Below are 113,779 nucleotides of genomic sequence, written 5' to 3'. Positions count from 1 at the left end.
TCCGAGCCCGAGGCCGGGCGCCGTCTGGCCCAGCAGGCCGCCGCATGGCGCCGCGATCGGCTGGCTGGTCAGGCCGCCGAGGCGCTGGCTCAATCGCTGGCCAACGTCGCCGCCGCCGTGGCGCGGTGCGAGGGCGATGCGGCGGCTTGCGCCAACCCTGCGTCCAACCCGGCCCTGACCCGCGCCGCCCATGTCGCGCGACAGTGCGGCGCCGCCGACGCCGACATCCTGCGCGCCATCAGAGGCGAGCCCCTCTCGGCGGCCGCCGCGCCCTTGGCCGACGCCCCGCAGGCGCCGCTGATCGTGCTGGCCCAGCCCGACACGGTCGCCGCAGGAGGGCCGCTGACGCTGGCCGTGGCCGAGGCGGCGCTGGAAGGCCCTGTCGCCGCCGTTTTCACGCCCGCTGACGCAGACGCCGCCGCCGATGCGGCTCTGGCCCCCCGCGCAGCGATCAACCTGCCCGCTCTGGCCGCCCTCTTCGGAGACGGCTTCGAGGAGGCGCTAGCCGCCCTGACCACATTGCTGGTCACGACGCTGGACCTGACGCTGGACGCGCACGACCGCCGCTCCGCCGCGCGCCCCATCACCATCGGTCTGGGCGGTCTGGCCGACTGGGCCGTGGCGCAGGACGCCGCCGCGCCCTCCCTTCCCACCGCCGCCGTGGCCGCACAGGTCGCGCGCTGCGCCAACGCCGCCTCGGCCGATCTGGCCGCACGCCTTGGCCCCTGCGTCGAGTGGGAGACGGTGAAGGACGAAACCCTGGCCGCCCTGACCGAACGCGGCGAGTCGGTTAAGGCCCTGCGCGCCCACGGCCGTCGTCACGCGACGATCAGCCTGTTCGCCGACGACGCTGAACTGGCCCTGCGCCTCAGCGTCTCGCCCTTCGCCGCGACCGAGGGCTGGCAAACGGCGGACGGCGAGGTCGAGCGCCGCCTGCGCCCGGCGCTGGCCGTCGCCCTGACCCGCGCGGGCGCCGACGTTGAAGCCGCCGAGCGCCATCTGTTCGGCCGCCGCACCCTGGCCGAGGCGCCAGGCGTTAGCCACGCCCGCCTGCGCGAACTGGGCTTCACCGATCTGGAGTTGGAGGGGATCGAGCGCGCCCTGGCCTCGGTCGAGGATTTCGCCGCCGCCTTCGCCCCGCCCGTGCTGGACGAGGGTTTCATCGGCGACGTGCTGGGCCTGACCTTGGCGCCGGGCGAGGCCCTGCTGCCGCGTTTGGGCTTTGACGAGACGGCGATCCGGGCTGCGACCGACTACGTCTTCGGCCGCCCCGACCTGTCCGACTGGGATGCCGCGCCCGAACCCCTGCGACCCCTGTTGTCGCAATCCGGCAAAGCTCTGGAAGCCGACCTGCGCCGCGCCGTCGAGCCGTTCAGCGACGCGCCCGACCTGCGCCCCATCACGCTGGACTGGCGGGCCGACCGGCTGGATCTGGCCCGCGCCCTGTCCGAGGCGGCGCTGGACGGCCGCCGCGCCGTCGCCCTGCGCCGAGCCTCGGCCCCTGCCGATTTCCGCCTGCGCCTGCCCGAGGTGGAGACTCCGCGCCGCGCCGAGTCTGCGCCCGTCCTTGAGTCCGCCCCCCGGACCGTCGAGCGCGTGGTCGAAAAGGTGATCGAGCGCGACCGCACCCGCCGCCGCCTGCCCGACCGCCGCAAGGGCTATATCCAGAAAGCCTCGGTCGGCGGCCATAAGGTCTATATACACACCGGCGAATACGAAGACGGCGAACTGGGCGAGATCTTCATCGATATGCACAAGGAAGGCGCCGCCTTCCGCTCGATGATGAACAACTTCGCCATCGCCATCTCCATCGGCCTGCAATACGGCGTGCCGCTGGACGAGTTCGTCGACGCCTTCGTCTTCACCCGGTTCGAGCCGTCGGGGCGGGTTACGGGGAACGACTCCATCCGCTCGGCGACCTCCATCCTCGACTATGTGTTCCGCGAGCTGGGCGTCTCCTATCTGGACCGGCGCGAACTGGCGCAGGTCACGCCAGAGGCCGCCAATCTGGACGGCATGGACGGCGCCCCGACCGACGCGCCCCAGCCCGTGCCCGCCGCCCGCTTCATCTCCAAGGGCTTCGCCCGAGGCGCGGCGCCTGACAATCTGATTGTCGCCCCCTTCGGCCGAAAGGAAGCGTCGCCGCGCACCACCCCGCCCGTACAGGCCGGTCCCTGTCCCGAGTGCGGCGACCTGATGCTGACGGATCGGAACGGGACGCCCGTCTGCGGCGCCTGCGGCGCGACGCCCAGGGTTCAGGGCTGAATCGGGACAGGCTGTCCCGAAACGGCGGCCCGCTTCTTGCTGCAACAGGCGCAAAGTCTGGAGCCATTCGCATGATCCGTCCCGCCATCGCCCTTCTCGCCGCCGTCGGCCTGACGCTGACGGCCCTGCCCGCCTCGGCGCAGAACGCCTCGCAGATCGCCCAGGTGCGTCGCGGCGCCTCCTGCCCCGGCTGCAACCTGTTTCAGGGCGACTTCTCGGGCATGGAGCGCACCGGCCTGAACCTGTCGGGCGCCCGCATCCGTCAGGCGGACATCAGCCTGTCGGTGATGAACCGCACCAACTTCAGCCGCACGGACATGCGCGACGTCGAGGCCTATGGCGCGGTCCTGTCCAGCTCGAACTTCAGCGGTGCGGACCTGACCAACGCCAGCTTCGTCGGGACCTATCTGGAAGGCGCGACCTTCACCGGGGCCAAGCTGAACGGGACCAATCTGTCGGGCGCCGAAATGTCGCGCGCGCGCGGCCTGAGCCAGTCGCAGCTGAATCAGGCCTGCGGCGACCAGAACACGGTTCTGCCGTCGGGTCTTCGCATTCCTGCCTGTTGAGCGACGCCATCGTTACCTCGATTTAAGTAGGGTTTTTACCGACCCTGGCGCATTCAGGAGGGGTGATGAAACGTTCGATTTCGCCCCTGCGCCATCTGGCCCTCGCCGCTTCAGCCCTTGCGGGACTGATGACGGCCGCCCCTGCCCTGGCCCACACGGCGGACATGATTTCGATCCAGGATCGCGACGTGGCGCGCATGGTGTCGCTGGGCGGAAGCTGCACCCGCTGTGAACTGTCCGGGCGCGACCTGTCAGGGGCAACCCTGACCGGCGCCAACTTCACCTACGCCACCCTGGTCGGCGCCAATCTGCGCGGGGCCGAGCTGTTGGGCTCGAACTTCACCGGGGCGGACTTCAGCCGGGCCGACATGCGCGGGGTCGAGATGGTCGGATCGGTCTTCACCAACGCCAATCTGACCGGCGCCCAGCTGATGGGCGCCGAGGCGACCGGCTCGGTCCTGATGCGGGCCAATCTGACCAACGCCAACCTGACCGGCGCCGAGCTTCAGGGCGTCAACATGAGCTATGCGGTCCTGACCCGCGCGCGGCTGAGGGACAGCGAAATCTTCGGCGCCAATCTGAGCTATATCAACGCCAGCGGGGCCGACTTCTCGAACGCCGACATCAAGTCGTCGAACCTGACCAACGGCAATTACGACAACGCCTCTTTCCGCGACGCCGATCTGACCAGCGCGCGCCTGTCGGGCAGCAGCTTCAACCGCACCGATTTCCGCGACGCCGATCTGCGCCGTACCGACATTCGCGGCGCGGACCTGTCCCGAGCACGCGGCCTGACCGCGGATCAGGTCGAAGAGGCCTGCGGCGACGCCTCGACCCGACTGCCCAACGGCCTGACGGCCCGCAGTTGCCGCATCGGCAGCGTCCGCGTCATCCGCACCCCGCCTGCGCCGCCCGTCCCTCCGGCGCCGCCCGTTCCCCCGCGGCAGCGCAATCTGGTCATCTCGTCGGGCAACTGACGCCCGGATGCAAAAAAGGCTGGATACAAAAAAGGGAGGGGTCGCCCCCTCCCTTTTCCAATTCAGCGCTGTGGCTTGGATCAGACCTTGATCGGCAGCTGGGTGCGGATCGACAGTTCCTTCAGCTGACGCTCCTCGACCTCGGCCGGGGCGCTCATCAGCAGGTCCTGGCCCTGCTGGTTCAGCGGGAAGGCGATGACCTCGCGGATGGCCTGTTCGCCCGCCAGCAGCATGACGATACGGTCGATGCCCGGCGCCAGACCGCCGTGCGGCGGCGCGCCATAGCGGAAGGCGTTCAGCATGCCGCCGAACTGATCCTCGACCACCGAGGCGTCGTAACCGGCAATCTCGAAGGCCTTCAGCATGATCTCGGCCCTGTGGTTCCGGATCGCGCCCGAGCACAACTCATAGCCGTTGCAGACGATGTCGTACTGATAGGCGCGGATGGTCAGCGGGTCCTGAGTCTCCAGCGCCTCCATGCCGCCCTGCGGCATCGAGAAGGGGTTGTGGCTGAAGTCGACCTTCTTCTCTTCTTCCGACCATTCGAACATGGGGAAGTCGACGATCCAGCAGAACCTGAACTGGTCCTCGTCGACCAGCTTCAGCTCCGTGCCGACGCGGGTGCGGGCCAAACCGGCGAACTTGGCGAAGACGCCCGGCTGACCGGCGACGAAGAAGGCCGCGTCGCCCTTGCCCAGCCCCAACGAGGTCATCAGGGCCTCGGTCGGCTCCTGACCCAGATTCTTGGCGATGGGGCCGCCCCACGACTGCTGGTCGTCCGACCAGAAGATGTAGCCCAGCCCCGGCTGACCCTCGCCCTGCGCCCAGGAGTTCATGCGGTCGCAGAAGGCGCGCGAACCGCCGGTCGGCGCCGGGATGGCCCAGACGGCGTTCTTCTCGTCGGCGCCCAGAATTTTGGCGAACAGGCCGAACCCGCCGTCGCGGAAGTGGTCCGACACGTCCTGCATCTTGATCGGGTTGCGCAGGTCCGGCTTGTCCGAGCCGTACCACTTCATCGACTGCTCGAACGTCAGACGCTCGAAGCCCTTGTGCTCCATCGTCTGGCCGAAGTCGTTGGTGAAGGTGTGCACGCCGTCGATCGGCGACACCGGCTTGCCCTCGCCGAACTCGGTGAACAGGCCGTGCATCAGCGGCTCGATCGCCTGGAAGACGTCTTCCTGCGTGACGAAGCTCATTTCCACGTCCAGCTGATAGAATTCCAGCGAGCGGTCGGCGCGCAGGTCTTCATCGCGGAAGCAGGGCGCGATCTGGAAATAGCGGTCGAAGCCCGACACCATCAGCAGTTGCTTGAACTGCTGCGGGGCCTGCGGCAGGGCGTAGAACTTGCCCGGGTGCATCCGGCTGGGCACCAGGAAGTCGCGCGCGCCTTCCGGCGACGAGGCCGTCAGGATCGGCGTCTGATACTCAAGGAAACCCTGCGCCACCATGCGGGTGCGGATCGACTGGATCACGCGCGAACGCAGGACGATGTTCTTGTGCAGACGCTCACGACGCAGGTCGAGGAAGCGGTTGCTCAGGCGAATCTCTTCCGGATACTCCTGCTCGCCGAAGACCGGCATCGGCAGTTCGGCGGCTTCCGACAGGACTTCCACCGACAGGACGCGCACCTCGACCTCGCCGGTCGGCAGGTTGGCGTTGACGGTCGAGCCTTCGCGCAGGACCACTTCGCCGTCGATCTTGATGACGCTTTCGGCGCGCAGGCGTTCGACCACTTCAAAGCCCGGCGTTTCGGGGTGCAGCACCAGTTGGGTCAGGCCGTAGTGGTCGCGCAGGTCGATGAACAGCAGGCCGCCGTGGTCGCGCTTGCGGTGGATCCAGCCCGACAGACGAACATTCGCGCCCGCATCCGTCGAACGGAGGGCGCCGCAGGTGTGGGTGCGATAGGCGTGCATGATCGGATTTTCGTCTGAAAACGGCTGTCGTACAGCGTGAATTAGGAGCGGGGAAAGGCCCATCATCGCCCGAGAAAGTCAAGGCTGACGCCACAAACGCCCCTGATACGCCATCCACAGCAGCGCACAGATTGTCCCCGTGATCCCGCCCTATCAACAGAGACGGGCGCGTCCCGGTCCGGCTAGGGTCCGGTCATCATGAACGCCCCGGCCGCCGAAATCCGTCAACTGCGCCTGCCGCTGCAGCAGGAGACGCCCCAGCGCGCCTCCGATCTGGCGATATCAGACGCGAACGCCGCGGGCGTGGCCGCCCTGGCCGCCTGGCCGGAAGCGCCGGGCGCCGTCCTCAGCCTGTTCGGCCCGGCGGGTTGCGGCAAGAGCCATCTGGCCGCCGCATGGGTGGAACGCACCGGCGCCATCGCCCTGCACGGCGCCGAGGCCTCTCACATCGACCCGCTGGAGCTTGAGGGTCGCCCCGTCCTGCTGGACGACGCGCAGGAGGCGGGCGACGAGGCGCTGTTCCACCTGATCAACCTGACCCAGTCGGGCGGCGGCGCCCTGCTCTTGGTGTCGCGCGATCCGCCCGCCTCGTGGACGACGGACCTGCCGGATCTGCGCTCGCGCCTGAACGCCATCCGCACCGTGGGGATAGAGGCGCCCGACGACGTGGTCTTCGCCGCCATGCTGCGCCGCGCCTTCGCCAGCCGGAACATCACCCCGGCCGATGAGCTGATCGACTATCTGGTCCGCCGCATCGACCGCTCGGCCGACGCCGCTGAGGCCGTGGTCGACCGTCTGGACGCCCTGCACCGCCCCGTGACGCGCGTGCTGGCGCGCCAGGTGCTGGACGGGGAACCCTAACCCGCTCATCCCTGCGGAGGCGGGGATGAGCGGAATAGTTAAGTCCCGCCTGCCGCGACACAATCGCGGTTGCAGCCGTCACAGGCGCGCGCGACAACAGAATCATGACCGATATCGCGCCCATCGCCGTCGACACCACCGGTGAAGAAGTCCCCTCCTCGCGCGCGCCTCAGCTGGAGCTGTCCGAGGCGCTGATGGCCTCGCCCGAGCGGTTCATCAACCGCGAGCTGTCATGGCTGGCCTTCAACGGCCGCGTGCTGGAAGAGGCCGCAAACGAAGGCCACCCCCTGCTGGAGCGGGTGCGCTTCCTGTCCATCTCAGCGAACAATCTGGACGAGTTCTTCATGACCCGTGTGGCGGGGCTGAAGGGTCAGGTGCGCGAGCGCGTCCGCGTCGTCTCACCTGACGGCCTGACCCCGGCCGAGCAGTTAGAACAGGTCAATGCGGCGGCGGGCGGCCTGATGGCCGAACAGCAACGCCAGTGGCGCGTCCTGCGCAAGGAGATGGCCGCCGCCGGGATCGAAATCGTCGAGCGCGCCCGCATCACCAAGACCGAGCGCGAGCGGCTGGAGCCTGAGTTCCTGAACCAGCTGTTCGCCGTGCTGACGCCGATGGCCATCGACCCGGCGCATCCCTTCCCCTTCCTGCCGAACCTGGGGTTCTCGCTGGCGCTGAAGCTGCGGCGCAACAGCGACAACCGCGTCCTGTATGCTCTGGTGCCGGTGCCGACGCAGGTGCGGCGCTTCTGGGCGCTAGCGACGGACGGGCGTTCGACGCCGGGACGGACGCGCTACGTCTCGCTGGAAAACCTGCTGCTGCTGTTCATCGATCACATGTTCCCCGGCTGCGAGATTCTGGAAAAGGGCCTGTTCCGCCTGATCCGCGATTCCGACATCGAGATCGAGGAAGAGGCCGAAGATCTGGTCATGGAGTTCGAAGAGGCGCTGAAGCAGCGCCGCATGGGCTCGGTCGTCCGCATCAAGATTCAGGCGGACATGCCCGACGACCTGCGCGACTTCATCATCGCCCAGCTTCACGCCCAGCCGCAGGACGTGGTGCTGGTCGACGGGATGCTGGGTCTGGCCCAGCTGTCCGAACTGATCCCCGGCGGCCATCCCGACCTGAAGTTCAAGGGCTATGAGCCGCGCTATCCCGAGCGGGTGCGTGACAACGGCGGCGACATCTTCGCGGCCGTGCGCGAAAAGGACATGCTGATCCACCACCCGTTCGAGAGCTTCGACGTGGTGGTGCAGTTCCTTCGTCAGGCCGCGCGCGATCCGCACGTCATCGCCATCAAACAGACGCTGTATCGCACATCAAAAGACAGCCCCATCGTCGCCGCCCTGATCGAGGCGGCCGAGAACGGCAAGAACGTCACCGCCCTGGTCGAGCTGAAGGCGCGCTTTGACGAAGAGGCCAACCTGCGCTGGGCGCGCCAGATGGAACGGGCGGGCGTCCACGTCGTCTTCGGCTTCGTGGAGTACAAGACCCACGCCAAGATGAGCGTCGTCGTGCGGCGCGAGGGCGACAGCCTTCGCACCTACTGCCACTTCGGCACCGGCAACTATCACCCGGTCACGGCCAAGATCTATACGGACCTGAGCCTGTTCACCTGCGACCCGGCGCTGGGCCGCGATGCAACGCGGGTGTTCAACTACATCACCGGCTATGCGGCGCCGGACGAGTTGGAAGCCCTGGTCGTCTCGCCGCTGAACATGAAGACCAGCCTGATCGAGATGATCGGCAAGGAGATGGTCGCCGCCGCCAAGGGCAAGCCCGCCGCCATCTGGGCCAAGATGAACGCCCTGGTCGACCCCGAGATCATCGACGCCCTTTATCGCGCCAGCCAGCAGGGCGTGCGCATCGAACTGGTCATCCGGGGCATCTGCTGCCTACGCCCCGGCGTGACAGGCCTGTCGGAAAATATCCGGGTCAAGTCGATCGTCGGCCGCTTCCTTGAGCACAGCCGCATCGTCGCCTTCGCCAACGGCCACGACCTGCCCAGCAACCGGGCGCGACTCTATATCTCCTCGGCAGACTGGATGCCGCGTAACCTGGACCGCCGGGTCGAGGTGATGACGCCGATCCTGAACGCCACCGTCCACGACCAGGTGCTGGATCAGATCATGGTCGCCAATCTGAAGGACGACGCCCAGAGCTGGGTTCTGGCCTCCGACGGCTCCTATCGACGGGTGATCCCCAGCGGGTCCGAGCGACCCTTCTCGGCGCATAAATACTTCATGACCAACCCCAGCCTGTCGGGACGCGGCCGCAAGGTGAAGACCCTGCCCGGCGCCCTGTCCTATCCCGGCCTCAAGGTGCGGAAGCGCCGCTGATGAGCCCCGAGCGCGAATACGAATCGAAACAGATCGCCGTCATCGACATCGGCTCCAACTCGGTGCGTCTGGTGCTGTACCGGCTGGAAGGCCGCGCGGTCTGGACCATGTTCAACGAGAAGGTGCTGGCCGGTCTGGGGCGTGATCTGGCCGCCACCCGGCGCCTGTCTGAGCCCGGCGTGGTCATGGCCATGACGGCGCTGCGCCGCTTCGCCGCCGTGATCGAGGGCGTCCAGCCCGATCAGGTGCTGGTCGCCGCCACCGCCGCCGTGCGTCAGGCCGAGGACGGCCCCCTGTTCTGCGAACGCGTGGCCGCCGAGACGGGCCTGCACATCCGCGTCCTCAGCGGTGAGGAAGAGGCGAAATATTCGGCGCTGGGCGTGCTGGCGGGTGATCCCGGCGCGCGCGGCGTGGCCGCCGACATGGGCGGCGCCAGTCTGGAGCTGACGCGGATCGGGGATGGTCCGCGCGGCAAGGGCGTGACCCTGCCGCTGGGGCCGTTCGCCCTGCTGGACGACAGGGGGTTCGACGCTGAGCGTCTGCGCGGCCGCATCGCCAGGCGACTGGAGCCGATCGAAGACGACTATGCCACCCCGACACTCTACGCCGTCGGCGGCGCCTGGCGCAGTCTGGCCCAGATGCATATGGCCATGATCGAGCACCCGATCCGCATCGTCCACCAATACGCCATGAGCGCCGCCGACGCCCGCGACATGGCCCGTCTGGTCGCTCGCCAGTCCCGCGCCTCGCTGGAAAAGCTGCCCGGCCTGTCCAAGCGCCGCGCTGAAACCCTGCCCTACGCCGCACTGGTGCTGGAGGGGCTGATCGACCGACTGGGGCTGTCGTCGGTCAGTTTCTCGGCCTGGGGCGTGCGCGAGGGCTTGCTGTATCAAGGCATGGAGCCCGCCATGCGGGCGGTCGATCCGCTGCTGGCCGGTTGTTCCGCCTGGGGCGGCCGTCAGGGCGTGGACCCGGCCCTGCCGCGCGCGCTGGACGGCTGGCTGCAATCCGTCGCCTCGGCCCTGCCCGAGGTGTTCGGCGAGGAACGAGACGCCCTGCTGACCTCATCGGTCTGCCGCCTGGCCGACCTGGGCGCGCGACTGCACCCGGACCATCGCATCAATCTGGTGTTCGATCAGGTGCTGTGGTCGCCGATTCCCGGCCAGACGCACACTGAACGCGCCTTCATGGCTGTGGCGATGAACGCCCGCTATGGCGGCGAAGCGCGCACGCCTGCGCCGGAAACAGTCAACCGCCTGCTGTCGGAAAAGGGCCAGAAGCGTGCGCGAGCGCTGGGGCTGGCCATGCGGCTGGCCTGCGACCTGTCGGGCCGCTCTCCGCAATTGCTGGCGAACGCCACAGCCACGGTCGAGAAAGGCGCCCTGCGCGTCACCGCCGCCAACGGTTATGCAGACATGCTGCTGGGAGAGCAGACGAAGCGGCGCGCCAAGGCGCTGGCCGAGGCGATGGATCTGACGCTGAAAATCTAACGCAACGCCTCTCCCTCCCCTTCATGGGGAGGGTGGCTGAGCCTGAAGGGCGAAGCCGGGTGGGGGCGGCGAGGCTAGTCAAACGCCGAGGCCAGGATTGCCTAGCCCTCCCCACCCGGTCGCTGCGCGACCACCCTCCCCATGAAGGGGAGGGAGAAAGTATCAGCCCTCGATCTCGACCACTTCGACGCGGGCGCCGTTCAGCACCAGGGCGATCTCGCCCTTCTTCAGCTTCAGCGCGTCTTCGCCGAACAGTTCGCGGCGCCATCCCTTCATGGCGTCGATGTCCGCATTGTCATTCAGGGCGATCTTTTCGAGGTCCGAGACGGTGGCGATCAGCTTGGCCGCCACGCCCGCATTGTCGCTCTTGGCCTTCAGCAGCACCTTCAGCAGTTCGACCACCGACGGCGGCGCTGGCTGGTTGTGCGACGGCCGCTCCAGCTTGGGCGCATGGGCTTCCGGGTCGGCCAGGACGCGCTTCAGCTCGGCCGCCAGCTCCAGCCCCAGACGCGAGCCGCCGAAGCCCTTGGGCACCGAACGCAGGCGGTTGAAGGCGTCGGGGTCGGTCGGCGTCTGGACGGCGATCTCGTCGATGGCCTCGTCCTTCAGGATGCGGCCGCGCGGCTGGTCCCGTTCCTGCGCCGCGCGCTCGCGCCAGACGGCGGTGGCCACGAAACCGGCCAGATATTTGGCGTTGAACTTCTTGGGCTTCAGCCGCTTCCAGGCGTTCTCGGGCGAGGTGTCATAGAGCGCCGGGTCTGTGACCGCGCCCATTTCCGACATGACCCAGTCCAGACGGCCTTCCTTCTGCAGCCGGTCGCGCAGCTTGGGATACAGCGCCGACAGGTGCGTCACGTCACCCAGCGCATAGGTCAGCTGCGCCTCCGACAGCGGGCGGCGCGCCCAGTCGGTGAAGCGGCTGCCCTTGTCCAGTTCCTGACGCAGCATCTGACGGACCAGCGCCTCATAGCTGACCTGATCGCCGAACCCGGCGGCCATGGCGGCGACCTGGGTGTCGAACAGCGGGCGCGGCATGGCGCCCAGCTTGTTGAAGATCTCCACGTCCTGCCGGGCGGCGTGGAAGACCTTCAGAATCGATTCGTCCCGCAGGATGTCGAGGAAAGGCTCCAGATCCAGACCTTCCGCCATCGGATCGATGATGGCGGCGTCCGTGGGCGAAGCCGCCGCCTGAATCAGGCACAGCTTGGGCCAATAGGTCGTTTCCCGCATGAATTCCGTATCAACGGTGATGTACGGAGCCTTGGCCAGACGATCGCAGAAGGCGATCAGCGCGTCATTGGTGGTGATTGGCGTCATTCCGATGCTATAGCCCCGCGCGACGCCGTCGTGGCAAGAGCGCTGCGACAAATTTTCGCCCCCGATTTCGAGCCGTGACCGATGAGCGACACCCCCGAGGCCCTAAACAACGGCCTGACCTACGCCGATGCAGGCGTGGATATCGACGCCGGAGAACAGCTGGTCGATGCGATCAAGCCCCTGGCCAAGTCCACGCGCCGCCCCGGCGCAGAGGCTTCGCTGGGCGGATTCGGCGCCCTGTTCGACCTGAAGGCCGCCGGTTTTGAAGACCCGTTGATCGTCACCACCACCGACGGCGTCGGCACCAAGCTGAAGATCGCCATCGAGACCAGCCGTCACGACGGCGTGGGCGTCGATCTGGTCGCCATGTGCGTCAACGATCTGCTGGCGCAGGGCGCCGAGCCGCTGATGTTCCTGGACTACTACGCCACGGGCAAGCTGGACGTGGACGCTGCGCGCCGCGTCGTCGCCGGCATCGCCGAGGGCTGCCGCCAGTCGGGCAGCGCCCTGGTCGGCGGCGAGACGGCCGAAATGCCGGGCATGTACTCGGGCGGCGATTATGATCTGGCCGGTTTCTCGGTCGGCGCAGTCGAGCGCGGCAAGGTCCTGCCCTATCTGGACCAGCAGAAGCCGGGCGACGTCGTCATCGGCCTGGCCTCGTCGGGTCCGCACTCGAACGGCTATTCGCTGATCCGCAAGGTGGTCGAGAAGTCCGGCCTGGCCTGGAGCGATGACGCCCCCTTCGCCAAGGACCAGTCGCTGGCGCAGGCCCTGATGGAGCCGACCCGCATCTATGTGAAGCCGGTCCTGCCGCTGATGAAGGCCGACCTGATCAAGGGCGCGGCCCACATCACGGGCGGCGGCCTGATCGAAAACCCTCCGCGCTGCATCGCCGAGGGCCTTGAGGCCAGCTTCGACTGGGACGCCTGGCCGATGCCCGCCGTCTTCCAGTGGCTGGCCGAGACCGGCGGCGTGTCGGATCACGAGATGCGCCGCACCTTCAACTGCGGCGTGGGCTTCATCCTGATCGTCGCGCCCGAAAACGTAGAGACAGTGCTGGCCGCCCTGCTGAACGCGGGCGAGACGGCGTTTGTCTGCGGGCAACTGCAGGCCGCGTAGCTTCCACGCCTCCCCTTCTCCGTCATCCTCGGGCTTGACCCGAGGATCAAGGGCGGCGGCGCGCTCTCCCTGCCAACCTCGCGCAGGCGGACAACCCGATCCTCGGGTCAAGCCCGAGGATGACGGCGAAAAACATAGCTCCGATGAAAAAAGGCCCCGGCCGCATGGACCGGGGCCTTCTTCATTTCAGACTGTCGCCGGGATCAGCGCAGGCCGCCGTTGACCGTCTCGTCGTAGAATTTCGACAGGTCGACGTGCAGTTGCTCCAGCGCCGGGCGGGCCGTGTACATCATGTGGCCGCCTTCATAGTAGGTGAACTCCAGGTTCCGGCGCAGGTGCGGCTCCAGCATCATCTGGGCCAGATCGTACTCCGTGCTGAAGAACGGCGTGGCGGCGTCGTAATAGCCGTTCAGCGCCAGCACCTTCATGTGCGGATTGCGACGGATGGCGGTGGCCAGATCGACGGCCGTGTTCGGCGTCGTCTGCGGGCCGCCGACCGGCGGACGGTGGTTCCAGTCCCAGTTGAAGCCCGGCAGGCCGCGCGCCGACTGGCGGTAATCCACATCGGTCCGATAGTTCAGCGTCGTGGCGATATAGTCGCGGAAGATGCCGAAATAGGCGCCGGTGATGGCGCTGCTCGACGGGTCTTCTTCGGGCGAGGCGCCGACGGCGTTGGCGTCGATGCCGGTATAGCGCATGTCCAGACGGCCGATGGTCTGGCGACGGTCGCGCAGCAGTTCCTTGCGGAAGGGGCTGAGCTCAAGGCGCAGGTTGGCCTGATCCAGCACCGTCGGCGAAATGCCGATCAGGGCGCTCATCTGCTGGGCGATCTGGGCGCGCTCGGCGTCCGAGATCAGGTGCCCCTTCGACAGGGCCGCCGCATAGGGGCCGATGGCGAATTCACGAGCGCGCTGGACGTGTTCTTCCAGGCTGGGCTTGTTCGGGATCTTGTTGTGATACCAGGCCGTCGCCGCATAGGTCGGCAGCAGGGTGATGAAGTTCTGCGGATAGCCCGGCTGGCGCACGCCGTAGTTCATGATCGACGACAGCAGGACCACGCCGTTCAGCGACATGCCGCGGTCTTCCAGCTGATGCACCAAAGCGCCCGCGCGCAGGGTGCCGTAGCTTTCGCCCAGAACATATTTCGGGCTGGACCAGCGGTCGAACTTGGTCGTGTAACGCATGATGGCGCGGGCGAAGGTGTCCGCGTCCTGATCAACGCCCCAGAAGGCCGAACCCGGCGTCTCGCCCAGCGGGCGCGAATAGCCAGCGCCGACCATGTCGATGAAGACCAGGTCGGTCTTGTCCAGCAGGGTCATGTCGTTGGGCGCCAGGTTGAACGGCGCAGGACGCTCGACCACCGGCTCATCGGTCTGGACCCGCATCGGGCCGAAGGCGCCCATGTGCAGCCACACCGTCGGCGAACCCGGCCCGCCGTTGAACATATAGGTGATCGGACGACGGCCGACCGGCTGGCCGTCCAGCGTATAGGCCACATAGAAGAGGCTGGCCGTGGGCATCCCCGCATCGTTGCGGACCGTCAGCGTGCCCGCCGTCGCCTTATAGCGCAGGGTGCGGCCGTGGGCGTTGATCGAGTGGCTGGTGGTCACTTCCGACTCATCGGCCGTGGCGCGCGCCCAGTTCTTCTCGATCTGTTCGGCATTGGCGTTGCGCAGGCGCTCGGCAGCCGAGCGGACCGGCCCCGAACCGGCCGAAGAAGCGGCCTCCTGGGCCACGGAAACAGCCGGAACGGCCAATAGGGCCGCCGCGCAGGCAGCCGTCAACAAACGACGCATAGGATACTCCCCCCTGACAGGCCGGACTTTCCGGCGGATCGACGCTAACGCCGCCGTTTCCGAAGAAGCAACGGAGTTTACGACAGTTCGGCAACAAATATTCAACGACGATACGCCCCCGGCCCTCGCCCCGGCTCCCCTCTTGCCAAGCCGGATTGAGGGCCGCATGGCAGTCGCCATCTGCTTTCCACGTATGAGTTCTCCATGTCCGTCGCCAAAACCCGCGTCGCCGTCCTGATTTCGGGGACCGGTTCGAACATGGTCAGCCTGATTGAGGCGGGACAGGCGCCGGACGCCCCCTATGAAGTCGTGCTGGTCGTCTCCAACATCGCGGGCGCCGCCGGTCTGGACAGGGCACGTGCGCTGGGCGTGGAGGCCGTCGCCATCGAACACGCCCCTTTCGGCAAGGACCGAGAGGCGCATGAGCGCGCCGTCGACGCCCTTCTGCGCGAACGCGGCGTCGAAGCGGTGGCCCTGGCGGGATACATGCGCCTGCTGACGCCGTGGCTGGTGCGCGGATGGGCGGGTCGGATGCTGAATATCCACCCCTCGCTGCTGCCGCTCTATCCGGGACTGAACACCCACGCCCGCGCCATTGAAGCGGGCGACCTTGAGGCGGGCTGCACCGTCCACATCGTCACCGAAGGCGTCGATGAAGGCCCTGTGCTGGGTCAGGCGCGCGTGCCCATTCTGGCCGGAGACACCGCTGAAATTCTCTCCGCGCGCGTCAAGGCGGCGGAACATCAGCTTTACCCCCGTATTCTGGCGAATTTTCTGAACGCTCCCAATTCTTAACGATTTTTAATGCGACAGCCGGTCGCAGCCCGGCGCAGGTTGCCGGCAAGCTCGAATGCCCGTTCCGATGGTGCAATCGCGCACGTCTGTACGACTGGAAAGACCCGATGATGAAAACCCGCCTGATGGGCGCCGCCGCCATGGCCGTCGCCCTCGCCTTCACGGCCCAACCGACCCTCGCACAACACGCCCACGCCTCCACCACCGTCTCCAACACGCCCGAGATCAAGCCGTGGGGCTTTGATCTGGACGGCCGCGACCTGACGGTGAAGCCGGGCGACGACTTCAACGCCTACGCCAACGGCGTCTATCTGAAGAACACCGAGATTCCGGCCGACAAGGCCCGCTTCGGGCCGTTCGACGTCCTCTATGAGAACTCGCAGGCCCAGCTTCGCGCCATCATCGAGGCCAGCGCCGCCAACCCGACCAACGCCAACGCCCAGAAGGTCGGCGCCCTGTACGCCAGCTTCATGGACGAGGCCCGCGTGAACCAGCTGGGCGCCCAGCCGCTGGCCGCCGATCTGGCCGCCATCCGCGCCGTGGCGAACCACAGCGACATGGCCCGCCTGATGGGCGCCAGCCACGAAGGCTTCGGCGGCTCCCTGTTCGGGGTCGCCGTGTTCGAGGATCTGCAGGATCCCAATGTCAACTCGGCCTATCTGGGTCAGGGTGGTCTGGGTCTGCCGGACCGCGACTATTATCTGAAGCCCGACTTCGCCACTCAGCGCGAAGCCTATGTCGGCTATGTCACGCGCGCCCTGACCGCCGCCGGGTGGAGCAACCCGGCGCAGGCCGCCGCCGACATCCTGGCCTTCGAAACGAAGGTCGCTGAAAAGCACTGGACCACGGTCGAGCGCCGCCAGATCGACAAGATCTACAACCCGACCCCGGCCGCGCAATTGGCCACCTTCGCCCCCGGTTTCGACTGGACCGCCTTCCTGCAGGCCTCCAAGGTCGAAAGCGTGCCCACGCTGGTGCTGATGGAAAACACCGCCATCCCCGGCATCGCCCAGGTGTTCGCTGACACTCCGATCGAGACGCTGAAAGCCTGGCAGGCCTTCCAGACCGTCGATCAGGCCAGCCCCTATCTGTCCGACGCCTTCGTCGATTCGCGCTTCGAGTTCCGCGGCAAGACCCTGCGCGGCCAGCCTGAGAACCGTCCGCGCTGGAACCGCGGCGTGGTCCTGGTCGACGGCCAGCTGGGCGAGGTGCTGGGTCAGGAATACGTCCGCCTGCACTTCCCCGCCTCGTCCAAGACGCAGATGGAACAGCTGGTCGCCAACCTCAGCGCCGCCATGACCGAGCGCCTGAAGGCTCTGGACTGGATGAGCGAGGCCACCCGCGCGCAGGCCCTCGAGAAAATGTCCAACTTCGGCGTGAAGATCGGCTACCCCGAGAAATGGCGCAACTATGACGGGCTGGAGCTGAAGGCCGACGACCTGTACGGCAACGTCGAGCGCGCCGCCGCCTTCGACTGGGCCTATGAGCGCGGCAAGATCGGCAAGCCGGTCGATCCGCTGGACTGGGGCATGACGCCCCAGACGGTGAACGCCTATTACAATCCGCCGCGTAACGAGATCGTCTTCCCGGCCGCCATCCTGCAGGCGCCCTTCTTCGACCCGAACGCCGATCCGGCGGTCAACTACGGCGGCATCGGCGCCGTGATCGGGCACGAGATCACCCACGGCTTCGACGATCAGGGCCGCAAGACCGACGCCAACGGCGTGCTGCGCGACTGGTGGACGCCGGAGGACGCCGCCCGTTTCGAGGAACGCGCCAAGACGCTCGGCGCCATCTACGCCGCCGAAGAACCGGTGCCGGGGATGCACATCAACGGCGACCTGACGATGGGCGAGAACATCGCCGATCTGGGCGGGCTGCTGATGGCGCTGGACGCCTATAAGCGCAGCCTGAACGGTCAACCGGCCCCGGTGATCGACGGCCTGACCGGCGAACAGCGCGTCTTCCTGGGCTGGGCCCAGGTGTGGCGCGAAAAGTCGCGTGAAGAGGCCCTGAAAGAGCAGCTGACCACCGACCCGCACTCGCCCGGCATGGCGCGCGCAGCCACCCCGCCGCGCAACATCGACGCCTGGTACGCCGCCTTCGGCGTCACCCCGGATCAGGCGGAATACATCGCCCCTGAGAAGCGCGCCCGCATCTGGTAAGCGGCGCGTCCGGCGACGGACAAAAAGAAAAGGGCGTCGGCTTCGCGGCCGACGCCCTTTTTCTCTCCTCCCCACTGTGTGGGGAGGAAAGCTTTACTCGTGCGGCTTCTTGGGCGTGGTCGCGGCGCCGCCGATGGCGCCGATGGCCGCCCCGGCCGCCGTGGCGCCGGTGTTGCCGCCGATGACCTGACCGGCGACGGCGCCGCCCAGAGCGCCCGTGGCGGCGCGCTGTTCCGTAGTGGTTCCGCAAGCGGCCAACAGGGCCGTCAGGCCGAGCACCGGAGCAAATTTCAGAATCGTCTTCATCGCGGTCATCCTTGTTCTTCTGCGAGAGCACGGCGTGACCCTGAAACGAAACGGCCCGCCCCCGGTTCCGGGAGCGGGCCGCCTTATCGTTGAGCCAGACCGCGCAAAGCGGCCTGTTTCAGCCTTTAGCCGACGATGTCGGCGTCGGTGAAGAACTGCTCGATCTCGATCTTGGCGTTGTCCAGCGAGTCCGAGCCGTGGACCGAGTTTTCACCGATCGACAGGGCGAACAGCTTGCGGATGGTGCCTTCAGCGGCGTCGTTCGGGTTGGTGGCGCCCATGACTTCGCGATATTTGGCGACGGCGCCTTCAGCTTCCAGCACCTGCACGACGACCGGCTCGGCGATCATCTGCGAGACCAGTTCGCCGTAGAAGGGACGCTCGGCGTGCACTTCATAGAATTTCTTGGCTTGGGCTTCGGTCAGCTTGACGCGGCGTTGAGCCACGATACGCAGGCCAGCGCCTTCGATGACGGCGTTGATGGCGCCCGTCAGGTTGCGGCGGGTGGCGTCCGGCTTGATGATCGAGAACGTACGTTCGGTCATGGGAGTGACTTCTTGTTTGGGAGTTTGAGGGTCGGCGGCTTATAGCGAGCGCCGCACATCTTTCCAATATCCCCGCGCCTGGACCATTATCGGTTCGGATTGAGCCAATCCGAACTCAGATCAATGGCCCAGATCAATCACTTGAGCGAATATCTGGGTTCACATGCGAGCGCATGTGAACCGATTTCGCTCTGAGCCTTTTTTCTTTCCGGTTGCCATGCTGCAGATCAAAAACCTGACCTACAACGCCTGGGGCCGCGAGTTCCTTGATGACGCCTCCGTCAGCCTGCCGCCCGGTTCCAAGGTCGGGCTGGTCGGCCGCAACGGCATCGGCAAGTCGACCCTGTTCAAGCTGATCCTGGGCGAGTTGGCCGCCAACGGCGACGAAATCTCCCTGCCCAAGACCGCCCGTATCGGCTCGGTCGATCAGGAACACCCCGCAACGCCCGTCAGCGTTCTTGACACCATTCTGGAAGCCGACGTCGAGCGCCACGACCTGCTGACCCGGCTGGAAACCGCCGAACCGGAAGAGATGGGCGAGATCTGGGGCCGTCTGATCGAGATCGACGCCGACAGCGCCCCCGCCCGTGCGTCCGAAATTCTGGCGGGTCTGGGCTTCAGCCATGAAGACATCCTGCGCCCGATGGCCGAGTTCTCGGGCGGCTGGCGGATGCGCGTCGCCCTGGCGGCCGCCCTGTTCGCCGAGCCGGACATGCTGCTGCTGGACGAACCGACCAACTACCTCGACCTGGAAGGCGCCCTGTGGCTGGAGCAGCGGCTGAAACGCTATCCGCACACGGCCCTGATCATCAGCCACGACCGCGAGCTGCTGAACGGCGTCTGCACCCACATCCTGCAACTGTCGAACCGCAAGCTGGACCTCTACACCGGCAACTACGACACCTTTGAAAAGACGCGGGCCGAGAAGCTGCGCCTGATGGCGTCGACCCAGGCCAAGCAGGACGCCGAGCGCGCCCACCTGCAGAAGTTCATCGACCGCTTCAAGGCCAAGGCGTCCAAGGCCACGCAGGCCCAGTCGCGCGTCAAGCGGCTGGAGAAGATGCAGCGCATCGAACTGCCGCCCGAAGAGCGCGTCGCCCCCTTCACCCTGCCTTCGCCCGAACGCCCCCTGCCCCCGCCGCTGATCCGGCTGGAGAAGGCCAACGTCGGCTATGAACCTGGCAAGCCGATCCTGAAGAACCTGAACCTGCGGATGGATCTGGACGACCGCATCGGCCTGCTGGGCGTCAACGGGGCGGGCAAATCGACCTTCGCCAAGCTGATCGCCAAGGCCCTGACCATCGAGACGGGCGAGTTCCACCGCGACGGCAAGATGCGCGTGGGCTGGTTCCACCAGCACCAGATCGAGGCGATGGAGCCGACCGACACGCCGCTGGAGATTATCCGTCGCGCCATGCCGGACGCCTCGGAATCCAGCCGCCGCAGCCGTCTGGCCCAGTTCGGCCTGCCGTTCGAAAAGCAGGAGACCACCGTCGGCGCCCTGTCGGGCGGTGAGCGGGCGCGTCTGCTGCTGAATCTGGTGGCGATGGATGCGCCGCACATCCTGATCCTGGACGAACCGACCAACCACCTGGACATCGACAGCCGCCGCGCCCTGCTGGACGCGCTGAACGAATATACCGGTGCGGTCATCCTGATCACCCACGACCGCTCGCTGATGGAACTGGTGGCCGACCGTCTGTGGCTGGCCGCCGACGGCTCGGTGAAGCCGTTCGACGGCGACATGGACGACTATCAGAAGTTCGTCCTCGACCGCGCCAAACAGGCAGGCATGAAGCCCAGCCAAGTCAAGCATGAAGAGGTCGCCGCCGAGGCTCCCACGCCTGCCGCCGCGCCCAAGGGCGAAAAGAAAAAGGGACCGTCACCGTCCACGCTTCGCCATGCGGTGAAGAAGGCCGAGGACCGGATGGCGCAGCTGACCGCCGATCTGGCGCGTCTGGACGACGATCTGGCCAACGCCGCCGTCAATGATCCGAAGAAGCTGGAAGGCCTGACCCGCTCACGCGCCAAGACCCAGGCCGATCTGGATCAGGCCGAAGTCGACTGGATCGCCGCCGAAGAAGCTCTGGCCGAGGTGTCGTGATGAGCAAGGCGTCGCCCCTGCTGTCCAAGGACGAGATGCAGGAGGCGGCCGCCCGCCTGCGCGCCTATCTGAGCGACGAGATGGAGGTGGAGGTCGGCCGCCTGCCCGCCGAGATGCTGGTCGAGTTCATAGGTCAGGACATCGGCCGCCTGTTCTACAACCGCGGCCTGCGCGATGCCGAAACCGTGGTGCGCCAGAAGGTCGAGGACATCGCCGACGCCCTCTACGGTCTGGAGCGATAAGCCCCCGCTCACCCCGGCGTCCGCCGGGATGAGCAGATATTGTTTGAACTCAGCCGCAGCTGACGCGCGTCACGACATCGGTCTTGTTGTCGTAGGTGAAGGTCACGCGGTTATCGCGATAGTCCATCGTCGCGGCGCAGCTGCTGCACAGGACGCGGAAGATACGGCCCTCGGGCGCCGTCGGAATGGTCGAGCGATTGCGGCCGACATACTCCTGATAATCGCTGGCCTTGCAGGCCACCGGCGTCGCATCGGGGTTCGGCGTGGGCGTCGCGCCGCCCCCTTGCGTCGGCGCGCAGGCGGCCAGGGCCAGAAAACCGGCGGCGGCGCTTAAAGTCAGAAACGTCTTCATGACAGCGTCCTTTCGATCAGCCGCAGCGGACCTGTTCGATCAGGCCCGTGCGCTGGTTGTAGAAAATGTTCAGCCGATAGGGCGAATAGTCCTCGGCTACCGGGCAGGTCGTGCAGGCGACCCGCCGGTTCACCACATCCACGGGAACGGGAATCTGGTTGCGCGGTTTCCCGATCAGCCACTGAAACTCATCGGCCTTGCACATGGCCTCGCCCGAGGCGTTACGGACGCCTGGCTCGGACAGATAGGGCCGCTCGGTCGGTGATGCGGGTGTTACGGCCGTCGTGGTCGGATAGTTGGGATAGGCCGTCGTGCGGGCGGGCGGCGGCGAGGCGCAGGCCGACACGGCCAGAGCGCCCGCAACCGCGATCAGGCCGCCTTTTCCCAGCGCCCCTCGTCCGACTGTTTCCAATAGGCCAGGTCGGCGCCGTCCGCCTTCAGCGTCCGCCAGCGCCCGCGCGCATGGTTCAGCGCCTGCTCGTCCCGACCGTCGAAGATGATGAAGCAACGTGCGAACTCCTGCGTAGCCCCAAGCTCTGAATCATCGACGATGAACAGGGCCTGAGCGCCATTCAGATTCTCGCCCGATTCGGACAGGAGCACAGGCTGGCGCGCGGCATGGTCGCTGTCCGCCCGTCCATGAGGCAGGAAGCTGTCGTCGCGATAGGTCCACAGCAACTCGTCGATGTCGTCGAGCCGATGTGAGGTCGCGCCCCGGATCAGGGCGCGCCAGCCCCGCTGAAGCGTGCGCTCCAGCAGGGTCGGCAGCACCTGATCCAGCGTCGAGCGCTCCAGATGGTAGAACCAGATTTCCGGCTTGGCGTCAGACACCCGGCCCTACCCTTTCAAACGCAGGCGTGATCAGCCTTCGTAGGCGTCAGCGACCATGCGGTCCAGCAGACGCACGCCCCAGCCCACGCCGCCGTCCGGCACGGTCGGGTTCTTCGAATCCTTGACCCATGCGGTCGGCGCGATGTCGATGTGCGCCCACGGCGTGCCGTTGGTGAAGCGTTGCAGGAACAGGGCGGCGGTGATCGAACCGCCCGCGCGGCCGTTGCCCATGTTCTTCACATCGGCGATCGGGCTGTCGATATGGCGGTCGTATTCCGCCGGGATCGGCATGCGCCAGGTCTTCTCGCCCACCTTGGGACCGGCGGCGGCGATGTTGTCGGCCAGATCGTCGCTGTTGGAGAAGACGCCCGCATATTCCAGGCCCAGCGAGATGATCATGGCGCCCGTCAGCGTGGCCAGGTCGACCATGAATTTCGGCTTGAAGCGGTCCTGCGTGTACCAGAGTGCGTCGGCCAGAACGAGGCGGCCTTCGGCGTCGGTGTTCAGCACTTCGATGGTCTGGCCCGACATGGAGGTGACCACGTCGCCGGGGCGCTGTGCGGCGCCGTCCGGCATGTTCTCGACCAGACCCAGAACGCCGACCACGTTGACCTTGGCCTTGCGGCCGACCAGGGCGTGCATCAGGCCGGCCACGGCGGCGGCGCCGCCCATGTCCCACTTCATCTCTTCCATGCCGTCCGCAGGCTTCAGGCTGATGCCGCCGGTGTCGAAGCAGACGCCCTTGCCGACGAAGGCGATGGGGGCGTCGCCCGCCTTGCCGCCGTTCCACTGGATGACGGCCAGCTGGCTTTCACGCACCGAACCCATGCCGACGCCGAGCAGCGAGCCCATGCCCAGCTTCTCCATCTCGGCCTCGCCGAGAATCTCGACCTTGGCGCCCAGAGCCTCAAGTTCCTTCACGCGGCGTGCGAACTCGGCCGGGTACAGGATGTTGGCGGGCTCGGACACCAGATCGCGCGCGAACAGCACGGCGTCGGCCACGGCCGACAGCGGGCCGAAGGCGGCCTCGGCGGCGGCGACGTCCGACGTCACGACGCGCACCGTCGTCACCGACGGAATCTTGTCGGCCTTCTGCTTGGTCAGATATTTGGCGAAGCGATAGGCGGCCAGACGCACGGCGAAACCGGCACGGGCGGCCAGTTCCGGCGACAGATGCGCCGCGTCGATGGTCAGCACCTCTGCGCCCGACATCTTGGCGGCATGATAGGCGGCGCCGGCGGCGGTTTCGACCGCCAGATCATCGACCTTGTCCGCCGCGCCCGCACCGACCAGCAGGACGGCGTTCGCGTCGATCCCGGCCGGAGCGGCGACGCTCAAGCTGCTGTTGGCGGCGCCGGTGAAGCGGCTGTTCTTCATCGCCTTGGCCAGGGCGCCCGAGGCGGCCTGATCCAGCGCAGGCCCGGTCCCCGCCAGCGCGCGCCCATCGTGAACCAGCACGGCGAGAATTTCAGCGGCGCCAGCCGAAGAGACGAATTCTATTTTCATTAATTCCACTCCAGACCGGGAAATCATGCCCCGATCACGCTTGTTTTCGACATGGTCGCGGCGACAGTTCCGTCGGGGCGGCCGGATGTGTATTACATGGCTCGCATCGCCCTGGGCTGCAACACGCTCGCAGTCGATTCTTACGACCTTTTCCGTCCCATGACCCTGATCCAGAGGTATCTTTTCCGTCAGATCAGCCTGCCCGTCGTGGCGGCGGTCGCGGCGCTAGCCGGCATCGGCCTGCTGAGCCAGAGCCTGGATCAGCTGGAGGTCATCGTCGAGCGCGGCCAGAGCGTCTGGGTCATGGTCAAGCTGACCCTGCTGGCCCTGCCGCAGCTGATCGCGGTCATCCTGCCCATCGGCCTGTTCGTCGGCGCCCTGATCGCCCTGACGCGATTGCAGCGCGAGCAGGAGCTGACCGCCGCCTACGCCGCCGGGGTCAGCCGCTGGTCGCTGATCCGGCCCGCATTGCAGATCGCCCTGATCGTCACCGTCATCTCCCTGCTGGTGAACGTCTTCGTCCAGCCGTGGGCCCAGCGTGAGGGACGCCGTCAGGCCTTCGCCATCCGCACCGACCTTGTCGCCCTGCTGGTCGAGGAAGGCCGCTTTGTCCAAGGCCCGGACGGCCTGACCGTCTATGTCCAGCAGATCGAACAGAACGGCCTGATGAAGAACCTCTTCGTCTACCTGGACAACGGCAGGACGGTCACCACCTGGGACGCCGAAACCGCCCGCTTCGGCCGTCTGGACGGCCTGCCGGTGCTGACCATGCAGAACGGTTCGATGCAGCGCTATTCATCGCGCGAAGTGCTGAACCAGCTGTCGTTCGACCAGCAGGTGTTCGACCTGTCGCCTTACGCCAAGACCGATGAGCGCATCCGCTTCAAGCCGTCTGACCTGTGGCTGACCGACCTGTTCGACCCGACGCCCGCCCTGCTGGACAGCGCCGGGACGCGCGGCGAACTGGCGGCCGAGGGCCATTCGCGTCTCGCCTCGCCCCTTTACGCGATGGCGGCCATGGCCTTTGCGCTGGCGGCCATTCTGGGCGGCGCCTTCAGCCGCAGCGGCTATGGCGGACGCATCGCCCGGGCGGCGGGCGCCTTTCTGGTGCTGCGGGTGATCGGCTACGGCCTTGTCGCGGCCAGCGCGTGGAACGGGACGATGAACGTGCTGCAATACGCCGTGCCGCTGGCCGCCACGGCGCTGGCCCTGCGCATCCTGTTCCGCGCGCTGAAACCGCGCCGCCGCCGCAGCTGGGCGCCGCTGGAACGTCTGAAGGCGAGGTTCGCATGAGGCTGCGTCTGGGACGTATCGAACGCTATGTGCTGATGCAGCAGATGAAGGCGCTGGGCGTGGCCCTGGCCGTCATCGCCGCCCTGGTCATGCTGATCGACTTCGTCGAGGTGTCGCGCGGGCTGAATTCGTCCGGCGAACTGTCCAGCGCGCGCATCTTCAGCCTGGTGCTGGTGAAGTCGCCGTCGGTGGTGGTTCAGCTTCTGCCGTTTGTTTTCCTGTTCGGCACGCTCGGCGCCTTCGTCAGCCTGAACCGGCGCAGCGAGCTGATCGCCATGCGGGCGGCGGGCGTGTCCGCCTGGCGGTTCGTCCTGCCTGCGGCGGGGGCGGCGGTGCTGCTGGGCGTGTTGACGGTGACGGTGCTGGGCCCTCTGGCGGCGGCGGGCGACGGCGTCTGGCAGCGCGAGCGCGCCCGCATCTCGGGCACGACGCCCGGCAGCGATCCGACCGAGGCCGTCTGGCTGCGCGAAGGCGACGCCAACCGCCAGATGATCATTCGCGGCGGCCGTCAGGAACAGGCCAGCGGGCGGCTGCTGGATGCGACCTTCTTCATCTACACCACGACGTCCAGCGGACGCCGCGTCTTCACCGAGCGGATCGACGCCGCCACCGCCACCCTGAACGCCGGGCGCTGGCGACTGACCGACGCGGCGGGCGCCCAGACGGGCCAGCGGGCCGTGCGCTACGCCACGCTGGACCTGCCGTCCAACCTGGCCGACCAGGAGGCTTTCCAGCATTTCGCCCGCCCGCAATCGACGCCCTTCTGGTCCCTGCCGAACCAGATTCGCCGCATCGAGGACGCAGGCTTCGCCTCGACCGCCTATCAGCTGCGCCTGCAACAGCTGCTGGCCACGCCGCTGATCTTCGGCGCCATGTCGATTCTGGCGGCGGCCTTCTCGCTGCGGCTGATGCGGCTGGGCGATCTGGCGCGGATGACGGTGGCGGCCGTGGTGCTGGGCTTCGCCTTCTTCTTCCTGAACCAGTTCTCTTCAGCCATGGGCTCGGCCGAGGTGGTGCCCCCCATTATCGCGGCCTGGCTGCCGCCGATATTGACGGCTCTCGCCGCCTTTACCTTGCTGATCTATACGGAAGACGGCTAATCGGGCGGTTTGCGCCCGCCCGGCAATGAGTGGACACTGCATGACCAACCGCCGCCTCCCCCGTATGGGAGCCTTGCGTCTTCGGCTGCTGACCGGCGCAGCTTTGGTCATGGGCGCGCCCCTGTCACAACTGGCCTTCGTCCACGGCGCCAGCGCACAGGAAGTCCAGCCTCCTGCGCCCGCTCCGGCCGCGGCTCAAGCTCAGGCTCAGGCTCAGGCGCCCGGCGAAGACGGACTGACGCCCGACGCCGTCTTTATCGACGCCCAGTCGGCCCAGCGTCAGGACGACATCGTCTCGGCCCAGGGCCCGGCCGACGCCCGCGTCGTCGCCCGGTTTCAGCAACACAGCCTGCGCGCGCAGAACCTGTCCTATGATCTTCAGAACCGCATCGCCACGGCCTCGGGCGACGCCGAACTGACGGCGCCGGACGGCTCGGTCGTTCACGCCCAGCGCATAGAACTGGGTTCGGATCTCAAGGCGGGCGTCGCCGTCGATCTGGCCACCCGCCTGTCCAACGGCTCCAGCCTGATGGCCGCCACCGCCGTTCGCCGCTCCGAAACGGTCAGCGAGCTGAACAACGTCATCTTCACCCCCTGCCCCATCTGCACGGCGGACGGCGCCGCCAAGACGCCCAGCGTCTCCCTTCAGGCCTCGAAAGCGGTCCAGAACGAAGAACTGCGCGCCATTCTCTATCGCGACGTGGTGTTCCGGCTGGGCGGCGTGCCGATCTTCTACCTGCCCGCCTTCTCGCACCCCGATCCCAGCGTGGATCGGGCGTCGGGCTTCCTGGTGCCGTGGGGCGACTACAAGTCAGGACGCGGCGTCTCGCTGGAGCTGCCGTATCTGCACGTCATCTCGCCGTCCGAAGACATTCTGGTCAGCCCCCAGTTCAACACCAAGGTCGAGCCGCTGATGAGCCTGCAATGGCGCAAGCGGTTCACGGACGGCATGATCGTGGCGCGCGGCGGCGCCACCTATGGCCGTAACTTCGGCGAAGTCGATCTGGACGGCGACGGCAAGGCCGAGAGCAACGTCCGTTTCGGCGACAAGACCACCCGCAGCTATCTGCTGGCCCACGGCAGGTTCGACCCTGACGGTCCCTGGCGTTGGGGCTTCACGGCCGAGCGCAGTTCGGACAAGAGCCTGTTCGACCGCTACGACGTGCGCGACACCTATCAGGACAACGGCCTCTATTACGGCGACAGCCGCCGCCTGATCAGCCAGATCTACGCCGAGCGTCAGACCGAACGCTCCTATCTGTCGATCGCGGCCTTCTCGATGCAGAGCCTGCGTCTGGACCCCGCCTTCGCCGCCACCGATTTCCGCACGCCGGAAGGCTATCTGGTGTTCGAGGACGACAAGACCCTGCCGCTGGTTGCGCCGCTGATCGACGCCCGCTGGGAGCCGGAAAGCCCCGTCTTCGGCGGGCGACTGCGGCTGCGCGGCTCGGCCGTGTCGCTGACGCGCGACGCCTATGTCGGCTTCCCGACCCTTTCGCCCAGCCTGATTCCCGTCGGCCCCACCGACGGCCTGCCCGGCGTCGACAGCCGCCGCGTCACCGGGCAGGCGGAATGGCGCCGGGCGATGATCTCGCCCATCGGCGTGCGGTGGGAGCCGTTCGTGGACCTGCGGGCCGACGTCTATTCCGTCGCCGACCTGCCGCCCGCCCTTGGCGTCAAGGACCAGACCCTGACACGCGGTCGCGCCAGTGCGGGGGTGGACGTCAGCTATCCGCTGTATCGGCCGCTCAGCGCCACATCCGACCTGATTCTTGAGCCGATGGCCCAGCTGTCGATCTCGAACAAGGCGGACCTGGACCGCTATATTCCCAACGAAGACAGCCAGATCGTCGAACTGGATCATCTGTCGCTGTTCCGCATGGATCGCTTCCCCGGCTATGATCTGCTGGAGGGGGGGCTGCGCTTCACGGCAGGCGCGCGCGCCACCCTGCGCTGGGATGATGTGCGATCGGCCAGCTTCTTCCTGGGCCGCAGCATGAGGGCGGACGAACAGGATGAGTTCCTGACGCCCCTGCCGGACGACCCTTCGCGCCTCTATGATCCCTCGGGGCTGGCGGGCCGGACATCGGACTGGGTGGTCAACGCCACGTTCAACCCCTCCGACCGGATGCGCGGCTGGTTCCACGCCACGCTGGACGGCAAGGGCGAAGTCCGCCGCGCCGAGGCCACCGTCGACGGCCGCTGGGGCCGCCGCAACCTGGCCAGCCTAAGCTATATCGTCGACCGCTCCAATCCGCTGGATGGTCCCGGAAACCGCAACTATGAACTGGTCCAGCTGGCAGCCAACCAGTTCGTCCACGGCAACTGGGGGATCGCGGTCACAGGCATCGCTGATCTGGAGCAGAACATCATCACCCGATCCGAGGTCGGCCTGCTGTTCGACGACGACTGCTTCCGGATCGAACTGGGCTGGCGCCGCGACAACACGCGTGTTCGGCCGACCGGCCCGGCCGAGGGCGTTTACATCCGTCTTAACCTCGCCACTTTTGGGTCTTCAGGCTATGATCGCAACAATCTGCGGTAGGCATGATGCGTATTGCGGCGTAGGGGACCGGCGTCCAGGTGCTGAGCCCGACGCTCCAGCATTGGCAACACCGAACGAACGGCTCGGGACCGCTTTAGGGAATCAGGACTGACGATGGGTTTGATGCGTTACTCTACAGGTGCCGCCCTGGCCGCCCTCATGGTCGTCGCGGCCGTGGAGCCTTCGATGGCCCAGACAGCTCAGGTCGCCGCGTCCGCCGCTCAGACACCCGCGCCACAGGCGTCCGCCGCCGGCGCCCTGAACCCGGCGGCCGAAGAAGCGCCCCAGCGCTCCGGCCCGGCGCCGCAGTTCCGCATGTCCGACGGCATCATCGCGACCGTCAACGACCGCATCATCACCGGCTTCGACCTGCGCCAACGGATGCTGGTCATCATGGCCATGTCGCAGCTTCAGCCGACTGAAGAAAACATCGCCGCCATCCAGCAGCAGGCGCTGAACGACCTGATCGAACAGCACCTTCAGGCCGCCGAGATCGCCAAATTCGACCAACTGAAGATTTCCGATCAGGAAGTCGACGCCGAAATCGCCGACATGGCGCGTCAGGCGGGCGCCTCTCCGGCCAACTTCATCGCCTTCCTGGAACAGGGCGGCATCTCCATCGCCCCCTTCCGCGAGCAGATCCGCACCGAGATCGGCTGGCGTGAACTGGTCGGCGGTCGTTTCCGCGACCGCGCCCGCGTCACCAAGGGTCAGGTCGATCAGGCCATGCGCCAGATGACCGAGTCGGCGACCAAGCCCCAGTATCTGATCGGTGAAATCTATCTGGAGGCCGCCCGCGTCGGCGGAATGCAGGAAGCCATGAGCGGCGCCCAGCAACTGGTCCAGCAGATGATTCAGGGCGCCCCCTTCATGGCCGTGGCGCGCCAATTCTCGGCCGCGCCGTCGGCCGCGCGCGGCGGCGACGCCGGCTGGGTGGTTCAAGGCTCGGTGCAACCCGCCCTGCAGTCCGTCATGGACACGCTGGAGCCCGGCCAGTTGTCGAACCCGATCCCGGTCGATGGCGGCGTCTACATCCTCTACATGCGCGACAAGCGCTCTGGCGCCTCGACCAGCATGGTCCAGATGAAGCAGGTCATGATCGAGCTGCCCGAGAACGCCGACGCCGCCCAGGTCACGGCCGCGACCCAGCGTCTGGAGGCCCTGCGCGGCCAGCTGACGTGCGACAACATCCTGACCCGCGCCCGCTCGGAACAGGGGCTGATGGGCGCCGATCTGGGCGAAAGCGATGTCGCCGACCTGTTACCGCAGTTCCAGCAGGTCGCCCGCTCGGCCGAGATCGGCACGATCAGCACCGCCGTCCGCACGCCGCTGGGCGTTCACCTGCTGGCCGTCTGCGGCCGTCGTCTGGGCGGCCCCGAGGCCCCTTCCGAGAAGCAGGTCGAAGCCCGACTGCAGAATCAGAACTACGCCATGCTGGGCCGCCGCTATCTGCGCGACCTGCGGGCCGACGCCCTGATCGAAATCAAGCAATGACGATGATCCGGCCGCTCATCGTCACGATGGGCGACCCCGCGGGGGTGGGGCCGGAGATCATCGCGCGCGCCTGGGCAGTGCTGGGCTCCACGCCCGGCCCTTTGGCGCCCGTCGTGCCTTTCGTCGTCGTGGGCGACGCCGAGGTGATGAAGGTGCAGGGCCAGCCGGTCGAGACCGTGCTCAGCCCCGGCGACGCGGCCAGCGTCTTCAGCCGCGCCATTCCCGTTCTGCATAATCCGGCGCCTGCGCCTGTCACGGCGGGTCAGCCTGAACCCGCCAACGCCGTCGCCGTCGCCGACTGGATCGAACGCGGCGTCGATCTGGTGCTGTCGGGCGAAGGTTGCGGCCTGGTGACGGCCCCCATCGCCAAGGCGCCCATGTACGCCTCCGGCTTCCGCTTTCCAGGCCACACCGAGTTCATCGCCGAACTGACCGCCGACATCCCCTTCAGCGGCACGCGCGGCCCGGTGATGATGCTGACGGCCAAAGACCTGCGCGCCTGCCTTGTCACCATCCATGTGCCGATCGACCAGTTGCCTGAACTGGTGACGGGCGAGCGCGTCGTCCGTGTCGCCCGCGTCGTCCACGAATCGATGAAGCGCGATTTCGGCATCGCCTCTCCTCGTCTGGCCATGGCCGCTCTGAACCCCCACGCGGGCGAAGGCGGCGCCATCGGCCTGCAGGAGATCGAGGTCCTGCGCCCCGCCGCCGAGGCCCTGCGCGCCGAGGGGCTGAACATCACCGATCCCCTGCCCGCCGACACCCTGTTCCACGAAGAGGCGCGAGCCCGCTACGACGCCGTGGTCTGCCTCTATCACGATCAGGCCCTGATCCCGGTGAAGACGCTGGACTTCTGGGGCGGGGTGAACTCCACCCTGGGCCTGCCCATCGTCCGCACCTCGCCCGACCACGGCACCGGCTTCGACATCGCCGGCAAAGGCGTCGCCCGCGCCGACAGCTTCATCGCCGCCGTCCGACTGGCTTCTGAGATGGCGTCCGCCCGCGCGGCGCGCTAACAGGCCTCGTGACCGATCATCTGCCCTCCCTGCGTGAAACGCTCGACGCCCACGGCCTGTCGGCCAAGAAGAGCTTCGGCCAGCACTTTCTGCTGGACCTGAACGTCACGCGGAAGATTGTCCGCTATGCCGGGCCGTTCGACGGACGCGCCGTCATCGAGGTCGGTCCCGGCCCCGGCGGCCTGACTCGCGCCCTGCTGGAGAGCGACGTGGGCAAGGTGGTGCTGGTCGAGAAAGATCCGCGCTTCATCCCCCTGCTGTCCGAACTGGACGACGGCTCGGGCCGTCTGACCATCGTCGAGGCCGACGCCCTGAAGGTGAAGGAAGCCGAACTGGTCGAGGGACCGGCGCATCTGGTCTCCAACCTGCCCTACAACGTCGGCACGCCGCTGCTGATCAAATGGCTGACGGGGCCGTGGACGCCGTGCGCCCTGACCCTGATGTTCCAGAAGGAAGTCGCCGAGCGCGTCGCAGCCCAGCCGGGCGAGGACGCCTATGGCCGTCTGGCCGTCATCAGCCAGGCCGTGGCCGAGGCGCGCATCGTCATGCACCTGCCCGCCGCCGCCTTCACCCCGCCGCCAAAGGTGGCCTCGGCTGTGGTGCATCTGATACCGTTCGCCGAGCGCCCCGCCCCCGACCGCCTGAAGCGGCTGGAACGGGTCACGGCGGCCGCCTTCGGCCAGCGTCGCAAGATGCTGCGCTCCAGCCTCAAACAACTCGGCGGCGCCGCCCTGTGCGAAGCCGCTGGAATCGAACCCGACGCCCGCGCCGAGACCATCGACGTGGCGGGCTTCCTCAGATTGGCCGACGCTTTGACATGACAGTAGAAATCGAACCCTTCCGCGCCATCGCCATCAGCCGCATCGCCCATGAGATGAAGGCTGAAGGTCAGTCGGTCATCCACATGGAGTTCGGCCAGCCCTCGACCGGCGCGCCCAGCCGCGCCATCGCCGAAGCGCACCGTGTGGTCGACGCCGAGGCCGGCGGCTATTGGGAAAGCCCCAACCTGCGCGCCCGCGTGGCCAAACTCTATAAAGACCGTTACGGCGTCATCATTGATCCCGAGCGCGTCATCATGACGGCAGGCGCCTCGCCCGCGCTCGTCGTGGCGCTGAACATGCGCTTCGGCCCCGGCGACCGGGTGGCCATCGCCCGCCCCGGCTATGTCGCCTATCGCAACACGATGAAGGCCCTGCACATCGTCCCGCAGGAGATCGACTGCGGCCCCGACGTGCGCTTCCAACTGACGGCCAAGGCCCTGCGCGATCTGGACCCGGCGCCCCAGGGGGTCATCATCGCCAGCCCCGCCAACCCGACCGGCACCGTCATCGCCAAGGACGAGCTGAAGGCCATCGTCGAGGTCTGCCGTGAGCGCAACATCAGCATCATCTCGGACGAGATCTACCACGGCATCACCTACGGCCATGACACGCCCTGCATGCTGCAGTTCGACGACAAGGCCATGATCGTGAACAGCTTCTCCAAATACTGGAGCATGGCGGGCTGGCGTCTGGGCTGGCTGATCCTGCCGGAAGAAGAGATCCAGCAGGCCCGCGCGCGCATGGGCAACATGTTCCTGACGCCGCCGACGCTCAGCCAGTTCGCCGGTCTGGCCGCCATGGACTGTGAAGACGAGCTGGAAGCCAACATCGACGTCTATCGCGCCAACCGCGAGCGGATGCTGGAAGCCCTGCCCGCCATGGGCCTGCGCTCGATCGCCCCGCCGGACGGCGCCTTCTACATCTATGCGGACATCGGCCACCTGACGAACGACAGCATGGCCTTCTGCGAGAAGCTGGTGCGTGAGACGGGCGTGGCCACGGCGCCGGGCGTCGACTTCGACCCGGTCAACGGACACCGCTTCATCCGCTTCAGCTTCGCCGTCTCGACGCCCGAGATCGAGGACGCCCTGTCGCGCATCAAGCCCTTCTTCGCCGCGCGAGCCGAAGAGGCGGCGCAGGGCTGATCTTCTTCCCCGTCATCCCCGGCCTTGTGCCGGGGATCCATAGACGCCGACCTGCGACAGTCGCGCTTTAACGTCAGCCGTCGGCGGGTATGGACCCTCGGGACAAGCCCGAGGGTGACGAGGCGGGGATTAGCTCCCGTAAAGCTCCGCCGCCGTCCGACCGGGCGCGTCCAACTGCGTCAGCGGCAAGGGCGGCGGGTCCAGCCTCACGCCCAGCGCCTGATAGGTCGCCGCGCTGGAGAAGCCGTAGGGCTCGGCGTCCGCATTGCTGAAGGCGTAGTAGACGGCGCTGACCCGCGTCATCACCGCCGCCGCCAGACACATGGGGCACGGATGCCCGCTGGCGTAGAGAACTGCGCCTGTCATATCGACGCCGCCCAGCACCGGCCCCGCCTGACGCAGGGCCTCCATCTCGGCATGAGAACTGGGATCGTTCGTCGCCAGCATCCGGTTGACGCCGCTGGCGATCAGGGCGCCGTCCTTGACCAGAACCGCGCCGAACGGCCGACCGCCCGCCCTGGCATTCTCCAGCGCCAGATCAACGGCATGGGTCAGCCAGCGGCGGTGTTCGGCCTCGGTCATGGGCGTCAGACCACTTCCTTCAACAGAGCGCTCTTGTAGCCGTCGACCCACAGGTTGCGGTGACGGCGGCTGCGCTCGGCGTGATAAATGTGGGCCAGTTCGGCGTAGGACCGGTCGAAGTCCTCATTGACCAGCACATAATCGAAGTCGTCGCAGTGCTCGATCTCGCCCTTGGCGTTGGCGACGCGGCGCTCGATTACGTCCTCGGCGTCCTGAGAGCGCGTCACCAGGCGGCGGCGCAGTTCCTCAAGGCTGGGCGGCAGGATGAAGACCCGCACGGCGTCGCCGGGGCATTTGGCGGCCACGTCGCGGGCGCCCTGCCAGTCGATGTCGAACAGGACGTCGCGGCCCTCGGCCAGCGCGCGCTCGACCGGGGCGGCCGGGCTGCCGTAGCGGTTGCCGTGCACGTCAGCCCATTCCAGGAAGGCGTCGGCGTCGATCAGGCGCTGGAATTCTTCCTTGCTGACGAAGTTGTAGTCGCGGCCGTCCACCTCGCCCGGACGGATGTCGCGGGTGGTCATGGAGACAGACAGCTCCAGCCCCTTGTGGTCGGCCATCAGGCGGCGGCACAGCGAGGTCTTTCCGGCCCCCGACGGACTGGCCACGATCAGCAGGACGCCACGGCGGGGGGTGCGGTTATTCGACATTCTGAACTTGTTCTCGAAGCTGCTCTATGACGGCCTTCAACTCCAGGCCGATTCCGGTGAGCGCGGTCGTAGCGGATTTCGAACAGAGGGTGTTCGCCTCGCGCATGAATTCCTGCATCAGGAAGTCGAGTTTTCGACCGGCGGGGGGTTGCTGCAACAGTGCGCGGGCCGAGGCGACGTGGGCCGTCAGTCGGTCCAGTTCCTCGCGAACGTCGGCCTTAGTCGCCAGCGCCGCAGCCTCGAGGAAGACGCGCTCGTCCAGCCCCGGCGCGTCGGGCGCCAGTTCGCTGATGCGGCGGGTGAAGCGCTCGCGGATGGCCTCGACCTGCGCCGACGCTTCCAGTTCGGCGCGCGCGACCAGGGCCTCGATGGTCCCGACGAAGTCGTGGATCACCGGCGTCAGTTGTTCGCCCTCGCGCTGGCGCGACGCCTTCAGCGCATCCAGCGCCTGTTCGACCGTGACGGCCATGGCGGCCTCAACGGCGGCGCGGCCTTCGGTGTCCTCGTCCTCTTCAGCGACCTCGATGACGCCGCGCAGGGCCAGCAGGCCGTCGGCCGAGGGCGGGGTCGCCCCCTCCTCCGCCAACTGGTTGGCCAGTCGCAGATAGGTCGCCAGCACCGCCTCATTGACGCGCGGCGCGGGTTCCGTCCCCTCGGCGCGCTTGGCCTGAAGGCCCAGCGTCACCTGCCCCCGGTTCAGCCGCGCCTGAGCCGCCGCCTTGGCCAGCCGCTCCAGATTGTCGAAGCCGTGCGGGCCGCGATAGCGCGTCTCCAGCGAGCGCCCGTTGACCGAGCGCGCCTCGACCGTCCAGGTCCAGCCGTCCAGCGCCCCGTCAGCACGGCCGAAGCCCGTCATGCCTGAAATTTGGCCTGAAATCTGACTCATCGTCCGGCCTCCGTCGGCACGCGAATGACCTTGGCGCCCGGCGGGATGGCGATGGCCGGGCCAGCGGCTTCATCCGTCATCGGCGCGGGCGAGGTCTCCGGCGCGGTTTCACCCGCCGCCAGACCGGCCTTGCGGCGCTCGATCTCGCGCCAGCGCGCCACGTTCAGCAGATGCTCCTGATAGGTGCGAGCGAAGACGTGGCCACCCGTGCCGTCGGCGACGAAGAAGACGTATTCCGAACGCGGCGGATTCAGCACGGCCTTCAGCGCCTCCTCGCCCGGATTGGCGATGGGCGTCGGCGGCAGGCCGTCGATCAGATAGGTGTTCCACGGCGTCGGATTGCGTAGCTCGGACAACAGGATGCCCCGCCCCAGCGGCCGCCCCTTGGTCACGCCGTAAACGATGGTCGGATCGCTCTCCAGCCGCATCCCCAGACGCAGACGGTTGGTGAAGACGGCCGCCACCTCGGGCCGTTCAGAGGCGATGCCCGTCTCTTTTTCGACGATGGAGGCCAGAATGACCGCCTCTTCCGGCGTCGTGACCACCGTGGCGGGCGAGCGGGCGGCCCACAGCGTTTCCAGCTTGGTCCTGGCGGCGCGCTGCATCCGGGCGACGACGGCGGCGCGGGTCTCGCCGCGCGTGACCTCATAGGTCTCGGGCCACAGGCTGCCTTCGGGCGGAACCTCGACCTCGCCGGTCAGGACCGGCTGCTTCATCAGGATGTCGACCGCCTGGGCGCTGGACCAGCCCTCGGGCAGGGTCACGTAGTGGCGCACCGCCTTGCCGTCGACCAGCAGACCCACCACCGTCGCCAGAGAGGCGCCCGACGGCACCTCATATTCGCCCGCGCGAATCTTGCGGTCGGCGCCGGTCAGGCTGATCGCCGCGCGGAACAGATCGGTCGAGCGGATCACCCCTGCCGATTTCAGATTGGCCGCAATGGCCGGAACGCCCGCCCCGGACGGCAGGATGACGATGGTCGCCTCTCCTTCCGCCGCCTTCGGCCCCGGTCCCCAATAGATGGCCCAGAACGCCACTAACGCGGCCACAAGGAACAGGCCCAACGTCCCGGCGGCGGTGATCAGGCCGACGCCGAGACCGGAACGCCCCGTCCCGCCCCCGCTTCCCTTTTTCGGAACGCGCGACTTGGGAATGCGAACCTTGGGGGTGCGGCGGGACGGAGCCTTGGCCAAGTCAGTCGACCTTCTTGAAGATCACGGCCGCATTGGTGCCGCCGAAGCCGAAGCTGTTGGACATGGCGACATCGATCTTCCTGGCCTTGCCCTTGTGCGGGATCAGGTCGATCGGCGTCTCCATCTCCGGGTCGTCCAGATTGATGGTCGGCGGCGCCATCTGGTCGCGGATGGCCAGGACCGAGAAGATGCTCTCGATCGCCCCGGCGGCGCCCAGCAGGTGGCCCGTCATCGACTTGGTGGAGGACACGGCCAGATTCTCGGCGTGGTCGCCGACCAGCCGTTCGACCGCCTTCAGTTCGATCCAGTCGGCCATGGTCGAGGTGCCATGGGTGTTGACGTAGTCGAGGTCCGACGGCTGCATCCCGGCGCGCTTCAGCGCCGCCTTCATGGCCCGCAGGCCGCCGTCGCCGTCTTCGGACGGGGCGGTGATGTGATAGGCGTCGCCGCTCATGCCGTAACCGACGACCTCGGCGTAGATCCTGGCGCCGCGCGCCTTGGCGTGTTCGTACTCTTCCAGAACCATGACGCCCGCGCCCTCGCCCATGACGAAGCCCGCATGGCCGCGGTCATAGGGACGCGAGGCCTTCTCCGGCGTGTCGTTATAGGCGGTGCACAGGGCCTTGCAGGCCAGGAATCCCGCGATGCCGATCGGCACGACCGAGCTTTCGGCGCCGCCCGCCACCATGACGTCGGCGTCACCCAGGGCGATCATCCGGGCCGCGTCGCCGATGGCGTGGGCGCCGGTGGCGCAGGCGGTCACGACAGAGTGGTTCGGCCCCTTCAGGCCATGACGGATCGAAATCTGGCCCGACGCCAGATTGATCAGGGCCGAGGGGATGAAGAAGGGGCTGACCCGGCGCGGCCCTTGTTCCTTCAACACGATGGCGGTGTCGGCGATGGGGCCGAGGCCGCCGATGCCCGAACCGACCATGACGCCGGTGGCGCATTTGTCGTCTTCCGATTCCGGCTTCCAGTTCGCGTCAGCCAGCGCCTCGTCCGCCGCCGCGATGGCGTACAGGATGAAGTCGTCGACGCGCTTGCGGTCCTTGGCCGACATCACCTGATCGGGATCGAAGACGCCCGGTTGCCCGGCCTCGCCGCCGCCGCGTCCATCGACGCTGGGGACTTCGCCGGCAATGGTGCAGCCGTAACCTTCGGTGTCGAAAGCGGTGATCGGACGAATGCCCGATCGGCCGTCCAGAATGCCTTTCCAGACGTGTTCGACGCCCGTGCCCAGCGGAGTAACCAGGCCCAGGCCCGTGATGACGACGCGGCGCATGGTTCGCGCTCCTTCTTGGTCAGAATCGTAGCCAGAAACACTAATGGCCGCCGGACGGTCCCGCTAGGGTCCCGTCACGGCGGCCATCAGCTTGGTTAAGTGCGACGGATCGCAGCCGGATCAGGCGGCCAGCTTCTCGTCGATGAACTTCACCGCGTCGCCGACGGTCTGGATGTGCTCAGCGGCGTCATCCGGGATTTCGACGTCGAATTCTTCTTCGAAGGCCATGACCAGTTCGACGTTGTCGAGCGAGTCGGCGCCCAGGTCGTCGATGAAGGAAGCCTTCTCGGTGACCTTGTCCGGATCGGCGTCCAGGTGGTCGATCACGATCTTGCGGACGCGTTCGAGGGTGTCGGACATGAGTGTCTCTCTTGCCTGTTTGAAATCGCCGTGATGGCGGGTCGTGGGTTGTTTCGCCGTGTCACGGCTGCCTGCCGGGATCAAGCCTCAATGAGACTCACCCCCGAAAGACGTCCGTGCCCTTTAGCACAGGGTGCAGAAGTGGAAATAGTCTGTTGCGCGTCGTGATGACACTTCACGCTTTGATCAAATCATCGCCATGCCGCCGTTGACGTGCAACGTCTGGCCGGTGACATAGGCCGCTTCATCCGACGACAGATAGACGGCGGCCGAGGCGATTTCATCGCCCCCGCCCAGACGTCCAGCCGGAATCTTGGACAGGATGGCCTCGCGCTGCTGGTCGTTCAGCACGTCGGTCATCGGCGAGGCGATGAAGCCCGGCGCGATGCAGTTGACCGTGATCCCGCGCGAACCGACTTCCTGGGCCAGCGACTTGGAGAAGCCGATCATCCCGGCCTTGGAGGCGGAATAGTTGGTCTGGCCGGGGTTGCCCGTGACGCCGACCACCGAGGTGATGCCGATGATGCGGCCCGAACGGCGCTTCATCATCCCCTTCACCGCCGCGCGGGTCAGGCGAAAATAGCTTTCGAGATTGATCGACAGGACGGACTGGAAGTCTTCGTCCTTCATCCGCATCAACAGGCCGTCCTTGGTGATGCCCGCGTTGGCGACCAGAATGTCCAGCGGCGCGCCTGCGGCTTCTTCAGCACGCGCGACCAGACCGTCGACCGATTCCGCGTCCGACAGGTTGGCGGCGGCGAAGAAGGCGCGCTCGCCCAGTTCCTTGGCCAGATCAGCCAGCACGGCCTCGCGCGTGCCGGACAGGACGACGGTGGCGCCTTGCGCGTGCAACGAGCGCGCAATGGCCCCGCCGATGCCGCCGGTCGCGCCCGTCACAAGGGCGGTCTTTCCCGAAAGATTGAACATGGTTTCTTCCTGTCTGTTCAGAGCGACTTGGCGAAGGCTTCCAGCTCTTCGGCCGTGTTCAGCGCCAGGGCCTCGGCGTCGGGGGCGATGCGTTTGGCCATGCCGGTCAGCACCTTGCCCGAGCCGACCTCGACGAAACGGGTCACGCCGCCTTCAGAGGCCATCCACTCCATGCTCTCGCGCCAGCGCACGCGGCCCGTGACCTGCTCGACCAGCAGGCGGCGGATGACCTCGGCGTCGGTTTCCGGGCGGGCGGTGACGTTGGCGACCACCGGCACGGCGGGGGCGATGATCTTCGCATCGGCCAGAGCGGCCGCCATCTCGTCGGCGGCGGGCTGCATCAGCGGACAGTGGAAGGGCGCCGAGACGTTCAGCGGAATGGCGCGCGCGCCCAGTTCCTTGGCCTTCTCGATAGCCAGATCCACGGCGGCCTTGTCGCCCGAGATGACGACGTTGCCCTTGTTGTTGTCGTTGGCGACGACGCAGACGCCAGCCGCCGAACCCGCCTTGGCGGCCTCTTCAGCCAGCGCCAGATCGGTCTTGGGCCCGATCAGCGACGCCATCGCCCCCTTGCCCACCGGCACGGCGCGCTGCATGGCCTGACCGCGCAGCTTCAACAGACGGGCGGTGTCCGACAGGCTGATCGCGCCCGCAGCGGCCAGGGCCGAATATTCGCCCAGCGAGTGACCGGCGACGAAGGCCGCACGCGCCACGTCGACGCCGAACTCGACCTTCAGCACCCGCGCCGTGGCGACCGACACGGCCATCAGGGCCGGCTGGGCGTTCTCGGTCAGGGTCAGTTGATCTTCCGGCCCTTCGCGCATCAGCTCGAACAGCTTCTGGTTCAGGGCGTCGTCCACCTCGGCGAAGACCTCGCGCGCGCTGGCGAAGGCGTCCGACAGGGCGACGCCCATGCCCACCGACTGGCTGCCCTGACCGGGAAAGAGAAGCGCGAGGCTCATCCGGGATCGTCCGTCATCCGTTGAATCAAGCCGCGAGGGGTAGGCGAATCCCTCCCCTACGGCAAGAACCCCAGCGCTTTCACATCTCCGCCGGGATGAGCGGATTTAGAGGCCTCAGTCCTTCCCGCGCGCCGTGCAGGGCCGATCATCCGGCCCGGCCGCACCGTTGCAGCGACGCTGGGCCATCAGCGTCTCTTCCGTCTCGACCAGACGCTTCGTCCCGTCTGCCTGCCGCTCCAGCGTGAAGGCGTCATACAGCCCGCCCGTCGCCGTGAAGGCGCGGAACGACAGGCGATCCGCCTCGACGTCGATCAGTTGATACAGCTCGGTGTTCTCGGCCGCACGCACCGGCTGGGTGTCGGCCCGGTCGTTCAGCCCATACATCTTCGATCCCGTGACAGAGACGACATAGACCGGCCCCTGCGGACGGCCCGCCGCGCTGTCGGCGCGCGACGCCTCGGCCCCGGCGGGGTTGGAGACGCGGCCGTAGCAGTGGTCATGCCCCTGCAGCACCAGATCGATGTTGCGGGCGTCGAAGATCGGCTTCCACGCAGCCTTCAGCTCCTCGGTGTCTTCAGGACGGGCGCAGGTGTAGATCGGCTGGTGGAACAGGGCGACGTTCCAGCGTGCCGGGCTTTCGGCCAGCACCTTGTCCAGCCAGCGCGTCTGGCTGTCGCTCGCGCCCAGATCAATCGCCGCCGTGCCGTCCAGCACGATGAAGCGCACGCCCTGATAGTCGACATAATAGCTGGTCGCCTTCACCCCCTCGGCGCCGTTGTCCGGCAGGGCGAACTGCAGCGGCCAGTGCGGGCCCAGAACGCGCGATTCCTCGCCGTTCGGCAGCACATGGTCGACGTATTCATGGTTGCCGCTGGCGGGCAGCTGCGGCGTCATGGCGAAGGCGCGGCCGCCCGCCTCGGTCCATTCGCCCCACTCGTCGTCGTGAACCTTCTCGTCGCGCTGGGCCACCAGATCGCCCGCATGAACGACCAGAGCCGCCGGTCCCGCCTCCTTGAAGGCTGAGCGGATCACGCGCGAGCCGACCTCCAGAATGTCGTTCTGTGTGTCGCCCAGATAGATGAAGCGGAATGGCGCAAACCCGGCCTTGGCCGTGCGGAACGGCAGCCACTCGCTCCAGCCGTCGGCGGCGCGCACGCGATAAACATAGCGCGTGTCCGGCTTCAGCCCGTCAAAGCGCGCCCGATGATAAAGAGCGCGGCCGTTCTCATTCTCGATCGGCGCCGTGGTCCCGGCCACGGTGCGGGCGGCGAAGCCCAGCAGGGGGCCGTCGATCTCCTCGGCGATCTGGGCCTCGGCGGCGGTCTGGCGCGTGTCGGTGCGCCAGGCGACGGCGGCGCCGCGCGCAGCGTCTGCGGCCGGGCTCAGGACGATCCGGTCAGCCCAGCCTTTGGCCGCCCAGCGCCCGTTCGGCGCGTGCAGCGGCGCAGCCTTGGATGGAGCGACGGCCATAGCCAGCGATGGTGCGACGGCCAACAGGGCGGCCCCAGCCGCACAGGCGGCCAGACAGGCGACAGACAGCTTCATGACGAATGTATCCCCGAACCGGTATGATCCCTGTTATGGATTAACGGGCCAGTGCGACGGTTCACCGGGGGTTTTGTGAAACTCCTGCGAGGAATGCGCCGCGCACGATGCGATGGAGCCGCGCCGCCGCGCGCACCTTGCCCTGCCGGGGTTTTTCCCGTATAGGCGCGCCCTTTCCAGGGCTTCGGTCCTGCTGCGGAACGTCAAAGGGTCGGGAAACTCCCGTCCGCCGCGTCAGGAGCCATCGTGGACGAACTACCCGGTTCGCCCGCGCCGATGTCCGCCAAGGGAGAATACCGCATGGCTCTTTACGAGCACACGGTCATGACGCGCCAGGATATCTCGGCGCAACAGGCCGAAGCGCTGAACGACACCATCAAGGCTCTGATCGAAGAAAACGGCGGCTCCGTCGCCAAGATCGAGTACTGGGGTCTGCGCAACCTGACCTACCGGGTCAAGAAGAACCGCAAGGCTCACTATTCGCTGATGGCCGTCGACTGCCCGCCGGCCGCCATGGCCGAAGTCGAGCGCCAGCTGTCGATCAACGAAGACGTGCTGCGCTGGCTGACCATCCGGGTCGAGGAACTCGACCTGGAGCTGTCGCCCCTGCTGGCCCGCCGCGAACGCGAGCGTGACCGCAGCGCCCCGCGCGGCGAAGACGCCGCGGCTTCGGAATAAGGAACCGGATCATGACCGATACGACTGCCCCCATCCCGGGCGCTCCGGCCGGCTCCGGCCCGGCCCGTCGCCCCTTCTATCGTCGCCGCAAGGTTTGCCCGTTCTCGGGCGCCAACGCGCCGAAGATCGACTACAAGGACGTGAAGCTGCTGCAGCGTTACGTCTCCGAACGCGGCAAGATCGTGCCTTCGCGCATCACCGCCGTTTCCGCCAAGAAGCAACGCGAACTGGCCAAGGCCATCAAGCGCGCCCGCTACCTGGCCCTCCTGCCGTACGTGGTGAAGTAAGATGAAGGTCGTTCTGCTGGAACGCGTCGAGAACCTCGGCGCCATCGGCGACGTCGTCACCGTCAAGGACGGCTTCGCCCGCAACTTCCTCCTGCCGCGCGACAAGGCGCGTCGGGCCACGGAAGCCAACCTGAAGGCCTTCGAAATCGAACGCGTCGCCATCGAGCAACGCAACGAGAAGAACAAGGCCGACGCTCAGAAGATCGCCGACAAGATCGATGGTCAGAGCTACGTCATGATCCGTCAGGCCGGCGAAACCGGCCAGCTGTACGGCTCGGTCGCCGGTCGCGACGTCGCTGAGGCCGTCCGCGCCGAAGGCGGCAAGGTCGAGCGCTCGCAGGTCGTCCTGAACACGGCGATCAAGACGCTGGGCGTTCACGAGGTGCTGGTCCGCCTGCACCCCGAGGTCTCGGCCACGGTCAAGATCAACATCGCCCGTTCGGCTGACGAAGCCGAGCGTCAGGCCAAGGGCGAAGACGTGATCCGCAGCCAGTTCGACGACGAGCGTCAAGCTGCTGATCAGGCCGCTCAGGAGCTGCTGGAAGGCGGCGCCGGCCAACAGGAAGGCTTCGGCGACGAAGCCTGATCCTGTCGCTTCGGCGAGATGATCCAGGGGCGCTTCCGTAAGGGAGCGCCCCTTTTTCTTTGCCCGGCCGTCTTCTTCCCCCCATCGCGTCATCCGCACGGGGCCAATCCAACAGAAACAGCGCAACGCCCGCATCCATCAGACCATTGTTGCGGCCACGCCCCGATGAAGGCGCTGGACCTCCGCGATATGCGCCGCTCAGCCGTCATTGTTTCGCGACGAAATCTATAGTTTTACTAAATCCTTAAAGACATATTCTCGGTATCCGGCGCCGTTTTCGCACCGCAATATGGCCCTGCTTCGCCACAACCTCGCGAGCGGGAGTTCCTTATGAATTTCAGATTGTTGACTGCTGAAAAGGTTCGAAATGGCGACGCAGCGCCATGTTTTCCCCGTATTGCATGCGGCTAAAACCGCCGCCCGAAGCTTGACGTAACGCCGTATCGGCGCAGGGTTAGACCGTCGCTCTTTCAGTATGCGGCGCGTATCCGGCGTCCAACCAGAAAAAAGCAGTTCTCTCCATGCACATTGTGAATCTTCGTCGCACCGGCCTGCTGGCCGCTGTTTCCAGTTCCGTCCTGGTCTCGGTCATGGCGGCCGGCGGGGCTATGGCCCAGACCGCCCCGGACAATGCAACCTCCGTCGACGACATCATCGTGACCGGCACCCGCGTCGCCAACCGCAGCCGACTGGAGACGGTCGCCCCCGTCGACGTCGTCACCGCCGAGGCGCTGGAACAGCGCGGCACCACCGAACTGGCGGCCCAGCTGGCGGCGACGGTTCCGGCCCTGAACTTCCCCCGCCCGTCGGCGACCGACGGAACGGACTCCATCCGCCCGGCCACCCTGCGCGGTCAGGGCCCGGACCAGACCCTGGTCCTGGTCAACGGCCTGCGTCGCCACCAGACCGCCCTGGTCAACCTGAACGGCTCGGTCGGGCGCGGCTCGTCGGCGGTCGACCTGAACGCCATCCCGTCTTCCGCCGTCGAGCGGATCGAGGTGCTGCGCGACGGGGCTGCGGCCCAATACGGCTCTGACGCCATCGCCGGGGTCATCAACCTGCGCCTGCGCGAAGCCCGCGAAGGCGGCGGCGCCAGCGTGACCTACGGCTCCTATGTCACCGACTTCAACGGCTTCTACGGCCGCGAGGGCGACATCCGCGACGGCGACACCGTCACCGTCTCGGCCTGGCAGGGCTTTGGCCTGGGGCAGGACGGGTTCCTGACCGCCTCGCTGGAATACCGCAACCGCGACGCCACCAACCGCTCGGACATCAACCCGTCGTTGGGGCGCATCACTGGCGCCCAGGGCGACGCCGAGGTCGAGGACATCTCGGCCTATCTGAACGCCGGCCTGCCGCTGGGCAACGGCTGGGAGGCCTATGGCTGGGCCGGGTATCAACAACGCGACGCCACCGCCGCCGCCTTCTATCGCACCCCGACCGACAACACCCAGAACCCCGACTATGGCGCAGGCCGCAAATACCCGGACGGTTACCTGCCCTACATCCTGACCGACACCACCGACTGGACCGCCGCGGGCGGCCTGCGCGGTCAGGCGGGCGGCTGGGATCTGGACATCAATCTGGGATACGGCTCGAACAAGATCGAGTTCGGCGCCGAGAACACCATGAACCCGACCTATGGGATCGACGGCCAGACCTCGTTCGACGCCGGATCGCTGGAGTACAGCCAGTTGGTGTTCGGCGCTGACGCCAGCCGCCAGTTTGATCTGGGCTGGGCCGGTCCGCTGAACGTCGCCTTCGGTCTGGAAGCGCGCCGCGAAACCTACAAGATCGGCGCGGGCGAAGAAGCTTCCTATGCGCGCGGCCCCATCCTGACGGCAGGCGGCGCGAACCTGACCTGGGGCTCGCGCGGCTTCACCGGCTTCACGCCGAACAATGTGATCGACGAGGATCGCAGCAACGTCGGCGTCTATCTGGATCTGGAGGGCGAGGTCATCGAGAATCTGACCCTGTCCGGCGCCCTGCGTTACGAAAACTATTCGGACTTCGGCGACAACGTCTCTGGCAAGATCGCGGGCCGTTACGACTTTAACCCGCACTTCGCCATCCGGGGCGCGGTCTCGACCGGCTTCCGCGCGCCCAGCCTGCAACAGCAGTATTACACCCAGACCGCCGTCCTCTACATCAACAACGTCCCCTATGAGACCGGCACCTATCCGTCGATCAGCGACGTGGGTCTGGCGCTGGGCGGCACGGCGCTGGAGGCCGAAACCTCGGTCAACTATTCGCTGGGCTTCGTCGTGCGCAACGGCCCGTTCGAGCTGACGGCCGACGCCTATCGCATCGACATCGACGACCGGATCATCCTGTCCGAGACCCTGACCGGCGACGCCAACGCCGCCGCAGGCAGCAACGCCAAGACCATCTTCGACCTGTTGACGCCCTATGGCGCCACGGCCGCGCGCTTCTTCATCAACGGCGTCGACACCGAGACGACCGGCCTGGATGTCGTGGCCCGTTACCGCGCCGAAACCTCGATCGGGCACCGTCTGGACTTCACGCTGGCGGGCAACGTCAACGACTTCAAGGTCACCAAGACGCCGATGACCCAAACCGGCGTCTTGCCGACCCCGACGTCCCTGTTCGGACGTCAGGCCGTCACGCGCTTTGAAGAGGGCACCCCGCCGTGGAAGGTCGTCTTCCAGACCGACTGGGAGGCCCAGCGTCTGGGCGGCACCTTCCGCCTGACCGGCTATGGCGACGTTCTGGCCGCCGGCGCGACCGAGGCCACCGATCTGAAGCTGGGCGACGCCCTGGTGGCCGATATCGAGGCGCGCTACCGCTTCAACGATCGGGTCACCGTCTCGATCGGTGCAGACAACCTGCTGGACCAGTACCCGCGTCAGAGCCTGCGCGTGAACAACACCACCGGCGCCTTCCCCTTCTCCAACTTCTCGCCCTACGGCTTCAACGGCCGTTTCGTTTACGGGCGTCTGGCGGTGAAGTGGTAAGCACTGTCGACTGAACCGCAGAACCGGCGCGGGGTGTATCTCCTCCCCTCTTCTCCGCGCCGGAGTCTGTAGCGGGGGGGGGGGGGGGGGGGGGGGGGGGGGGGGGGGGGGGGGGGCAGCGCGCCGCCACGTCCCGCTACAGACATAAAGCCATCGCACCATCATTAGGCCGAGCTTGCGAAGGCGGGCATGAAGGCGCATTTACATCGTCATGTCGCGTTCTGTTCATACTTTATATGCAGCGCCGCTGTTCGCTCTGACGCTGCTTTCCGCCTCATCGCCCGCTCAGGCGCAATCCGCTGACATGACCGTCCAGCAGTTTCTGACGATCGGCCAAAACATCCCGCGCAACCGCGCCGTGGCCATGATGCGCCCGGACACCCGTCGCCTGATTCGCGAGGTCACCGGCGCCGTCAGCACGGTGAAGGCCGAGCAGGCCTCAGCCGTCTCGGCCGGTCGCCGCCCTGCCCACTGCATCCCCGCCTCCGGCACCGGCATCACGCCCGAGACGCTCGTCGCCCGCTTCGAGACCATGCCCGAGGCCCGGCGTCGCGTGACCGTGACCCAGGCCGTGCGCGACTGGATGGTCGAACGCTACCCCTGCCGCAGCTGACGACCCCTCACTGATCCGACAGCGGTTTTCCGCGCCCGTCCACAGGCGCAGGCGACTGTCCACGACGACGACCGCGCCCGCGTCTGACGCAGGGCGCGCCTATGGCTATTGATGATGTCGATGAACGCCTTCGCCCCCCTGCCCTATGATTCCGCCAACGACCCCGTGCAGGTGTCGTCCATGCCCCATAACCTGGAGGCGGAGCAGGCCCTGCTGGGCTCGCTGATGTTCGACAACGCCGTGTTCGAGCGCCTGTCGGACCGACTGCGCGGCAGCCATTTCTACGAACCCTTCCACCAGCGGCTGTTCGACGCGATCGAGGACCACATCCGTCAGGGCCTGCTGGCCGAGCCCACCATCCTGATGGAGCGCTTCAAACAGGACCCCGCGTTTCAGGAGTTCGGCGGCCTGCGCTATCTGGCCGATCTGGTGGACCGGGCGCCGCCTGCCGCCAACGCCCCCGACTACGCCCGCGTCGTCTATGATCTGGCCCTGCGCCGCGACCTGATCCGCATCGGCGGCGAGATCATCAAGGAGGCGCCCAACCCCGAGACGCCCGCCGACGAACAGATCGAACAAGCCGAGCAGACGCTCTATTCGCTGGCCGAGACGGGCAAGCCGTCGTCCGGCTTCGTCAGCTTCTCCCAGGCGCTGGCGGGCGCCGTAGAGATGGCGGGCGAAGCCTATCAGCGTGAGGGCAAACTGGCGGGCCTCGCCACCCGCCTCGACGACCTGGACCAGAAGCTGGGCGGCCTGCACCCCTCGGACCTGCTGATTCTCGCGGGCCGTCCGTCGATGGGCAAGACGGCGCTGGCCACCAACATCGCCTTCAACGTCGCGCGCAACTATCGCTGGGAGCCGACCCCGGACGGCGGGCGCAAGACCGTCGACGGCGGGGTCGTCGCCTTCTACTCGCTGGAAATGAGCGCCGAACAGCTGGCCATGCGTATCCTGGCCGATGCGTCCGGCGTGTCCTCGGACAAGCTGCGTAAGGGCGAGATCGACGCCTCGGACTTCGGCAAGATCCGCGACGCCGCCATCGAGATCGGCGAAAGCCCGCTCTACATCGACGCCACCGGCGGCCTGTCCATCTCCAAGCTGGCGGCGCGCGCGCGACGCCTGAAGCGGATGGAGAACGGCCTGGACCTGATCGTGGTCGACTACCTCCAGCTCGTGACGACCGGCGATAACAGCCAGAAGAACCGGGTGCAGGAAGTGTCCGAGATCACCGGCGGCCTGAAGGCGCTGGCCAAGGAACTGAACGTCCCCATCATCGCCCTGTCGCAACTGTCACGTCAGGTCGAACAGCGCGAGGACAAGCGGCCGCAACTGTCCGACCTGCGTGAATCCGGCTCGATCGAGCAGGACGCCGACTGCGTCATGTTCGTCTATCGTGAGAGCTACTATCTGGGCCGGGCTGAGCCGCGTGAAGGCACCGAAGAACACCTGAAGTGGCAGGAAGACATGGACCGTCTGCAGCATCAGGCCGAAGTGGTTATCGGCAAGCAGCGTCACGGCCCCATCGGCATCGTCAAGCTGGCGTTCGATTCCAACACCACCCGCTTCGGCAATCTGGCGAACGACGGCCGCTACGGCAGCGCCTATGCGGATATTCCGGAATAAGGCGAGGTGTCGCCCTCACCACTCTCGCCGTCCTCGCTCCCCATTCTCCGTCATCCTCGGGCTTGACCCGAGGATCGGATCATCCGTCTGCATGACGTCAGCAGGGATGAGTTCGTCCTACGCTCGATCCTCGGGTCAAGCCCGAGGATGACGGCGGATGTGGCGTGTGCGCCGCCCAATACACAAAAGCCGGTGGCGCCGCCTGAACTGCAGATTATAACCGTCGCCATGACCTCCCCCGCGCTTGCTCCCGCTGCCCTGCACGTCGATCTGGACGCGCTCGCCCGCAACTATCACACCCTGGGCGCCGTCAGCGGCGCGCCCGTGAATCCGGTTGTAAAAGCCGACGGCTACGGCCTGGGCGCCGCCGCTGTGGCCAAGCGGCTGATGGCCGAGGGCGCGCGCACCTTCTTCGTCGCCCGCGCGGCCGAGGGCGTGCGTCTGCGCGAGGCGATCGGGCCAGAGCCGGTCATCTATATTCTGGACGGCTGCCACGGCGCCCCTCATAGCAATGGCGCCGCCATGCTCAAGGCGTCCAACCTGCGGCCCGTCATCAACCACCCGACCCAGCTTCAGACGTGGCAGGCGGCGGGCGGCGGCGCCTGCGGGCTGCAGATCGACACCGGCATGAACAGGCTGGGTTTCCGCGTCGAGGACGCGCCCGCACCGTTCCCAGGCCTCGAACTGGTGATGACCCACCTGGCCTGCGCCGACGAACCGTCCAACCCGCTGAACCGCGCCCAGCGCGACGCCTATGCGGCGGCGGTCCAGCGCTATCCGGGCGTGACGCGCTCCTTCGCCAACTCGGGCGGCTGCTTCCTGGGGCCGGACTTCGCCTTCGACGTGGTGCGGCCGGGCATCTGTCTTTACGGCGGCGGGCCGGAAGGGCGCCCGCACGAGAAGATCGCCCCCGTCGCCAGCCTGATCGCTCAGGCGGTGCAGGTCCGCGACGTGCCCGCGGGCGAAACCGTCGGCTATTCGCAAGGCTATAAGGCGGATCGGCCGATGCGCGTGGCGACCGTTGGCGCGGGCTACGCCGACGGCGTGCTGCGCAGCTACAGCCCCAAGGGGCAGGTCTTCATCGCGGGCGAGATGCGGCCGATCATCGGCCGGGTGTCGATGGACGTTCTGGCCGTCGATGTGACCGGCCTGGACATCAAGGCGGGCGATCCGGTCGAGATCTTCGGCGCCAACCGCCTGATCGACGACGCGGCGGCGGCGGCGGGGACCATCAGCTATGAACTGCTGACCTCGATCACGCCACGCGTGCCGCGCGTCTATCAGGGTTGAAGACAAAAGGCTGAGGCTCGCGGCCTCAGCCCTTCTCTTCAGACTTAGCTCAGGGCGAACGCCGCCGCGCCTGCGCCGACGATGACGAAGCTGGCGATCACCGCGCCGACGATGGCGAAGACGATGGCGTTCAGGATGATGGCTGCGACCACCACGACGATGGTGTAGCCCAGCGCCTTGTCGGCGGCGGTCTTCATCAGCGTCGGCAGGCCCAGATACATCAGATAGAAGCCATACAGACCGATCAAGCTGCCTAGCCAGCCCAGCGTCGGGATGATGTTCAACACGCCCGCGATCCACATCGGGGTCATGGAATAGACGGCGACCTGCATCGCCTTCACCGGGTTCTTGGTCCCGCCGAAGGTCGGCGCCAGGGCGTCGATGATCAGGCCCAGCACATAGACGCTGAGCAGGCTCAGCACATAGCTGAGCGCGCCGCCCAGCAGCGGGCCGACCAGGCCGCGATGACCAAAGGCGATCTGGCCCACGATGGTCGCCACCGCCGGGATAGCCGCAAGGATGACGGCATAGCTGGTGAACAGCCCCTTGATGCTGGCGCTTTCGGCGTCGATCACCGGCCATTCGAACTTGGGCTTGGTCAGGATGAATTTGACCCGCGAAACGAGCGTGGGATCGACGGCGGGCGGGTTTTCGAGGGTCATGCGTTAGCCTTCTGGGCGGTTGATTGGATCGCGGCCTTATCATGGCAGAATGACGGCTGTGTGGAAGTCTACGCAAGACCCCTGTTTTTATACGTCAGCCTCGGTCGTAGATCGCCCGCCGACGCCTGCCCTCGCCCGCGCGATCTGCTAGGGCTGATGCATGGCGCGCGACTCTCTTCTTTTCGTCTGCAAATCCTGTGGAGCGGTTCATTCCAAATGGGCCGGGCAATGCTCGTCATGCGGCGAGTGGAACGTCCTGGTCGAGGAATCCAAGGCGGCCCCGCCGGGCGCGATGAAGCCCGCCTCGACCGCGCGTGGGCGCGGGGTGCAGTTCGAGACGCTGCAGTCCGACACGCCTGAACCCCCGCGCATCGTCACCGGCGTGACCGAGTTCGACCGCGTCTGCGGCGGCGGCGTGGTGCCCGGCTCGGCCATCCTGCTGGGCGGCGACCCCGGCGTCGGCAAGTCGACCCTGCTGCTGGAGGTCACGGCCAAGGCCGCCCGCAACGGCGCAATAGTCGCCTACATTTCGGGCGAAGAGGCGATCGAGCAGATCCGCGCCCGCGCCAAACGCATGGGGGTGGCCGACGCCGACGTGTCGCTGGCCTCCGCCACCGCCCTGCGCGACATCCTGACGACGCTGAAGCGCGACCCGTTCGACATCGTCATCATCGACTCCATCCAGACGCTGTGGAGCGACGCGCACGACGCCGGGCCGGGCTCCATCACCCAGGTGCGCGCCTGCGCCGCCGAACTGGTGCGGCTGGCCAAGAACGGCGGCCCGGCCATCGTTCTGGTCGGCCACGTCACCAAGGACGGCCAGATCGCCGGGCCGCGCGTGGTCGAACACATGGTCGACGCCGTGCTCAGCTTCGAGGGCGAGCGCGGCTATCCCTTCCGCATCCTGCGCGCGGGCAAGAACCGTTTCGGCGCCACCGACGAGATCGGCGTGTTCGAGATGGGCGATTCCGGCCTGCGCGAAGTGCCCAACCCCTCGGCCCTGTTCCTCGGCGAAGGCAAGGACCGCGCGCCCGGCGCCGCCGTCTTCGCAGGGATCGAGGGATCGCGGCCGGTTCTGGTGGAAATACAGGCCCTTGTCGCGCCTTCTGCATACGGCACGCCAAGACGGGCGGTCGTCGGCTGGGATTCCGGCCGCCTCGCCATGCTGCTGGCGGTGCTGGAGGCGCGCTGCGGCCTCGGGTTCGGCGACAAGGATGTCTATCTGAACGTCGCGGGCGGGATGCGGATCAATGAGCCCGCCGCCGATCTGGCCGCCGCCGCCGCCCTGATCTCCTCGGCCCTGGACATGCCCCTGCCGCAGGGCTGCGTCGTCTTCGGTGAGATCGGCCTGTCGGGCGAAGTCCGCGCCGTCGGCCGCGCCGAGGCCCGTCTGCGTGAGGCCCAGAAACTGGGCTTCGAGCGCGCCCTCGCGCCGCCACAAGCCAATGGCAAGGTGAAGAAGGGCGATGTCGCCCTGACCGTCGTCAACCGTCTGGCTGACGCAGTCGAAAGAATCTCGCAGAACCGCTATTAGGGCGCGTTCCCATCCCTTGAGGCCGCAGAGCGCGTGACCGGCTACGACGTCTTCGTGATTCTGGCCCTGCTGGCCTCGGGCGCCGCCGGATGGTTCCGGGGCGGCATGCGCGAGATCACGGCCCTGTTCAGCTTCATGCTGGCGGCGCTGCTGGCCCTCATAACCCTGCCGTGGACAGCGCCGATCGGGCGGTCGCTGGTCGACCCGGACTGGGCCGGGTCGGTGCTGGCCGTGGGACTGGTGTTCGTCGCCCTCTATTTCGGCCTGCGCTTTATCGGCTCAGCCATTTCGCAGGGTGCGCGGGGCCATGCGCTGGGCGTGGTGGACCAGACGCTGGGCCTCGGCGTCGGCCTGATCCGCGCCCTGGCCCTGATCGGCGCGGTGCATCTGGTCATCATGGGCGCCCTGCAGGACAACCCGCCGCGCTGGCTGTCCGAGGCCGCGACCGCGCCGGTCAGCGAAGGCGCCGCGCGCGCCATCCAGATCGTGCTGCCCACCCTTGGAAAGGGCGCAGACGCCCTGACGCCCGTCGTGGGTTCTTCCGTCCGCGAAGGGTTTTCATCGCAATGAGCCTTGCCCCCGACGCAATCGCGGACTACGTGCGCGTCGCCGCCCATTGAGTTATCTTCCCCCGGTCATCGGAGCCTGACGATGCGCCACCACATCGCCGAACCCGTCATTCATCGCGAGCATTGGCGTGAGCCGGGCGATGATCAGCTGCGCCTGGAATGCGGCGTCTGCGGCGTCTGGGGCGCGCCGGAAAACGAGGCCTCTTCCATCGTCGCGCTGGGCCTGCACGCCCTGCAGCATCGCGGGCAGGAAGCCTGCGGCATCGCCAGCGTCCACGACGAACTCTTCTATACCGAACGGCATCAGGGCCTTGTGGGCGACGCCTTCGGCAACGCCGCCCTCAGCGAGCGCCTGCCCGGTCGGGCCGCCATCGGCCACACCCGCTATTCGACCTCGGGCGGCAGCTTTCTGCGCAACATCCAGCCGATGTTCGCCGATCTGGATCAGGGCGGCATCGCCATTGCCCACAACGGCAACCTGACCAATTTCAAATACCTGCACGCACAACTTGTACAGGAAGGTGCGATCTTCCAGTCGACTTCGGACTCCGAGGCCATCCTTCACCTGATCGCCCGCAGCCGTAAGGCCAAGATCGTCGACCGCTTCATCGACGCCCTGAGCCGCATCGAGGGCGCCTACGCCCTGGTGGCCCAGACCCGCTACAAACTGATCGGCGCGCGCGACCCGCTGGGCATCCGTCCTCTGGTGCTGGGCAAGGTCGGCGAGGCCTGGGTGCTGGCTTCGGAAACCTGTGCGCTGGACCTGATCGGCGCCACCTTCGTGCGCGACGTCGAGCACGGCGAGGTCGTGGTCATCGACGAGGAAGGCCTGACCTCGATCAAGCCCTTCGCCACCCAGTCCGCCCGCCCCTGCCTGTTTGAATACGTCTATTTCGCCCGGCCCGACTCGGTCGTGAACGGCCTGTCGGTCTATGACGTCCGCAAGGAAATGGGCCGCCGTCTGGCGCGCGAACACGTGGTCGAGGCCGATGTCGTCGTGCCCGTGCCCGACTCAGGCGTTCCCGCCGCCCTCGGCTATGCTCAGGAAAGCGGCCTGCCCTATGAAATGGGCATCATCCGCAGCCACTATCTGGGCCGCACCTTCATTCAGCCCAGTCAGGGCGCCCGCCAGAAGGGCGTGCGGATGAAGCACAGCCCCAACCGCGCCGCGCTGGAAGGCAAGCGCGTCGTGCTGATCGACGATTCCCTTGTGCGCGGCACCACCTCGCTGAAGCTGGTTCGCGCCGTCCGCGCGGCGGGCGCCAAGGAGGTGCACCTGCGCTCGGCCAGCCCGCAGATCCTCTTCCCCGACTTCTACGGCATCGACATGCCCGAGCGGTCGCAACTGATGGCCGCCACTCACAGCATGGAAGAGATGCGCGCGGTTCTGGAGGTCGACTCCCTCGGCTTCCTATCCATCGACGGCCTGTATGACGCCCTGGGCGCCGGACCGCGCGACGCCGCCAATCCGCAATACACCGACCACTATTTCACCGGCGACTACCCGACCCGTCTGCTGGACCGTGAAATCGAGGAAGGCGGCCGCGATCCGCGCGGTCGGCAACTGTCCCTGCTGGTCACAGCCTAAGCTTACGCCTCTTCGCAATCTCTCTCCCGGCGGGAGAGGGATTAATGGCCATCCGCCGCCTTTCACCCGACCGCGCGGCGCGCTATCAGCGGGCCATGTCCGAGAACGCTTCCCTCCCCCTCGCCAACCGCGTCGCCCTCGTCGTCGGCGCCTCACGCGGGATAGGCCGCGAATCCGCCCTGGCCCTGGCCAAGGCGGGCGCCCACGTCATCGCCGCCGCGCGCACACAGGGCGCCCTGGAAGAGCTGGACGACGAGATTTTCGCCGCCACCGGCCAGCACGCCAGCCTGGTTCCCTTTGATCTGGTGGACGGCGGCGCCATCGACCGTCTGGGCGGCGCCCTGTTCCAACGCTACGGCAAGCTGGACATCTGGGTTCAGGCGGCCGCCACCATGGGGCCGTCGGGCCTGACCCCGGTCGCCCACGCCGAACCGCGCGAGTTCGCCAAGATCGAGAAGATCAACTTCACCGGCGTCTATCGCCTGATCCGCTCGCTGGAGCCGCTTTTGCGCGCATCTGATGCCGGGCGCGCTATCCACCTGACCACCAGCGTCGCCAGCCAGCCACGTGCCTTCTGGGGCATGTATGCGGCCACCAAGGCCGGCGCCGAGGCCCTGTTCAAATGCTGGGCCGACGAGATTGAAAGCACCCCGGTGCGCGCCTCCATCGTCGATCCCGGCCGGATGCGCACCCAGCTGCGCGCCCAGGCCTTCCCCGGCGAGGATCCCAGCGTCCTGCCGCACCCTTCGGAGATCGGCCCGCTGATCGTCGAACTGGCGCGCCCCGACCTGACCCCGCCGCTGACGGTCAGCTTCAAGGAATGGAAGCAGGGACTGTCGGCGAACGCCCTTATCTGACATTTTCATGCGATGAAACCCGCGACCGATATGCATACGGCGCCTGGCCCTGCGGTTCACCGCACGGCCCTGCCGCTTGTGCGTGCGGCGCCGTTGGCGGATATCGTCGCCCTTATCGCCTCCGTCGGCCTGGTGCTGACCTATGCCGGCTTCTGGAGCGCGCCGTTGACGGGCTACGGCGCCCGTTCGGCCGACTTCCTGCGCAACTTCTACTATCCCGCCTATCTGCTGGCGCTGATTCTGGTCTGTATGCGGCCCGAGCGCGCCGTCAAAGGGCTGATCCGATCGCCCCTGCTGATCGCCCTGCTGCTGTTGGCGGCGGCGACCTATTTCTGGTCCATCATGCCGGACCTGACCGCGCGTCGCATACCGGCCCTGTTGTTCACCACCCTGGCGGGCGTGGCCCTGGCCTCGCGCTGGAGCTGGCGTTCGCTGACCGAAATTCTGGCCGGGACGCTGGGCGTTCTGACCATCATCTCCTTCCTGCTGGGCGCCCTGCTGCCGGACTTCGGCCGGATGCAGGAGATCTTCCCCGGCGCCTGGCGCGGCCTGTGGCTGGAAAAGAACTCGCTCGGGCACGTCATGGTCAAGACCACCATCTTCCTGCTGGCGGCAGGCGTCATGGTCCCTGAACGGCGCAAGCTATGGTTCGGACTGGCGCTGGTGTCGGTGATGCTGGTCATCCTGTCGACGTCCAAGACCGCCCTGCTGGTCCTGTTCCTGTCGCTCAGCGCCATGGGCTTTGTCGCCGTGGTCAAGTCAGGGCCGCTGCGGGCTGTCATCGCCACCTGGCTCGCCGTCGTCGGGGTCATCGGCGTGGTGTTGCTGACGCTGGCGGAGACCGAGTTCGTGCTGGAACTACTGGGCAAGGACGCCACCCTGACCGGCAGGACCGGAATCTGGTCCGGCATCATGCAACAGATGTCAGAACATCCCTGGCGTGGTTTCGGCTACGGCGCCGTATGGGATGATCCCGGCTTCACAGGCCCCAAGGCGTGGATCGGCCATCAGGCCCACTTCATACCGGCCAACGCTCACAGCGGCTGGCTGGAGATCTACCTGGCCCTGGGTCTGGGCGGAGTGACCCTGTTCGGACTGTGGCTGGTGCAGATATGGACACAGTCGCTGTGGGCGGCCTACACCAGTCCCGGCGGCTGGCTGGCCGTGCCCATGATGACGTCCTTCACCTTCACCATGCTGAGTGAAAGCATCGCCATGAACTGGCATGAACTACGCTGGGTCGTCATGGTCGCCATCGCGCTGAAGCTGGCGCTGGGCGATGAACCACAGGACGCTCCGCTCCCCAAAACGACCAGGTAAAGCTTTTCCGGCGCCGGGCGTGCGGATCACAAGGCGCCGGATGCCTCAGATCAGCGCTTGGCGCCGCCTTTCTGACCCGTGCGGACACGGCCCGAGCGCGACACCTGACGGGCGCCGCCGCGCGCGCCCTTGCCGACAAAAGCGTTGGAGCCCGCCTTCTTGGAGGCGCTGGCCTTCAGCCCGCCCAGGGGCTTCACCTTGGGCTTGATGCCGGCCTTGGCCTTCTGCTCCAGCGCCTTGCCGGGCAGGTTGGACAGCTTCTCAGCCTTTATGACCCGCCGCGGCGCCGTCTTGGCGTCGCCCTTGAAGCGTTCCGGCCCTGACTTGGCGCCGCCATCCGCATAGGGGTTGGCCGAGCCTGATTTGACGTTCAGGCGGATCGGCGTGCCCGGCAGGTCGAAGCTCTCGCGCAGCGAGTTGACCAGATAGCGCTTGTAATGGTCCGGCATGGCCTCGGCCCGGCTGGCCATCAGCACGAACGTCGGAGGGCGCGCCTTGGTCTGAGCCATGTATTTCGGCTTGATCCGCTTGCCGTCCACGGCGGGCGGCGGGTGCCTCTGGGTCGCCAGAGACAGCCAGTCGTTCAGGTCCTTGGTCTTCACCTTGACCGACCAGGTGTCATAGGCCTGAAGCACGGCGGGCATCAGACGCTCGACGCCACGGCCGTTGAACGACGACAGGGCCACGAAGGGCGAACCCCGCAGCTGCGGCAGCTTGTCGTCCGCCAGACGCTTCAGCTCAGCCAATCGCGACTGAGGCTCCTCTTCCAGATCCCATTTGGAGGCGACGTAAATCAGCGCCCGCCCTTCCCGCTCGACCAGATCGGCCAGTTGCAGGTCCTGGGTGTCGAAGGCGTCGTCCTTGTCCATCACCATGATCACCACCTCGGCGAAGGTGATGGCGCGGATGGTGTCGGCGACCGACAGCTTTTCCAGCTTTTCCTGAACGCGGGCCTTGCGGCGCATTCCGGCGGTGTCGATCAGGCGGATGTTCTTGCCTTCCCAGACCCAGTCCACCGAGATTGAGTCGCGCGTGATGCCGGCTTCCGGGCCGGTCAGCAGGCGGTCGTCGCCGATCAGGCGGTTGATCAGGGTGGACTTGCCCGCATTCGGGCGACCGATGACGGCGATGCGGATCGGCTTGTCCGGCGCGTCGATCTCTTCGATGAAGATGTCTTCGGACGCAGCGACGATGGCCTGATACAGGTCGGCCATGCCCTCGCCGTGTTCGGCCGAGATCGGCACGGGCTCGCCAAAGCCCAGAGCGTGCGCCTCGCCCACGCCGCCGCCGCTTTCACGGCTTTCGGACTTGTTGGCCAGCAGAACGACAGGCTTGGGCGTCTTGCGCAGACGATCGGCGAAGATGCGGTCCAGCGAGGTCACGCCTTCGCGCGCGTCCATCATGAACAGGATCAGATCCGCATCCTCGATCGCCGCCTCGGTCTGCTCGCGCATCCGCGATTCCAGACTTTCGTCGGTGACGTCCTCATACCCTGCGGTGTCGATCAGGGTCAGATCCATGTCGCCGATCACGCCGTCGGCGTAGCGGCGGTCGCGGGTCACGCCGGGGCGATCATCGACCAGCGCAAGGCGCTTGCCGACGAGGCGATTGAACAGTGTCGACTTGCCCACATTGGGGCGGCCGACGATGGCGACCTTCAGAGCCATGTCGGCCTTCTAGCTTAAATCGGTGAAAAGGTCAGCGGATGCTGACCAACTGGCCCTTGTCGGTCAGGACATAGAGGGCGCCGTTATAGGCGGCCGGGGCGATATAGGCGGCCGAACCCAGCTTCAGGCTGGCGGTCTGCGCGCCGGTCTTCGGATCATAGGCCACCGCCTCGCCGTCCGAGTTGACCAGCACCAGACGGTTGGACGCCAGGATCGGACCCGACCAGACCGGACGCACGGTGCGCTTGCCGAAGCCCAGGAAGCCGCCTTCCTTGCGGACGCGACCGTCATTCAGGTCGCGGGTCCAGTAGACCTGGCCCGTCTCGCGGTTGACCACGGTCAGCTCGCCCGCCTGCGACACCACATAGACGACGTCGCCGACCGGCAGGGGCTGGTTCACGCCGACGATGGGCAGGGACCATTTCGGCTGGCCGGTGCGCAGGTCCATGACCTGCAGCACGCCCGACTGGCTGATGGCGTAGACCTGACCGCGGCTGACTACCGGACGACCGGCGATGTCGCGCAGTTCCGACAGGGCGCTGGTGCGGCTGGTGCGCGACAGCACCTGCTCCCACACCGGCTGGCCGTTGGTGACCTGAAGGGCCACGATCTGACCCGAGGAGAAGGGCGCCACGACCGTGCCGCCGCTGACCGCCGGGCTGGAGGCGCGCATGATGCGGGCCGGCTCGGTGATGCCGCGATACGACCAGTCCTGCTGGCCGTTGGCCACGTTGAAGGCGATCAGCTGGTTGTCGACGTCGACGACATAGACCCGCTGGCCCGCCACCGTCGGCGCGCCGTGGATCGGCAGGTCGACCGGGGTGCGCCACAGCTCAGCGCCCGTATTGGCGTCGAATGCCGTCATGACGCGATAGCCGGACGAGACGAAGACCTTGCCGCCGCTGACGGCGATGCCGCCGCCGAAGCCGCCGCCGCCCGAACCGCCGCCCAGACCCACGCCCAGGAAACGGCGGCCGCGATCGGCCTCATCAACCTTGACGCTGGCCTTCCACAGAACAGCGCCGGTTCCGGCGTCCACAGCCGTTATGCTGGCCTCGCCGTCCATGACGAAGACCTTGCCGTCCTCGGCCACCACCGGCGACATGACCTGACGGTCCTTGGCCGAGCCAGAGCCGATGTCACGACGCCAGCCGATGGCGAAGTCCGGCGCGGCGATGACGTGTTCGACCGCGTTCTCGGCGTTGCCGCCCGGCTGGCTCCAGCTTGTGGCCGCCTGCGGTCCCGGCAGGAAGAAGTCGCGGCCGGACAGGGCCGCCGACGGCGCCAGTTGCTGTTCGAACTCCAGAATGGAGATGCGCTGTCCCTCGGACGCCGTGGCGACCGGGTCCTTGCTGCCGCCCCAGCCGAACGGCAGGGCGTTGCGGACCGTCCCGCACGAAGCGACGGTCAGGGCCAGACCGCTCAACAGGGCGACTTTAAGGGTTTTGGTCATGGTTGGCGTCCCGAGGGAGTCAAATCAGGGAGCAGGCGTCTGAGCAGGCGTCTGGGCAGGCGCTTCAGCCCCGGCCGCAGCCGGAGCCTGACCCGCCGCCGGAACCGGCAGCGCGGCCGCAGCCTTGACGATGGCGGCCAGATTGGCGGCCGTGCCCGTATCGATCGCCTGAACGGCGGCCTGGGCGCGCTGACGAACCGTGTCAGGCACGTCCTGCCCCAGTTGTAGTTGCACGAACACCTGACGGGCGTCGGCCGTCTTGCCGTGCTGAAGCTGGGCCATGGCCAGGGCTTCCTGAGCGAAGGCCTGCATCGGGCGCTTGTCGCCGGTCAGCGGCTCCAGACGCTTCTGCACGTCTTCCAGCGAGGCCGTGTCCATGACCAGGAAGGTCGCTTTCAGGGCGGCGATGTCAGACAGGATCGGATCCTTGGCGGCCTTGGCGGCCTCGTCCAGCAGGGCGACGGCGTCGGCGGTCTTGTTCTCGGCCAGAACCAGACCCGCCTGCTGCATCAGGGCCAGCGGCTTGTAGCCGCCGCCGGCCTTGGCCGACTCAGCGAAGGCGGTCTTGGCCTCGGCGGCCTTGCCTTCCTGCATCAGGTCGATGCCCTGCTGATAGGCGGTCGAGGCCTTGTCGGCCTGCGAGCTGACATAGGACTGCCAGCCCCACCACGACAGGGCGGCGACCAGAGCCACCGCCAGCAGGCCGCCCATAATGGGCAGCCAGGTGCGGGCCAGACGCCGATAGCGTTCGGAGCGAAGCTCCTCCTCGACCTGTTCGAAGACATCAACCACGAAACGTCGCCCCAAAAATGCAGCCAAGGCCGATCAGTAAAAACGCCGCGACCCTAGAGGTTCGGCGCAGCGCCCGCAACGCAGGCGTTGGGCGCGAAACGGCTTTTTCCAGACCTAAGCTGCGACTTGGGCGGGAAAACGGCGCTTAAATCTGTTGCGACAGCTTTACAGCCCCCGCCGCCAGCAGGGCGACCAGCACCCCGGCGACAGCCCAGAACGCCTGCGTCCCTCCCATCGAACCTACGGCCTGCATGGCCGCATCGCCAACGCCTGTATGCTCCAGCAGGGACTGAACCCCATGCGCGCCCGCCGAATCGATCCCGCCGCCCGCCTGTGCGGTGAGGGAATGCGCGCTGAGGTCGAAATTAATATTCAGCAGTTCGCGCACCGCGATCACGCCCCCGACCACCCCCGCCGCCGACAGGGCGATGGACCGCACGCGCGACGCCTTGTTCAGCCGCGCGGCCACATCCGCCTCGAAGAAGGGCGAATCGGCGAAGTGCGGCGCCTGGGCGAACAGGCGCTCGATGGCCGGGTCGAATTCATCAGCCGACATGGGATGCGCTCCCGATTGCAACCGGCCCCGGCTGGAGCCGGGCCCGAAGTTTATCCAGACCACGCTTGACATGGGATTTCACCGTTCCGAGCGGCAAATTCATGGCCGCCGCGATTTCCGGGTGCGACATCCCCGCGCCGTGACACAAGGAGACGCACAGACGCTCGGCCTCGCTGAGCCCCTTGAGCGCTTCATCCAGATCGACGCGGCCGATGCTGTCGACGACAGGCGCGACATGTTCCGTTTCGCTTTCCGCCACATAGCGCGCCTCCTTCGAAATAAGCTTCAGATACTGACGCGCGGCGATGCGCTTGATCCAGGCGGCGAAGGTGCCCTCGCCCCGGAACTCGGCGCACTTCTCGAACGCCAGCAGAAAGGCGTCCTGCGCCACATCGTCGGCCAGTGCAGGCTGGGCGCCCATCCGGCGCAGCAGACCGCGCACCGCCGGGCCGTGGCGGCGCACCAGTTCGCCGAACTCGCGCCGACCGCCCCCGGCCGCCAGCCCGGCCAGTTCGATGTCATGCAGATCGCGTAAAGGACGGGCCATGACGCTTGTTCCGATCGCGCCGCCTCAGCCCTTGTTCTTGTTGAAGAAGCTCAGGACGATGAAGGCCAGCCCGATCATGCCCGGAATCGCGGCTATGCCGACGATGGGGTAGTAGGCGTCCATCTCCGCAAAGCTGACCGCATAGCCGAAGACCGCAATGCCGATCGCAACGGCCAGCAGGATGACCCCGGTGCGCAGGTCGCGCGCCGCCGTCGCGGGCGGCTTTGCATTGTCCTTGCTGATGGCCTCGATGACCTCGGGCGGCAGGGTCTGACCCTTTTCGATGGCCGCCCGCAGCGTCGCCTGCATCTCGCGCCGCTCGCGGCTCTTCAGCCACGACGGAATGACGACGATGGCCACCACCATCAGGAAGGGCGCCAGGGGGATGAGGACTTCAAAGCCGTCCATGAGTCTCGCCTTTATGGATCTGTGTTGAGCCGACCTGAAACGGCGGCCTTCTGATCACAAGAGGCGGCGATGATGGCTGATGGATGCAGTTTCGCGCATGAACTCTTCGTAATGCGTCACCACAGCGTGACTCGACAGCCGCCGCCCCTCACCCGACGCTGCTCCCGAAAGCTTTGCGAGGTCGCGATGAACATCACATACCGCATCGTCCAGCACGACGGCGGCTGGGCCTATCAACTGGGCGACAGCTACTCCGAGACCTTCCCCAGTCACGCATCGGCGCTGGCCGCAGCCACGGCGGCGGCGCGCGAACAGCGCGTGCCGGACCGCACCGCCTGGATCGAATATGAGGACGCCTCGGGCCAGTGGATCACCGAACGCGCCGACGGCCACGACCGCCCCGACACGGCCGTCGAGGACTGAACCTCAGCCCTTCAGGGCCTCGGCGTATATCTCCGGCTTGAAGCCCAGCAGCGTCCGCCCATCGCCCAGATCCAGCACCGGGCGCTTGATCATCGACGGCTGGGCCAGCATCAGGTCCACCGCCTTGGCGGCGTCGATATCGGCCTTGTCTGCGTCCGGCAGCTTGCGGAAGGTCGTGCCTGCGCGGTTCAGCACCTTCTCCCAGCCATGCTCGGCGACCCAGCGCTCCACATCAGCGCGATCCGCGCCCACGGCCTTATAGTCATGAAAGTCATAGGCCACGCCGTTCTGGTCCAGCCAGACGCGCGCCTTCTTCATCGTGTCGCAGGCCTTGATGCCATACAGGGTGCGGGTCATGGGCGAACTCCAAGCGTGACGAACAGCCGAGGTCTGGCATCGAAGCGCGGAGGGGTCAATTTGGAGCGCGTGAACAGGTCGCGCCTCGCCCCTTAGCGAACCTCGATGGCCGGAAGATCGAAGGCGTTGGGCGCGGTAAATGGTGTAGTCAAAAGGTCGATGTCGCCGTAGCCGTCGAAATAGCTGTAGGCTTCGATCATCGCCGCGTAGCCGTCTTTGACGTAGAGCATGAACTCTAAGGGGTAGGCGTGCGGCCCCACTTCGGAGCGAACCCATCCCCCGGGGCTGATGGTGACCACGGCAGGCGGCAACGCCCTGTCCACGCCGAACTCAGTGTAAAAACCGCAACCTGTGAATTCACGACCAGAAACCTCAGCCGTCTTCAACTGCTCGATGAGAGCATGGCCCCCATCGAGGCTCACTTGCTTCGCCAGAACGACAGCGACGGCCATTTCGAGCGCGGATAGCTGTTTCATAGCGTAAGCCTATCCCCCGAGCGGCTGTCGGCCAATGTTCGCTTCAACCCTTAGCGAACATCAAAGCCTCCACCGCAACTGCGCGTCCCTATAGAACGCCCAGCACCGCCTCGACCGGCCGCCCGATCGCCGCACCCTTGGGCGTTTCGACGATGGGGCGCTCGACGATGACCGGGCTCTCGATCATGGCGGCCAGAACCGTCGCGTCATCCGCATCGGCGGCCAGCAGTTCGGCGGCCTTGGCCTCCTTCTTACGCAGCAGGCCCTTCAGCCCGCCGCCCGTTCCGCGCGCCAGACGGTTCAGCGTCTCGGCGTCCCAGCCGCTCTTCAGATACTCGACCACCGTCGGTTCGATCCCGCGTTCGCGCAGCAGTTCCAGCGCCTTGCGCGAGGTCGAGCATTTCGGGTTGTGATAAAGGGTGACGGTCATGGTCAGACGCTCCGTTTCAACTGTTCAAGCATACGGCCGCCACGATACGCCGCCGCATAGACCAAACCCATGAGCAGGCCGATGATCTGCAGAGCGACGGAAGCGGGCGTCAGCCAATGAGCCATCACCGGCCCCATCATCACCAGCCCGACCACCCTGCTCAAGAGACCGTAGCCGAGTAAGGCCAGCATGATGGCCGGGATCGCCCACGTCATCCAGCGCCACTGCAGCACGGCCAGAACCAGAAAGACGATGGCGACGCTGATCATGGTGATCATCATGAACGGCGCAAGAACGGTCATGACGCCCTCCATCATCGCCTGATCTGCCGCCGATCCGCCCTGGGCTTGTCCGGCCACGGCCATGGACTGCACCAGCCTATTCGAAATCAGCGGCAGGCTCGCCACGCCCTGAACGGTGGACACGGCCAGGGCGACGGCCCCCACACGCGCGGACCGCTGCGCCTCCGCCATGCCGCGCGGCGGCGCAAAGGGATTGGCCGCACGTAACCACAACTTGAGCTTATGCTTCATCTATTACCCCCAGATATCGTTCAGGCCCGGTCACCGGATGAGACCGATGCCATAGCCGCCGCCCCGCGCAGCCCCCCGATGTGCAGCAGCAGACACAGGATCATGGCGGCGCCCGCCACGCCGAAGCTCCATCCCGGCAGGCCCGCCGCGCCCAGCGGCGCCCCGACCATCAGGCTGACCGACAGGGCGCTGAGTTCATAGATGGCCCAGACCATGCCGAAACCGGGCAGCAGCCGGTTCGGTCGTCGCCACTGCACCCGCCCTAGCAATATGGCGATGACGGCGAAAAAGACGGCGAACCCCGCCGTCGTCCCGCGCAGGGCCTCATGCTCGGGCGTGCTGAGGAACCAGACCAGCCCTGCCTGCATCAGGCCGACCGCCCCCCATATCCAGAAGGCGATGGCGCTGCCGCGCGCCAGCGCCGCCGCCGTCTCGGCCGAATCGACCGGGGCGAAGGGTTGAGGCGGTGCGATCCGACGGTTCATGCGCGACTCCCTGACTGAGGCGGCGAAACTATCCCGCCGGACCCCGAAATCCCAAGGGCGAGAGAGAGATATCGCCCCGCCTTCACCTTTTTCCCGCGCCCGTCTAGGGTCGGCGCCATGCGGATCGAACCTCAGGATCAGGCCGTGCTGGACCACGTCGCGGCTCGTGGCGGCGCCATTGTTCAACGCGCCATCGACTGGTCCGACATCAACTCAGGCAGCCGCCACGCCGAAGGGCTGGCGCGGGTTCTCGACGTTCTGGACGCCACGGCGCGCGCCGCTTTCAGCGCAGCGGCGACGGTCGAGCGTGTGCCGACCCAAGGCTCCACCACCGTCGCCGACAGCGGCGCGGTGATCGCCGAATCCTACGCCGACTGCCTGAAGATCACCGCCCGGCCCGAAGCCCCGCTTCAGGTCGTGCTGACCGGCCATTACGACACCGTCTTCCCCGCCGACAGCGCCTTCCAGAGCGTCGTCACACGCGACGACGGCGCCCTGAACGGACCGGGCATCGCCGACATGAAGGGCGGGATCAGCGTCATGCTGGCCGCGCTGGAAGCTTTCGAGACGCATCCTGACAAGGCCCGCGTCGGCTGGACCGTCCTGCTGTCCCCCGACGAAGAGATCGGCTCGCCCGCCTCGGCGCCGCTGCTGGCGGAGTTGGGCGCACGCGGCCACGTCGGCCTGACCTATGAACCCGCCCTGTCCGACGGCACGCTGGCGGGCGAGCGCAAGGGCAGCGGCAACTTCCACCTGATCGTCACCGGCAAGGCCGCCCACGCGGGCCGCGCCTTCCATGAGGGCGCCAATGCGGTCGCAGGCGCCGCCATCATCGCCGCCCGCCTGCATGGTCTGAACGGCCAGCGCGAGGGCGTCACCGTCAATGTCGCCAAGATCGCAGGCGGCGGCCCCCTCAACGTCGTGGCCGACAACGCCGTGGTGCGCTTCAACGTCCGCGTGCCGGACGCCCAGAGCGCGACCTGGATCGACGAAACGGTGCGCGCCCTCGCCGCCGAGCCCCCCTTCCCCGGCCTGACGCTGGACCTGCACGGCGGCATGACCCGCGCGCCCAAGCCGATGGACGCCAGCCAGACCGCCCTGTTCCACGCCGTGCGCGACGCGGGCGACCTGCTGGGCCAGACCATCGCGTGGAAGCCTTCCGGCGGCGTCTGCGAGGGCAACAACCTGCACGCCGCAGGCCTGCCCAATGTCGACACCCTGGGCGTCGTCGGCGGCGAGATTCACTCGGATCAAGAATTCGCCTGGCCCGCCAGCTTCGTCGAGCGCGCGCAGTTGTCCGCCCTGATCCTGTGCAAGATCGCCTCGGGCGAGATCGACGCCCTCAAACTGAAACAGCTCCGACTGGAGACGATGTAACCGCATGCTCGTTGTTCGCCCCGCCGGTCCCGCCGACCTTCACCACCTGCTCGAACTGGCCATCCTGTCCGGCCCCGGCTTCACCAGCCTGCCCGAGGACGCCGACGTCCTGAGCGAGCGGCTGGAGCTCAGTCAGGCCAGCTTCGAGGGGCGCATTCCGCCGCAGGAAGCCTGGTACACATTGATGCTGGAGGACGGCGACACGGGCGACATCGACGGCATCGGCTCGGTCAAGGCGACGGTGGGGCTGAAGCGGCCCTTCTTCAGCTTCCGTGTCGTGAACAACACCGTCCAGTCGCCGTCGCTGAGCGTAAAGCTGAACCATCAGACGCTGGTGCTGGTCAACGAATGCACCGGCTGGACCGAGGTCGGCTCCCTGTTCCTCAAGGCCGACCGGCGCAAGGGCGGCGCCGGGCGTCTGCTCAGCCAGTCGCGATATATGCTGATCGGCGCCCAGCCGGACCTGTTCGCCGACAATGTGCTGGCGGAACTACGCGGCGTCTTCACGCCCGACGGCTACTGCCCCTTCTGGGACCATGTGGCGCACAAATTCTTCCCGATGGATTTTGACGACGCCGATCGCATGACCGGCTCGACCGACAAGCAGTTCATCCTCGACCTGGCGCCGCGCCATCCCATCTACATCGACCTGCTGCCCGAACCGGCCCGCGCCGTGATCGGCAAGGTCCACCCCCAGGGCGTGCCCGCGATGGCCCTGCTGGAAAGCGAAGGTTTCCGGCCCAACGGTCTGGTCGACATCTTCGACGCCGGGCCGACCGTCGCCTGCGGCCGCGACAACATCCGCACCGTGCGCGACGCCCGCGTCCTGACCGCCCGCATCGAGAAGGAGGTCGAGGTCGACCTGCCCTCCCTCGTCTCGACCGACAGCGTCGCCGCCTTCCGCGCCGTCCGCGCCCGCGTGCTGGTGGACGACGATCTGGCCCGCATGACCCCCGACGTCGCCGCCGCCCTGAAGATCAAGGACGGCGCTGTCGTCCGCGTGAAATCCTGAGCCGAGTACCCGCCATGACCCGTTTCACCTCGACCAACCCCGCCACCGGCGAAACCGTCTGGGAGGGCGAAGCCGCCTCCGTCGAACAGGTCGGCGCCGCCGTCGAGGCCGCCCGCGCCGCCTTCCCCGACTGGGCCGACCGCCCGCGAGGTGATCGCATCGACGCCGTGAAACGCTATCAGGCCATCCTGAAAGAACGCGCGCCCGAAATGGCCGAAGCCATCAGCCGCGAGACCGGCAAGGCCCTGTGGGAGACGAAAACCGAACTGGCCTCCATGGCGGGCAAGGTCGACATCTCCATCCGCGCCTATGACGAGCGCACCGGCGAGCGGTCGAACGACACCGCCTTCGGCCGCGCCGTCCTGCGTCACCGCCCGCACGGCGTCTCGGCGGTGCTAGGCCCGTTCAACTTCCCCGGCCACCTGCCCAACGGCCACATCGTCCCGGCCCTGCTGGCGGGCGACACGGTCGTGTTCAAACCGTCCGAAGAAACGCCCCTGACCGGCCAGCTGATGGCCGAATGCCTCGAGGCCGCCGACCTGCCCAAAGGCGTGTTCAACATGGTTCAGGGCGGGCGCGACACCGGCGCCGCCCTGCTGGATCAGCCGATCGACGCCCTGATGTTCACCGGCTCGGGCGCGGCGGGCGCGCATTTCCGGCGCAAGTTCGCCGACGATCCCCACGTCATCCTGGCGCTGGAGCTGGGCGGCAACAATCCGCTGGTCGTCTGGGACGCCGCCGACGCCGAGGCGGTCGCGGGCATCGTGGTCCAGTCCGCCTTCGTCACCACCGGCCAGCGCTGCTCCTGCGCGCGCCGCCTGATCGTGCCGGAAGGCGCAGCCGGAGACGCCATCGTCGAGGCCGTGGCCGCCCTGTCCGACCGCCTGAACTTCGCCCCGTGGGACAGCGATCCAGAGCCCTACGCCGGGCCGCTGATCTCGGAGAAGGCGGCGACCGCCGCCCTCGCCGCCCTGCAACAGCGCATCGACGCGGGCGCCCGCGTGATCCGCGCCTCGGGTCCGGTCGACAACCTGCCCGGCGCCTTCGTCAAGCCTGCGATCATCGACGTCACCGGCGTCGCGGTCGAGGACGAAGAGATGTTCGCCCCCTTCCTGCAGGTGCTGCGCGTCCCGACCTTCGACGCCGCCATCACCGCCGCCAACGCCACCCGATACGGACTGTCCGCCGGTCTGGTTAGCGACGATGCGAAAAACTGGGATCGCTTCATCAACCGCATCCGCGCGGGCGTGGTGAACTTCAACCGTCCGACCACGGGCGCGGCAGGCGACATGCCCTTCGGCGGCCTGGGCGCCAGCGGCAACCACCGCCCCAGCGCCTATTACGCCGCCGACTACTGCGCCTATCCGGTCGCCAGCTTCGAGTCCGGCGCGGTCAAGAACATCGAAAGCGAAATCAAGGGCCTGCTCTGACCCCTTCTCCCCTTGAGGGAGAAGGTGGCTCGCGGAGCGAGACGGATGAGGGGTGTCAGCACCATGTCTAGCCAATCGAACTCAAGGTCCCGGATGATCGGAAACGACGCCGCCGTCCCCCCTCATCCGAGCGCCTCCGGCGCCCACCTTCTCCCTCAAGGGGAGAAGGACGCATGAGCGCTGTCGAAGCCAACGCCGACGGTCTGATCGGGCCGACGCACTCCTACGCCGGGCTGTCGCCGGGCAATCTGGCGTCCAGCCTGAACAAGGGCGAGGCGTCGAACCCGCGCGCGGCCGTGCTGCAGGGCCTCGACAAGATGAAGACCCTGGCCGATCTGGGCCTGCCCCAGTTCGTCCTGCCCCCGCACGAGCGGCCGAACATCCCCTTCCTGCGCGACCTCGGCTTCTCGGGCTCCGACGCCCAGGTGCTGGAACGCGCTTGGAAGGACGCCCCCTCCTTCGCCGCCGCCGCCTGTTCGGCCTCGCCCATGTGGGCCGCCAACGCCGCGACGGTGACGCCCAGCGCCGACGCACGTGACGGCCGCGTCCACTTCACCCCCGCCAATCTGATCACCAACCTGCACCGCTCTCTGGAGCACGGTCAGACGAAACGCGCGCTGGACGCTCTCTTCCCCGACGCCAGCCGGTTCGCCGTCCACGACGCCCTGCCCCCGGTCGCCCATCTGGCGGACGAAGGGGCGGCCAACCACGTCCGCCTGTGCCGCGATCACGGCGAGGCGGGCGTCAATCTGATGGTCTGGGGCCGCGAGGCTTGGGAGCATTGGGACGGCCCCTACCCCGCCCGCCAGACGCGCGAGGCGTCCGAGGCCATCATGCGTCGCCACCAAGCGTCCGGCGCCGTCCTGGCCCGTCAGGGCAAGGCCGCCATCGCCGGAGGAACCTTCCACAACGACGTGGTCTGCGTCGGGGCGCTGGACACCCTCTTCTTCCACGAGCTGGCGTTCGAGGACACGGACGCGACCAAGGCCGCCATCCGCGCCGCCGCCGACGGCTTCGAGCCGCAGTTCGTCGAGGTCTCGGCTGCCGACCTGCCGCTGGCCGACGCCATCAGCTCCTATCTGTTCAACTCCATGCTGATCCGGGTTCCGGGGCAGGACCGCCTGACCCTGATCTGCCCGACCGAGACGCGCGACAACCCGCGCAGCCATGCGGTCGCGCAAGCGCTGGCCGCTTCCAACGGCCCGATCGGCCATGTCGAATATGTCGATGTGCGCCAATCGATGCGCAACGGCGGCGGCCCCGCCTGCCTGCGTCTGCGCGTCGTCCTGACCGAGGTCGAACTGGCGGCGACCAACCCGGCCATGCGCCTGACCGACGCGCTTCACGCCCGCCTGTCGGACTGGGGCCGCCGCTGGTATCGCGACAGCCTGACGGCCCGCGATCTGGCCGACCCCGCCCTGCTGGACGAGACGCGCGGCGCGCTGAATGAGTTGACGCAGATTCTGAATTTGGGCGACGGCTTCTACCCGTTCCAGCGCGCTTAAGCCCTTCTCCCCTCGGGGGAGAAGGGCGGAAGAGGCGCTTGCAGCCATCGCAACACGGCCTTCCAATCCCTGAAGTAGATGGGCTTTGCGGGCGTCCAGCAGGCCTTAGCCCGCCCGGCCTTCAGCCCGCGCCATCATCTCCTCGAGCCAAGGCCGTGAAAGAGATTTCAGACGAATTGGACTCTATTTTTCTCCCTCCCCTTCATGGGGAGGGTGGTTGAGCCCTCAGGGCGAAACCGGGTGGGGGCGACTTGGCTATTCAAGCGCCGAGCCAGGATCGCCGCGTCCTCCCCACCCGGTCGCTTCGCGACCACCCTCCCCATGAAGGGGAGGGAAAAATCGCATCAAGCCGCGAAGCGCCCGCCCTTGGCCGCGTAAGACTGCGTTCCGCGCGTAAACACCCTGTCCTGCGGCAGGACCGCCTCGATCGGCAGGGCCTCGGCGCCCTTCAGCCTCTCATAGACCGGGCCGAAGTCCTGCAGCGTCACCGTCTTCAGCGCCTCGATGCTGTCGATGACGAAATAGACCTGCTGAAAGTCGTCGATGCGGTACAGGGTCTTCATCACCCGCTCCAGGTCGAAGCCCAGGCGGTTCGGCGAGGGGTTTTCCAGACAGAAGACGCTCTCGGTCGCCGACGACACGATGCCCGCGCCATAGATGCGCAGGCCGTCCGCCTCCTGCATCAGGCCGAACTCGACCGTGTACCAGTACAGGCGCGCCAGATTCGGCAGCATCCCCAGTGACGCCGCCCTCTGCCCGCCCTTGCCGTAGGCCTCCATATAGGCGGCGAAGTCGGGGTCGGTCAGCATCGGCACATGGCCGAACACATCGTGGAAGATGTCCGGCTCCTGCAGGTAATCCAGCTGATCCGGCTTGCGGATGAACTGACCTGAGACGAAGCGGCGGTTGGCCAGATGGTCGAAGAAGACCTCGTCCGGCACCAGTCCGGGCACGCAGACCACGGTCCAGCCGGTCAGGGCCTGAAGCTTGGGATTGATGATCTCGAAGTCGGGAATGCCGCCTGCGTTCAGGTCCAGCGCCTCCAGCCCGCGCATATAGGCGTCGCAGGCGCGCCCCGGCAGGATCTTCATCTGCCGCTCATACAGGGTGTTCCAGGTCTGATGCTCGACCTCGGTATAGGACGACCAGTTCTGAGGAATGGTCCAGTCGGCGGCGGCGCCTTCCGGCGGTTGCTCGAAAACGTGCTCGAAATCGGACATGGGAACGCTCCTCACGGCTCTGATGGCCTTTCGAGGTAGATTAGCGCGCCGTCACGGCCGCGTCACGCACGGCTGTTGCCGCACCTGTGCGACGCAGAGCATGGCCAAAAGAAAAACGGGCCGGAGGTTTCCCTCCGACCCGCTTCGCTTTGAAAGCTGTCTCTGGAAATCCAGAGGCAAGTTCCGAAATCTTACTTGATTTCGACCTTGGCGCCGGCTTCTTCCAGCTTCTTCTTCAGCTCTTCAGCGGTCTGCTTCGAGACGTTCTCGACGACCGGCTGCGGAGCGCCTTCGACCAGGTCCTTGGCTTCCTTCAGACCCAGGTCGGTGCGGACGCCACGGACTTCCTTGATGACGTTGATCTTCTTGTCGCCGCCGTCAACCAGGACAACGGTGAACTCGGTTTGCTCTTCGCCAGCCGGAGCGGCTTCACCACCGCCAGCGGCGACAGCGGCGACGGCGACCGGAGCAGCGGCCGAAACGCCCCACTTCTCTTCCAGCAGCTTCGACAGTTCAGCGGCTTCCAGGACGGTCAGAGCCGACAGTTCTTCAACGATTTTAGCGAGATCAGCCATGTTAGTCTTCCTTCGGTAGGATGAGGTTCAGAGAGATGTGCAGAGATGACGGGGCTTAGGCGGCGTCTTTGGTCGCGTACGCGTTGAAGACGCGAGCCAGCTGGCCGGCAGGCGCTTGCAGAACGCCGGCAACCTTGGTCGCCGGGGCTTGCAGCAGGCCGATGAGCTTGCCGCGCAGTTGGTCCAGCGACGGCAGCTTGGACAGGGCCTCGACGCCCTTGGCGTCCAGAACCTTGTCGCCCATGAAACCGCCGAGGATGTTGAACTTGTCGTTCCCCTTGGCGAATTCGGCCGTGACCTTGGCGGCGGTGACGGGGTCAGCTGCATAAGCGATGCCCACGGGACCCTTGAACAGGTCGTGGTATTCGCTGCCTTCCTCGACGCCCAGCGCCTTGAGCGCCAGACGGTTCTTCACCACCTTGAACGCGCCGCCTTCCTTACGAAGGCGGCCACGCAGGTCTTCCATCTCCACAACGGTCAGACCCAGGTTGTGGGTCACGACCACGGCGCCCGCGTCGGCGAACACGCTCTTCAGCTGTTCGATCGACTCGGCTTTTTGTGCGCGGTCCATTGTGGTCTCCAGTTTTGGCATTCGCCGTCGGGCTTATTCCCGACGACGGATTTGGCTTAAGCGCCATGCATTGCTGCACAGCGTTCAGGCCGGTCTTAATTGTCCGAAGGAAGCGTGGCCCGCCCGCCGGATACCGGCAGGCAAAAGGTCTGTGCATCCCCATCTCCCCACGGCGCCAGAGGGCTCTCTGGACGATTATGACGCGGGCGACCCCCGCATCCCGAAGTTCTCGGACAGGCATCGTCAGAACCAGGGCCCTGACGAGATGCGGGCTCTATACACGGCCCCGCAGGAAAATCAACGCCCGTGTGGCGCCTTGGGGCGACGGCGCAAACGCCCTACTCCGCCGCACCGCCCGGGTTGAAGTCGCGGATCAGTTCGGCCAGCTCGACCTCGTCCACGGCGACGGCGGCGTCTGCGGTCGACATCCAGCGACGCACGCGCTGGGCGTCCTCGGGCCAGGCGCCCAGCTGGATGAAGACCTCCAGCGGATAGACGCTGGCGATGGTCGCCTGAACACGCCCCGACTTCAGCCGCTTGCCGTATCGGAACCACCCAATGGGCGCGCCCATGACGTCGCCCTGTACCCCGGCCTCTTCATAAGCCTCGATCACGGCGGCCTCGGCGTCGGTCTTGCCCGCCATGCGGTTGCCCTTGGGGATGACCCAGCGCCGCGTTTCTCGCGAGGTGATCATCATGATCTCCACGCCGTCGGGGCCGTGTCGCCACGGCAGGGCCGCGACCTGGCGCGTCTCTGATGACAGGGTGCGGGGCTTACTGGACATCAGGTCAGGAACAGCCCGCCGATGGCGTAGAACAGGGCGCCGATGGCCGCCGCTGCGGGCATGGTGATGAACCAGGCGGTGACGATGCTGCGCGCCACGCTCCAGCGCACGGCCGAAACCCGCTTGGCGGCGCCCACGCCGACGATGGCGCCGGTGATGGTGTGTGTGGTCGACACCGGAATGCCCATGCTGGTCGCGGCGAACAGGGTGATGGCTCCGCCCGTCTCGGCGCAGAAACCCTGTTGCGGGCTGAGGCGCGTGATGCGTGATCCCATGGTGTGAACGATCTTCCAGCCCCCGAACAGGGTGCCCAGGGCGATGGCCGCCTGACAGGTGATAACCACCCAGAAAGGCACGTGAAACTCACCGCCCAGCATGCCGCGCGAATAAAGCAGTATGGCGATGATCCCCATCGTCTTCTGCGCATCATTGCCCCCGTGGCCCAGCGAATAGGCCGAGGCCGACAGGAATTGCAGGCCCCGGAAGACCCGGTCGGCGAAGTTGGGATTGGCCTTGGCGAACAGCCAGGACACGATCAACACCAGCAGCAGGGCCAGCAGGAAGCCGATCGCCGGCGACATGAAGATGGCGCCCACCGTCTTCAGCACGCCGCTGATGACCACCGCGCCGCCGCCCGCCTTGGCCACGCCTGCGCCCAGCAGGCCGCCCACCAGGGCGTGCGAACTGGACGAGGGAATGCCCGCGATCCAGGTGATGATGTTCCAGCTGATGGCCCCCATCAGGGCGCCGAAGATCACCTGATCCGAAATGATGTCCGGCGAGATGATGCCCCGACCGATGGTGTCGGCGACGTGCAGGCCGAAGAACAGGAAGGCGATAAAGTTGAAGAAAGCCGCCCACCCCACCGCATAGATCGGCGGCAGGACGCGGGTGGCGACGATGGTGGCGATGGAATTGGCCGCATCGTGCAGGCCGTTCAGAAAGTCGAACAGCAGGGCGACGCCGATCAGGAAAATCAGGATCAGGAGGGCGTGGTCCATGGCGGTCCTACAGGTGCTCGACCAGAACGCCGTTGATGCGGTTGGCCACATCCTCGAACCGGTCGATCACCTTCTCCAGGTGATCCAGCAACTGGCTGCCGATGATGAAGCCCAGGGTGTTGCCGCCCGTGCCGTCATGGCGGTGCGCCTCATACAGCGCCTTCATCCCGGCGTCGTACAGGTCGTCGCTGCGCGCTTCCAGATCGGTGATGCGCTCGGTCAGCACCACCAGACGTTCGTGGTTCTTGCGCATGGCGGGCAGCAGGGTGAAGGCTTCCTGCGTCAGGGCCGCGCACTGGACGGCGATGTCGGCCAGTTCCTGCATCTTGGGCGAGAAGGCGCGCATCTCGTACAGGGTGACGACCTTGGCCGCCTTCTGCATCTGGTCGATGGTGTCATCCAGCGAATTGGTGAGGCCGCGGATATCGGCGCGGTCGAACGGCGTGATGAAGCTGCGGCGCACGGCGAACAGAACTTCGCGTGCGACCTCGTCGGCCTCTTCCTCATGGGCGACCACTTTGGCGCACCAGTCTGCGGTCTCGGGACCGCCGTCCATCATGTGCCGGAGGGCGTCCGCGCCCTTCGACAGCGACTGCACATGCGCGTCGAACAGCCGGAAAAAATTGTCTTCCTTCGGCAGCAGCGCCTGGAACCAGTTGAGCATGAAGCCTCTCCGATACGGTCGCCGCCCTGGCGCCCGGGGTCCAAGACCGGATTCCGACCCCGCTCGTCAAGTCGTCCGGGCACAGAACGGTGGATTAGACGCCCCGGACCCGCCCATCATAAGCCGCCTGTAACACCGCAATCTGCGCCATCCGCGTCTCGGCCCAGTCGATCATCGGCCGCAGCGACTGCACCAATTCCCGTCCCAGCGGCGTGATCGCATAGGTGACAGAGACGGACACGCTGGCCTCCACCGTGCGGGTGACAAGGCCGTCGCGCTCGATCTGACGCAGGGTCTGGCTCAGCATCTTCTGGGACACGCCCTCAATCCGGCGCTTCAGGGCGTTGAAGCGCATCGGCTCGTCATCCAGCGTCGTCAGCAGCAGGACCGTCCATTTGTCGGCGATCCGGTCCAGCAGCAGGCGCGTCGGACAGTCGGCGGCATAGGCGTTCCCGCGCCCGTCATCACGCCTGTCAGCGCCGGGGGCGGTCACCGCCGGGGAACCTGGTGAGGAAAAAGTGCCTTCTTGCATGACTGATCCCCATAGCACACCTGGTATCTATTGGTAACCAATAGGAGCAAGCCGATGAAAGTGACTGTTCTGGGCGCCAGCGGCCGCGCCGGTTCGGAGATCGTCAAGGAACTGGCCCGACGCGGCCATACGGTGACCGCCGTCGCCCGTCGGCCAGAACGCGTTCCAGCAGCGCCGAGCGTGACGGCTGTGACCGGGGACGTGAACCAGCCCGACACCCTCGCCCCTGCCCTGAACGGCGCCGACGCCGTCGTCAGCGCCATCATGTTCGTCGACAGCGATCCGGCAGTCCTGATAAAGGCGGTCAAGGATGCGGGCGTCCCGCGCTATCTGGTCGTCGGCGGCGCTGGCAGCCTGGAGGTCGCGCCCGGACAGGCCCTGATCGACACGCCCGGCTTTCCCGACGCCTATCGCGCCGAGGCCGAGGCGGGCGGGCGCTTCCTTGAGACGCTGCGCGCTGAACCTGAGCTGGACTGGACCTTCCTGTCGCCCTCGGCGGTGTTTGACGGATCAGACCGCACCGGCGTCTTCCGTCTGGGCGGCGACGCCCTGCTGTCGGACGATCAGGGGAACAGCCGCATCACCTTCCCCGACTACGCCATCGCCATGGTCGACGAGATCGAGACGCCCCGTCACCCCCGCGCCCGCTTCAACGTCGGTTATTGAGGAAGGCGTGCAGATGAAACCGTTCACCATCGCCGCACTGGCCGCCCTCGTCTTCAGCGCCGCAGCCGTTCCCGTCAGCGCCCATGAAGCGGCGCCGGCTCCGGCGCAGGCCTCTGCTACACGCACCCCGACCGAGGCCGAGAATGCGCGGATCGTCGTCGCCTTCTATGATCTGGCCTTCAACCAGCACCGCCCGACCGAGGCGGCGCGGCTCTATATCGGCGACCGCTACATCCAGCATAACCCTGACGTGCCGAACGGCTCCGAGCCCTTCTATGCTTATTTCGAGAGCTTCTTCCGCGACAATCCCCAATCGCGCGCCACCATCCATCGCGTGATCGCGGACGGCGATCTGGTCGCCCTGCACGTCCATTCGCAAGAGACGCCCGACGACCCCGGCCGCGCCATCGTCGACATCTTCCGCGTCGAGAACGGCAGGATCATCGAGCATTTCGACGTCATCCAGAGCGTCCCCGCAACAACCGCCAACGGCAACTCTATGTTCAGCGGCGACAAGGCCGACTGACGGCCACATATCTGCCGTAACGCATATGCTCCCGTCAGTGTTCGCGCCCACCTCCCCTTCCGCCGGGATGAGCGGATAGAAAAGCGCAAAGAAAACGGCCCCGGAAGATTACTCTTCCGGGGCCGTCGTCATTCTTGGTCGTTCAGCCGGATCAGGCGCCCAGCGAAGCCGGGTCGACCTTGAAGCCCGGGCCCATCGTCGAGGACAGGGCGATGCGCTTCACATAGGTGCCCTTGGCGCCCGACGGCTTGGCGCGGACGAGGGCGTCCACGATGGCCTTGACGTTGGCTTCCAGGGCGTCCTGCGTGAAGGAGGCCTTGCCGATGCCGGCGTGGACGATGCCCGCCTTCTCGACGCGGAACTCAACGGCGCCACCCTTGGCGTCCTTGACGGCCTGAGCGACGTTCGGGGTCACGGTGCCGACCTTCGGGTTCGGCATCAGGCCGCGCGGGCCCAGCACCTTACCCAGACGGCCGACCAGGGCCATCATGTCCGGCGACGCGATCACGCGGTCGAACTCCATGAAGCCGCCGGCGATCTTCTCGTACAGGTCTTCGGCGCCGACGTGTTCGGCGCCGGCCGCCTTGGCTTCTTCAGCCTTGGCGTCCTTGGCGAAGACGGCGACGCGGACGTCGCGGCCGGTGCCCGAGGGCAGGTTCACCACGCCGCGGACCTGTTGGTCGGCGTGACGCGGGTCGACGCCCAGGTTGATGGCGATTTCGATCGACTCGTCGAACTTGGCCTTGGCGTTGTCCTTCACCAGCTTGATGGCTTCGTTGAAGGGCAGCAGGTCTTCGGTGACGCCCGTGCGGGCCTTATGGGCTTTGGTCAGCTTAGCCATGTCTTAGCCCTCCACCACTTGAATGCCGATGGCGCGGGCCGAGCCCTCGATGATGCGCGACGCGGCGTCCAGATCGTTCGCGTTCAGGTCTTTCATCTTCTTCTCGGCGATCTCGCGCAGTTGCGTCTGCGTGATCTTGCCGGCGAGCTCGCGGCCGACGAGCTTGGAGCCCGACTTGATGCCCGCAGCCTGCTTCAGATACCAGGTCGCCGGCGGCGTCTTGGTGATGAAGGTGAACGACTTGTCCTGATAGACGGTGATGACGGTCGGAAGCGGGGTGCCCTTGGCTTCCTTCTCGGTCCGCGCGTTGAACTCCTTGCAGAAGCCCATGATGTTGACGCCGCGTTGACCCAGAGCCGGGCCGATCGGGGGCGAAGGCGTGGCCGAACCGGCCGGCACTTGCAGCTTGATATAGCCGAGAATCTTCTTGGCCATTGGTCTCTCCTGTGAATGACCCGACGACGATGCAGCGGGCCGGTGAGCCGTGGTGCGGCATGGCTGCCTTCCACGGATTTGACGCCGAGCGACTCGAAGGTCGTCCAGCGAAGGCGCGCGTTTAACAGGCAGGCCCTGAAAACGCAAACGGGACCGCCCGAAGACGGTCCCGATCTCTGTGTGGCGTCAGCAGCCGATCAGGCGCTGACCTTCTCCACCTGATTGTATTCCAGTTCGACCGGGGTCGGACGGCCGAAGATGGAGACGGCCACACGCAGGCGGGCGTTCTCTTCGTCGACGCTTTCGACCTGACCGTCGAAGCTGGCGAACGGGCCGTCGATGACCTTGACGTTCTCGCCGATGTCGAAGCGGATGGTGGGCTTCGGACGCTCGACGCCCTCTTCCACCTGACCGATGATGTTCTGGACTTCACGCTCCGAGACCGGCAGCGGCCGGGTGCCGCCTGCGGCGCCCAGGAAGCCCGTAACCTTCGGCGTGTTCTTGACCAGGTGATAGGCCTCGTCAGTCATCTCCATCTTCACCAGCACATAGCCGGGGAAGAATTTGCGCTCGGCGTTGACCTTCTTGCCGCGGCGGATCTCGATGACGTCCTCGGTCGGAACCAGGATTTCAGAGAAGGCGTCTTCCAGGCCCTGTTGCTTGGCCTGGTCGCGCAGTTGCTCGGCGACCTTCTTTTCGAAGTTCGAATAGGCGTGGACGATATACCACTTGTGGCGGGGATTGGCCGCCGGCTTGGGCGCTGCATCGGTCATGTGCGCGTCTCCTTTATTGGCCAAGGCTGAGGATGATGCGGGACGCGAAACCAAGGCCCGTATCGACGATCCAGAAGAAGGCCGAAGCGATCAGCACCATGATGAAGACCATCACCGAGGTGATCCAGGTCTCCTTGCGGCTGGGCCAGCTGATCTTGCGGGCCTCAGCGCGGACTTCGCTGATGAACTGGGGGATGGACGTCTTTTTCTTCGGCGCAGGCGCGTCGACGGCCACGGTGGCTGCGCCTTGCGCGGCTGCTGCGGTCTTGGTCCCCGCGGTGCGGCGACCGCCCGGGGTCTTCGCCTTGGCCATTTGACGTCTCTTCAACCTCTGGATCCTGTTGCCCCACATGGGAAGTCCCAGGCGATAACAACAGGGGGAATGGCAGGAGTGGAGGGACTCGAACCCCCGGCCCTCGGTTTTGGAGACCGATGCTCTACCAGCTGAGCTACACTCCTAGTGTCCCGGACAAAGATCAGCGCGCCGTGGATATCCACCCAGCGGCGCGACCCTCGCCAGAGGGGGGCGTATGCCCGAGCCCCACGGTCATTTCAAGGGCCATCTGCGCCGCAGACGCATGAAGTCGCGGATTTTCCTCAGAACAACCGCGCCACGGCGCTCGGCTCATAGCTCAGGCCTTTCACCGCATCATCAGCGTCGCCGATCGAGAAGGCCTGCGCCCGGCTGCGGCCGTCGATCACCGCCACGGCCTTGACGGTTTCGGGCATGATCCTGACCACCGTCGTCTGGTCGTCGCCGGGCGCAAAAGGGCTGTTGTCGGCCGAGCGGGCCTGAATCAGGCCGTTCAGCCGCGCGACCTCGGCCGGATCGGTCACAGGTTCGGCCCGGCCGTCGATGGAGACGCCGACCGCCTCGCCCTCCTGTCCCACGCCGCGCACCGCCACGCCGACGCGCGGATCGGCGATCAGATTCTTCAGCTTCTCGCTGTCGCGGCCGGTGACGAAATAGAGGTTCAGCCCGTCGTTCACATAGCCCAGCGTCGCCGCCTGCGGCCGCCCGTCGGCCCGGTTCACAGCCAGGGTCATCAACGCCTGACTGTCCAGCAGCTTCAGGATGGCGGCCACTGCCCCGCCATGGATCGGGGTGATGCGCGGGGACGGGCTCATGGCGATTCTCCGAGGGATGGAACGGCAGGGTCGACCGCCAGCTTCGGCCCAGCCTTGACGCAGATCAAGGCGCATGGACCCCGCCCCCCTTTCTATGCGGTCATGACAGAGTCCCGTTTCGCGTCCGATGCGCCAAGGCTGGAGGTGGCACCCCTCAATGAGGCGGAGGCCCCGGCCGCCTTCGCCCTGGCGCGGCTGTGGCGGCCTAATCTGGAGCAGGCCCAGTGGGAGGCCTTCCTGTCGGCCTGGCGCGCCGCGCCCGACAGCCGGGGCATCCTCAGCGCGCGTAATCAGCGCGGCGGCATGCTGGGCTTCGTCAGCTGGTGGCGGCAACCGGATCTGGAGTATGGCGAGACGCTGTGGGCCGGTCCCTTCGTCGTGCGCGAAATGGGCGTGCGGCCTCTGGTGCGGCAAAGTCTGGCGGTCGAACTGACGGCTCTGGCCGGTCAGTTGGGCGCGCGGCTGCGCTATGCCGAAGAGGCCCCGGCCCCCGGCGACCTCGTCGAAAGCGCAGCTAGGACAGGGTGACCTATTCGGAATCGGCCCCGGATCGCCTAGAGTGCTGCGCTATCCAGGAGACGACGTTCGTGAACACCGCAGCGGCCCCGGCCCCAATCAATGAGGTGCGTCTGGAGGACGTCCATCCGTGCGCCAGCTGCGGCGCCCGTCCGCTGGGCGTATGCGCCGATCTGAAGGGGCATGAGCTTCAGAGCATGGCCTGCGCCAGCGAGAGCGTCTCGGCCCAGCCGGGTCAGGCCCTGTTCCATGAAGGCGATCCGAATCCTTATGTCTTCAACGTCGTGGACGGAGCGGTGAAGCTGTATCGCCTGCTGCCCGACGGACGACGCCAGATCACAGGCTTCCTGTTCCAGGGCGATTTTCTGGGCCTGGGCGGGCGCGGACCGTCCAGCTTCACGGCCGAGGCGCTGACCCCGCTGAACGCCTGCCGGTTCCGGCGCGGCGATTTCGATCAACTGTTGAACGCCCTGCCTGCGCTGGAGCACCGACTGGTGGCCCTGGCTGGGGATGAGTTGATGGCGGCGCAGGAGCAGATCGTCCTTCTGGGCCGCAAGACGGCGCGCGAGCGGCTGGCCAGCTTCCTGACCCGCCTGTCGGAGCGCCAGGTGCAGTTGGGCGGGCCGGAGGGGCAGGTCCATCTGCCGATGACGCGGCTGGACATCGCCGACTACCTGGGCCTGACGATCGAGACGGTCAGCCGGGTCTTCACCCAGTTCAAGACCTCCGGCCTGATCCAGCTGCTGCCCGGCAATGACGTCGCCCTGCCCGATCCGGCCGCGCTCAAGGCCCTGGGCGAAGGCGCCGCCTGACCCATTTAGGTCAAAGGGATAAGGGGACGCGGCCTGACGTTCCGCGCCCCTCCCCGCATCGGCTCTAGAACTTGCGGCCGACGCCGACCGACACCACCCAGGGGTCAAGGCTGACGCTGCTCTTCAGCGCGCCGCCGTTGATCTTGGCGTCCGTGTCGAACCACACCTTCTTGGCGTCCACGTTCAGCGTCCACGGGCCCGAAATGTTCCAGTCGGCTCCCGCCTGCAGCGCGACGCCGAAGCCGTTGTCCAGATCGACCTCGAAGCCGTTTTTGTCCTTGCCGCTGAAGAAGGCCATGTAGCTGACGCCCGCCCCGACATAGGGGCTGACCGTCGCGTTCGGCGTCGGGCGATATTGCAGCGTCACCACCGGCGGCAGCACCCAGGTTTCATGCACCGCAACATCCGTTCCCGCCCCCTTGGCGCGGACCTCATGCTGGGTCGCGCCCAGAATGGCCTCGACGGCCCAGTGGTCGGCGACGAAATAGGTGAAGCCCAGCGTCGGCATCCAGTCATCGCCCACATCGACCTTCAGGCCGCTGTCGGCCCCGGCGGCGGTGACGATGGCGTCATCGGCCTGCGGCAGGACGCCGGTCATGCGGGCGGTGACGATCAGCGAGCCCTTGCCCACCTGTTCGGGGGCGGCGCTCTGGGCCGAGGCGGCGCCCGCGACGGCCAGCAGACTGACAGAGGCGATAAGGGCGGCGGCGGTTTTCATCGGTTCAATCCCCGACATTCGCCGGGTCGGGAGGAGGCCCGGCTTCGATGTCTGCATGACCGTGCGCCTGCCTCGCCTGCGTCGCCTTGATCCATCGCAAGCCGCTGATATTTCCAACGGTGTGAGCCAAGAAAAATCCCCTCCGGCCTGCGCCGAAGGGGATCTTTCAGTCTGTTCGTCAGACGACGCGGATCAGGGTTCCGACTGACCTTCGTCGCCTTCATCGAACAGGCGGAACTCGTGCCACAGGCCGTTCAGCACGCCGAACGCCACCGCCAGGCCGAGGCCCAGGATCCAGGCGAAATACCACATGGGATGATCTCCTTTCGCGGGATCAGTAGAGGTCGGGGTTGGTCTTCAGCTCAGCCTCGGTCGAACGGCCCCACAGCACCTTGTAGACCCAGGCGGTGTAGAGCAGGACGAAGGGCAGGAAGACCGCCACCACGATCAGCATGATGAACAGGGTCGCGTGGCTGGACGAAGCGTTCCACACGGTCAGGCTGGACTGGGCGTTGATCGAGCTGGGCAGGATGAAGGGGAACATCGACAGGCCGACCGTCGAGATGATCCCGACCGCCGAGGCCGACGAACCGCCGAAGGCCATGGCCGCCGACTTGCGCCACATCCCCAGCAGACCGACCGCAGCGCCGGCGAAACCCAGCACCGGAGCGATGATCATCCACGGATAGCGACCGTAGTTGTCCATCCAGGCGCCCGGCGCCGCCTCGACCGCTGTGCGCAGCGGGTTTGAGGCGCCCGCCGTGTCGACCACGCCGGTGATGCGGAAGCCCATGTCGCCAAAAGCGACCATGGCGCCGCCGATGGCGAACAGCACCAGACTGGCCGCGCCGGCGATGGTGCCGATGGCGCGGGCGCGCTTCAGCACCGGACCTTCTTCGCCCTTGATCGCCAGCCATGCCGCGCCGTGCAGAACCAGCATGGACACCGACAGCAGGCCGCAGATCAGGGTGAAGGGCGAGAACAGGCCCAGCAGGCTGCCTTCATAGAAGCTGCGCAGGTCGCTGGTCAGACGGAAGGGCGCGCCCAGCAGGACGTTGCCGACCGCCACGCCGAACACCAGGGCCGGAACGAAGCTGCCGATGAACAGGCCCCAGTCCCACATCGAGCGCCAGCGGGCCTCGGGCCGCTTGGAGCGATATTTGAACGACACGGGACGCAGGATCAGCGCGGCCAGCACCAGGAACATCGCCAGATAGAAGCCCGAGAAGCTGACGGCGTAGACCTGCGGCCAGGCGGCGAAGATCGCCGCACCGCCCACGATGAACCAGACCTGATTGCCTTCCCAGGTCGCGCCGATGGTGTTGATGACCATGCGGCGCTCTTCGTCCGTCTTGGCGACGAAGGGCAGCAGGGCGCCGACGCCCATGTCGAACCCGTCGGTCAGGGCGAAACCGATCAGCAGCACGCCCAGCAGTCCCCACCAGATCAGGCGGAGGGTGGTGTAGTCGAGGAGAAGTTCCATCTCTCTTTTTCCTTCAACGACCGGGTCAGGCGACCGCGGGCTCGCCTTCCGTGCGGGCGTCTTCTTCGCGGGCTTCCTGCTCGGCGAACGGTCCCTTCTTGACCGCCCGCAGGATCAGGCCGACCTCGACGACAGCAAGCACGCCGTACAGCAGGGTGAAGCAGATGATCGTGGTCCACAGATGCGTCACGGTCAGGCTGGACGCGCCCAGGAAGGTCGGCAGAACACCTTCAACTGCCCAGGGCTGACGCCCCACCTCGGCCAGCAGCCAGCCGGACTCGATGGCGATCCACGGCAGCGGGATGGCCAGAACGGCCAGACGCAGGAACCACTTCGTCTCATGCTTGCGCAGGGTGCACAGGATGAAGGCCGCGCCGAACAGGCCGATCATCAGGAAGCCGATGCCCGCCATGAAGCGGAAGACCCAGAACATCAGCGGCACGTTCGGCACCGTCGACCATGCGGCCTGCTTGATCTGATCCGGCGTCGCGGCGCGCGGGTCCTCGACGTAACGCTTCAACAGCAGGCCGTAGCCCAGGTCGTTGCGCACCGTCTCGAACTGTCCACGGGCGGCCATGTCAGTCGGATCGGCCTTGACCTTCTCCAGCGCGTCATAGGCGACGACGCCGCGTTCGATGCGGTCCTCGGCGACGGCGACCAGTTCAAGGATGCCCTCGACCGGCTTGTCGATGCTGCGCGTCGAGATCAGGCCCAGAACATAGGGCACCTTGACCTCGAGGTGGGTGTGACGGTCCTCAAGGTTCGGCAGGCCGAACAGGGTCAGACCGGCCGGGGCCTCTTCGGTGCGCCACATGGCCTCAAGCGCGGCCAGCTTCATCTTCTGGTTGTCGGTCAGAGCATAGCCCGACTCATCGCCCAGAACGACCACCGACAGCGACGACAGCAGGCCGAAGGCTGCGGCGACGGTCATCGACCGCTTGGCGAAGCCCTTGTGCTTGCCCTTCAGCAGATAGAAGGCCGAGATGCCCAGCACGACCACGGCGGCGCAGACGTAACCGGCCGACACGGTGTGGACGAATTTGGCCTGGGCCACCGGGTTGAAGATCACCGCCATGAAGTCGGTGATTTCCATACGCATGGTGTCCGGGTTGAAGGCCGCGCCGACCGGGTTCTGCATCCAGCCGTTGGCGACCAGGATCCACAGGGCCGACAGATTGGTGCCCAGGGCGACCATGAAGGTGACGAACAGGTGGGCGTGCGGCTTCAGCTTGTCCCAGCCGAAGAACATCAGGCCGACGAAGGTCGCCTCCATGAAGAAGGCCATCAGGCCCTCGATCGCCAGCGGCGCCCCGAAGATGTCTCCGACGTAGTGGGAGTAATAACTCCAGTTCATGCCGAACTGGAATTCCATCGTCAGGCCGGTGGCGACGCCCAGCACGAAGTTGATGCCGAAAATCGTGCCCCAGAAACGGGTGATCGTCCGCCAGATCGGCCGACGGGTCATCACATAGATGCTCTCCATGATGACCAGCATGAAGGAGAGGCCCAGCGTGAGGGGCACGAACAGAAAGTGATAAAGCGCCGTCAGTGCGAACTGCAGGCGTGAAAGGTCTACGACCGCCAGGTCGATCATCGTTCAGGCTCCTGACCGCCAGCCCCCATCGACCGGCGTTCTACCATACCCTAAGACAAAGCCGTTTGGCTCGCCTTGATCCTGATCAAAGCTGGTCACAGCCCCTTGAACCACCGGGCGTTTCGCCCAAAGACCTTTCGCCACATAGGCTTTTTGCCTCATGATTTATTGTCGGCGTTCATATGGGATGAGGCCGCATCGAGCCGATATTCCCATAATGGCGCAACAGGAGACGCGATGACGGCCCAGCCGATCGATCCTCAAGAGGCGAATCGCAGTCGAATCGTGGAAGCGGCGGCGACGGCGGCGGCCTGGCTGAAGTCCGCCCTGGCGCCCTGGCGTCGGCTGATGCGTCTGGGCGGCGTGCTGGTGATCGCCGACACGGTTCCGGCCATCGGATTCGCCGCTGGTCTGGCCCTGGCCGTCGGCGCCCTGCCGCGCGGACTGGACGAAGCGGTTCCCGGCCTGCTGCTGGCGGTCGCCGCCCTGATCGTGCGCGCCGCGCTCGGCCAGGGCGCCGTCCTCGTCAACACCCGCGCCGCCCGCGCCGCCAAGAACGGCCTGCGCCGCCGCGTGCTGAAGGGCGCGCTCAGCGGCCGCCTGTCCGACGCCCAGGTCATGACCGCCGTCGCAGAGGGCGTCGAGGCGCTGGACGGCCACGTCGCCCGCTTCACCCCCGCCCGCACCGCCGCCGCCGCCTCGCCCCTGATCCTGATCGCGGCGGCGGGCGTGGTCAGCCCGTTCACGGCCGGCATCCTGATCTTCACCCTGCTGCCCTTCGTGATAGGCATGGCCCTGACCGGCATGGCGGCGGGGGCCGAAAGCCGCCGTCAGTTCCTGGCGCTGGAGCGGCTGTCGGGTCTGTTTCTGGACCGGGTGCGCGCCCTGCCCGCCATCCTGTCCTTTCAGGCCGAAGCCCAGCAGACGCGCGTCATCGCCCGCGCCTCGGACGATCTGGCCCGCCGCACCGGCAAGGTGCTGAAGGTCGCCTTCCTGTCCTCGGCGGTGCTGGAATTCTTCTCGGCGCTGGCCGTCGCATTTGTCGCCGTCTACTGCGGGTTCAACCTGCTGAAGCTGTTGCCGTTTCCCGCGCCCGACGAACTGAGTCTGGCGCAGGCCTTCTTCGTTCTGGCCCTGGCGCCCGAGGTCTATCAGCCGATGCGCCGCCTCGCCGCGGCCTATCACGACCGTCAGGCCGCCGAGTCCGCCGTCCCCAGTCTCAGCCGACTGGATCAGGCCGAAGAAGCGCCCCGCCCCCGCCCCGCCGTTCCGACGGCGGCGCCCGCCATCCGGTTCTGCGACGTGGCCGTCGCCTATGACGGCGCGCCGGTCCTCAGCGGTTTCAATCTGACGGTCGCGTCCGGCTCCATCGTCGCCCTGACCGGCCTCAGCGGCGCGGGCAAGACCAGCCTGCTGAACCTGTTTCTGGGTCTGGCGCCCCTGTCGGGCGGCGAGGTCGAGGTCGACGACGCGCGCCTGTCCGACGCGCCCGACCTGACCGCCTGGATCGCCTGGGCCGGTCAGGCGCCGGTCGTGATCCGGGGGACGCTGGCCGAGAACATCGCCCTGGCCCATCGCAGCGCCACATCCGAACAGATCGAACAGGCCGCGCGCAGGGCGGGCCTCGACGGCGCGCTGGACCGTCTGATCGACGAGCGCGGCGGCGGCCTGTCGGGGGGCGAGCGGCGGCGGCTGGGTCTGGCCCGCGCTTTCCTGAAGCCCGCGCCCCTGCTGCTTCTGGACGAGCCGACCGCCAATCTGGACGCCGCCGCCGAGGCCGCCCTCTTGCCGCTCATCCGCGAGGCGGCGCGCGGGCGCACGACCCTGATCGCGACCCATTCCGACGCCGTGGCCGAACTGGCCGATGCAGTGGTGCGCCTGTGAAGCCTCAGTCCTCTTCCGGCGTCGTCCGCCTCAAGGCCATGATCCGCGCTCAGGAGCGCGCCCAGTTCCCGCGCCTGCTGGCCGCATCGGTCACAGGAGCGCTGGTCTCGGCCGGCGCCGTAGCCCTGCTGGGCGTATCGGGCTGGTTCATCACCGCATCCGCTCTGGCCGGAGCGGCCGGCCCCGCCGTGGCCCATGTGTTCAACTATCTGGTGCCCAGCGCGGTCATCCGCTTTCTGGCCATCGTCCGCACCGCCTCCCGCTATGGCGAGCGCGTCACCGGCCACGAGGCGGCGCTGAAGGCGCTGGCCGCCCTGCGTCCTCAACTGTTCGATGGTCTGGCGCGCGGCTCCACGACGCGCGCCCTTTCGCTGGCGGGCGGCGAGGCTTCGGCCCGATTGGTGCAGGATGTCGACGCCGTTCAGGATCGCTTCGTGCGCCTGTCCGCGCCGTGGAGCGCGGGCGCAGGCCTGCTGACCGGCATGGTGATGGCCTCGCTGGCCGGATGGCGCGCCGCCGTCGCTGTCCCCCTGGCCGCGATGCTCAGCGTGGGTGTGGGCGTCATCCTGGGCCGCCGTCTGGCCCAGCCCGCGGGCCGTCGCCAGCAAGAGGCGATGGGCGACTTCAAGACCGACTTCGCCGCCATGTCCGCCGCCGCGCCCGAGCTTCAGGCCTATGGCATGAAGGACTGGGCCGTCGACCGGCTGGCTCGCCAAGGCGGCGAGGTCGAGGCCGCCGCCGAGGCGCTGGCCCGCGCCGGAGGCTGGCTGATGGCGGGGCAGACGCTGGCGATGGCGCTGGGCGTGACGGGCGCGGCGCTGGCCGCAGGCGCCGCCTCGCCTGCCCTGACCGCCCTGTCCATGCTGGCCGCCGTCGCCACGATCGAGAGCGCTGGCAATCTGTTGAACGCCCTGCGCCAGAACGGCGCCGTCGCCGTCGCCGTCCAGCGTCTGGGCGAGCTGCTGGATGGAGAGGCGCCGTCCACGGCGCCGGATTCGGTCGCGCCGAACCTGTATCTGGCGACGCCCGGCCTGCATCTGGCCCCGCCTCAACGTCTGGCCATCGTCGGCCGATCAGGCGCGGGCAAGACCACCCTGATCGAGCGGATGATGCATCTGCGCCCGCCCATGCCCGGCGAAATCGCCTTCGCCGATCTCAAGGGCGCCGATCAGGCGCTGGAGACCCTGTCGCCGGACGCCGTGCGCCCCCTGTTCGCCTATGCGCCGCAGCAGGCTGTGCTGATGGCCGGTACGGTGCGCGAGAACCTGCGTCTGGCCGCCTCCACGGCCGATGATGAACAGCTCTGGGCCGTGCTTGAGGACGCCGGGCTGGCCGATCGCATTCGCGCCGCGCCGGGCGGTCTGGACGTCGCGCTGGGCGAAAACGGCGCGCGGTTGTCGGGCGGCGAGCGGCGACGGCTGGGTCTTGCGCGCGCCTATCTGCGTCCTGCCCCCTGGCTGGTTCTGGACGAGCCGACAGAAGGGCTGGACGCCGTGACCGAAGCCCGCGTTCTGGAACGGCTGGCCGCCCGCCTGCGCCGCACCGGACAGGGACTGATCCTGATCAGCCACCGGCCCGCCCCGCTGACGCTGTGCGATACGACCCTGTGCGTCAGCGGCATCGACGCACACGGCCGCGTTCAGGCCGCAGCACAGCCGCTCGTCGTCGAGGCGTAAAACGCGGGAACTTTGATCTCCATCAAGGCGGCGCCTTCGGCGGCAGGCTCTGCTGACGGGACAGGAGATTGACCCATGCCTACCGAAATCATTCCCGCCGTCGCCGCCATCGTCGCCTTCTTTCTGATCTTCATGGCCGGTCTCGGCTTCGGCGTCGTCGCCACCAACATGGCCGACCGCAAGGACCGCTGATGATGGCGCTGCACCACATCCGCCTGGAGCTTGCGCGCGAGGCGCAGGCGCCGCACGGCGACCCTCGTGACGGCTATGATCTGGTCATGACGCTGGACGAAGAGGCGCGCCTGAATGCTGCGGCCATTCTGGCTGCGCCTGAGCGCACGCGCGTTCGGCGTTTCCGCGACGGCGAGACGCTGGCGGTCGGTCAACTGGGCCGCGATACGCAGGGCCGCTGGCTGCTCGACTTCCCCGGAGAGGATTCCGACGCCGTGGGCTATCGCCTGGCTGACGAACAGTTCGTGGTCGGCGAATATGTCTCTCTGGCCGAGCCGAACGGCCCGATGCGCCCCTATCGGGTCGCGCTGGTTCAGCCTCTCGGCCGCCCCTGAAAGAAAAAAGAGCCGGTCCTGTCACGGACCGGCTCCTGCAATCTTCACCGACAACGCCGTCTGATATCAGGCGGCGTTGTTTTCCTGTCCGGGAATAACCGGGCGGAACAACAGCTTGTCGATGCGGCGATCGTCCATGTCGATGACCTCGACCTCGAAACGGCCCAGCTGGAGAATGTCGCCCTCGTTCGGCACGCGCGACAGGTGGTGCAGCACCAGCCCAGCCACCGTGTGGAAGCCTTCGTGCTCGCCGAAGTCTTCGCCGAGAATTTCCCCCAGTTCGTCCAGATCGACCTGACCGTCCACCGCCCAGGTGCCGTCTGTGCGCTTGCGCACGGCGGTTTCGGTCTCGTCGTGGCTTTCGTTAAAGTCGCCGGCGATCATCTCCAGCAGGTCCGTCGCCGTGACCACGCCTTCAAAGGCGCCGTATTCATCAACGACGAAGGCCATGTGAACCTTCGAGCCCTTCAGGATCTCCAGCGCCTTCAGCACCGAAGTCGACTGCGGGATGAAGGCCGGTTCGGCCACCAGCTTCTCGACATTGAACTCGCCATTATCGAGCAGGCTGTCCAGCAGGTCCTTCTTGTGGACGACGCCCAGCGGATTATCGATGTCGTTGTCGCGCGCCACCACGATGCGCGAATAGGGACAGGTGCGGATCTCTTCGCGCAGTGTCTCTTCGGAATCATCCAGCGCGATCCAGTAGACCTCATGGCGCGGCGTCATGGCCACACGCACGGCCCGGTCGCCCAGACGCATGATCTCTTCGATCATCTCCTGCTCTTCCGGTTCGATCAGGCCAGCAGACGTGCCTTCGGCCAGAATGCTCTCGACCTCTTCCTGGGTTACGTCCGAACCATCGCGGTCCTTGACGCCCAGCAGCTTCAGAATTCCCGAGGTCGAAGCCGTCAGCAGCAGCACGAACGGCTTCATCACAAGCGCGAGAGTCGAGATCGGCCCGGCCATCTTCGAAGCGATCGCTTCGGGGAAGATAAGCGCCAGACGCTTGGGCACCAGTTCGCCGACAATCAGCGAGACATAGGTGATCACCACAACGACCAGCGCCGTCGCGATAATCTGCGAATAGGGAGCCATGGCGGGGAAGTGCGCCATCAGCATCTCGTCCAGTTCGCCCGCAATGGCGGCCTGACCATAGGCGCCCGCCAGAATGCCGATCAGGGTGATGCCCACCTGAACCGCCGAGAGGAACTGGGTCGGCTCCTCAGCCAGTTTCAGTGCGGCCCGAGCGCCGCGATCGCCTCTTTCGGCACGGCTCTGAAGTTTTGATTTTCGGGAAGACACGACCGCAAGTTCGGTCATGGCGAAAAGGCCGTTCAGCACCACAAGCAGCAGCACGACGACGATAGCGATGGTCAACATCGAAAAGGGAAAAGCCCTGACGCGGCGCAACTAACGGCGTCCGCCCGACCCATAATAAAGGCGAACCCCGGTCTGCGCCAGCTTTCTTGTCGCTCATGGCGCGCCCTGTCTCCGCGACCTGCGGTCACGCCGCCGAACAAACGCCATCATCCGACCACTCGGCCGCCGCCGCAACGCCCTGCTCGATGCCCTGCAACAGGACGTCCAGAGTGACCGGCTTGGCCACCAGATGGTCGGCCCCGGCCTGCACCGCCTTAAGGTGATGAACTTCCGTCGTATTGGCCGTCAGCATGACGATCGGCGTGCGTTCAGAGCCCCGGCGCGTCTCCTCGGCCCGTATCCGTCGCATGGAATCCAGCCCGTCCATGACCGGCATCTGCATATCCATCAACACCATGTCGAAACGCTCCTGCTGGAAACGCAGAACGCCCTCCAGACCATTGTCGGCGGTGACGATCTCAAAGCCCAGCGGCTCCAGCAGGCAGCGCACGACCATCTGGTTGGCCGGATTGTCCTCGACCGCCAGAATACGCAACTGCGGTCCTTCGTTCGAGGTTGGCGCGTCCAGCACGGTGGCGCCTGCATCCTCGACGGTCGGCAAACGCTCGATCGGCAGGCTGACGCGGAACAGGCTGCCGGTCCCCGGCGCCGACTCCGCTGAAATTTCGCCGCCCATCAGTTCCGCCAGCGACTTGCAGATCGACAGCCCCAGGCCCGTGCCGCCGAACTGGCGCGAGATGGCGTCATCCGCCTGCACGAAAGGCTTGAACAGCCGTTGCGCCGCCTCAGCGTCAAAGCCGATACCCGTGTCCTCGACCTCGATCATCAGTCGGTCGCCATCATCGCCAGCGCGCACGTCGACGCGAACCGTGACCCGTCCTTCGGTCGTGAACTTCACCGCATTGGACACCAGATTGGAGACAATCTGCGTGATGCGCACCCCGTCGCCGATCACCTGTCCCTGCGCCGCCGGCGAGAAGACGACATCCAGCGCCAGTTGCTTATCCTCAGCCGCTGCACGACGCATCTCGACCACGGCCTCGATGTCCGCCTTCAGGTCGAACGACGCCGATGACAGGCTGAACTGCCCCGCCTGCATCTTCGACAGGTCCAGCATGTCGTCCAGCACACGGCGCAGGGAATCCCCCGCCCCCGTGATCAGGTTCAGCATCTCGGCCTGGCGCGGCGTCAGCGTCGTATGGGCCAGCGCAGACGCCAGACCCAACACCGCGTTCAGCGGGGTGCGGACCTCATGGCTGATGTTTGCGAAGAAGCGGTCGCGAACCTCGGCGGCGCGCTTGGCCTCGGCCTGCGCCTGTTCAAGCGCCTTCAGCGCGCGGACGTGGTCCGAGACTTCAAAGCGGATGGCCGTATAGGTCTCGGGCCGACCGTCCGGGCCGAGGTTGGGCACGATGGTGGTGTCCACCCAATAGGAAGCGCCTGCCTTGGTGCGGTTCTGGATGGTGCCGCGCCACACCTGGCCACGCGCGATGGTGCGGTACAGGTTGCGGAAATAATCACGCTCGTGAACGCCCGAGTTCACCACCCTGTGCGTCTGGCCGATCAGTTCCGCACGCGAATAGCCGCTGACCGCCTCGAACTTGTCGTTGCAGTACAGAATACGCCCGGCGCGGTCGGTGATCGCAACGATGGCTGCCTCGTCCAGAGCAGCGGAAAGCCCTGCCCGGCGGGGCCAGTCGACATCAGACATTCAGTGGTCCTCTCAGGCGCACCTCATGCCCGCGTCATGGCTTCCAAATGCTTAATTGTAACAACCGACCAAGATCTAATATTGCCTTTTGATGCGCCTCAATAACCAGGCTTGGGCTCGGCCGTCCCCCCGCCTTCCCTTGCTCGTCAAATGCAAAACAGCCCCCGGATCGCTCCGGGGGCCGCTCTGTTACGCTTTACTCTGGCCTAACGCGCTTTCGCGCTGCTTGAGGCCATTACTCCGGCCTAACGCGCTTTCGCGCTGCTTGAGGCCATTACTCCGGCCTAACGCGCTTTCGCGCTGCTTGAGGCCGGTACGCTTACGCTTACTCTTACTGTGCGACCCGAAAGCCGCCCGTCGATTACTCGACGATCTTGGCCCCGGCGGGAGCGGAAGCTCCCGCCAAGGTCTTTAGTCTCGCGTGGCGAGGATCGTCGATTACTCGACGATCTTGGCCACGACGCCGGCGCCGACGGTGCGGCCGCCTTCACGGATGGCGAAGCGCAGCTTCTCTTCCATCGCGATCGGCGTGATCAGCTCCACGTCCAGCTCGGCGTTGTCGCCCGGCATGATCATTTCCACGCCTTCCTTCAGCTTCACGATGCCGGTCACGTCGGTCGTGCGGAAGTAGAACTGCGGACGGTAGTTCGTGAAGAACGGCGTGTGACGGCCGCCTTCTTCCTTGTTCAGGATGTAGGCCTCAGCCACGAACTTGGTGTGCGGCGTGATCGAACCCGGCTTGCACAGCACCTGGCCGCGCTCGACGTCTTCACGCTTGGTGCCGCGCAGCAGCACGCCCACGTTGTCGCCGGCTTGACCTTGGTCCAGCAGCTTGCGGAACATTTCGACGCCCGTGCAGGTCGTCTTCTGAACCGGACGGATGCCGACGATTTCGACTTCTTCACCGACCTTCACGATGCCGCGCTCGACGCGACCCGTCACCACGGTGCCGCGGCCCGAGATCGAGAACACGTCTTCGACCGGCATCAGGAACGGCATGTCGATCGGGCGTTCCGGTTGCGGGATGTAGGCGTCGACCGCCGCCATCAGCTCCAGGATGCGCTCTTCGCCGATGTGGGCGTCGCGGTCTTCGACAGCGGCCAGGGCCGAGCCCTTGACCACCGGGATGTCGTCGCCCGGGAACTGGTACGAGCTGAGCAGCTCGCGCACTTCCATTTCGACCAGCTCCAGCAGCTCTTCGTCGTCGACCATGTCGACCTTGTTCAGGAAAACCACCAGCGCCGGAACGCCGACCTGACGCGACAGCAGGATGTGCTCGCGGGTCTGCGGCATCGGGCCGTCAGCGGCCGAGCACACCAGAATCGCGCCGTCCATCTGAGCAGCGCCCGTGATCATGTTCTTCACGTAGTCGGCGTGGCCCGGGCAATCGACGTGCGCGTAGTGACGGTTGGCCGTCTCATACTCGACGTGCGACGTGTTGATGGTGATGCCGCGCGCTTTTTCTTCCGGCGCGTTGTCGATGTCGGCGTAGTTCATCGCCTTGCTGCCGCCGGCCTTCGCCAGCGTCATCGAGATCGCCGCCGTCAGCGTCGTCTTGCCGTGGTCAACGTGGCCGATCGTGCCGATGTTGCAGTGCGGCTTAGTGCGTTCGAACTTTTCCTTGGCCATTCTCTAGCTCCTGGTGTCCCCAAACTGGGGTCCAAATGGGTTTGGGGATAGGTGGGGCGATTTGTGACCAAACCGCCCCGTTTTCAAGTGGGTTCGTCTGTAAAGACGGACTTAGGCGTATTTCTTGATCACTTCGTCGGCGACGTGTTGCGGCACCGATTCATAGTGGTCGTACTGCATGGTGAACTGGGCGCGGCCCTGAGACATGCCACGCAGGGTGTTCACATAGCCGAACATGTTGGCCAGCGGCACGAAAGCATTCACGACGACGGCGTTGCCGCGCATGTCCTGCCCCTGGATCATGCCGCGGCGGCCGTTCAGGTCGCCGATGATCGAACCCAGATACTCTTCCGGAGTCACGACCTCGACGGCCATGATCGGCTCGAGCAGCTTCGGCCCGCCCTTTTCACGCAGTTCCTTGAAGGCCGCGCGCGAGGCGATTTCGAAGGCCAGGACCGAGGAGTCCACGTCGTGGAAGGCGCCGTCGATCAGGGTCGCCTTGACGTCGATCACCGGGAAGCCGGCCAGCAGGCCGTTCTCCTTGGCCGACTTCAGGCCCTTTTCAACGCCCGGAATGTATTCCTTGGGCACCGCGCCGCCGACGATCGCCGACTCGAAGACGAAGTCCGTGCCCGGCTCGCCCGGCTCGAACACCAGCTTGACGCGGGCGAACTGGCCCGTACCGCCGGTCTGCTTCTTGTGGGTGTAGTCGATCTCGACCTTGCGGCTGATCGATTCACGATAGGCGACCTGCGGCGCGCCGATGGTGGCTTCGACCTTGTAGGTGCGCTTCAGGATGTCGATCTTGATGTCCAGGTGCAGCTCGCCCATGCCCTTCAGGATCGTCTGGCCCGACTCGTGGTCGGTCGAAACGGTGAAGGACGGATCTTCCGAAGCCAGCTTGGCCAGGGCGACGCCCAGCTTCTCCTGGTCGGCCTTGGTCTTGGGCTCGACGGCGATCTCGATGACCGGCGCCGGGAATTCCATCTTCTCGAGGATGACCGGCGACTTCAGCGGGTCGCACAGGGTGTCGCCGGTGCGGGTTTCCTTCAGGCCTGCCAGGGCGACGATGTCGCCGGCGTAGGCTTCCTTGATGTCTTCGCGGTTGTTCGAGTGCATCAGCAGCATGCGGCCGACGCGCTCACGCTTGTCGCGCGACGAGTTCAGCAGCGACTGGCCGGTTTCCATCTTGCCCGAATAGACGCGGCAGAAGGTGATCGAGCCGACGAAGGGGTCGTCCATGATCTTGAAGGCCAGGACCGACAGGGCTTCATCGTCAGAAGCCTTACGCGAGGTCGGCTCTTCGGTCTTGAAGTCGATGCCCGGGATGGCCGGGATGTCGACCGGCGACGGCAGGTAGTCGACGACGGCGTCCAGCAGCGGCTGCACGCCCTTGTTCTTGAAGGCCGAGCCGCAGAGGATCGGATAGAAGGCGCCCGAGATGACGGCCTTACGGATGCAGCGCTTCAGCACTTCAACCGAGGGCTCTTCACCACCCAGGTAGGATTCCATCGCCTCGTCGTCGATTTCGACGGCGTTGTCGACCAGGTACTGACGGGCTTCGGCAGCGGCGTCGGCGAGGTCAGCCGGGATATCGCGGATGTCGGCGGCGGCGCCGACCTGGTCGGTTTCCCAGACCATAGCCTTCATCTCGACCAGGTCGATCACGCCCTTCAGGTTCGATTCCGAACCGATCGGCAGCTGGATCGGCACAGCCTTGGCGCCCAGACGGTCGCGGATCGACTCGACCGACTTGTCGAAGTCGGCGCCGATCTTGTCCATCTTGTTGACGAAGACGATGCGGGGGACCTTGTACTTGTCGGCCTGGCGCCAGACGGTTTCCGTCTGCGGCTCAACGCCGGCGTTGCCGTCCAGCACCGTCACGGCGCCGTCGAGGACGCGCAGCGAGCGTTCGACTTCAATGGTGAAGTCCACGTGGCCCGGGGTGTCGATGATGTTGAGGCGCTTGTCTTTCCAGAAGGCGGTCGTCGCGGCCGACGTGATGGTGATGCCGCGTTCCTGCTCCTGGTCCATCCAGTCCATGGTGGCCGAACCGTCGTGGGTTTCGCCCATTTTGTGGTTCTTGCCCGTGTAGAACAGAATCCGCTCGGTCGTCGTCGTCTTGCCCGCGTCGATGTGGGCCATGATGCCGAAGTTGCGGTAGTCTTCGATTTTATGCGTGCGGGGCATTTGGGTTGCCTTCGGGTGCTTCGCGGACGCGCCAAGCGCCCAGGAGAGTATCGGATAGGTCGGCGCGGGCGACTGTGTTTCAGCCACCCGCGCCGGGGAACGTCAGCTTGTCACCGCCCATACCCTGAAAAGGGGGACGGTTTTAAGACGCTTACCAGCGGTAGTGGCTGAAGGCGCGGTTGGCTTCGGCCATCTTGTGGGTGTCTTCACGCTTCTTGACTGCGGTGCCGCGGTTGTTCGAGGCGTCCAGCAGTTCAGCAGCCAGCTTTTCCGTCATGGTGTTTTCGCCGCGGTTGCGCGCAGCGTTGACCAGCCAGCGGATGGCCAGGGCGCGACGACGGTCCGGACGGACTTCGACCGGCACCTGATAGGTGGCGCCGCCGACGCGACGCGAACGGACTTCGACCGACGGGGCGACGTTTTCCAGAGCAGCGTGGAAGGTCTCGACCGCAGTCTGCTCCTTCTTCTTGTCCGCCAGGATGTCGAAGGCGCCGTAAACGATGTTTTCGGCGACGGCCTTCTTACCTTCGTACATGACGTAGTTCATGAACTTGGTGACGATCAGATCGCCGAACTTGGGATCCGGCAGAACTTCACGCTTCTGGGCGCGGTGACGACGCGACATGGGTTATTCCTTCTCGGGCCCGACTGACGTCGGGGAAATCTCTGAAACGTAGGCCGGGGCCGATTACTTCGGACGCTTGGCGCCGTAGTGCGAACGACGCTGCTTGCGGTCCTTGACGCCTTGGGTATCGAGCACGCCGCGCAGGATGTGGTAACGCACGCCAGGCAAGTCCTTCACACGGCCGCCGCGGATCAGCACGACCGAGTGCTCCTGCAGGTTGTGGCCTTCGCCGGGGATGTAGCAAACGGCTTCGACGCCGTTCTTGGCCAGGCGGACCTTGGCGACCTTACGCAGAGCCGAGTTCGGCTTCTTCGGGGTCGTGGTGTACACGCGGGTGCAGACGCCGCGACGCTGGGGCGAACCCTCCAGGGCCGGGACCTTGTTGCGAACCGGCTTCGGCTTGCGGGGCTTGCGGATCAGCTGGTTGATCGTGGGCATTCGAATTCGTCTCTTTTCGATGTGGAGGCGTGTGTCTTTCGACCGGAGCGCCTCATGAGCCTTCTTTTGAACGAGACCGAAGCCCCGCCCGGGTGTTATCGAGCCGAGGTCATAACGCCCAAACAGAAAAACCGGAACGCGCGCTTCGGGCGTTCCGGCGGGACACAGCCCGTCCGTTCAATTGTCACGATCTCAGCGGACGGCGAACCGCCCACGTCTCGAAAGTGCGCGGCTTCTACGCGCGATCCGTTAACAGGTCAAGGGATTCGCAGATCAGGACCGAACGCCCCGTCCCCTTCCCTGTCGCGCGCCCGTTGCGTCTTCGCCTCTATATCGCCACGCTTGCCCCTGCATCCTGACTTCGGGGATGGGAGGTCGACATGACCGTCGCAGTTCTGACGCCGACGAAGACGAGCCCGGGACGCCATGCCCGGAACCGCAGGCTGATGCTGGTCGGCGGCTCTGTCCTGATCCACGGCCTGCTGTTGCCGCCCCTGATGTTCCTGACCGCCCGCCCTCCCCTGCGGGTCGTCGACGCCGCACCTGCCCCTATCTATCTGGAGATAGAACCGCGCCCGCTGTTGCCCCAGGAGCGGCCGCGCCAGCCGACGGCGACCGCCGCTCCGGCTGCAATTACACGCACGACGGGACAGCCCCGCCCCGGCGCCGCGCCGATCCCTGCGCCCGCCTTGCCGACGCCGCCCGCACCCCGCATCGCCCGCCCGGCGCCGGACGACACCCCTGCCGCCGCCTCGGCCCAGACCATCGACCCGTGGCGCGTCACGCCCGAGAGCCAGGCCGCCGCCACGGCGCGCGCCCTGCGGACCTCGCCCGCCGGATGTCGCTCCTATGACAGTCTGAGCCGCGCCGAGCAGGCCCTGTGCGACGAACAGTTCAACGAACGCGCGGCCGCCGCAGCCGAACGACGCCCCATCAACGGCACAGGCAACGCCGAGCGCGACGCCCGCTTCGCCCGCGAAGGCGCGCGTGAACTACAACGCTATGAGGCGAAGCGACGCCCGCTCAGCGGCGGCGTAGGCGTTCTGGCGCCGCAGGACTGCCCCGGCTCCAACTTCGGCACGGGTTGCGCAGGCGCCCATCTGGATTCCTCGATGCAGATGGATTCCAACCGCAATATCCAAACCCGCCGCGAAGGCCCCTCCGCCTCAGGCCGCCCGATGACGCCGGGCGCCGCCGGCCCCCGCGAGCCGATGCGACCGCATTAGCTTCGCCCTACCCCGTCGGGAGAGGGATCAGTTGACGGCCTCAAGCAGCGCGAAGCGCGATAGGCCAAACAAAAAGAGCGGCGCCTTTCGACGCCGCCCTCTTCAGTCATTCAGGTCTGAACCCGGATCAGTCGGCCGACTGCTCCAGTTCCAGGGCCAGATCCGCGGGAAGCGGCTCGACCGCGTCTTCGCGGGCCTGAGTCAGCTCAGCGTCACGCTCGTTGGCGATCTTCTGCAGGCTGCGCAGGTAGGAGCCCGTGCCCGCCGGGATCAGGCGACCCACGATCACGTTCTCCTTCAGGCCTTCCAGCGTGTCCTTCTTGCCGTGGACCGAAGCCTCGGTGAGGACGCGGGTCGTCTCCTGGAACGAGGCCGCCGAGATGAAGCTGCGGGTCTGCAGCGACGCCTTGGTGATGCCCAGCAGGACCGGTTGCACGGTGGCGATACGGCCGCCGCGCTTCTCGACCTTGGCGTTCTCGATGTCGACTTCGATCCGGTCGACGTGGTCGCCCTTGATCAGCGTCGTCTCGGCCGAGTCGATGACTTCAACCTTCTGCAGCATCTGACGGACGATGACTTCGATGTGCTTGTCGTTGATCGGCACGCCCTGCAGTCGGTAGACCTCCTGCACTTCGTTCACCAGATACTCGGCCAGCGCCTCGACGCCCTGGATGCGCAGCAGGTCGTGCGGATCCGGGTTGCCGTCGATGATGTAGTCGCCCTTCTGGATCAGATCGCCGTCGTGGACGGAGATGTGCTTGCCCTTCGGGATCAGGAACTCGACCGCTTCGCCCTGGTTGCCGTCTGCGTCGACCTCCGGGGTGATCTTGATGCGGCGCTTGTTCTTGTAGTCGCGACCGAATTCGACGCGACCGTCCATCTCGGCGATGACCGCGCAATCCTTCGGACGACGGGCTTCGAACAGTTCGGCCACGCGCGGCAGACCGCCGGTGATGTCGCGGGTCTTGGCGCCTTCGGTCGGGATACGGGCGACGATATCGCCCGGCTTGACCTCGTCGCCGTTGGCCACCGACAGGATGGCCCCCACGGGCAGCAGGTAACGCGCGTCAGAACCGCTCGACAGCTTGGCGTAGCTGTCGCCCTGGGTGACGCCCACGGCCGGACGCAGGTCCGAACCGCGCGGGCTGGCGCGCCAGTCGGAGACGACGCGCTGAGCGATGCCCGTGGCCTCGTCCGTCTCTTCCTTGACCGACAGGCCGTCGACCAGGTCCTCGAAGCGGACCACGCCGCCGACTTCCGTCAGGATCGGGGTGGTGTAGGGGTCCCATTCGGCCAGACGCTGGTTCTTGGCCACTTCGCCGCCGTCCTTGACGCGCAGGCGCGCGCCGTAAGGCACCTTGTAGGATTCGCGGTCCTTGCCGTCGACGGTCACGGTGACCACGACGTTGCGGCTCATGGCCACCGGATCGCCATGGGCGGCGATAACGGTCGGGCCCACGACCTTGATGATGCCGGCGTTGGTCGCCTCGAAGAACGAAGTTTCCGCCACCTGGGCCGTACCGCCGATGTGGAAGGTCCGCATCGTCAGCTGGGTGCCCGGCTCGCCGATCGACTGTGCGGCGATGACGCCGACCGCTTCGCCGATGTTGACGTTGGTGCCGCGCGCCAGGTCACGGCCGTAGCACATGCCGCAGATGCCGGCGTCGGCTTCACAGGTCAGGGCCGAGCGGACCTTGATGGACTGGACGCCCACCTTGTCGATCATCTCGACTTCTTCTTCCTGCAGATAGGTGTCCGCAGGATACAGGACCTCGCCGCCCGGCTCCTTGATGTCCTCGGCCGCGTAACGGCCCAGGACGCGCTGGCCCAGCGAGACCAGAACGTCGCCGCCTTCGACCACGGCGCGCAGGGTGATGCCGCGCGTCGAACCGCAGTCTTCCTCGGTGACGATGGAGTCCTGCGCCACGTCCACCAGACGACGGGTCAGATAACCCGAGTTGGCGGTCTTCAGGGCGGTGTCGGCCAGACCCTTACGGGCGCCGTGGGTCGAGTTGAAGTATTCAAGGACGGTCAGGCCTTCCTTGAAGTTCGAGATGATCGGCGTCTCGATGATCTCGCCCGAGGGCTTGGCCATCAGGCCGCGCATGCCGCCCAGCTGCTTCATCTGGGCCTGCGAGCCACGAGCGCCCGAGTTGGCCATCATGAAGACCGAGTTGATGTCGGGCTCCTGGCCCTTGATCAGGACGCGGGGCTGGGCGATTTCGCCCATCATCTCATCGGCGATCTTGTCCGTGGCCTTGGCCCAGGCGTCGACGACCTTGTTGTACTTCTCGCCCTTGGTGATGAGGCCGTCGGCGTACTGTTGCTCGTACTCCTCGACCTGGGTGCGGGTCTCATTGACCAGCTGTTCCTTCTTGGCCGGGATGACGATGTCGTCCTTGCCCACCGAGATGCCGGCCTTGGCGGCTTCGCGGAAGCCCATCTGCATCATCTGGTCGGCGAAGATGACCGTCGCCTTCTGACCGCAGTGACGGTAGACCTGATCGATCAGGTTGCCGATTTCCTTCTTGGTCAGGTTCTTGTCCAGAAGGTTGTAGCCGATGTTCGGGTTGTGCGGCAGCAGCGCGCCCAGCTTCATCCGGCCCGGCGTGGTGTCGATCACCTTGGTCACGACTTCGCCGTCCGAGTTCATCTCGGTCCAGCGCGCCTTGATCTTGGTGTGCAGGGTCACGACCTTGGCGTCCAGCGCCGCGTCGATTTCGCCCATGTTGGCGAACAGCTTGCCCTCGCCCGGCTGACCTTCCTTGACCAGCGACAGGTAGTAGAGGCCGAGCACGATGTCCTGCGACGGCACGATGATCGGCTTGCCGTTGGCGGGCGACAGGATGTTGTTCGTCGACATCATCAGCACGCGCGCTTCCAGCTGGGCCTCGAGGCTCAGCGGAACGTGCACGGCCATCTGGTCGCCGTCGAAGTCAGCGTTGAACGCCGTACAGACCAGCGGGTGCAGGCGGATAGCCTTGCCCTCGATCAGCTTGGGCTCGAACGCCTGGATGCCCAGACGGTGCAGCGTCGGCGCGCGGTTCAGCAGAACCGGGTGCTCGCGGATGACCTCGTCCAGAATGTCCCAGACGGCGGGCTGTTCGCGCTCGACCATGCGCTTGGACTGTTTAACGGTGCCCGACAGGCCCTTGGCGTCCAGACGCGCGTAGATGAACGGCTTGAACAGCTCCAGCGCCATCTTCTTGGGCAGGCCGCACTCGTGCAGCTTCAGCTCCGGACCCACGGTGATGACCGAACGGCCCGAGTAGTCGACGCGCTTGCCCAGCAGGTTCTGACGGAAGCGGCCCTGCTTGCCTTTCAGCATGTCGGCCAGCGACTTCAGCGGACGCTTGTTGGCGCCGGTGATCACGCGGCCGCGACGGCCGTTGTCGAACAGGGCGTCGACGGATTCCTGCAGCATCCGCTTCTCGTTGCGGATGATGATGTCCGGCGCGCGCAGTTCGATCAGGCGCTTCAGGCGGTTGTTCCGGTTGATGACCCGGCGATACAGGTCGTTCAGGTCCGACGTCGCGAAGCGGCCGCCGTCCAGCGGCACCAGCGGACGCAGTTCCGGCGGGATGACCGGCACGATGGTCAGGATCATCCACTCCGGCTTGTTGCCCGACTCGATGAAGGCTTCCATCAGCTTCAGACGCTTGGAGGCCTTCTTGGCCTTCAGCTCCGACGGGCTGTCGGCCAGTTCCGCGCGGTGCTTTTCAGCCTCGGCGTTCAGGTCGATCGCCATCAGCAGGTTGCGGACGGCCTCGGCGCCGATCTCGGCGGTGAAGCCGTCGTCGCCGAACTCTTCCTGATAGTGATAGAACTCGTCTTCCGTCAGCAGCTGGTTCTGCTTCAGCGGGGTCAGGCCCGGCTCGGTGACGATGTAGTTCTCGAAGTACAGGACGCGTTCGACGTCCTTCAGCGCCATGTCCAGCATCAGCGAGATGCGGCTCGGCAGCGACTTCAGGAACCAGATGTGGGCGACCGGGGCGGCCAGGTCGATGTGACCCATGCGCTCGCGGCGGACGCGAGCCAGGGTGACTTCAACGCCGCACTTCTCGCAGATGATGCCCTTGTACTTCATGCGCTTGTACTTGCCGCACAGGCATTCGTAGTCCTTGGTCGGGCCAAAGATACGGGCGCAGAACAGGCCGTCACGCTCGGGCTTGAACGTGCGGTAGTTGATGGTTTCCGGCTTCTTGATCTCGCCGAACGACCATGAACGGATCTTCTCCGGCGAGGCCAGAGCGATCTTGATCTGGTCGAAGGTCGGGGTGACCGGGACCGGGTTGAAGATGTTCAGGACTTCCTGGTTCATCTTTATTCCTTCTGCGGGAATGCCCCGCGAAAATCATTCAGAGAGGAGAACAGGCGGACCGCCCTCCCCCGCCGAGGCGAGGAAGGGCGCTTGATCCGATCAGCTGTTTTCCAGCTCCACGTTCAGGCCCAGCGAGCGCATTTCCTTCACCAGCACGTTGAAGGACTCGGGGATGCCGGCCTCGAAGCTGTCGTCGCCGCGGACGATCGCCTCGTAGACCTTGGTCCGGCCGGCCACGTCGTCCGACTTCACCGTCAGCATTTCCTGCAGGGTGTAGGCGGCGCCGTAAGCTTCCAGAGCCCAGACCTCCATTTCCCCGAAGCGCTGACCGCCGAACTGCGCCTTACCGCCCAGCGGCTGCTGGGTGACGAGCGAGTACGGGCCGATCGAACGGGCGTGGATCTTGTCGTCGACCAGGTGGTGCAGCTTCAGCATGTACACATAGCCGACCGTGACCGGGCGCTTGAACTGCTCGCCCGTCTGGCCGTCGAACAGGATCGACTGACCCGAACGATCCAGATCCGCCGATTCCAGCAGATCCTCGATGTCCGAGATGCGCGCGCCGTCAAAGACCGGAGTCGCGAACGGAACGCCCTTGGACAGGTTCTGGGCCAGTTCGATCAGCTCTTCGTCGCTCTGCGGCAGCGGCGTGTCGGCGCCGTAGATCTGGGTCAGACGCGACACCAGGGCGTCGCGCATGCCGCCATCCATCCACTGCTCGAGCAAGCCCTTGATCTGCTTGCCCAGGCCAGCGGCGGCCCAACCCAGGTGGGTCTCGAAGATCTGGCCGATGTTCATGCGCGACGGCACGCCCAGCGGGTTCAGAACGATGTCGACGTGGGTGCCGTCGTCCAGGTGCGGCATGTCCTCGATCGGCAGGATCTTGGAGATGACGCCCTTGTTCCCGTGACGGCCGGCCATCTTGTCGCCCGGCTGAAGCTTGCGCTTCACGGCCACGAAGACCTTGACCATCTTCATGACGCCGGGCGGCATCTCGTCGCCGCGCTGCAGCTTCTCGACCTTGTCTTCGAAGCGACGATCGAGGGCCTTACGGGCGTCCTCGAACTGCTTCTTCATGGCCTCCAGTTCGCCCATCGCCTTCTCGTCGTCGAGGGCGACCTGCCACCAAAGGCCCTTGGACACTTCGGCCAGCTTCTCTTCGGTGACCTCGCCGCGGCCCATGCCCTTCGGGCCGGACACGGCGGTCTTGCCGAGCAGCAGCGGCTTCACGCGGCCGTAGACGTTGCGTTCAAGGATCTTGAGCTCGTCGTCGCGGTCCTTGCCCAGACGCTCGATCTCGGCGCGCTCGATGGCCATGGCGCGCTCGTCCTTGTCGATGCCGTGGCGGTTGAACACGCGCACGTCGACGATGGTGCCGGCGACGCCGGGCGGCAGGCGCAGCGAGGTGTCGCGGACGTCCGAAGCCTTCTCGCCGAAGATGGCGCGCAGCAGCTTCTCTTCCGGCGTCATCGGGCTTTCGCCCTTCGGCGTCACCTTGCCGACCAGGATGTCGCCCGGCTGAACTTCGGCGCCGATGGCCACGATGCCCGCCTCGTCGAGGTTGCGCAGCGCTTCCTCGCCGACGTTGGGGATGTCGCGGGTGATTTCTTCCGGCCCAAGCTTCGTATCACGCGCCATCACTTCGAACTCTTCGAGGTGGATGGAGGTGAAGATATCGTCGCGCACGATGCGCTCGGAGATCAGGATGGAGTCTTCGAAGTTGTAGCCGTTCCAGGGCATGTAGGCGACCAGGACGTTACGGCCCAGAGCCAGTTCGCCCAGGTCCGTCGACGGACCGTCGGCGATCACGTCGCCGGCCTTCACCTCATCGCCCACGCGCACGATCGGGCGCTGGTTGATGCAGGTCGACTGGTTCGAACGCTGGAACTTCGACAGGCGATAGATGTCGACGCCGGAACGGCCCGCATCCACTTCGCCCGTGGCGCGCACGACGATACGGGTGCCGTCGATCTGCTCGACCACGCCGTCACGACGGGCGATCACCACAGCGCCGGAGTCCACGGCCACGACAGCTTCCATGCCGGTGCCGACCAGCGGCGCGTCCGACTGCACCAGAGGCACGGCCTGACGTTGCATGTTGGCGCCCATCAGCGCGCGGTTGGCGTCGTCGTTTTCCAGGAAGGGGATCAGGGCGGCGGCGACCGAGACGACCTGTTTCGGCGACACGTCCATCATGTCGACTTCGGCCTTGGTCAGCAGCTGGGAGTCGCCGTTGATACGGCCCGGCACCAGCTCCTCGACGATCTCGCCGTCCTTCAGGTCGATGTTGGCCTGGGCGATGACGTGCTTCGCCTCTTCCATGGCCGAGATGTAGACCACCTCGTCCGTCGCCCTGCCGTCGACCACGCGACGGTACGGGCTCTCGATGAAGCCGTACTTGTTGACGCGGGCGTGGGTAGCCAGCGAGTTGATCAGACCGATGTTCGGGCCTTCCGGCGTTTCGATCGGGCAGATGCGGCCGTAGTGCGTCGGGTGAACGTCGCGGACTTCAAAGCCCGCGCGCTCGCGCGTCAGACCGCCCGGGCCAAGCGCCGAAAGGCGACGCTTGTGGGTGATTTCCGACAGCGGGTTCGTCTGGTCCATGAACTGCGACAGCTGTGACGAGCCGAAGAATTCACGCACCGCAGCGGCGGCCGGTTTGGCGTTGATCAGGTCGTGCGGCATGACCGTGTCGATATCGACCGAGGACATGCGCTCCTTGATGGCGCGCTCCATGCGCAGCAGGCCGACACGATACTGGTTTTCCAGCAGCTCGCCGACCGAACGCACCCGGCGGTTGCCCAGGTTATCGATGTCGTCGATCTCGCCGCGGCCGTCCTTCAGGCCGACCAAGATCTGCAGGACCTTCAGCACGTCGTCCTTTTGCAGGACGCGGATTTCGTCCGAAACCTCGGGGGTCTCCAGACGCATGTTCATCTTGACGCGGCCCACGGCCGACAGGTCGTAGCGCTCGGCGTCGAAGAACAGGGAGTTGAACATGGCCTCGGCCGCTTCCGGCGTCGGCGGCTCGCCCGGGCGCATGACGCGATAGACGTCGAACAGGGCGTCCTCGCGGCCCGTGTTCTTGTCCACGCGCAGGGTGTTGCGCATGTAGGCGCCGACCGTGACGTGGTCGATGTCCAGCACGTCGATGGTGGTGAAGCCGTTGGCTTCCAGCAGTTCGATCGCGGCGGCGTCCAGCTCATCGCCCGCCTCAGCGTAGATTTCGCCGGTCTCGAAGTTGACGGCGTCGGAGGCCAGATACTTGGTCAGCAGGGCGTCAGCCGCCAGCGACAGCGACTTCAGACCGCCGTCAGCCAGCTTCTTGGCGGCGCGGGCGCTGATCTTCTGACCGGCCGGAGCGACCACTTCGCCGGTGTCGGCGTCGACCAGATCGAACTCCGGCTTCACGCCGCGCCAGCGTTCCGGCTTGTAGGGCGTGACCCAGCCTTCGCCGCGCTTCTCGTACGGAACCGTCTCGTAGAAGGTCTTGAGGATCTCTTCCCCGTCCATGCCCAGGGCATAAAGGAAGGTGGTGGCCGGCAGCTTACGGCGACGGTCGATGCGGACATAGACGATGTCCTTGGCGTCGAACTCGAAGTCCAGCCACGAGCCGCGATACGGGATCACGCGGGCGGCGAACAGCAGCTTGCCCGAGGAGTGGGTCTTGCCCTTGTCGTGGTCGAAGAAGACGCCCGGCGAACGGTGCATCTGCGAGACGATCACGCGCTCGGTGCCGTTGACGATGAAGGTGCCCTTGTCCGTCATGAGCGGGATGTCGCCCATGTAGACGTCCTGCTCCTTGATGTCCTTGACCGAACGCGCGCCCGTTTCTTCCTCGGTCTCGAACACGATCAGACGCAGCTTGACCTTCAGCGGCGCGGCATAGGTCATGTCGCGCTGTATGCACTCCTCGACGTCGTACTTCGGGTCCTCGAACTCGTAGGAGACGTATTCCAGGACGGCGCGCTCGTTGAAGTCCTTGATCGGGAAGACCGACTTGAAGACCGCCTCGATACCCTCGTCCCTGCGCAGGCCGGGGCGCGACTCGCGCTGCAGGAACTGCTCATAGGAAGCGCGCTGAACCTCGATCAGGTTCGGCATCTGCACGGCTTCGGGGATGCGCCCGAAGCTGTAGCGAATGCGCTTCTTGCCGGTGAACGACGTGGCGGCAGCGATCTTACCCAAGGCGAGACCGTCGGTGGACTTGGCCATTCTGTTTTCCCAATCGCGGCCCCTTGCGAGGCCCGCTCTCAATGCAGCAGCCACGGCGCGCCGACCGGCGATCCGTGACCGTAAATGTCTCTTGGCGTCCACCCTCGATCCGCACGCGGATCAGGACGCCTGGATGTATCCGCCCCCTTGGGGAGGGGCGACGCCTTCGCACCGGTCGGAGGGCGACAAACCGGGCCTCGGCGCTTTCGCGCGGGATTCATGGAATCTGCGGAGCGCGCATATATACGCTCTTCTGGGGCGAAATAAAGACCCTTCACACGCCAGTCGACAGTTTCGATCAGCGTGATAAGCCTAGCCTTATGAAGCACATCGCCCTGCCCGTCCTCGCCGCTCTCTCACTGGCCGCCTGCGCCTCGACGCCCGATGTCGACTACCCCGGCCTGCGCGAGCCCGTCGGCCCCGCAACGCAAGAGAACTGGGAGGTCGGTCAGGCGGCCTATCTGATGTGGAACGGCCTGCGTCCCGGCTGGACCTCGACGCCGTCGGGCCTGCAGTACCGCCGCATCAGCAAGGCCAATCCGAACGGCGTTCAGCCGGTCGCGACCGACATGGTCAAGGTCCACTATCGCGGCGCCTTCATCGACGGGCGTGAATTCGACAGCTCCTATTCGCGCAACGAACCGGCGACCTTCCCGCTGAACCGCGTCATCAAGGGCTGGACCGAGGGCGTGGCCCTGATGCGCGAAGGCGAGACCTATCAGTTCGTCATCCCGGCCGATCTGGCCTATGGCCCGCGCTGGATGGGTACGGACATCCCCGCCAATTCGGTCCTGCGCTTCACCGTCGAGCTGCTGGAAGTGAACCCGGAACGCTGATCAAACGCCGTCGCCCGACTTGACGCGGCCTGCGACACATTGTCGTCTGCAACGCCTTGTCGAGGTCGCCGGGGCGGCCGTCCTGTGAGATCGCCGTCATGAAGCACTTCCTTTTGGCCGTCAGCGCCGCCGCCCTTCTGCAATCGGCCGGAGGCGCCGCCCTTGCTCAGGTCGGAACGCCCGCCCTGCCCGTGGCGCTGGCGCCCATCCCGGCGGCCAAGGATGTCGCCTATCCCGGCGTCATCAAGCTGGACGTCGACGCCACCGACATCGACCGCCGCCTGATCCAGGTGCGCCAGACCATTCCCGTCAGCGGCCCCGGCCCGCTGGTCCTGTTCTATCCCCAGTGGATTCCCGGCCATCACGGCCCGGTCGGCCCGGTCGCCAACGTCGGCGGCCTGACCTTCACCGCCAACGGCCAGCGGCTGGAATGGGTGCGCAACACCCTTCAGCCCTGGGCCTATCAGATCGAAGTGCCCGCCGGCGTGACCGAGGTCGAGGCCGCCTTCCAGTGGCTGACGCCGATCGAAGGCAGTCAGGGCCGCGTCACCGTCACCCCCGAAATGGCCAACGTCCAGTGGGACAAGACCCTGCTCTATCCGGCAGGCTATTATTCGCGCCAGATCACCTTCCAGCCGACGCTGAAACTGCCGCAGGGCTGGAACTACGGCACGGGTCTGGACACCGTCAGCTTCGAGAACGGGGTGGCGCGCTTCGCCCCCATCACCCTGGAGCATCTGGCCGACAGCCCGGTCTTCGCGGGCGCCCATTATCGCCAGTTCGACCTTGATCCGGGCGGCCGCTCGCCGGTGCGTCTGAACGTCATCGCCGACACCGCCAAGATGCTGGAGGCGAGCGACGAGCATATCCAGCTACACCGCAATCTGGTCCGGCAGGCCGACCGCCTGTTCGGCGCGCGCCACTATGACCACTATGACTTCCTGCTGGCGGTGACGGACAAGCTGGGCGGCATCGGGCTGGAGCATCACCGCTCGTCCGAAAACAGCGCCGATGTGAAGTATTTCACCGACCGCGAGGCGACGCTGGCCGACCGCGACCTGCTGGGCCACGAATACACCCACAGCTGGAATGGCAAATGGCGCCGCCCGGCCGACCAGCTGACGCCCAATCTGAACGAGCCGCTGCAGAACTCCCTGATGTGGGTCTATGAGGGCCAGACGCAGTATTGGGGACTGGTGCTGACCGCCCGCGCGGGCTTGATGAGCAAGCAGCAGGCGCTGGACGTGCTGGCCATGACCGCCGCCAGTTTCCAGAACATCCCCGGCCGCCAGTGGCGCGCCATGCAGGACACCACCAACGACCCCATCATCAGCCAGCGCCGCCCGCAGCCGTGGAGCAGCTATCAGCGCAGCGAGGACTATTACCGCGAGGGCTCGCTGATCTGGCTGGACGCCGACACCCTGATCCGCGAGCGCACGGGCGGGAAGAAGTCGCTGGACGACTTCGCCAAGGCCTTCTTCGGCGTCGAGGACGGGAACTGGGACCCATCGCCCTTCACCTTCGACGATGTGACCACGGCGCTGAACGGGGTGCAGGCCGACAACTGGGCCGCCTTCCTGCGCGAGCGGCTGGACGCGGTCGGCCCTAACTCACGCGGGCCGCTGGACGGCATCGAGCGCGGCGGCTACCGCCTGGTCTTCAGGGAAGAGCCGTCCGGCTATATGGGCGCCCTGTATAAGGAACTGGGCCGCAACGACTTCACCTATTCGCTCGGCTTCATGATGAACGGCTCGAACAAGATCACCTCCGTCCTGTGGGGCGGCCCGGCGTTCGAGCAGGGCCTGACCTCGGGCTGGGAAGTCGTCGCCGTCGGCGGCCGCGCCGCGTCGGCTGATGGGCTGAAGGAGGCCGTCACCGCCGCCAAGGGAACGTCCGAGCCAATCGAACTGATCCTGAAGAACGGCGACGTCTTCAAGACGGTGCGCTTCGATTACCACGAGGGCCTGCGTTACCCGCATCTGGAGCGGATCGAAGGCACGCCCGACCGGCTGGGCGACATCCTGTCGCCGCGGCCGCGGTAAGGGCTTAGCGCCGCGCCTCTCCCTCCCCTTCATGGGGAGGGTGGTCGCGTAGCGACCGGGTGGGGGCGGCTTGGTGATCCCAGCCTCGGCGCTTGAATAGCCTTGCCCTCCCCACCCGGCCTCGGCCTGACGGCCTCAGCCACCCTCCCCATGAAGGGGAGGGAGAAGGTCGCGCTGGGGCGGAAACGTCGCTACAGCATCTGCATGACCCTGAACTGCCGCCTGCCCGCCGCCGCCCTCGCCCTGCTGCTGACTTCCGCCGCGCCTGCGGCCTTCGCCAACGACTGGACCGGCCCGCAGGCGTCTGCCGCGCCGACGCCGCAGAACACGCCGCTGGCCCTGCCCCGCGCTCTGCCGCCGATCCCGGCGCCGACGGCTGCGGCCTATCCCGGCGTCATCCGCCATGAGGTCGACGCCACAGACGTCGAGAAGAAGATCGTCCACGTACGCCAGACCATTCCGGTCACGCCCGGTCATCTGGTTCTGCTCTATCCGAAGTTCCTGCCGGGCAATCACGCCCCGACCGGCCCGATCCAGCTGATCTCCGGCGTGACGGTGCAAGGCAACGGCTCTGATGGCTCGGGGCGCATCGACTGGCTGCGCGACACCATCGACCCCTACGCCTTCCACATCGACGTGCCGCAGGGCGTCAGCGAGATCACCGTCGATTTCCAGTGGCTGACCCAGCCGGACAACTCGGCCTGGCGCGTGGTCATGACGCCCGAGATGCTCAATCTGCAGTGGGAGAAGGCCCTGCTGTATCCGGCGGGCTATCATTCGACCGGCATCACCTTCGCCACGTCCATCCGCCTGCCGCAGGGCTGGAAATACGCCGCCGCCCTGGGCACCGAAAGCTTCATCGACGGACTGGCGACGTTTGCGCCGACCGACCTCTACACCCTGATCGACAGCCCCCTGTTCGGCGGCGCCCACTTCCAACGCATCGCCATCGACCCGCGCCGTGGGAATGGCGAAGGCGTCGTTCATCTGAACATCGTCGCCGACGCGGCGAAGGACCTGGCGCCGACGCCCGAGCAACTGGGCCTGTTCGAGAATCTGGTCGCCCAGACGGACCGTCTGTTCGGCGCCCGCCCCTATGATCGCTACGACTTCCTGCTGGCGGCGACGTCGAAGCTGGGCGGCATCGGGCTGGAGCATCACCGCTCGTCCGAGAACTCGGTCCCGGCCGACTTCTTCACCAACTGGGGCAAGAGCATGGGCGCCGTCGGCCTTCTGCCGCACGAGTTCACCCACGCCTGGAACGGCAAGCGCCAGCGTCCCGCCGACGAACTGACCGCCAACCACAACGTCCCGACGCAGAATACCCTTCTGTGGGTCTATGAGGGCCAGACCCAGTATTGGGGCGAGGTGCTGACCGCCCGTTCAGGGTTGGCGTCCAAGGCCGACGCCCTGACCAATCTGGCCGGGATCGCCGCCTTCTACGACAACCAGCCCGGTCGCGGCTGGCGCCCGCTTCAGGACGTGAACAACCACAATCTGCTCGGCTATCGGACCAGCAGCCCCTACCCCTCATGGACGCGCGGCACCGGCGATTATTATCGTGAGGCCCTGCTGATCTGGCTGGACGCCGATACCCTGATCCGTGAGGCGACGGGTGGGAGGAAGTCGCTGGACGACTTCGCGCGGGGCTTCTTCGGCGGCGACGACGGGTCGTGGGCGCCGCGCGGCTATGTGTTCGAGGATGTGGTCGCCGCACTGAACGCCGTCCATCCGCACGACTGGGCGAGCTTCCTGCGCACCCGCCTGGACGACAGCGGACCGGACGCCCGGGCGCCGCTGGATGGTCTGGCGCGCGGCGGTTATCGCCTGACCTATACCGACAGCCTGAGCGCCGATGAAAAGCGCGTCCTGTCCGACTGGGCGACGGATTTCCAGTATTCGCTGGGCTTCACCCTGTCGGCGTCGAAAAGGCTGACCGGCATCCGCTGGGGCGGCCCGGCGTTCGAGGCCGACATCGGGCCGGGCTGGGATCTGGTGGCCGTCAACGATGTCGCCGCCTCAGCCGAGAGACTGCGCGACGCCGTCACCGCCGCCAAGGGCGCCGACGCGCCGATCCGCCTGCTGCTCAAGAACGGCGACCGCTACCGCACCGTCGACTTCGACTATCACGACGGCCTGCGTTACCCGCGTCTTGAACGGATTCCCGGCACGCCCGACCGACTGGGCGACATCCTCGCTCCGCGCCGCCGCTGAGGGGACGACAGGCCCGCCGCGCACATGACGGCTTGGCGCGACGGGCCGGTGCGGTTTAACCTGTCAGGGACGGGCGCCGCTTCGGACCGCCCACATGAGAACTCGGCCCATGCCGGAGACCCCTGGCGCGCCCGGACGGCGCGACACGCGGTCCCTGCCTCGAAGGCCCCGCAACAGCGGGCATTTCGATCGGGAGGCGCCCCTCTATGGCGCCCTCGACCTGGGGACCAATAACTGCCGCCTGCTGATCGCGCGCCCGTCGCGCGACGGCTTCCGCGTGGTGGATTCCTTCAGCCGCATCGTGCGACTGGGCGAGAGCCTGTCGCGCACCGGCCGTCTGGACGACCGGGCCATGGATCGCGCCTATGACGCCCTTGCCCTGTGCGCCGAGCGTCTGGTGCGCAAGGGCGTCGATCCCAACCGCCTGACCGCCGTCGCCACCCAGGCCTGCCGCATGGCCGAGAACGGCCCGGCCTTCGTCGAGCGGGTGCGGCGCGGCACCGGCCTGCGGCTCAGGATCATCGATCCGGCCGAAGAGGCCGCCCTGTCGGTGGCGGGCTGCCTGAACCTGTTCGATCCGCGCGCCGAGGCGGTGCTGGTGATCGACGTGGGCGGCGGCTCGACCGAACTGTCCTGGCTGATGAAGGGGCCGCGCGGCTTCGACACCGTGGCCTGGATGTCGGCGCCGCTGGGCGTGGTCAGCCTGGCCGAACGCCACCCCGAACCCGAAGGCAGCCCGCCTGAATGGTATGAGGCCATGGTCGCCGACTTCGGCGCCGCCATCGCTGTGGGCGGCCCCGAAGGCCCTGACTTCCTGTCGCGCGTCAGCGCCGGGCGCGGCCACATGGTCGGCACATCGGGCGCGATCACCAGTCTGGCGGGCATCCATCTGGGGCTGAAACGCTATCAGCGCGATCTGGTCGACGGCCTGTGGATGACACGCGGCGACTGCGAAAAGGCCGCCGACCGCCTGATCGCGCTTGGCCCGGCCGGTCGTGCGGCGGAAAACTGCATCGGACCGGATCGAGCCGATCTGGTGCTGGCGGGCGCCGCGATCCTTGAAGCGGTTCAGCGCGCCTGGCCGTGCGAGCGGGTGCGCGTGGCCGACCGCGGCCTGCGCGAAGGGCTGCTGCTGCAGAAGATGCGCGAAGATCGCCAGCCCAAACCGCGCCGACGGCGTCGTCGTAGAGGCGGCGGCGGGGGCGGCAGCACCGGCGAATAGACACGGCTTTCTCCCTCCCCTTCATCGGGAGGGTGGCTGAGCCTGAAAGGCGAGGCCGGATGGGGAGCGCCTGGTGATCAGGGCGCGGCGCTTGAATAACACTGCCGCCCCCACCCGGTCGCCGCTTCGCGTCGACCACCCTCCCCGGGACGGGGAGGGAAAAGCGGCGCTCAGTTCACCTCGACCGGCAGTTCGATGTCGCAGACCGAAAAGTCCGCACCTTTTTCCGCCCGCACTCTCTCGACCAATTGCCGGAACGGCGCGCTGGATGCGCTCAACACCCGCACCGTCGGTCGATCGCCCTCGGGCAGGTCGCCCGCCACACGCACGCGCGTCATAACGTCAGGATCAGTCACTATGCCGTCCGGGTTCGGGCTGAACTTGAGGGCGCGCACGACGTCCAAGCCTGCTGCCACCCGCCCCCAGACGGTGTAACGTTTGTCCAGCGCCGGATAGGGCTGGCGCATCAGGAAGAACTGGCTGTTGGCGCTGTCAGGCGCATCATCGCGCGCCATGCCCGCAACGCCGGGACAATACAGCCCCCACACATGAACCTTGCCATCCGCCGTCGTCGCCATCACGGCGTCGGGCTGTGTCTGGACCGGCAAAGACTGGATGAAGCCGATCCGTGCGCCCGCCGGGTCCGCAACGGCGGTGAAGGACGTGTTCGCATCGCGGCGGAAGGTGAGCTCGGCCTTCAGGTCAGGATGCCAGCTCTGTCCGTCGCCCGTGCCGAGCGGATCGCCGGTCTGGGCCATGAAGCCGTCGATGACCCGGTGCCATTTCAGCCCGTCATAAAAACCCGCCCTGGCCAGCAGCCGGATGCGGTCGACGTGGCCCGGCGCCGCCTCGGGCGTCATCTCGACCAGAATGCGCCCCTGGCTGGTGTCGATGACCAGCAGATTGTCCGGCGCCACGACGCGCCAGTCCGTCTCAGCGAAAAGAGGGACGGCGCTGTCGGCCGCAAGCGTCTGAGCCCCGGCTGACGAGACGCAGACCGCCATCGAAAGCAGCCCCGCGCCGATGATCCGAAGTCCGTACCTCATGCCTCCGCCCCTCCCCGGCGCAGGCGACGTGCTCAGCCTCCCTGCACGGGCGGCTGGACGTCGCAGATGTTGAAGGTCGCGCCCTTTTCAGCGCGCGCGGCCTCGACGGCGGCGTTGAAGGGCGCCGAGCCGGGGTTGGCCACCCGGATCGTCGGGCGCTCGCCCTCCGGCATGGCCGAGGCCAGCCGCACGCGGGTCATGGCGTCGGCGTCAGGGCCCACGGCGCCGTCGTTGGCGTCATTGCCCGCCTTCAGCGTCTTCAAGACCTCCAAGCCCTGAACCACGCGGCCGAAGACGGTGTAGCCGCCGTTCAGATTGTCGTTCTGGCCCATCATCAGGAAGAACTGGCTGTTGGCGCTGTCGGGCGAACCGGCGCGCGCCATGCCCGCCACGCCGGGACA

At 66.6% G+C, this 113,779-nt stretch carries 103 protein-coding genes and 1 tRNA gene (2 of these 104 cut by a window edge); 47 read left to right on the top strand and 57 right to left on the bottom strand.

The window, feature by feature from the left end; translation table 11 throughout:
* The 3 genes from ACORJG_RS04835 to ACORJG_RS04825 form a co-directional block, all read left to right on the top strand.
* Positions 1–2,265 carry the 3' portion of a TSCPD domain-containing protein gene (locus ACORJG_RS04835; RefSeq protein ID WP_427792058.1) on the top strand. Its footprint begins 360 nt before the window's first position, so only the last 2,265 of its 2,625 coding nucleotides appear in the window; its start codon lies off the left edge, out of view; its stop codon occupies positions 2,263–2,265.
* A 71-nt stretch (positions 2,266–2,336) separates the two neighbouring features.
* Entirely contained in the window at positions 2,337–2,831 is a 495-nt protein-coding gene (locus tag ACORJG_RS04830) for a pentapeptide repeat-containing protein (RefSeq protein WP_427792056.1), read from the top strand.
* Between the two features lie 65 nt (positions 2,832–2,896).
* Positions 2,897–3,808 (top strand): pentapeptide repeat-containing protein, encoded by a 912-nt coding sequence (locus ACORJG_RS04825; RefSeq protein ID WP_427792055.1) that lies wholly within the window; start codon positions 2,897–2,899, stop codon positions 3,806–3,808.
* A gap of 80 nt (positions 3,809–3,888) precedes the next feature.
* On the opposite strand, the gene aspS is transcribed toward ACORJG_RS04825, so the two are convergent.
* A complete protein-coding gene (aspS, locus tag ACORJG_RS04820; protein ID WP_427792053.1) occupies positions 3,889–5,721 on the bottom strand; it encodes an aspartate--tRNA ligase in 1,833 nt (610 codons plus the stop codon).
* Positions 5,722–5,919: 198 nt separating this feature from the next.
* Here aspS and ACORJG_RS04815 point away from each other — a divergent pair, with 198 nt between their 5' ends.
* The 3 genes from ACORJG_RS04815 (at position 5,920) to ACORJG_RS04805 (ending at position 10,408) form a co-directional block, all read left to right on the top strand.
* Entirely contained in the window at positions 5,920–6,582 is a 663-nt protein-coding gene (locus tag ACORJG_RS04815; RefSeq protein ID WP_427792051.1) for a chromosomal replication initiator DnaA, read from the top strand.
* A gap of 104 nt (positions 6,583–6,686) precedes the next feature.
* Positions 6,687–8,918: an RNA degradosome polyphosphate kinase gene (locus ACORJG_RS04810; protein WP_427792050.1), complete on the top strand. Its 2,232-nt coding sequence runs from the start codon at positions 6,687–6,689 to the stop codon at positions 8,916–8,918.
* Positions 8,918–10,408, top strand: a complete 1,491-nt coding sequence (locus ACORJG_RS04805) for a Ppx/GppA family phosphatase (protein WP_427792048.1) — start codon at positions 8,918–8,920, stop codon at positions 10,406–10,408. Before ACORJG_RS04810 ends, ACORJG_RS04805 begins: the two co-directional genes overlap by 1 nt.
* A 162-nt stretch (positions 10,409–10,570) precedes the next feature.
* On the opposite strand, the gene rnd is transcribed toward ACORJG_RS04805, so the two are convergent.
* Complete coding sequence (rnd, locus tag ACORJG_RS04800; RefSeq protein WP_427792047.1) at positions 10,571–11,725, bottom strand: ribonuclease D; 1,155 nt, start codon at positions 11,723–11,725, stop codon at positions 10,571–10,573.
* An 81-nt stretch (positions 11,726–11,806) separates the two neighbouring features.
* Here rnd and purM point away from each other — a divergent pair, with 81 nt between their 5' ends.
* On the top strand, positions 11,807–12,844 hold the full coding sequence (purM, locus tag ACORJG_RS04795; protein WP_427792045.1) for a phosphoribosylformylglycinamidine cyclo-ligase: 1,038 nt from the start codon (positions 11,807–11,809) through the stop codon (positions 12,842–12,844).
* A gap of 203 nt (positions 12,845–13,047) precedes the next feature.
* Here the strand turns inward: purM and ACORJG_RS04790 are convergent, their stop codons facing one another.
* Positions 13,048–14,640, bottom strand: a complete 1,593-nt coding sequence (locus tag ACORJG_RS04790) for a S10 family peptidase (protein WP_427792043.1) — start codon at positions 14,638–14,640, stop codon at positions 13,048–13,050.
* A gap of 204 nt (positions 14,641–14,844) precedes the next feature.
* Between ACORJG_RS04790 and purN the strand changes: the two genes are divergently transcribed.
* Positions 14,845–15,435 (top strand): phosphoribosylglycinamide formyltransferase, encoded by a 591-nt coding sequence (gene purN, locus ACORJG_RS04785; protein ID WP_427792042.1) that lies wholly within the window; start codon positions 14,845–14,847, stop codon positions 15,433–15,435.
* Positions 15,436–15,542: 107 nt separating this feature from the next.
* A complete protein-coding gene (locus tag ACORJG_RS04780; RefSeq protein WP_427792041.1) occupies positions 15,543–17,600 on the top strand; it encodes a M13 family metallopeptidase in 2,058 nt (685 codons plus the stop codon).
* A gap of 93 nt (positions 17,601–17,693) precedes the next feature.
* On the opposite strand, the gene ACORJG_RS04775 is transcribed toward ACORJG_RS04780, so the two are convergent.
* Complete coding sequence (locus ACORJG_RS04775; protein WP_427792040.1) at positions 17,694–17,906, bottom strand: hypothetical protein; 213 nt, start codon at positions 17,904–17,906, stop codon at positions 17,694–17,696.
* A gap of 125 nt (positions 17,907–18,031) precedes the next feature.
* A complete protein-coding gene (gene ndk / locus ACORJG_RS04770; protein ID WP_427792039.1) occupies positions 18,032–18,451 on the bottom strand; it encodes a nucleoside-diphosphate kinase in 420 nt (139 codons plus the stop codon).
* A gap of 217 nt (positions 18,452–18,668) precedes the next feature.
* Here ndk and ACORJG_RS04765 point away from each other — a divergent pair, with 217 nt between their 5' ends.
* Together ACORJG_RS04765 and ACORJG_RS04760 are read left to right on the top strand one after the other, a co-directional pair.
* On the top strand, positions 18,669–20,555 hold the full coding sequence (locus ACORJG_RS04765) for an ABC-F family ATP-binding cassette domain-containing protein (protein ID WP_427792037.1): 1,887 nt from the start codon (positions 18,669–18,671) through the stop codon (positions 20,553–20,555).
* Positions 20,555–20,797, top strand: a complete 243-nt coding sequence (locus ACORJG_RS04760; protein ID WP_427792036.1) for a DUF2164 family protein — start codon at positions 20,555–20,557, stop codon at positions 20,795–20,797. Before ACORJG_RS04765 ends, ACORJG_RS04760 begins: the two co-directional genes overlap by 1 nt.
* 49 nt (positions 20,798–20,846) lie before the next feature.
* On the opposite strand, the gene ACORJG_RS04755 is transcribed toward ACORJG_RS04760, so the two are convergent.
* From ACORJG_RS04755 to ACORJG_RS04740, 4 genes are read right to left on the bottom strand one after another with little or no spacing between them, the layout of a single operon-like run.
* Positions 20,847–21,149 carry a hemolysin gene (locus ACORJG_RS04755; RefSeq protein WP_427792035.1) on the bottom strand — a complete coding sequence of 101 codons (303 nt, stop codon included), beginning with the start codon at positions 21,147–21,149 and terminating at the stop codon, positions 20,847–20,849.
* 16 nt (positions 21,150–21,165) lie between these two features.
* Complete coding sequence (locus ACORJG_RS04750; RefSeq protein ID WP_427792033.1) at positions 21,166–21,495, bottom strand: hypothetical protein; 330 nt, start codon at positions 21,493–21,495, stop codon at positions 21,166–21,168.
* Between the two features lie 23 nt (positions 21,496–21,518).
* Complete coding sequence (locus ACORJG_RS04745) at positions 21,519–21,980, bottom strand: DNA polymerase III subunit chi (protein WP_427792032.1); 462 nt, start codon at positions 21,978–21,980, stop codon at positions 21,519–21,521.
* Between the two features lie 30 nt (positions 21,981–22,010).
* The gene (locus ACORJG_RS04740; RefSeq protein WP_427792031.1) at positions 22,011–23,486 is read right to left on the bottom strand and encodes a leucyl aminopeptidase; all 1,476 of its coding nucleotides are present in this window, start codon (positions 23,484–23,486) and stop codon (positions 22,011–22,013) included.
* A 96-nt stretch (positions 23,487–23,582) separates the two neighbouring features.
* Here ACORJG_RS04740 and ACORJG_RS04735 point away from each other — a divergent pair, with 96 nt between their 5' ends.
* The 7 genes from ACORJG_RS04735 (at position 23,583) to ACORJG_RS04705 (ending at position 32,900) form a co-directional block, all read left to right on the top strand.
* The gene (locus ACORJG_RS04735) at positions 23,583–24,779 is read left to right on the top strand and encodes an LptF/LptG family permease (protein WP_427792029.1); all 1,197 of its coding nucleotides are present in this window, start codon (positions 23,583–23,585) and stop codon (positions 24,777–24,779) included.
* Positions 24,776–25,879 carry an LPS export ABC transporter permease LptG gene (gene lptG / locus ACORJG_RS04730; RefSeq protein WP_427792027.1) on the top strand — a complete coding sequence of 368 codons (1,104 nt, stop codon included), beginning with the start codon at positions 24,776–24,778 and terminating at the stop codon, positions 25,877–25,879. The genes ACORJG_RS04735 and lptG overlap by 4 nt, the downstream gene beginning before the upstream one ends.
* A 64-nt stretch (positions 25,880–25,943) precedes the next feature.
* Positions 25,944–28,424, top strand: a complete 2,481-nt coding sequence (locus tag ACORJG_RS04725; protein WP_427792966.1) for an LPS-assembly protein LptD — start codon at positions 25,944–25,946, stop codon at positions 28,422–28,424.
* 186 nt (positions 28,425–28,610) lie between these two features.
* Positions 28,611–29,918 (top strand): peptidylprolyl isomerase, encoded by a 1,308-nt coding sequence (locus tag ACORJG_RS04720; RefSeq protein ID WP_427792025.1) that lies wholly within the window; start codon positions 28,611–28,613, stop codon positions 29,916–29,918.
* Positions 29,915–30,934 carry a 4-hydroxythreonine-4-phosphate dehydrogenase PdxA gene (gene pdxA, locus ACORJG_RS04715; RefSeq protein ID WP_427792024.1) on the top strand — a complete coding sequence of 340 codons (1,020 nt, stop codon included), beginning with the start codon at positions 29,915–29,917 and terminating at the stop codon, positions 30,932–30,934. Before ACORJG_RS04720 ends, pdxA begins: the two co-directional genes overlap by 4 nt.
* 8 nt (positions 30,935–30,942) lie before the next feature.
* The gene (rsmA, locus tag ACORJG_RS04710) at positions 30,943–31,755 is read left to right on the top strand and encodes a 16S rRNA (adenine(1518)-N(6)/adenine(1519)-N(6))-dimethyltransferase RsmA (protein WP_427792023.1); all 813 of its coding nucleotides are present in this window, start codon (positions 30,943–30,945) and stop codon (positions 31,753–31,755) included.
* Positions 31,752–32,900: a pyridoxal phosphate-dependent aminotransferase gene (locus ACORJG_RS04705; protein WP_427792021.1), complete on the top strand. Its 1,149-nt coding sequence runs from the start codon at positions 31,752–31,754 to the stop codon at positions 32,898–32,900. Before rsmA ends, ACORJG_RS04705 begins: the two co-directional genes overlap by 4 nt.
* Before the next feature lie 129 nt (positions 32,901–33,029).
* Here the strand turns inward: ACORJG_RS04705 and ACORJG_RS04700 are convergent, their stop codons facing one another.
* From ACORJG_RS04700 to ACORJG_RS04660, 9 genes are all read right to left on the bottom strand, one after another.
* A complete protein-coding gene (locus ACORJG_RS04700) occupies positions 33,030–33,482 on the bottom strand; it encodes a nucleoside deaminase (RefSeq protein ID WP_427792019.1) in 453 nt (150 codons plus the stop codon).
* 5 nt (positions 33,483–33,487) lie between these two features.
* Positions 33,488–34,129, bottom strand: coding sequence for a guanylate kinase (gmk, locus tag ACORJG_RS04695; protein ID WP_313417256.1), 642 nt, complete (start codon positions 34,127–34,129; stop codon positions 33,488–33,490).
* The gene (locus tag ACORJG_RS04690; protein ID WP_427792017.1) at positions 34,119–35,015 is read right to left on the bottom strand and encodes a YicC/YloC family endoribonuclease; all 897 of its coding nucleotides are present in this window, start codon (positions 35,013–35,015) and stop codon (positions 34,119–34,121) included. Before ACORJG_RS04690 ends, gmk begins: the two co-directional genes overlap by 11 nt.
* Positions 35,012–36,208, bottom strand: coding sequence for an endolytic transglycosylase MltG (mltG, locus tag ACORJG_RS04685; RefSeq protein WP_427792015.1), 1,197 nt, complete (start codon positions 36,206–36,208; stop codon positions 35,012–35,014). Before mltG ends, ACORJG_RS04690 begins: the two co-directional genes overlap by 4 nt.
* A 1-nt stretch (position 36,209) precedes the next feature.
* On the bottom strand, positions 36,210–37,490 hold the full coding sequence (gene fabF, locus ACORJG_RS04680; RefSeq protein ID WP_427792013.1) for a beta-ketoacyl-ACP synthase II: 1,281 nt from the start codon (positions 37,488–37,490) through the stop codon (positions 36,210–36,212).
* 120 nt (positions 37,491–37,610) lie between these two features.
* The gene (locus ACORJG_RS04675) at positions 37,611–37,850 is read right to left on the bottom strand and encodes an acyl carrier protein (RefSeq protein ID WP_003165440.1); all 240 of its coding nucleotides are present in this window, start codon (positions 37,848–37,850) and stop codon (positions 37,611–37,613) included.
* A 186-nt stretch (positions 37,851–38,036) separates the two neighbouring features.
* Complete coding sequence (gene fabG, locus ACORJG_RS04670; RefSeq protein ID WP_427792011.1) at positions 38,037–38,777, bottom strand: 3-oxoacyl-[acyl-carrier-protein] reductase; 741 nt, start codon at positions 38,775–38,777, stop codon at positions 38,037–38,039.
* A gap of 17 nt (positions 38,778–38,794) precedes the next feature.
* Positions 38,795–39,739, bottom strand: coding sequence for an ACP S-malonyltransferase (fabD, locus tag ACORJG_RS04665; protein WP_128720259.1), 945 nt, complete (start codon positions 39,737–39,739; stop codon positions 38,795–38,797).
* A 114-nt stretch (positions 39,740–39,853) separates the two neighbouring features.
* A complete protein-coding gene (locus ACORJG_RS04660) occupies positions 39,854–41,284 on the bottom strand; it encodes a fibronectin type III domain-containing protein (protein WP_427792009.1) in 1,431 nt (476 codons plus the stop codon).
* A gap of 300 nt (positions 41,285–41,584) precedes the next feature.
* Here ACORJG_RS04660 and rpsF point away from each other — a divergent pair, with 300 nt between their 5' ends.
* The 7 genes from rpsF (at position 41,585) to alr (ending at position 49,336) form a co-directional block, all read left to right on the top strand.
* Positions 41,585–41,962 (top strand): 30S ribosomal protein S6, encoded by a 378-nt coding sequence (rpsF, locus tag ACORJG_RS04655; protein ID WP_035283764.1) that lies wholly within the window; start codon positions 41,585–41,587, stop codon positions 41,960–41,962.
* A gap of 11 nt (positions 41,963–41,973) precedes the next feature.
* The gene (rpsR, locus tag ACORJG_RS04650) at positions 41,974–42,249 is read left to right on the top strand and encodes a 30S ribosomal protein S18 (RefSeq protein ID WP_003167100.1); all 276 of its coding nucleotides are present in this window, start codon (positions 41,974–41,976) and stop codon (positions 42,247–42,249) included.
* Position 42,250: 1 nt separating this feature from the next.
* The gene (rplI, locus tag ACORJG_RS04645) at positions 42,251–42,835 is read left to right on the top strand and encodes a 50S ribosomal protein L9 (RefSeq protein ID WP_003167099.1); all 585 of its coding nucleotides are present in this window, start codon (positions 42,251–42,253) and stop codon (positions 42,833–42,835) included.
* Positions 42,836–43,356: 521 nt separating this feature from the next.
* A complete protein-coding gene (locus ACORJG_RS04640; protein ID WP_427792007.1) occupies positions 43,357–45,810 on the top strand; it encodes a TonB-dependent receptor plug domain-containing protein in 2,454 nt (817 codons plus the stop codon).
* A gap of 211 nt (positions 45,811–46,021) precedes the next feature.
* Positions 46,022–46,423 (top strand): hypothetical protein, encoded by a 402-nt coding sequence (locus ACORJG_RS04635; RefSeq protein ID WP_427792006.1) that lies wholly within the window; start codon positions 46,022–46,024, stop codon positions 46,421–46,423.
* A 120-nt stretch (positions 46,424–46,543) separates the two neighbouring features.
* Entirely contained in the window at positions 46,544–48,046 is a 1,503-nt protein-coding gene (locus ACORJG_RS04630) for a replicative DNA helicase (RefSeq protein WP_427792004.1), read from the top strand.
* Positions 48,047–48,274: 228 nt separating this feature from the next.
* The gene (gene alr / locus ACORJG_RS04625; protein ID WP_427792964.1) at positions 48,275–49,336 is read left to right on the top strand and encodes an alanine racemase; all 1,062 of its coding nucleotides are present in this window, start codon (positions 48,275–48,277) and stop codon (positions 49,334–49,336) included.
* 44 nt (positions 49,337–49,380) lie between these two features.
* On the opposite strand, the gene ACORJG_RS04620 is transcribed toward alr, so the two are convergent.
* Positions 49,381–49,998, bottom strand: a complete 618-nt coding sequence (locus tag ACORJG_RS04620) for a Yip1 family protein (protein WP_427792003.1) — start codon at positions 49,996–49,998, stop codon at positions 49,381–49,383.
* Positions 49,999–50,158: 160 nt separating this feature from the next.
* Here ACORJG_RS04620 and radA point away from each other — a divergent pair, with 160 nt between their 5' ends.
* The 5 genes from radA to ACORJG_RS04595 all read left to right on the top strand — a co-directional run bounded on the left by radA (position 50,159) and on the right by ACORJG_RS04595 (position 55,866).
* Entirely contained in the window at positions 50,159–51,532 is a 1,374-nt protein-coding gene (gene radA / locus ACORJG_RS04615; protein WP_427792002.1) for a DNA repair protein RadA, read from the top strand.
* 33 nt (positions 51,533–51,565) lie between these two features.
* Positions 51,566–52,102: a CvpA family protein gene (locus ACORJG_RS04610; protein ID WP_427792001.1), complete on the top strand. Its 537-nt coding sequence runs from the start codon at positions 51,566–51,568 to the stop codon at positions 52,100–52,102.
* 81 nt (positions 52,103–52,183) lie between these two features.
* Entirely contained in the window at positions 52,184–53,689 is a 1,506-nt protein-coding gene (gene purF / locus ACORJG_RS04605) for an amidophosphoribosyltransferase (RefSeq protein WP_427791999.1), read from the top strand.
* Between the two features lie 95 nt (positions 53,690–53,784).
* The gene (locus ACORJG_RS04600) at positions 53,785–54,546 is read left to right on the top strand and encodes an SDR family NAD(P)-dependent oxidoreductase (protein ID WP_427792962.1); all 762 of its coding nucleotides are present in this window, start codon (positions 53,785–53,787) and stop codon (positions 54,544–54,546) included.
* Between the two features lie 30 nt (positions 54,547–54,576).
* Positions 54,577–55,866, top strand: coding sequence for an O-antigen ligase family protein (locus tag ACORJG_RS04595; RefSeq protein ID WP_427791998.1), 1,290 nt, complete (start codon positions 54,577–54,579; stop codon positions 55,864–55,866).
* A 50-nt stretch (positions 55,867–55,916) separates the two neighbouring features.
* On the opposite strand, the gene der is transcribed toward ACORJG_RS04595, so the two are convergent.
* The 6 genes from der to ACORJG_RS04565 form a co-directional block, all read right to left on the bottom strand.
* On the bottom strand, positions 55,917–57,533 hold the full coding sequence (gene der, locus ACORJG_RS04590) for a ribosome biogenesis GTPase Der (protein WP_427791996.1): 1,617 nt from the start codon (positions 57,531–57,533) through the stop codon (positions 55,917–55,919).
* Between the two features lie 31 nt (positions 57,534–57,564).
* Positions 57,565–58,986 carry a PQQ-binding-like beta-propeller repeat protein gene (locus tag ACORJG_RS04585; RefSeq protein WP_427791994.1) on the bottom strand — a complete coding sequence of 474 codons (1,422 nt, stop codon included), beginning with the start codon at positions 58,984–58,986 and terminating at the stop codon, positions 57,565–57,567.
* Between the two features lie 24 nt (positions 58,987–59,010).
* The gene (locus tag ACORJG_RS04580; protein ID WP_427791993.1) at positions 59,011–59,778 is read right to left on the bottom strand and encodes a tetratricopeptide repeat protein; all 768 of its coding nucleotides are present in this window, start codon (positions 59,776–59,778) and stop codon (positions 59,011–59,013) included.
* A gap of 145 nt (positions 59,779–59,923) precedes the next feature.
* A complete protein-coding gene (locus tag ACORJG_RS04575) occupies positions 59,924–60,334 on the bottom strand; it encodes a hypothetical protein (RefSeq protein ID WP_427791992.1) in 411 nt (136 codons plus the stop codon).
* Positions 60,324–60,881, bottom strand: a complete 558-nt coding sequence (locus tag ACORJG_RS04570) for an RNA polymerase sigma factor (RefSeq protein ID WP_427791991.1) — start codon at positions 60,879–60,881, stop codon at positions 60,324–60,326. Before ACORJG_RS04570 ends, ACORJG_RS04575 begins: the two co-directional genes overlap by 11 nt.
* A gap of 24 nt (positions 60,882–60,905) precedes the next feature.
* Positions 60,906–61,289, bottom strand: coding sequence for a DUF6249 domain-containing protein (locus ACORJG_RS04565; RefSeq protein WP_427791990.1), 384 nt, complete (start codon positions 61,287–61,289; stop codon positions 60,906–60,908).
* Between the two features lie 186 nt (positions 61,290–61,475).
* On the opposite strand from ACORJG_RS04565, the gene ACORJG_RS04560 reads away from it, so the two are divergent.
* On the top strand, positions 61,476–61,712 hold the full coding sequence (locus tag ACORJG_RS04560; RefSeq protein WP_427791989.1) for a DUF2188 domain-containing protein: 237 nt from the start codon (positions 61,476–61,478) through the stop codon (positions 61,710–61,712).
* Between the two features lie 3 nt (positions 61,713–61,715).
* Here the strand turns inward: ACORJG_RS04560 and ACORJG_RS04555 are convergent, their stop codons facing one another.
* The 5 genes from ACORJG_RS04555 to ACORJG_RS04535 form a co-directional block, all read right to left on the bottom strand.
* A complete protein-coding gene (locus ACORJG_RS04555) occupies positions 61,716–62,069 on the bottom strand; it encodes an ArsC family reductase (RefSeq protein ID WP_427791988.1) in 354 nt (117 codons plus the stop codon).
* A 92-nt stretch (positions 62,070–62,161) separates the two neighbouring features.
* A complete protein-coding gene (locus ACORJG_RS04550) occupies positions 62,162–62,545 on the bottom strand; it encodes a hypothetical protein (protein ID WP_427791987.1) in 384 nt (127 codons plus the stop codon).
* Between the two features lie 88 nt (positions 62,546–62,633).
* The gene (locus ACORJG_RS04545) at positions 62,634–62,975 is read right to left on the bottom strand and encodes an ArsC/Spx/MgsR family protein (protein WP_427791986.1); all 342 of its coding nucleotides are present in this window, start codon (positions 62,973–62,975) and stop codon (positions 62,634–62,636) included.
* A gap of 2 nt (positions 62,976–62,977) precedes the next feature.
* On the bottom strand, positions 62,978–63,508 hold the full coding sequence (locus tag ACORJG_RS04540; protein ID WP_427791985.1) for a hypothetical protein: 531 nt from the start codon (positions 63,506–63,508) through the stop codon (positions 62,978–62,980).
* 20 nt (positions 63,509–63,528) lie between these two features.
* Positions 63,529–63,993, bottom strand: coding sequence for a hypothetical protein (locus ACORJG_RS04535; RefSeq protein ID WP_427791984.1), 465 nt, complete (start codon positions 63,991–63,993; stop codon positions 63,529–63,531).
* A gap of 117 nt (positions 63,994–64,110) precedes the next feature.
* Here ACORJG_RS04535 and ACORJG_RS04530 point away from each other — a divergent pair, with 117 nt between their 5' ends.
* The 4 genes from ACORJG_RS04530 (at position 64,111) to astB (ending at position 69,317) form a co-directional block, all read left to right on the top strand.
* Entirely contained in the window at positions 64,111–65,370 is a 1,260-nt protein-coding gene (locus tag ACORJG_RS04530; protein ID WP_427791982.1) for a hydrolase, read from the top strand.
* 4 nt (positions 65,371–65,374) lie between these two features.
* Positions 65,375–66,382 carry an arginine N-succinyltransferase gene (locus ACORJG_RS04525; RefSeq protein ID WP_427791980.1) on the top strand — a complete coding sequence of 336 codons (1,008 nt, stop codon included), beginning with the start codon at positions 65,375–65,377 and terminating at the stop codon, positions 66,380–66,382.
* 14 nt (positions 66,383–66,396) lie between these two features.
* Positions 66,397–67,812, top strand: coding sequence for a succinylglutamate-semialdehyde dehydrogenase (gene astD / locus ACORJG_RS04520; protein ID WP_427791978.1), 1,416 nt, complete (start codon positions 66,397–66,399; stop codon positions 67,810–67,812).
* Positions 67,813–67,985: 173 nt separating this feature from the next.
* Positions 67,986–69,317 (top strand): N-succinylarginine dihydrolase, encoded by a 1,332-nt coding sequence (gene astB, locus ACORJG_RS04515; RefSeq protein WP_427791977.1) that lies wholly within the window; start codon positions 67,986–67,988, stop codon positions 69,315–69,317.
* Between the two features lie 344 nt (positions 69,318–69,661).
* Here astB and phhA read toward each other — a convergent pair whose 3' ends face one another.
* The 7 genes from phhA to ACORJG_RS04480 all read right to left on the bottom strand — a co-directional run bounded on the left by phhA (position 69,662) and on the right by ACORJG_RS04480 (position 74,626).
* The gene (gene phhA, locus ACORJG_RS04510) at positions 69,662–70,537 is read right to left on the bottom strand and encodes a phenylalanine 4-monooxygenase (protein ID WP_427791975.1); all 876 of its coding nucleotides are present in this window, start codon (positions 70,535–70,537) and stop codon (positions 69,662–69,664) included.
* Between the two features lie 191 nt (positions 70,538–70,728).
* The gene (gene rplL, locus ACORJG_RS04505) at positions 70,729–71,112 is read right to left on the bottom strand and encodes a 50S ribosomal protein L7/L12 (RefSeq protein ID WP_427791973.1); all 384 of its coding nucleotides are present in this window, start codon (positions 71,110–71,112) and stop codon (positions 70,729–70,731) included.
* Between the two features lie 55 nt (positions 71,113–71,167).
* Entirely contained in the window at positions 71,168–71,683 is a 516-nt protein-coding gene (gene rplJ, locus ACORJG_RS04500; protein ID WP_427791971.1) for a 50S ribosomal protein L10, read from the bottom strand.
* A 338-nt stretch (positions 71,684–72,021) separates the two neighbouring features.
* Positions 72,022–72,468 (bottom strand): NUDIX hydrolase, encoded by a 447-nt coding sequence (locus ACORJG_RS04495; RefSeq protein WP_427791969.1) that lies wholly within the window; start codon positions 72,466–72,468, stop codon positions 72,022–72,024.
* The gene (locus tag ACORJG_RS04490) at positions 72,468–73,469 is read right to left on the bottom strand and encodes an inorganic phosphate transporter (protein ID WP_427791967.1); all 1,002 of its coding nucleotides are present in this window, start codon (positions 73,467–73,469) and stop codon (positions 72,468–72,470) included. The genes ACORJG_RS04495 and ACORJG_RS04490 overlap by 1 nt, the downstream gene beginning before the upstream one ends.
* A gap of 7 nt (positions 73,470–73,476) precedes the next feature.
* Positions 73,477–74,133 carry a DUF47 domain-containing protein gene (locus tag ACORJG_RS04485; protein WP_427791965.1) on the bottom strand — a complete coding sequence of 219 codons (657 nt, stop codon included), beginning with the start codon at positions 74,131–74,133 and terminating at the stop codon, positions 73,477–73,479.
* Between the two features lie 94 nt (positions 74,134–74,227).
* Entirely contained in the window at positions 74,228–74,626 is a 399-nt protein-coding gene (locus tag ACORJG_RS04480; protein ID WP_427791963.1) for a winged helix-turn-helix transcriptional regulator, read from the bottom strand.
* 93 nt (positions 74,627–74,719) lie between these two features.
* Here ACORJG_RS04480 and ACORJG_RS04475 point away from each other — a divergent pair, with 93 nt between their 5' ends.
* Entirely contained in the window at positions 74,720–75,331 is a 612-nt protein-coding gene (locus tag ACORJG_RS04475; protein ID WP_427791961.1) for an NAD(P)-dependent oxidoreductase, read from the top strand.
* Positions 75,332–75,344: 13 nt separating this feature from the next.
* Positions 75,345–75,857: a nuclear transport factor 2 family protein gene (locus ACORJG_RS04470; protein WP_427791960.1), complete on the top strand. Its 513-nt coding sequence runs from the start codon at positions 75,345–75,347 to the stop codon at positions 75,855–75,857.
* A 151-nt stretch (positions 75,858–76,008) separates the two neighbouring features.
* Here the strand turns inward: ACORJG_RS04470 and rplA are convergent, their stop codons facing one another.
* The 6 genes from rplA to ACORJG_RS04440 form a co-directional block, all read right to left on the bottom strand.
* Entirely contained in the window at positions 76,009–76,698 is a 690-nt protein-coding gene (gene rplA, locus ACORJG_RS04465) for a 50S ribosomal protein L1 (RefSeq protein WP_427791958.1), read from the bottom strand.
* A 3-nt stretch (positions 76,699–76,701) separates the two neighbouring features.
* Complete coding sequence (rplK, locus tag ACORJG_RS04460; RefSeq protein WP_427791957.1) at positions 76,702–77,133, bottom strand: 50S ribosomal protein L11; 432 nt, start codon at positions 77,131–77,133, stop codon at positions 76,702–76,704.
* Between the two features lie 197 nt (positions 77,134–77,330).
* On the bottom strand, positions 77,331–77,906 hold the full coding sequence (nusG, locus tag ACORJG_RS04455; RefSeq protein WP_427791955.1) for a transcription termination/antitermination protein NusG: 576 nt from the start codon (positions 77,904–77,906) through the stop codon (positions 77,331–77,333).
* Positions 77,907–77,919: 13 nt separating this feature from the next.
* Positions 77,920–78,219 (bottom strand): preprotein translocase subunit SecE, encoded by a 300-nt coding sequence (gene secE / locus ACORJG_RS04450; protein ID WP_427791953.1) that lies wholly within the window; start codon positions 78,217–78,219, stop codon positions 77,920–77,922.
* A gap of 70 nt (positions 78,220–78,289) precedes the next feature.
* Positions 78,290–78,365, bottom strand: a tRNA-Trp gene (locus ACORJG_RS04445).
* 138 nt (positions 78,366–78,503) lie between these two features.
* The gene (locus ACORJG_RS04440) at positions 78,504–79,034 is read right to left on the bottom strand and encodes a pyridoxamine 5'-phosphate oxidase family protein (protein WP_427791951.1); all 531 of its coding nucleotides are present in this window, start codon (positions 79,032–79,034) and stop codon (positions 78,504–78,506) included.
* A gap of 102 nt (positions 79,035–79,136) precedes the next feature.
* On the opposite strand from ACORJG_RS04440, the gene ACORJG_RS04435 reads away from it, so the two are divergent.
* Positions 79,137–79,562 carry a hypothetical protein gene (locus ACORJG_RS04435; protein ID WP_427791950.1) on the top strand — a complete coding sequence of 142 codons (426 nt, stop codon included), beginning with the start codon at positions 79,137–79,139 and terminating at the stop codon, positions 79,560–79,562.
* 59 nt (positions 79,563–79,621) lie between these two features.
* On the top strand, positions 79,622–80,362 hold the full coding sequence (locus ACORJG_RS04430; RefSeq protein ID WP_427791949.1) for a Crp/Fnr family transcriptional regulator: 741 nt from the start codon (positions 79,622–79,624) through the stop codon (positions 80,360–80,362).
* A gap of 64 nt (positions 80,363–80,426) precedes the next feature.
* On the opposite strand, the gene ACORJG_RS04425 is transcribed toward ACORJG_RS04430, so the two are convergent.
* The 4 genes from ACORJG_RS04425 to ACORJG_RS04410 form a co-directional block, all read right to left on the bottom strand.
* Positions 80,427–81,080, bottom strand: a complete 654-nt coding sequence (locus ACORJG_RS04425) for an OmpW/AlkL family protein (protein WP_427791947.1) — start codon at positions 81,078–81,080, stop codon at positions 80,427–80,429.
* A gap of 192 nt (positions 81,081–81,272) precedes the next feature.
* Positions 81,273–81,392: a cytochrome bd-I oxidase subunit CydX gene (cydX, locus tag ACORJG_RS04420; protein WP_003168504.1), complete on the bottom strand. Its 120-nt coding sequence runs from the start codon at positions 81,390–81,392 to the stop codon at positions 81,273–81,275.
* A gap of 22 nt (positions 81,393–81,414) precedes the next feature.
* On the bottom strand, positions 81,415–82,563 hold the full coding sequence (cydB, locus tag ACORJG_RS04415; protein WP_427791946.1) for a cytochrome d ubiquinol oxidase subunit II: 1,149 nt from the start codon (positions 82,561–82,563) through the stop codon (positions 81,415–81,417).
* Between the two features lie 25 nt (positions 82,564–82,588).
* On the bottom strand, positions 82,589–84,154 hold the full coding sequence (locus tag ACORJG_RS04410) for a cytochrome ubiquinol oxidase subunit I (protein ID WP_427792961.1): 1,566 nt from the start codon (positions 84,152–84,154) through the stop codon (positions 82,589–82,591).
* A 240-nt stretch (positions 84,155–84,394) separates the two neighbouring features.
* Between ACORJG_RS04410 and cydD the strand changes: the two genes are divergently transcribed.
* The 3 genes from cydD to ACORJG_RS04395 all read left to right on the top strand — a co-directional run bounded on the left by cydD (position 84,395) and on the right by ACORJG_RS04395 (position 88,283).
* Positions 84,395–86,041 (top strand): thiol reductant ABC exporter subunit CydD, encoded by a 1,647-nt coding sequence (cydD, locus tag ACORJG_RS04405; protein WP_427791944.1) that lies wholly within the window; start codon positions 84,395–84,397, stop codon positions 86,039–86,041.
* A complete protein-coding gene (locus ACORJG_RS04400) occupies positions 86,038–87,717 on the top strand; it encodes an amino acid ABC transporter ATP-binding/permease protein (RefSeq protein ID WP_427791942.1) in 1,680 nt (559 codons plus the stop codon). The genes cydD and ACORJG_RS04400 overlap by 4 nt, the downstream gene beginning before the upstream one ends.
* 191 nt (positions 87,718–87,908) lie before the next feature.
* Entirely contained in the window at positions 87,909–88,283 is a 375-nt protein-coding gene (locus ACORJG_RS04395; protein WP_427791941.1) for a hypothetical protein, read from the top strand.
* 66 nt (positions 88,284–88,349) lie between these two features.
* Here ACORJG_RS04395 and ACORJG_RS04390 read toward each other — a convergent pair whose 3' ends face one another.
* The 6 genes from ACORJG_RS04390 to rpsL all read right to left on the bottom strand — a co-directional run bounded on the left by ACORJG_RS04390 (position 88,350) and on the right by rpsL (position 96,256).
* Positions 88,350–89,663 carry a hemolysin family protein gene (locus tag ACORJG_RS04390; RefSeq protein WP_427791940.1) on the bottom strand — a complete coding sequence of 438 codons (1,314 nt, stop codon included), beginning with the start codon at positions 89,661–89,663 and terminating at the stop codon, positions 88,350–88,352.
* A gap of 124 nt (positions 89,664–89,787) precedes the next feature.
* On the bottom strand, positions 89,788–91,374 hold the full coding sequence (locus ACORJG_RS04385) for an ATP-binding protein (RefSeq protein WP_427791938.1): 1,587 nt from the start codon (positions 91,372–91,374) through the stop codon (positions 89,788–89,790).
* Between the two features lie 438 nt (positions 91,375–91,812).
* Positions 91,813–93,003 carry an elongation factor Tu gene (gene tuf, locus ACORJG_RS04380; RefSeq protein ID WP_427788707.1) on the bottom strand — a complete coding sequence of 397 codons (1,191 nt, stop codon included), beginning with the start codon at positions 93,001–93,003 and terminating at the stop codon, positions 91,813–91,815.
* Positions 93,004–93,114: 111 nt separating this feature from the next.
* Positions 93,115–95,193: an elongation factor G gene (gene fusA, locus ACORJG_RS04375; protein WP_427791937.1), complete on the bottom strand. Its 2,079-nt coding sequence runs from the start codon at positions 95,191–95,193 to the stop codon at positions 93,115–93,117.
* Between the two features lie 151 nt (positions 95,194–95,344).
* Complete coding sequence (rpsG, locus tag ACORJG_RS04370) at positions 95,345–95,818, bottom strand: 30S ribosomal protein S7 (protein ID WP_087140773.1); 474 nt, start codon at positions 95,816–95,818, stop codon at positions 95,345–95,347.
* 63 nt (positions 95,819–95,881) lie between these two features.
* The gene (gene rpsL, locus ACORJG_RS04365; RefSeq protein WP_003165508.1) at positions 95,882–96,256 is read right to left on the bottom strand and encodes a 30S ribosomal protein S12; all 375 of its coding nucleotides are present in this window, start codon (positions 96,254–96,256) and stop codon (positions 95,882–95,884) included.
* Between the two features lie 380 nt (positions 96,257–96,636).
* On the opposite strand from rpsL, the gene ACORJG_RS04360 reads away from it, so the two are divergent.
* Positions 96,637–97,482 carry a hypothetical protein gene (locus ACORJG_RS04360; RefSeq protein WP_427791936.1) on the top strand — a complete coding sequence of 282 codons (846 nt, stop codon included), beginning with the start codon at positions 96,637–96,639 and terminating at the stop codon, positions 97,480–97,482.
* Positions 97,483–97,609: 127 nt separating this feature from the next.
* Here ACORJG_RS04360 and rpoC read toward each other — a convergent pair whose 3' ends face one another.
* Together rpoC and rpoB are read right to left on the bottom strand one after the other, a co-directional pair.
* Entirely contained in the window at positions 97,610–101,803 is a 4,194-nt protein-coding gene (gene rpoC / locus ACORJG_RS04355; protein WP_427791934.1) for a DNA-directed RNA polymerase subunit beta', read from the bottom strand.
* 99 nt (positions 101,804–101,902) lie between these two features.
* Entirely contained in the window at positions 101,903–106,018 is a 4,116-nt protein-coding gene (gene rpoB, locus ACORJG_RS04350; protein ID WP_427791933.1) for a DNA-directed RNA polymerase subunit beta, read from the bottom strand.
* 320 nt (positions 106,019–106,338) lie between these two features.
* On the opposite strand from rpoB, the gene ACORJG_RS04345 reads away from it, so the two are divergent.
* The 4 genes from ACORJG_RS04345 (at position 106,339) to ACORJG_RS04330 (ending at position 112,332) form a co-directional block, all read left to right on the top strand.
* Positions 106,339–106,854, top strand: a complete 516-nt coding sequence (locus ACORJG_RS04345; protein WP_427791932.1) for an FKBP-type peptidyl-prolyl cis-trans isomerase — start codon at positions 106,339–106,341, stop codon at positions 106,852–106,854.
* 98 nt (positions 106,855–106,952) lie between these two features.
* Positions 106,953–108,896, top strand: coding sequence for a M61 family metallopeptidase (locus ACORJG_RS04340; RefSeq protein WP_427791931.1), 1,944 nt, complete (start codon positions 106,953–106,955; stop codon positions 108,894–108,896).
* Between the two features lie 204 nt (positions 108,897–109,100).
* Positions 109,101–111,110: a M61 family metallopeptidase gene (locus ACORJG_RS04335; RefSeq protein ID WP_427791930.1), complete on the top strand. Its 2,010-nt coding sequence runs from the start codon at positions 109,101–109,103 to the stop codon at positions 111,108–111,110.
* Between the two features lie 109 nt (positions 111,111–111,219).
* Positions 111,220–112,332, top strand: coding sequence for a Ppx/GppA phosphatase family protein (locus ACORJG_RS04330; protein ID WP_427791928.1), 1,113 nt, complete (start codon positions 111,220–111,222; stop codon positions 112,330–112,332).
* 170 nt (positions 112,333–112,502) lie between these two features.
* On the opposite strand, the gene ACORJG_RS04325 is transcribed toward ACORJG_RS04330, so the two are convergent.
* Positions 112,503–113,378 carry a peptidylprolyl isomerase gene (locus ACORJG_RS04325; protein ID WP_427791926.1) on the bottom strand — a complete coding sequence of 292 codons (876 nt, stop codon included), beginning with the start codon at positions 113,376–113,378 and terminating at the stop codon, positions 112,503–112,505.
* A gap of 32 nt (positions 113,379–113,410) precedes the next feature.
* On the bottom strand, positions 113,411–113,779 hold the 3' portion of the coding sequence (locus tag ACORJG_RS04320) for a peptidylprolyl isomerase (protein WP_427791924.1). It continues 471 nt past the right edge of the window; only the last 369 of its 840 coding nucleotides appear in the window; its start codon lies beyond the right edge, outside the window; the stop codon is at positions 113,411–113,413.

The sequence above is a fragment of the Brevundimonas diminuta genome (genome assembly GCF_050310045.1).
Taxonomy (GTDB): domain Bacteria; phylum Pseudomonadota; class Alphaproteobacteria; order Caulobacterales; family Caulobacteraceae; genus Brevundimonas; species Brevundimonas diminuta_F.
Note: the sequence above shows the minus strand (reverse complement) of the source record. Positions and strands in the feature narration are given on the sequence as shown.

Bases quoted from the DNA above. Each gene is read 5' to 3' on its own strand.
- ACORJG_RS04830 (WP_427792056.1), top strand. From the start codon at position 2,337: ATGATCCGTCCCGCCATCGCCCTTCTCGCCGCCGTCGGCCTGACGCTG.
- ACORJG_RS04825 (WP_427792055.1), top strand. From the start codon at position 2,897: ATGAAACGTTCGATTTCGCCCCTGCGCCATCTGGCCCTCGCCGCTTCA.
- aspS (WP_427792053.1), bottom strand. From the start codon at position 5,721: ATGCACGCCTATCGCACCCACACCTGCGGCGCCCTCCGTTCGACGGAT.
- ACORJG_RS04815 (WP_427792051.1), top strand. From the start codon at position 5,920: ATGAACGCCCCGGCCGCCGAAATCCGTCAACTGCGCCTGCCGCTGCAG.
- ACORJG_RS04810 (WP_427792050.1), top strand. From the start codon at position 6,687: ATGACCGATATCGCGCCCATCGCCGTCGACACCACCGGTGAAGAAGTC.
- ACORJG_RS04805 (WP_427792048.1), top strand. From the start codon at position 8,918: ATGAGCCCCGAGCGCGAATACGAATCGAAACAGATCGCCGTCATCGAC.
- rnd (WP_427792047.1), bottom strand. From the start codon at position 11,725: ATGACGCCAATCACCACCAATGACGCGCTGATCGCCTTCTGCGATCGT.
- purM (WP_427792045.1), top strand. From the start codon at position 11,807: ATGAGCGACACCCCCGAGGCCCTAAACAACGGCCTGACCTACGCCGAT.
- ACORJG_RS04790 (WP_427792043.1), bottom strand. From the start codon at position 14,640: ATGCGTCGTTTGTTGACGGCTGCCTGCGCGGCGGCCCTATTGGCCGTT.
- purN (WP_427792042.1), top strand. From the start codon at position 14,845: ATGTCCGTCGCCAAAACCCGCGTCGCCGTCCTGATTTCGGGGACCGGT.
- ACORJG_RS04780 (WP_427792041.1), top strand. From the start codon at position 15,543: ATGATGAAAACCCGCCTGATGGGCGCCGCCGCCATGGCCGTCGCCCTC.
- ACORJG_RS04775 (WP_427792040.1), bottom strand. From the start codon at position 17,906: ATGAAGACGATTCTGAAATTTGCTCCGGTGCTCGGCCTGACGGCCCTG.
- ndk (WP_427792039.1), bottom strand. From the start codon at position 18,451: ATGACCGAACGTACGTTCTCGATCATCAAGCCGGACGCCACCCGCCGC.
- ACORJG_RS04765 (WP_427792037.1), top strand. From the start codon at position 18,669: ATGCTGCAGATCAAAAACCTGACCTACAACGCCTGGGGCCGCGAGTTC.
- ACORJG_RS04760 (WP_427792036.1), top strand. From the start codon at position 20,555: ATGAGCAAGGCGTCGCCCCTGCTGTCCAAGGACGAGATGCAGGAGGCG.
- ACORJG_RS04755 (WP_427792035.1), bottom strand. From the start codon at position 21,149: ATGAAGACGTTTCTGACTTTAAGCGCCGCCGCCGGTTTTCTGGCCCTG.
- ACORJG_RS04740 (WP_427792031.1), bottom strand. From the start codon at position 23,486: ATGAAAATAGAATTCGTCTCTTCGGCTGGCGCCGCTGAAATTCTCGCC.
- ACORJG_RS04735 (WP_427792029.1), top strand. From the start codon at position 23,583: ATGGCTCGCATCGCCCTGGGCTGCAACACGCTCGCAGTCGATTCTTAC.
- lptG (WP_427792027.1), top strand. From the start codon at position 24,776: ATGAGGCTGCGTCTGGGACGTATCGAACGCTATGTGCTGATGCAGCAG.
- ACORJG_RS04725 (WP_427792966.1), top strand. From the start codon at position 25,944: ATGGGAGCCTTGCGTCTTCGGCTGCTGACCGGCGCAGCTTTGGTCATG.
- ACORJG_RS04720 (WP_427792025.1), top strand. From the start codon at position 28,611: ATGGCCCAGACAGCTCAGGTCGCCGCGTCCGCCGCTCAGACACCCGCG.
- pdxA (WP_427792024.1), top strand. From the start codon at position 29,915: ATGACGATGATCCGGCCGCTCATCGTCACGATGGGCGACCCCGCGGGG.
- ACORJG_RS04705 (WP_427792021.1), top strand. From the start codon at position 31,752: ATGACAGTAGAAATCGAACCCTTCCGCGCCATCGCCATCAGCCGCATC.
- ACORJG_RS04700 (WP_427792019.1), bottom strand. From the start codon at position 33,482: ATGACCGAGGCCGAACACCGCCGCTGGCTGACCCATGCCGTTGATCTG.
- gmk (WP_313417256.1), bottom strand. From the start codon at position 34,129: ATGTCGAATAACCGCACCCCCCGCCGTGGCGTCCTGCTGATCGTGGCC.
- ACORJG_RS04690 (WP_427792017.1), bottom strand. From the start codon at position 35,015: ATGAGTCAGATTTCAGGCCAAATTTCAGGCATGACGGGCTTCGGCCGT.
- fabF (WP_427792013.1), bottom strand. From the start codon at position 37,490: ATGCGCCGCGTCGTCATCACGGGCCTGGGCCTGGTTACTCCGCTGGGC.
- ACORJG_RS04675 (WP_003165440.1), bottom strand. From the start codon at position 37,850: ATGTCCGACACCCTCGAACGCGTCCGCAAGATCGTGATCGACCACCTG.
- fabG (WP_427792011.1), bottom strand. From the start codon at position 38,777: ATGTTCAATCTTTCGGGAAAGACCGCCCTTGTGACGGGCGCGACCGGC.
- fabD (WP_128720259.1), bottom strand. From the start codon at position 39,739: ATGAGCCTCGCGCTTCTCTTTCCCGGTCAGGGCAGCCAGTCGGTGGGC.
- ACORJG_RS04660 (WP_427792009.1), bottom strand. From the start codon at position 41,284: ATGAAGCTGTCTGTCGCCTGTCTGGCCGCCTGTGCGGCTGGGGCCGCC.
- rpsF (WP_035283764.1), top strand. From the start codon at position 41,585: ATGGCTCTTTACGAGCACACGGTCATGACGCGCCAGGATATCTCGGCG.
- rpsR (WP_003167100.1), top strand. From the start codon at position 41,974: ATGACCGATACGACTGCCCCCATCCCGGGCGCTCCGGCCGGCTCCGGC.
- rplI (WP_003167099.1), top strand. From the start codon at position 42,251: ATGAAGGTCGTTCTGCTGGAACGCGTCGAGAACCTCGGCGCCATCGGC.
- ACORJG_RS04640 (WP_427792007.1), top strand. From the start codon at position 43,357: ATGCACATTGTGAATCTTCGTCGCACCGGCCTGCTGGCCGCTGTTTCC.
- ACORJG_RS04635 (WP_427792006.1), top strand. From the start codon at position 46,022: ATGTCGCGTTCTGTTCATACTTTATATGCAGCGCCGCTGTTCGCTCTG.
- ACORJG_RS04630 (WP_427792004.1), top strand. From the start codon at position 46,544: ATGAACGCCTTCGCCCCCCTGCCCTATGATTCCGCCAACGACCCCGTG.
- alr (WP_427792964.1), top strand. From the start codon at position 48,275: ATGACCTCCCCCGCGCTTGCTCCCGCTGCCCTGCACGTCGATCTGGAC.
- ACORJG_RS04620 (WP_427792003.1), bottom strand. From the start codon at position 49,998: ATGACCCTCGAAAACCCGCCCGCCGTCGATCCCACGCTCGTTTCGCGG.
- radA (WP_427792002.1), top strand. From the start codon at position 50,159: ATGGCGCGCGACTCTCTTCTTTTCGTCTGCAAATCCTGTGGAGCGGTT.
- purF (WP_427791999.1), top strand. From the start codon at position 52,184: ATGCGCCACCACATCGCCGAACCCGTCATTCATCGCGAGCATTGGCGT.
- ACORJG_RS04600 (WP_427792962.1), top strand. From the start codon at position 53,785: ATGTCCGAGAACGCTTCCCTCCCCCTCGCCAACCGCGTCGCCCTCGTC.
- ACORJG_RS04595 (WP_427791998.1), top strand. From the start codon at position 54,577: ATGCATACGGCGCCTGGCCCTGCGGTTCACCGCACGGCCCTGCCGCTT.
- der (WP_427791996.1), bottom strand. From the start codon at position 57,533: ATGGCTCTGAAGGTCGCCATCGTCGGCCGCCCCAATGTGGGCAAGTCG.
- ACORJG_RS04585 (WP_427791994.1), bottom strand. From the start codon at position 58,986: ATGACCAAAACCCTTAAAGTCGCCCTGTTGAGCGGTCTGGCCCTGACC.
- ACORJG_RS04575 (WP_427791992.1), bottom strand. From the start codon at position 60,334: ATGTCGGCTGATGAATTCGACCCGGCCATCGAGCGCCTGTTCGCCCAG.
- ACORJG_RS04570 (WP_427791991.1), bottom strand. From the start codon at position 60,881: ATGGCCCGTCCTTTACGCGATCTGCATGACATCGAACTGGCCGGGCTG.
- ACORJG_RS04565 (WP_427791990.1), bottom strand. From the start codon at position 61,289: ATGGACGGCTTTGAAGTCCTCATCCCCCTGGCGCCCTTCCTGATGGTG.
- ACORJG_RS04560 (WP_427791989.1), top strand. From the start codon at position 61,476: ATGAACATCACATACCGCATCGTCCAGCACGACGGCGGCTGGGCCTAT.
- ACORJG_RS04555 (WP_427791988.1), bottom strand. From the start codon at position 62,069: ATGACCCGCACCCTGTATGGCATCAAGGCCTGCGACACGATGAAGAAG.
- ACORJG_RS04550 (WP_427791987.1), bottom strand. From the start codon at position 62,545: ATGAAACAGCTATCCGCGCTCGAAATGGCCGTCGCTGTCGTTCTGGCG.
- ACORJG_RS04545 (WP_427791986.1), bottom strand. From the start codon at position 62,975: ATGACCGTCACCCTTTATCACAACCCGAAATGCTCGACCTCGCGCAAG.
- ACORJG_RS04540 (WP_427791985.1), bottom strand. From the start codon at position 63,508: ATGAAGCATAAGCTCAAGTTGTGGTTACGTGCGGCCAATCCCTTTGCG.
- ACORJG_RS04535 (WP_427791984.1), bottom strand. From the start codon at position 63,993: ATGAACCGTCGGATCGCACCGCCTCAACCCTTCGCCCCGGTCGATTCG.
- ACORJG_RS04530 (WP_427791982.1), top strand. From the start codon at position 64,111: ATGCGGATCGAACCTCAGGATCAGGCCGTGCTGGACCACGTCGCGGCT.
- ACORJG_RS04525 (WP_427791980.1), top strand. From the start codon at position 65,375: ATGCTCGTTGTTCGCCCCGCCGGTCCCGCCGACCTTCACCACCTGCTC.
- astD (WP_427791978.1), top strand. From the start codon at position 66,397: ATGACCCGTTTCACCTCGACCAACCCCGCCACCGGCGAAACCGTCTGG.
- astB (WP_427791977.1), top strand. From the start codon at position 67,986: ATGAGCGCTGTCGAAGCCAACGCCGACGGTCTGATCGGGCCGACGCAC.
- phhA (WP_427791975.1), bottom strand. From the start codon at position 70,537: ATGTCCGATTTCGAGCACGTTTTCGAGCAACCGCCGGAAGGCGCCGCC.
- rplL (WP_427791973.1), bottom strand. From the start codon at position 71,112: ATGGCTGATCTCGCTAAAATCGTTGAAGAACTGTCGGCTCTGACCGTC.
- rplJ (WP_427791971.1), bottom strand. From the start codon at position 71,683: ATGGACCGCGCACAAAAAGCCGAGTCGATCGAACAGCTGAAGAGCGTG.
- ACORJG_RS04495 (WP_427791969.1), bottom strand. From the start codon at position 72,468: ATGTCCAGTAAGCCCCGCACCCTGTCATCAGAGACGCGCCAGGTCGCG.
- ACORJG_RS04490 (WP_427791967.1), bottom strand. From the start codon at position 73,469: ATGGACCACGCCCTCCTGATCCTGATTTTCCTGATCGGCGTCGCCCTG.
- ACORJG_RS04485 (WP_427791965.1), bottom strand. From the start codon at position 74,133: ATGCTCAACTGGTTCCAGGCGCTGCTGCCGAAGGAAGACAATTTTTTC.
- ACORJG_RS04475 (WP_427791961.1), top strand. From the start codon at position 74,720: ATGAAAGTGACTGTTCTGGGCGCCAGCGGCCGCGCCGGTTCGGAGATC.
- ACORJG_RS04470 (WP_427791960.1), top strand. From the start codon at position 75,345: ATGAAACCGTTCACCATCGCCGCACTGGCCGCCCTCGTCTTCAGCGCC.
- rplA (WP_427791958.1), bottom strand. From the start codon at position 76,698: ATGGCTAAGCTGACCAAAGCCCATAAGGCCCGCACGGGCGTCACCGAA.
- rplK (WP_427791957.1), bottom strand. From the start codon at position 77,133: ATGGCCAAGAAGATTCTCGGCTATATCAAGCTGCAAGTGCCGGCCGGT.
- nusG (WP_427791955.1), bottom strand. From the start codon at position 77,906: ATGACCGATGCAGCGCCCAAGCCGGCGGCCAATCCCCGCCACAAGTGG.
- secE (WP_427791953.1), bottom strand. From the start codon at position 78,219: ATGGCCAAGGCGAAGACCCCGGGCGGTCGCCGCACCGCGGGGACCAAG.
- ACORJG_RS04440 (WP_427791951.1), bottom strand. From the start codon at position 79,034: ATGAGCCCGTCCCCGCGCATCACCCCGATCCATGGCGGGGCAGTGGCC.
- ACORJG_RS04435 (WP_427791950.1), top strand. From the start codon at position 79,137: ATGACAGAGTCCCGTTTCGCGTCCGATGCGCCAAGGCTGGAGGTGGCA.
- ACORJG_RS04425 (WP_427791947.1), bottom strand. From the start codon at position 81,080: ATGAAAACCGCCGCCGCCCTTATCGCCTCTGTCAGTCTGCTGGCCGTC.
- cydX (WP_003168504.1), bottom strand. From the start codon at position 81,392: ATGTGGTATTTCGCCTGGATCCTGGGCCTCGGCCTGGCGGTGGCGTTC.
- cydB (WP_427791946.1), bottom strand. From the start codon at position 82,563: ATGGAACTTCTCCTCGACTACACCACCCTCCGCCTGATCTGGTGGGGA.
- cydD (WP_427791944.1), top strand. From the start codon at position 84,395: ATGACGGCCCAGCCGATCGATCCTCAAGAGGCGAATCGCAGTCGAATC.
- ACORJG_RS04395 (WP_427791941.1), top strand. From the start codon at position 87,909: ATGATGGCGCTGCACCACATCCGCCTGGAGCTTGCGCGCGAGGCGCAG.
- ACORJG_RS04390 (WP_427791940.1), bottom strand. From the start codon at position 89,663: ATGTTGACCATCGCTATCGTCGTCGTGCTGCTGCTTGTGGTGCTGAAC.
- ACORJG_RS04385 (WP_427791938.1), bottom strand. From the start codon at position 91,374: ATGTCTGATGTCGACTGGCCCCGCCGGGCAGGGCTTTCCGCTGCTCTG.
- tuf (WP_427788707.1), bottom strand. From the start codon at position 93,003: ATGGCCAAGGAAAAGTTCGAACGCACTAAGCCGCACTGCAACATCGGC.
- fusA (WP_427791937.1), bottom strand. From the start codon at position 95,193: ATGCCCCGCACGCATAAAATCGAAGACTACCGCAACTTCGGCATCATG.
- rpsG (WP_087140773.1), bottom strand. From the start codon at position 95,818: ATGTCGCGTCGTCACCGCGCCCAGAAGCGTGAAGTTCTGCCGGATCCC.
- rpsL (WP_003165508.1), bottom strand. From the start codon at position 96,256: ATGCCCACGATCAACCAGCTGATCCGCAAGCCCCGCAAGCCGAAGCCG.
- ACORJG_RS04360 (WP_427791936.1), top strand. From the start codon at position 96,637: ATGACCGTCGCAGTTCTGACGCCGACGAAGACGAGCCCGGGACGCCAT.
- rpoC (WP_427791934.1), bottom strand. From the start codon at position 101,803: ATGAACCAGGAAGTCCTGAACATCTTCAACCCGGTCCCGGTCACCCCG.
- rpoB (WP_427791933.1), bottom strand. From the start codon at position 106,018: ATGGCCAAGTCCACCGACGGTCTCGCCTTGGGTAAGATCGCTGCCGCC.
- ACORJG_RS04345 (WP_427791932.1), top strand. From the start codon at position 106,339: ATGAAGCACATCGCCCTGCCCGTCCTCGCCGCTCTCTCACTGGCCGCC.
- ACORJG_RS04340 (WP_427791931.1), top strand. From the start codon at position 106,953: ATGAAGCACTTCCTTTTGGCCGTCAGCGCCGCCGCCCTTCTGCAATCG.
- ACORJG_RS04335 (WP_427791930.1), top strand. From the start codon at position 109,101: ATGACCCTGAACTGCCGCCTGCCCGCCGCCGCCCTCGCCCTGCTGCTG.
- ACORJG_RS04330 (WP_427791928.1), top strand. From the start codon at position 111,220: ATGCCGGAGACCCCTGGCGCGCCCGGACGGCGCGACACGCGGTCCCTG.
- ACORJG_RS04325 (WP_427791926.1), bottom strand. From the start codon at position 113,378: ATGAGGTACGGACTTCGGATCATCGGCGCGGGGCTGCTTTCGATGGCG.